The sequence below is a fragment of the Pseudomonas sp. F007 genome, from assembly GCF_057814275.1.
In genome coordinates, this window is the sequence record NZ_JBVATA010000004.1 from 346,029 (window position 1) to 456,553 (window position 110,525).

The 110,525-nt window shown below is 57.2% G+C and carries 119 protein-coding genes, 1 tRNA gene and 6 pseudogenes (2 of these 126 cut by a window edge); 71 read left to right on the plus strand and 55 right to left on the minus strand.

Going from position 1 to position 110,525, the window contains the following annotated elements; translation table 11 throughout:
• Both ACZYR5_RS11700 and ACZYR5_RS11705 read right to left on the minus strand, forming a co-directional pair.
• Positions 1-333: the 5' end (the start) of an enoyl-CoA hydratase/isomerase family protein gene (locus ACZYR5_RS11700; protein WP_401126827.1), read on the minus strand. The gene continues 432 nt to the left of window position 1, outside the view; 333 of the gene's 765 nt are visible here — the first part of the coding sequence; its start codon is at positions 331-333; the stop codon falls past the left edge of the window.
• Positions 334-594: 261 nt separating this feature from the next.
• On the minus strand, positions 595-990 hold the full coding sequence (locus ACZYR5_RS11705; protein ID WP_489107620.1) for a VOC family protein: 396 nt from the start codon (positions 988-990) through the stop codon (positions 595-597).
• Positions 991-1,473: 483 nt separating this feature from the next.
• Here ACZYR5_RS11705 and ACZYR5_RS11710 point away from each other — a divergent pair, with 483 nt between their 5' ends.
• From ACZYR5_RS11710 to ACZYR5_RS11725, 4 genes and pseudogenes are all read left to right on the plus strand, one after another.
• On the plus strand, positions 1,474-1,836 hold the full coding sequence (locus ACZYR5_RS11710) for a transposase (RefSeq protein WP_489089750.1): 363 nt from the start codon (positions 1,474-1,476) through the stop codon (positions 1,834-1,836).
• Complete coding sequence (tnpB, locus tag ACZYR5_RS11715; protein ID WP_489089749.1) at positions 1,833-2,168, plus strand: IS66 family insertion sequence element accessory protein TnpB; 336 nt, start codon at positions 1,833-1,835, stop codon at positions 2,166-2,168. Before ACZYR5_RS11710 ends, tnpB begins: the two co-directional genes overlap by 4 nt.
• A 61-nt stretch (positions 2,169-2,229) precedes the next feature.
• A pseudogene (gene tnpC, locus ACZYR5_RS11720) lies at positions 2,230-3,783 on the plus strand (IS66 family transposase).
• 69 nt (positions 3,784-3,852) lie between these two features.
• Positions 3,853-4,260: a DUF3224 domain-containing protein gene (locus ACZYR5_RS11725; protein WP_489089748.1), complete on the plus strand. Its 408-nt coding sequence runs from the start codon at positions 3,853-3,855 to the stop codon at positions 4,258-4,260.
• 359 nt (positions 4,261-4,619) lie between these two features.
• Here ACZYR5_RS11725 and ACZYR5_RS11730 read toward each other — a convergent pair whose 3' ends face one another.
• Positions 4,620-5,210 carry a TetR/AcrR family transcriptional regulator gene (locus ACZYR5_RS11730; protein WP_489089747.1) on the minus strand — a complete coding sequence of 197 codons (591 nt, stop codon included), beginning with the start codon at positions 5,208-5,210 and terminating at the stop codon, positions 4,620-4,622.
• A 99-nt stretch (positions 5,211-5,309) separates the two neighbouring features.
• On the opposite strand from ACZYR5_RS11730, the gene ACZYR5_RS11735 reads away from it, so the two are divergent.
• From ACZYR5_RS11735 to ACZYR5_RS11805, 15 genes are all read left to right on the plus strand, one after another.
• The gene (locus tag ACZYR5_RS11735; protein ID WP_489089746.1) at positions 5,310-6,068 is read left to right on the plus strand and encodes an SDR family oxidoreductase; all 759 of its coding nucleotides are present in this window, start codon (positions 5,310-5,312) and stop codon (positions 6,066-6,068) included.
• Between the two features lie 392 nt (positions 6,069-6,460).
• Entirely contained in the window at positions 6,461-6,892 is a 432-nt protein-coding gene (locus ACZYR5_RS11740; RefSeq protein ID WP_489089745.1) for a MarR family winged helix-turn-helix transcriptional regulator, read from the plus strand.
• Positions 6,893-6,923: 31 nt separating this feature from the next.
• Entirely contained in the window at positions 6,924-7,640 is a 717-nt protein-coding gene (locus tag ACZYR5_RS11745) for a nitroreductase (RefSeq protein WP_489107618.1), read from the plus strand.
• Positions 7,641-7,748: 108 nt separating this feature from the next.
• Entirely contained in the window at positions 7,749-8,510 is a 762-nt protein-coding gene (locus tag ACZYR5_RS11750; protein ID WP_489089743.1) for an NADPH-dependent F420 reductase, read from the plus strand.
• A 241-nt stretch (positions 8,511-8,751) separates the two neighbouring features.
• Positions 8,752-9,507, plus strand: a complete 756-nt coding sequence (locus ACZYR5_RS11755) for a hypothetical protein (RefSeq protein ID WP_489089742.1) — start codon at positions 8,752-8,754, stop codon at positions 9,505-9,507.
• Between the two features lie 108 nt (positions 9,508-9,615).
• Positions 9,616-9,837, plus strand: a complete 222-nt coding sequence (locus ACZYR5_RS11760) for an AlpA family phage regulatory protein (protein ID WP_489089741.1) — start codon at positions 9,616-9,618, stop codon at positions 9,835-9,837.
• Between the two features lie 13 nt (positions 9,838-9,850).
• Complete coding sequence (locus ACZYR5_RS11765) at positions 9,851-10,693, plus strand: ParA family protein (protein ID WP_489089740.1); 843 nt, start codon at positions 9,851-9,853, stop codon at positions 10,691-10,693.
• 85 nt (positions 10,694-10,778) lie between these two features.
• On the plus strand, positions 10,779-10,988 hold the full coding sequence (locus ACZYR5_RS11770) for a hypothetical protein (RefSeq protein WP_330809073.1): 210 nt from the start codon (positions 10,779-10,781) through the stop codon (positions 10,986-10,988).
• A 14-nt stretch (positions 10,989-11,002) separates the two neighbouring features.
• Positions 11,003-12,586: a ParB family protein gene (locus ACZYR5_RS11775; RefSeq protein ID WP_489089739.1), complete on the plus strand. Its 1,584-nt coding sequence runs from the start codon at positions 11,003-11,005 to the stop codon at positions 12,584-12,586.
• Positions 12,583-13,131: a DUF2857 domain-containing protein gene (locus ACZYR5_RS11780; RefSeq protein ID WP_489089738.1), complete on the plus strand. Its 549-nt coding sequence runs from the start codon at positions 12,583-12,585 to the stop codon at positions 13,129-13,131. Before ACZYR5_RS11775 ends, ACZYR5_RS11780 begins: the two co-directional genes overlap by 4 nt.
• A complete protein-coding gene (locus tag ACZYR5_RS11785) occupies positions 13,128-14,315 on the plus strand; it encodes an STY4528 family pathogenicity island replication protein (protein WP_489089737.1) in 1,188 nt (395 codons plus the stop codon). Before ACZYR5_RS11780 ends, ACZYR5_RS11785 begins: the two co-directional genes overlap by 4 nt.
• 145 nt (positions 14,316-14,460) lie before the next feature.
• Positions 14,461-15,216, plus strand: a complete 756-nt coding sequence (locus tag ACZYR5_RS11790; RefSeq protein ID WP_489089736.1) for a PFL_4669 family integrating conjugative element protein — start codon at positions 14,461-14,463, stop codon at positions 15,214-15,216.
• On the plus strand, positions 15,213-15,731 hold the full coding sequence (locus ACZYR5_RS11795; protein ID WP_489089735.1) for a DUF3158 family protein: 519 nt from the start codon (positions 15,213-15,215) through the stop codon (positions 15,729-15,731). Before ACZYR5_RS11790 ends, ACZYR5_RS11795 begins: the two co-directional genes overlap by 4 nt.
• Positions 15,728-16,198 (plus strand): single-stranded DNA-binding protein, encoded by a 471-nt coding sequence (locus ACZYR5_RS11800; protein ID WP_489089734.1) that lies wholly within the window; start codon positions 15,728-15,730, stop codon positions 16,196-16,198. Before ACZYR5_RS11795 ends, ACZYR5_RS11800 begins: the two co-directional genes overlap by 4 nt.
• 222 nt (positions 16,199-16,420) lie before the next feature.
• Complete coding sequence (locus tag ACZYR5_RS11805; protein WP_489089733.1) at positions 16,421-18,370, plus strand: DNA topoisomerase III; 1,950 nt, start codon at positions 16,421-16,423, stop codon at positions 18,368-18,370.
• A gap of 790 nt (positions 18,371-19,160) precedes the next feature.
• Here the strand turns inward: ACZYR5_RS11805 and ACZYR5_RS11810 are convergent.
• On the minus strand, positions 19,161-20,030 hold the full coding sequence (locus ACZYR5_RS11810) for a LysR family transcriptional regulator (RefSeq protein WP_489089732.1): 870 nt from the start codon (positions 20,028-20,030) through the stop codon (positions 19,161-19,163).
• 144 nt (positions 20,031-20,174) lie between these two features.
• On the opposite strand from ACZYR5_RS11810, the gene ACZYR5_RS11815 reads away from it, so the two are divergent.
• Positions 20,175-21,347: a multidrug effflux MFS transporter gene (locus ACZYR5_RS11815; protein ID WP_489089731.1), complete on the plus strand. Its 1,173-nt coding sequence runs from the start codon at positions 20,175-20,177 to the stop codon at positions 21,345-21,347.
• 6 nt (positions 21,348-21,353) lie between these two features.
• Here ACZYR5_RS11815 and ACZYR5_RS11820 read toward each other — a convergent pair whose 3' ends face one another.
• From ACZYR5_RS11820 to ACZYR5_RS11830, 3 genes and pseudogenes are all read right to left on the minus strand, one after another.
• Positions 21,354-21,551: a DUF2274 domain-containing protein gene (locus ACZYR5_RS11820; protein WP_489089730.1), complete on the minus strand. Its 198-nt coding sequence runs from the start codon at positions 21,549-21,551 to the stop codon at positions 21,354-21,356.
• A pseudogene (locus ACZYR5_RS11825) lies at positions 21,548-21,969 on the minus strand (TraB/TrbI/VirB10 family type IV secretion system protein); the annotation flags it as partial. The pseudogene ACZYR5_RS11825 and the gene ACZYR5_RS11820, both read right to left, overlap by 4 nt.
• 305 nt (positions 21,970-22,274) lie before the next feature.
• A complete protein-coding gene (locus ACZYR5_RS11830) occupies positions 22,275-23,237 on the minus strand; it encodes a GlxA family transcriptional regulator (RefSeq protein WP_489089969.1) in 963 nt (320 codons plus the stop codon).
• Between the two features lie 95 nt (positions 23,238-23,332).
• Here ACZYR5_RS11830 and ACZYR5_RS11835 point away from each other — a divergent pair, with 95 nt between their 5' ends.
• Together ACZYR5_RS11835 and ACZYR5_RS11840 are read left to right on the plus strand one after the other, a co-directional pair.
• Entirely contained in the window at positions 23,333-23,776 is a 444-nt protein-coding gene (locus tag ACZYR5_RS11835) for a tautomerase family protein (RefSeq protein ID WP_489089729.1), read from the plus strand.
• Between the two features lie 526 nt (positions 23,777-24,302).
• Positions 24,303-24,827 (plus strand): annotated as a pseudogene (locus tag ACZYR5_RS11840) (substrate binding domain-containing protein).
• Positions 24,828-24,947: 120 nt separating this feature from the next.
• Here the strand turns inward: ACZYR5_RS11840 and ACZYR5_RS11845 are convergent.
• From ACZYR5_RS11845 to ACZYR5_RS11855, 3 genes and pseudogenes are all read right to left on the minus strand, one after another.
• Positions 24,948-25,319, minus strand: coding sequence for a hypothetical protein (locus ACZYR5_RS11845; protein ID WP_489089728.1), 372 nt, complete (start codon positions 25,317-25,319; stop codon positions 24,948-24,950).
• A 46-nt stretch (positions 25,320-25,365) separates the two neighbouring features.
• Positions 25,366-25,680, minus strand: a pseudogene (locus ACZYR5_RS11850) (MFS transporter); the annotation flags it as partial.
• Between the two features lie 79 nt (positions 25,681-25,759).
• On the minus strand, positions 25,760-26,047 hold the full coding sequence (locus ACZYR5_RS11855) for a hypothetical protein (protein ID WP_489089727.1): 288 nt from the start codon (positions 26,045-26,047) through the stop codon (positions 25,760-25,762).
• 360 nt (positions 26,048-26,407) lie between these two features.
• On the opposite strand from ACZYR5_RS11855, the pseudogene ACZYR5_RS11860 reads away from it, so the two are divergent.
• Positions 26,408-26,884: pseudogene (locus ACZYR5_RS11860) on the plus strand (LysR substrate-binding domain-containing protein); the annotation flags it as partial.
• A gap of 45 nt (positions 26,885-26,929) precedes the next feature.
• Here ACZYR5_RS11860 and ACZYR5_RS11865 read toward each other — a convergent pair.
• The 3 genes from ACZYR5_RS11865 to ACZYR5_RS11875 are packed head-to-tail and all read right to left on the minus strand — an operon-like array spanning position 26,930 to position 28,670.
• On the minus strand, positions 26,930-27,769 hold the full coding sequence (locus ACZYR5_RS11865) for an MBL fold metallo-hydrolase (RefSeq protein ID WP_489089726.1): 840 nt from the start codon (positions 27,767-27,769) through the stop codon (positions 26,930-26,932).
• A gap of 21 nt (positions 27,770-27,790) precedes the next feature.
• Positions 27,791-28,117: a hypothetical protein gene (locus ACZYR5_RS11870; protein ID WP_489089725.1), complete on the minus strand. Its 327-nt coding sequence runs from the start codon at positions 28,115-28,117 to the stop codon at positions 27,791-27,793.
• Complete coding sequence (locus ACZYR5_RS11875; protein ID WP_489089724.1) at positions 28,110-28,670, minus strand: sugar ABC transporter; 561 nt, start codon at positions 28,668-28,670, stop codon at positions 28,110-28,112. The genes ACZYR5_RS11870 and ACZYR5_RS11875 overlap by 8 nt, the downstream gene beginning before the upstream one ends.
• A gap of 158 nt (positions 28,671-28,828) precedes the next feature.
• On the opposite strand from ACZYR5_RS11875, the gene ACZYR5_RS11880 reads away from it, so the two are divergent.
• Complete coding sequence (locus ACZYR5_RS11880; RefSeq protein ID WP_489089723.1) at positions 28,829-29,731, plus strand: LysR substrate-binding domain-containing protein; 903 nt, start codon at positions 28,829-28,831, stop codon at positions 29,729-29,731.
• Positions 29,732-29,932: 201 nt separating this feature from the next.
• On the opposite strand, the gene ACZYR5_RS11885 is transcribed toward ACZYR5_RS11880, so the two are convergent.
• Complete coding sequence (locus ACZYR5_RS11885; RefSeq protein WP_489089722.1) at positions 29,933-30,166, minus strand: hypothetical protein; 234 nt, start codon at positions 30,164-30,166, stop codon at positions 29,933-29,935.
• A 590-nt stretch (positions 30,167-30,756) separates the two neighbouring features.
• Between ACZYR5_RS11885 and ACZYR5_RS11890 the strand changes: the two genes are divergently transcribed.
• From ACZYR5_RS11890 to ACZYR5_RS11945, 12 genes are all read left to right on the plus strand, one after another.
• Positions 30,757-31,338 (plus strand): STY4534 family ICE replication protein, encoded by a 582-nt coding sequence (locus ACZYR5_RS11890; protein ID WP_489089721.1) that lies wholly within the window; start codon positions 30,757-30,759, stop codon positions 31,336-31,338.
• 71 nt (positions 31,339-31,409) lie between these two features.
• Positions 31,410-31,667 carry a hypothetical protein gene (locus ACZYR5_RS11895; protein WP_489089720.1) on the plus strand — a complete coding sequence of 86 codons (258 nt, stop codon included), beginning with the start codon at positions 31,410-31,412 and terminating at the stop codon, positions 31,665-31,667.
• Positions 31,668-31,767: 100 nt separating this feature from the next.
• Entirely contained in the window at positions 31,768-32,262 is a 495-nt protein-coding gene (gene radC / locus ACZYR5_RS11900) for a RadC family protein (protein WP_489089719.1), read from the plus strand.
• 52 nt (positions 32,263-32,314) lie between these two features.
• A complete protein-coding gene (locus ACZYR5_RS11905; protein ID WP_489089718.1) occupies positions 32,315-33,061 on the plus strand; it encodes a DUF5983 family protein in 747 nt (248 codons plus the stop codon).
• Between the two features lie 105 nt (positions 33,062-33,166).
• A complete protein-coding gene (gene pilL2, locus ACZYR5_RS11910; protein ID WP_489089717.1) occupies positions 33,167-33,709 on the plus strand; it encodes a PFGI-1 class ICE element type IV pilus protein PilL2 in 543 nt (180 codons plus the stop codon).
• Positions 33,706-34,377, plus strand: a complete 672-nt coding sequence (locus tag ACZYR5_RS11915; RefSeq protein WP_489089716.1) for a chemotaxis protein — start codon at positions 33,706-33,708, stop codon at positions 34,375-34,377. Before pilL2 ends, ACZYR5_RS11915 begins: the two co-directional genes overlap by 4 nt.
• Before the next feature lie 9 nt (positions 34,378-34,386).
• The gene (locus tag ACZYR5_RS11920) at positions 34,387-35,106 is read left to right on the plus strand and encodes a TIGR03759 family integrating conjugative element protein (protein ID WP_489089715.1); all 720 of its coding nucleotides are present in this window, start codon (positions 34,387-34,389) and stop codon (positions 35,104-35,106) included.
• The gene (locus ACZYR5_RS11925; RefSeq protein WP_489089714.1) at positions 35,088-35,636 is read left to right on the plus strand and encodes a lysozyme family protein; all 549 of its coding nucleotides are present in this window, start codon (positions 35,088-35,090) and stop codon (positions 35,634-35,636) included. The genes ACZYR5_RS11920 and ACZYR5_RS11925 overlap by 19 nt, the downstream gene beginning before the upstream one ends.
• Positions 35,633-36,148 (plus strand): integrating conjugative element protein, encoded by a 516-nt coding sequence (locus ACZYR5_RS11930; RefSeq protein ID WP_489089713.1) that lies wholly within the window; start codon positions 35,633-35,635, stop codon positions 36,146-36,148. The genes ACZYR5_RS11925 and ACZYR5_RS11930 overlap by 4 nt, the downstream gene beginning before the upstream one ends.
• Before the next feature lie 9 nt (positions 36,149-36,157).
• Positions 36,158-38,317: a type IV conjugative transfer system coupling protein TraD gene (gene traD / locus ACZYR5_RS11935; protein WP_489089712.1), complete on the plus strand. Its 2,160-nt coding sequence runs from the start codon at positions 36,158-36,160 to the stop codon at positions 38,315-38,317.
• 40 nt (positions 38,318-38,357) lie between these two features.
• Entirely contained in the window at positions 38,358-39,086 is a 729-nt protein-coding gene (locus tag ACZYR5_RS11940; protein ID WP_489089711.1) for a TIGR03747 family integrating conjugative element membrane protein, read from the plus strand.
• A 138-nt stretch (positions 39,087-39,224) separates the two neighbouring features.
• Positions 39,225-40,205 carry an integrase domain-containing protein gene (locus tag ACZYR5_RS11945; protein WP_489089710.1) on the plus strand — a complete coding sequence of 327 codons (981 nt, stop codon included), beginning with the start codon at positions 39,225-39,227 and terminating at the stop codon, positions 40,203-40,205.
• 364 nt (positions 40,206-40,569) lie between these two features.
• On the opposite strand, the gene ACZYR5_RS11950 is transcribed toward ACZYR5_RS11945, so the two are convergent.
• The 4 genes from ACZYR5_RS11950 to ACZYR5_RS11965 form a co-directional block, all read right to left on the minus strand.
• Positions 40,570-41,334 carry a hypothetical protein gene (locus ACZYR5_RS11950; RefSeq protein ID WP_489089709.1) on the minus strand — a complete coding sequence of 255 codons (765 nt, stop codon included), beginning with the start codon at positions 41,332-41,334 and terminating at the stop codon, positions 40,570-40,572.
• A gap of 99 nt (positions 41,335-41,433) precedes the next feature.
• Complete coding sequence (locus ACZYR5_RS11955; protein WP_489089708.1) at positions 41,434-41,934, minus strand: hypothetical protein; 501 nt, start codon at positions 41,932-41,934, stop codon at positions 41,434-41,436.
• Positions 41,934-43,226 (minus strand): AAA family ATPase, encoded by a 1,293-nt coding sequence (locus ACZYR5_RS11960; protein ID WP_010567720.1) that lies wholly within the window; start codon positions 43,224-43,226, stop codon positions 41,934-41,936. The genes ACZYR5_RS11955 and ACZYR5_RS11960 overlap by 1 nt, the downstream gene beginning before the upstream one ends.
• Before the next feature lie 73 nt (positions 43,227-43,299).
• Entirely contained in the window at positions 43,300-43,962 is a 663-nt protein-coding gene (locus ACZYR5_RS11965; protein WP_489089707.1) for a tyrosine-type recombinase/integrase, read from the minus strand.
• Between the two features lie 320 nt (positions 43,963-44,282).
• Here ACZYR5_RS11965 and ACZYR5_RS11970 point away from each other — a divergent pair, with 320 nt between their 5' ends.
• The 9 genes from ACZYR5_RS11970 to ACZYR5_RS12010 are packed head-to-tail and all read left to right on the plus strand — an operon-like array spanning position 44,283 to position 51,750.
• A complete protein-coding gene (locus tag ACZYR5_RS11970; protein WP_489089706.1) occupies positions 44,283-44,618 on the plus strand; it encodes an integrative conjugative element protein, RAQPRD family in 336 nt (111 codons plus the stop codon).
• Complete coding sequence (locus tag ACZYR5_RS11975; protein WP_010567723.1) at positions 44,615-44,854, plus strand: TIGR03758 family integrating conjugative element protein; 240 nt, start codon at positions 44,615-44,617, stop codon at positions 44,852-44,854. The genes ACZYR5_RS11970 and ACZYR5_RS11975 overlap by 4 nt, the downstream gene beginning before the upstream one ends.
• 17 nt (positions 44,855-44,871) lie before the next feature.
• Entirely contained in the window at positions 44,872-45,243 is a 372-nt protein-coding gene (locus ACZYR5_RS11980) for a TIGR03745 family integrating conjugative element membrane protein (protein WP_010567724.1), read from the plus strand.
• A gap of 7 nt (positions 45,244-45,250) precedes the next feature.
• Positions 45,251-45,664: a TIGR03750 family conjugal transfer protein gene (locus tag ACZYR5_RS11985; RefSeq protein ID WP_448093113.1), complete on the plus strand. Its 414-nt coding sequence runs from the start codon at positions 45,251-45,253 to the stop codon at positions 45,662-45,664.
• Complete coding sequence (locus tag ACZYR5_RS11990; protein WP_010567726.1) at positions 45,661-46,302, plus strand: PFL_4703 family integrating conjugative element protein; 642 nt, start codon at positions 45,661-45,663, stop codon at positions 46,300-46,302. The genes ACZYR5_RS11985 and ACZYR5_RS11990 overlap by 4 nt, the downstream gene beginning before the upstream one ends.
• Positions 46,299-47,111: a TIGR03749 family integrating conjugative element protein gene (locus tag ACZYR5_RS11995; RefSeq protein WP_489089705.1), complete on the plus strand. Its 813-nt coding sequence runs from the start codon at positions 46,299-46,301 to the stop codon at positions 47,109-47,111. The genes ACZYR5_RS11990 and ACZYR5_RS11995 overlap by 4 nt, the downstream gene beginning before the upstream one ends.
• Positions 47,101-48,618 (plus strand): TIGR03752 family integrating conjugative element protein, encoded by a 1,518-nt coding sequence (locus ACZYR5_RS12000; protein WP_489089704.1) that lies wholly within the window; start codon positions 47,101-47,103, stop codon positions 48,616-48,618. Before ACZYR5_RS11995 ends, ACZYR5_RS12000 begins: the two co-directional genes overlap by 11 nt.
• Positions 48,581-48,997 (plus strand): TIGR03751 family conjugal transfer lipoprotein, encoded by a 417-nt coding sequence (locus ACZYR5_RS12005; protein WP_489089703.1) that lies wholly within the window; start codon positions 48,581-48,583, stop codon positions 48,995-48,997. Before ACZYR5_RS12000 ends, ACZYR5_RS12005 begins: the two co-directional genes overlap by 38 nt.
• Positions 48,997-51,750: a conjugative transfer ATPase gene (locus tag ACZYR5_RS12010; RefSeq protein WP_489089702.1), complete on the plus strand. Its 2,754-nt coding sequence runs from the start codon at positions 48,997-48,999 to the stop codon at positions 51,748-51,750. Before ACZYR5_RS12005 ends, ACZYR5_RS12010 begins: the two co-directional genes overlap by 1 nt.
• A 37-nt stretch (positions 51,751-51,787) precedes the next feature.
• Here the strand turns inward: ACZYR5_RS12010 and ACZYR5_RS12015 are convergent, their stop codons facing one another.
• Positions 51,788-52,045, minus strand: coding sequence for a LasR-specific antiactivator QslA (locus tag ACZYR5_RS12015; RefSeq protein ID WP_489089701.1), 258 nt, complete (start codon positions 52,043-52,045; stop codon positions 51,788-51,790).
• 169 nt (positions 52,046-52,214) lie between these two features.
• On the opposite strand from ACZYR5_RS12015, the gene ACZYR5_RS12020 reads away from it, so the two are divergent.
• The 5 genes from ACZYR5_RS12020 (at position 52,215) to ACZYR5_RS12040 (ending at position 56,771) form a co-directional block, all read left to right on the plus strand.
• On the plus strand, positions 52,215-52,469 hold the full coding sequence (locus tag ACZYR5_RS12020) for a helix-turn-helix domain-containing protein (protein ID WP_135307268.1): 255 nt from the start codon (positions 52,215-52,217) through the stop codon (positions 52,467-52,469).
• A 105-nt stretch (positions 52,470-52,574) separates the two neighbouring features.
• Entirely contained in the window at positions 52,575-53,531 is a 957-nt protein-coding gene (locus ACZYR5_RS12025) for a TIGR03756 family integrating conjugative element protein (protein ID WP_489089700.1), read from the plus strand.
• On the plus strand, positions 53,528-54,910 hold the full coding sequence (locus tag ACZYR5_RS12030) for an integrating conjugative element protein (RefSeq protein ID WP_489089699.1): 1,383 nt from the start codon (positions 53,528-53,530) through the stop codon (positions 54,908-54,910). The genes ACZYR5_RS12025 and ACZYR5_RS12030 overlap by 4 nt, the downstream gene beginning before the upstream one ends.
• 3 nt (positions 54,911-54,913) lie before the next feature.
• Complete coding sequence (locus ACZYR5_RS12035) at positions 54,914-55,222, plus strand: hypothetical protein (RefSeq protein WP_489089698.1); 309 nt, start codon at positions 54,914-54,916, stop codon at positions 55,220-55,222.
• A gap of 10 nt (positions 55,223-55,232) precedes the next feature.
• Entirely contained in the window at positions 55,233-56,771 is a 1,539-nt protein-coding gene (locus ACZYR5_RS12040) for a conjugal transfer protein TraG N-terminal domain-containing protein (protein ID WP_489089697.1), read from the plus strand.
• Here the strand turns inward: ACZYR5_RS12040 and ACZYR5_RS12045 are convergent.
• Positions 56,764-57,171, minus strand: coding sequence for a DUF3742 family protein (locus ACZYR5_RS12045; protein WP_489089696.1), 408 nt, complete (start codon positions 57,169-57,171; stop codon positions 56,764-56,766). The two genes, ACZYR5_RS12040 and ACZYR5_RS12045, sit on opposite strands and share 8 nt — an antisense overlap.
• A gap of 456 nt (positions 57,172-57,627) precedes the next feature.
• On the opposite strand from ACZYR5_RS12045, the gene ACZYR5_RS12050 reads away from it, so the two are divergent.
• Both ACZYR5_RS12050 and ACZYR5_RS12055 read left to right on the plus strand, forming a co-directional pair.
• Positions 57,628-57,957, plus strand: a complete 330-nt coding sequence (locus tag ACZYR5_RS12050) for a hypothetical protein (protein ID WP_489089695.1) — start codon at positions 57,628-57,630, stop codon at positions 57,955-57,957.
• A 131-nt stretch (positions 57,958-58,088) separates the two neighbouring features.
• Positions 58,089-59,048 carry an ArdC family protein gene (locus tag ACZYR5_RS12055; RefSeq protein ID WP_489089694.1) on the plus strand — a complete coding sequence of 320 codons (960 nt, stop codon included), beginning with the start codon at positions 58,089-58,091 and terminating at the stop codon, positions 59,046-59,048.
• A 129-nt stretch (positions 59,049-59,177) separates the two neighbouring features.
• Here ACZYR5_RS12055 and ACZYR5_RS12060 read toward each other — a convergent pair whose 3' ends face one another.
• A complete protein-coding gene (locus ACZYR5_RS12060) occupies positions 59,178-59,375 on the minus strand; it encodes a DUF7740 domain-containing protein (RefSeq protein ID WP_007901093.1) in 198 nt (65 codons plus the stop codon).
• A 217-nt stretch (positions 59,376-59,592) separates the two neighbouring features.
• Here ACZYR5_RS12060 and mobH point away from each other — a divergent pair, with 217 nt between their 5' ends.
• The 7 genes from mobH (at position 59,593) to ACZYR5_RS12095 (ending at position 70,292) form a co-directional block, all read left to right on the plus strand.
• Positions 59,593-61,317 carry a MobH family relaxase gene (gene mobH / locus ACZYR5_RS12065; protein WP_489089693.1) on the plus strand — a complete coding sequence of 575 codons (1,725 nt, stop codon included), beginning with the start codon at positions 59,593-59,595 and terminating at the stop codon, positions 61,315-61,317.
• A gap of 474 nt (positions 61,318-61,791) precedes the next feature.
• Positions 61,792-63,792, plus strand: coding sequence for a ParB N-terminal domain-containing protein (locus ACZYR5_RS12070; protein WP_489089692.1), 2,001 nt, complete (start codon positions 61,792-61,794; stop codon positions 63,790-63,792).
• The gene (locus tag ACZYR5_RS12075; protein WP_489089691.1) at positions 63,779-65,041 is read left to right on the plus strand and encodes a hypothetical protein; all 1,263 of its coding nucleotides are present in this window, start codon (positions 63,779-63,781) and stop codon (positions 65,039-65,041) included. Before ACZYR5_RS12070 ends, ACZYR5_RS12075 begins: the two co-directional genes overlap by 14 nt.
• A gap of 274 nt (positions 65,042-65,315) precedes the next feature.
• The gene (gene dndB, locus ACZYR5_RS12080) at positions 65,316-66,398 is read left to right on the plus strand and encodes a DNA sulfur modification protein DndB (protein WP_489089690.1); all 1,083 of its coding nucleotides are present in this window, start codon (positions 65,316-65,318) and stop codon (positions 66,396-66,398) included.
• Complete coding sequence (dndC, locus tag ACZYR5_RS12085) at positions 66,395-67,921, plus strand: DNA phosphorothioation system sulfurtransferase DndC (RefSeq protein WP_415264204.1); 1,527 nt, start codon at positions 66,395-66,397, stop codon at positions 67,919-67,921. Before dndB ends, dndC begins: the two co-directional genes overlap by 4 nt.
• Positions 67,918-69,930: a DNA sulfur modification protein DndD gene (gene dndD / locus ACZYR5_RS12090; RefSeq protein WP_489089689.1), complete on the plus strand. Its 2,013-nt coding sequence runs from the start codon at positions 67,918-67,920 to the stop codon at positions 69,928-69,930. Before dndC ends, dndD begins: the two co-directional genes overlap by 4 nt.
• Positions 69,927-70,292, plus strand: coding sequence for a DndE family protein (locus ACZYR5_RS12095; RefSeq protein WP_213605979.1), 366 nt, complete (start codon positions 69,927-69,929; stop codon positions 70,290-70,292). The genes dndD and ACZYR5_RS12095 overlap by 4 nt, the downstream gene beginning before the upstream one ends.
• A gap of 255 nt (positions 70,293-70,547) precedes the next feature.
• On the opposite strand, the gene ACZYR5_RS12100 is transcribed toward ACZYR5_RS12095, so the two are convergent.
• The 6 genes from ACZYR5_RS12100 to ACZYR5_RS12125 form a co-directional block, all read right to left on the minus strand.
• Positions 70,548-70,985: a DNA phosphorothioation-associated protein 4 gene (locus ACZYR5_RS12100; protein WP_213605980.1), complete on the minus strand. Its 438-nt coding sequence runs from the start codon at positions 70,983-70,985 to the stop codon at positions 70,548-70,550.
• The gene (locus ACZYR5_RS12105) at positions 70,978-72,987 is read right to left on the minus strand and encodes an AAA family ATPase (RefSeq protein ID WP_489089688.1); all 2,010 of its coding nucleotides are present in this window, start codon (positions 72,985-72,987) and stop codon (positions 70,978-70,980) included. The genes ACZYR5_RS12100 and ACZYR5_RS12105 overlap by 8 nt, the downstream gene beginning before the upstream one ends.
• Positions 72,984-73,157, minus strand: a complete 174-nt coding sequence (locus ACZYR5_RS12110) for a hypothetical protein (RefSeq protein ID WP_415264200.1) — start codon at positions 73,155-73,157, stop codon at positions 72,984-72,986. The genes ACZYR5_RS12105 and ACZYR5_RS12110 overlap by 4 nt, the downstream gene beginning before the upstream one ends.
• A gap of 1 nt (position 73,158) precedes the next feature.
• Positions 73,159-75,234 (minus strand): DEAD/DEAH box helicase family protein, encoded by a 2,076-nt coding sequence (locus tag ACZYR5_RS12115; protein WP_489089687.1) that lies wholly within the window; start codon positions 75,232-75,234, stop codon positions 73,159-73,161.
• On the minus strand, positions 75,227-75,436 hold the full coding sequence (locus ACZYR5_RS12120; protein ID WP_213605982.1) for a hypothetical protein: 210 nt from the start codon (positions 75,434-75,436) through the stop codon (positions 75,227-75,229). Before ACZYR5_RS12120 ends, ACZYR5_RS12115 begins: the two co-directional genes overlap by 8 nt.
• A 278-nt stretch (positions 75,437-75,714) precedes the next feature.
• On the minus strand, positions 75,715-75,864 hold the full coding sequence (locus tag ACZYR5_RS12125; protein WP_489089686.1) for a hypothetical protein: 150 nt from the start codon (positions 75,862-75,864) through the stop codon (positions 75,715-75,717).
• Between the two features lie 673 nt (positions 75,865-76,537).
• Between ACZYR5_RS12125 and ACZYR5_RS12130 the strand changes: the two genes are divergently transcribed.
• Positions 76,538-79,201 (plus strand): ATP-binding domain-containing protein, encoded by a 2,664-nt coding sequence (locus ACZYR5_RS12130; RefSeq protein WP_489089685.1) that lies wholly within the window; start codon positions 76,538-76,540, stop codon positions 79,199-79,201.
• 432 nt (positions 79,202-79,633) lie between these two features.
• On the opposite strand, the gene ACZYR5_RS12135 is transcribed toward ACZYR5_RS12130, so the two are convergent.
• The 9 genes from ACZYR5_RS12135 to thrS all read right to left on the minus strand — a co-directional run bounded on the left by ACZYR5_RS12135 (position 79,634) and on the right by thrS (position 87,086).
• A tRNA-Pro gene (locus ACZYR5_RS12135) sits at positions 79,634-79,710 on the minus strand.
• Positions 79,711-79,798: 88 nt separating this feature from the next.
• Entirely contained in the window at positions 79,799-80,155 is a 357-nt protein-coding gene (locus tag ACZYR5_RS12140) for a MerR family transcriptional regulator (RefSeq protein ID WP_027620568.1), read from the minus strand.
• Positions 80,136-80,438: an integration host factor subunit alpha gene (ihfA, locus tag ACZYR5_RS12145; protein ID WP_002553164.1), complete on the minus strand. Its 303-nt coding sequence runs from the start codon at positions 80,436-80,438 to the stop codon at positions 80,136-80,138. Before ihfA ends, ACZYR5_RS12140 begins: the two co-directional genes overlap by 20 nt.
• 3 nt (positions 80,439-80,441) lie before the next feature.
• Positions 80,442-82,820 (minus strand): phenylalanine--tRNA ligase subunit beta, encoded by a 2,379-nt coding sequence (gene pheT, locus ACZYR5_RS12150; RefSeq protein ID WP_489089684.1) that lies wholly within the window; start codon positions 82,818-82,820, stop codon positions 80,442-80,444.
• Positions 82,821-82,846: 26 nt separating this feature from the next.
• Positions 82,847-83,863: a phenylalanine--tRNA ligase subunit alpha gene (gene pheS / locus ACZYR5_RS12155; RefSeq protein WP_027620570.1), complete on the minus strand. Its 1,017-nt coding sequence runs from the start codon at positions 83,861-83,863 to the stop codon at positions 82,847-82,849.
• A gap of 109 nt (positions 83,864-83,972) precedes the next feature.
• Entirely contained in the window at positions 83,973-84,329 is a 357-nt protein-coding gene (gene rplT, locus ACZYR5_RS12160) for a 50S ribosomal protein L20 (RefSeq protein WP_027620571.1), read from the minus strand.
• A 28-nt stretch (positions 84,330-84,357) separates the two neighbouring features.
• The gene (gene rpmI / locus ACZYR5_RS12165; protein ID WP_027620572.1) at positions 84,358-84,552 is read right to left on the minus strand and encodes a 50S ribosomal protein L35; all 195 of its coding nucleotides are present in this window, start codon (positions 84,550-84,552) and stop codon (positions 84,358-84,360) included.
• Positions 84,553-84,612: 60 nt separating this feature from the next.
• Positions 84,613-85,164, minus strand: a complete 552-nt coding sequence (gene infC, locus ACZYR5_RS12170; protein ID WP_169851780.1) for a translation initiation factor IF-3 — start codon at positions 85,162-85,164, stop codon at positions 84,613-84,615.
• A complete protein-coding gene (gene thrS, locus ACZYR5_RS12175; RefSeq protein ID WP_489089683.1) occupies positions 85,164-87,086 on the minus strand; it encodes a threonine--tRNA ligase in 1,923 nt (640 codons plus the stop codon). Before thrS ends, infC begins: the two co-directional genes overlap by 1 nt.
• Before the next feature lie 384 nt (positions 87,087-87,470).
• Between thrS and ACZYR5_RS12180 the strand changes: the two genes are divergently transcribed.
• On the plus strand, positions 87,471-87,770 hold the full coding sequence (locus tag ACZYR5_RS12180; protein WP_489089682.1) for a hypothetical protein: 300 nt from the start codon (positions 87,471-87,473) through the stop codon (positions 87,768-87,770).
• A gap of 292 nt (positions 87,771-88,062) precedes the next feature.
• On the plus strand, positions 88,063-88,275 hold the full coding sequence (locus ACZYR5_RS12185) for a cold-shock protein (protein ID WP_003179963.1): 213 nt from the start codon (positions 88,063-88,065) through the stop codon (positions 88,273-88,275).
• 71 nt (positions 88,276-88,346) lie between these two features.
• On the opposite strand, the gene ACZYR5_RS12190 is transcribed toward ACZYR5_RS12185, so the two are convergent.
• Positions 88,347-88,661: an I78 family peptidase inhibitor gene (locus ACZYR5_RS12190; protein WP_489089681.1), complete on the minus strand. Its 315-nt coding sequence runs from the start codon at positions 88,659-88,661 to the stop codon at positions 88,347-88,349.
• Positions 88,662-88,831: 170 nt separating this feature from the next.
• A complete protein-coding gene (locus tag ACZYR5_RS12195) occupies positions 88,832-89,137 on the minus strand; it encodes a hypothetical protein (RefSeq protein ID WP_489089680.1) in 306 nt (101 codons plus the stop codon).
• Positions 89,138-89,269: 132 nt separating this feature from the next.
• Between ACZYR5_RS12195 and ACZYR5_RS12200 the strand changes: the two genes are divergently transcribed.
• Complete coding sequence (locus ACZYR5_RS12200; protein ID WP_489089679.1) at positions 89,270-89,482, plus strand: hypothetical protein; 213 nt, start codon at positions 89,270-89,272, stop codon at positions 89,480-89,482.
• 8 nt (positions 89,483-89,490) lie between these two features.
• On the opposite strand, the gene ACZYR5_RS12205 is transcribed toward ACZYR5_RS12200, so the two are convergent.
• The 8 genes from ACZYR5_RS12205 to ACZYR5_RS12240 all read right to left on the minus strand — a co-directional run bounded on the left by ACZYR5_RS12205 (position 89,491) and on the right by ACZYR5_RS12240 (position 97,116).
• Positions 89,491-90,519 carry a nucleoside hydrolase gene (locus ACZYR5_RS12205; RefSeq protein ID WP_489089678.1) on the minus strand — a complete coding sequence of 343 codons (1,029 nt, stop codon included), beginning with the start codon at positions 90,517-90,519 and terminating at the stop codon, positions 89,491-89,493.
• Positions 90,520-90,555: 36 nt separating this feature from the next.
• Positions 90,556-90,960: a D-ribose pyranase gene (rbsD, locus tag ACZYR5_RS12210; protein WP_489089677.1), complete on the minus strand. Its 405-nt coding sequence runs from the start codon at positions 90,958-90,960 to the stop codon at positions 90,556-90,558.
• A complete protein-coding gene (gene rbsK / locus ACZYR5_RS12215) occupies positions 90,957-91,874 on the minus strand; it encodes a ribokinase (RefSeq protein WP_489089676.1) in 918 nt (305 codons plus the stop codon). The genes rbsD and rbsK overlap by 4 nt, the downstream gene beginning before the upstream one ends.
• Positions 91,875-91,897: 23 nt before the next feature.
• Positions 91,898-92,917 (minus strand): LacI family DNA-binding transcriptional regulator, encoded by a 1,020-nt coding sequence (locus ACZYR5_RS12220; protein ID WP_489089675.1) that lies wholly within the window; start codon positions 92,915-92,917, stop codon positions 91,898-91,900.
• Between the two features lie 3 nt (positions 92,918-92,920).
• The gene (locus ACZYR5_RS12225; protein ID WP_489089674.1) at positions 92,921-93,898 is read right to left on the minus strand and encodes an ABC transporter permease; all 978 of its coding nucleotides are present in this window, start codon (positions 93,896-93,898) and stop codon (positions 92,921-92,923) included.
• A complete protein-coding gene (locus ACZYR5_RS12230; protein ID WP_489089673.1) occupies positions 93,895-95,448 on the minus strand; it encodes a sugar ABC transporter ATP-binding protein in 1,554 nt (517 codons plus the stop codon). The genes ACZYR5_RS12225 and ACZYR5_RS12230 overlap by 4 nt, the downstream gene beginning before the upstream one ends.
• Positions 95,449-95,505: 57 nt before the next feature.
• Positions 95,506-96,462 (minus strand): sugar ABC transporter substrate-binding protein, encoded by a 957-nt coding sequence (locus tag ACZYR5_RS12235; protein ID WP_489089672.1) that lies wholly within the window; start codon positions 96,460-96,462, stop codon positions 95,506-95,508.
• A 219-nt stretch (positions 96,463-96,681) separates the two neighbouring features.
• Entirely contained in the window at positions 96,682-97,116 is a 435-nt protein-coding gene (locus tag ACZYR5_RS12240; RefSeq protein WP_489089671.1) for a hypothetical protein, read from the minus strand.
• 348 nt (positions 97,117-97,464) lie between these two features.
• On the opposite strand from ACZYR5_RS12240, the gene ACZYR5_RS12245 reads away from it, so the two are divergent.
• The 3 genes from ACZYR5_RS12245 to ACZYR5_RS12255 all read left to right on the plus strand — a co-directional run bounded on the left by ACZYR5_RS12245 (position 97,465) and on the right by ACZYR5_RS12255 (position 99,725).
• The gene (locus ACZYR5_RS12245; protein ID WP_489089670.1) at positions 97,465-98,553 is read left to right on the plus strand and encodes an asparaginase; all 1,089 of its coding nucleotides are present in this window, start codon (positions 97,465-97,467) and stop codon (positions 98,551-98,553) included.
• A gap of 196 nt (positions 98,554-98,749) precedes the next feature.
• The gene (locus tag ACZYR5_RS12250) at positions 98,750-99,031 is read left to right on the plus strand and encodes a DUF1654 domain-containing protein (RefSeq protein ID WP_489089968.1); all 282 of its coding nucleotides are present in this window, start codon (positions 98,750-98,752) and stop codon (positions 99,029-99,031) included.
• A gap of 4 nt (positions 99,032-99,035) precedes the next feature.
• The gene (locus ACZYR5_RS12255; RefSeq protein WP_489089669.1) at positions 99,036-99,725 is read left to right on the plus strand and encodes an endonuclease; all 690 of its coding nucleotides are present in this window, start codon (positions 99,036-99,038) and stop codon (positions 99,723-99,725) included.
• A 65-nt stretch (positions 99,726-99,790) separates the two neighbouring features.
• Here the strand turns inward: ACZYR5_RS12255 and ACZYR5_RS12260 are convergent, their stop codons facing one another.
• The gene (locus ACZYR5_RS12260; protein ID WP_489089668.1) at positions 99,791-100,156 is read right to left on the minus strand and encodes an SPOR domain-containing protein; all 366 of its coding nucleotides are present in this window, start codon (positions 100,154-100,156) and stop codon (positions 99,791-99,793) included.
• Positions 100,157-100,402: 246 nt separating this feature from the next.
• On the opposite strand from ACZYR5_RS12260, the gene csrA reads away from it, so the two are divergent.
• Positions 100,403-100,594: a carbon storage regulator CsrA gene (gene csrA / locus ACZYR5_RS12265; RefSeq protein ID WP_008057174.1), complete on the plus strand. Its 192-nt coding sequence runs from the start codon at positions 100,403-100,405 to the stop codon at positions 100,592-100,594.
• A 161-nt stretch (positions 100,595-100,755) separates the two neighbouring features.
• Here the strand turns inward: csrA and ACZYR5_RS12270 are convergent, their stop codons facing one another.
• Positions 100,756-101,211, minus strand: a complete 456-nt coding sequence (locus ACZYR5_RS12270; protein ID WP_489089667.1) for a DUF2214 family protein — start codon at positions 101,209-101,211, stop codon at positions 100,756-100,758.
• Positions 101,212-101,725: 514 nt separating this feature from the next.
• On the opposite strand from ACZYR5_RS12270, the gene ACZYR5_RS12275 reads away from it, so the two are divergent.
• Entirely contained in the window at positions 101,726-101,965 is a 240-nt protein-coding gene (locus ACZYR5_RS12275; RefSeq protein ID WP_489089666.1) for a hypothetical protein, read from the plus strand.
• Positions 101,966-101,989: 24 nt separating this feature from the next.
• On the opposite strand, the gene ACZYR5_RS12280 is transcribed toward ACZYR5_RS12275, so the two are convergent.
• From ACZYR5_RS12280 to ppk2, 3 genes and pseudogenes are all read right to left on the minus strand, one after another.
• The gene (locus tag ACZYR5_RS12280) at positions 101,990-102,115 is read right to left on the minus strand and encodes a hypothetical protein (RefSeq protein ID WP_489089665.1); all 126 of its coding nucleotides are present in this window, start codon (positions 102,113-102,115) and stop codon (positions 101,990-101,992) included.
• A 56-nt stretch (positions 102,116-102,171) separates the two neighbouring features.
• Positions 102,172-102,359, minus strand: a pseudogene (locus ACZYR5_RS12285) (FMN-dependent NADH-azoreductase); the annotation flags it as partial.
• 77 nt (positions 102,360-102,436) lie between these two features.
• Positions 102,437-103,258 carry a polyphosphate kinase 2 gene (gene ppk2, locus ACZYR5_RS12290; RefSeq protein ID WP_489089664.1) on the minus strand — a complete coding sequence of 274 codons (822 nt, stop codon included), beginning with the start codon at positions 103,256-103,258 and terminating at the stop codon, positions 102,437-102,439.
• Between the two features lie 268 nt (positions 103,259-103,526).
• Here ppk2 and ACZYR5_RS12295 point away from each other — a divergent pair, with 268 nt between their 5' ends.
• Together ACZYR5_RS12295 and gltS are read left to right on the plus strand one after the other, a co-directional pair.
• Positions 103,527-104,069, plus strand: a complete 543-nt coding sequence (locus tag ACZYR5_RS12295; protein ID WP_489089663.1) for a hypothetical protein — start codon at positions 103,527-103,529, stop codon at positions 104,067-104,069.
• Between the two features lie 104 nt (positions 104,070-104,173).
• Positions 104,174-105,388 (plus strand): sodium/glutamate symporter, encoded by a 1,215-nt coding sequence (gene gltS / locus ACZYR5_RS12300; protein ID WP_489089662.1) that lies wholly within the window; start codon positions 104,174-104,176, stop codon positions 105,386-105,388.
• Here gltS and ACZYR5_RS12305 read toward each other — a convergent pair.
• On the minus strand, positions 105,383-105,634 hold the full coding sequence (locus tag ACZYR5_RS12305) for a helix-hairpin-helix domain-containing protein (protein WP_489089661.1): 252 nt from the start codon (positions 105,632-105,634) through the stop codon (positions 105,383-105,385). The two genes, gltS and ACZYR5_RS12305, sit on opposite strands and share 6 nt — an antisense overlap.
• A gap of 44 nt (positions 105,635-105,678) precedes the next feature.
• Positions 105,679-105,939, minus strand: coding sequence for a hypothetical protein (locus ACZYR5_RS12310; protein ID WP_489089660.1), 261 nt, complete (start codon positions 105,937-105,939; stop codon positions 105,679-105,681).
• A gap of 319 nt (positions 105,940-106,258) precedes the next feature.
• Between ACZYR5_RS12310 and ACZYR5_RS12315 the strand changes: the two genes are divergently transcribed.
• Positions 106,259-108,634 carry a DUF3772 domain-containing protein gene (locus ACZYR5_RS12315; RefSeq protein WP_489089659.1) on the plus strand — a complete coding sequence of 792 codons (2,376 nt, stop codon included), beginning with the start codon at positions 106,259-106,261 and terminating at the stop codon, positions 108,632-108,634.
• 21 nt (positions 108,635-108,655) lie between these two features.
• Here ACZYR5_RS12315 and ACZYR5_RS12320 read toward each other — a convergent pair whose 3' ends face one another.
• Positions 108,656-110,146 carry an aldehyde dehydrogenase family protein gene (locus ACZYR5_RS12320; protein WP_489089658.1) on the minus strand — a complete coding sequence of 497 codons (1,491 nt, stop codon included), beginning with the start codon at positions 110,144-110,146 and terminating at the stop codon, positions 108,656-108,658.
• 37 nt (positions 110,147-110,183) lie between these two features.
• Positions 110,184-110,525, minus strand: partial view of a c-type cytochrome gene (locus tag ACZYR5_RS12325; protein ID WP_489089657.1) — the 3' portion only. It continues 48 nt past the right edge of the window; only the last 342 of its 390 coding nucleotides appear in the window; the start codon falls outside the window, past its right edge; it ends in the stop codon at positions 110,184-110,186.

A 110,525-nucleotide genomic window follows, 5' to 3' on the forward strand; every position in this document is an offset into this window, starting at 1 on the left:
GAAGGCGGAACCTGCCGCCGTGCCGTTCAGGGCCATGACCAGTGGCTTGGACAGCCCCCGCAAGGTGGCGTAGTAGCGTTCCCACTCACCGACCCATTGCACTGCGCGCTCACCATCAAAATCATGGGCTTCGGAGAGGTCCTGCCCCGCCGAAAAAGCACGGTCCCCCGCGCCGGTCATGATCACTGCCTTGATCGACGCGTCGGCGTCATAAGCCAGCAAGGCGTCGATGATTTCGTCACGCATGGCGGTGGTCCATGCATTCAAGACTGCCGGGCGATTGAGGGTGATAACTGCCACGGAACCTTGAGTTTCTAGCACAATGTTTGACATGGTTATCTCTATGCAATAGTTGATGTCTAATTACGATATAACCATATTGTTTTACCCGCAAGCGGAAAAATCCACTCGCGGTTGGGCGGTCAAAAATGGTGCATGAGAGGGGACCCTGGCGACAGCCGGGCGACTGACAGGGATTCGAAGAGGGATTATGCGCGAGGGGGCGTGGGCTGTTCAGGCGCGAGGGCAACAACGCCCGCGATCAGCCCCTGCTGCTCGACAATAGGAAGGGTGATCCGAACCGGGCTGCTCGAATCAACCCTTGACCGCCGCTTCGATCGCCGCGATATCGATTTTTCTCATTTGCATCATGGCGTTGAACGCACGCTTGACCACCGCCCGATCGGGATGGGTGAATGCGGCCGTGAGGACACGCGACGTGATCTGCCACGACAGCCCCCCCCACTTGTCCTTGCACCAGCCGCAGGCGCTCACCTCGCCACCGTTGCTAACTATCGCATTCCACAAGCGATCCATTTCGGCCAGATCGTCGGGCGCCACTTGGAATGAGAACGCCTCGCTATGGCTGACCCCGTTCCACCGTTCAATCGCAGGCGAGGAATGCCCATGAGCCTGAATTCGACCGTCAACACTTCGCCCTGCTTTCCCGCCGGATATTCGTCGGGGTGCAATGAACACCGCCCACCGCACTATCGAGGAACGTCGCAGCGTCCAGCTCGCCGCCGTCGTACCCAATTATGTTTTTGCTGACCATTTTGGCTCTCCAGAATGAGGACAGAATTCTAACTGCGCAGTTTGCGAGGAGCAGCCGCAACACCGCCTAAACGGAACAGCACAGCCACACACCTCCAGCCGCTTGCTCCAAGGGGAAAACGGGATGACCGGTAAAATAGTACGCCAATGCTCGCTATGGGGCTTGCCCGCCCTGCTCGCCATCAGCCTGCTGACAGCGGCATACTCAAGCATAGCTGCCACGGCGCTTTAGACGCGCCTCTAGCATCGCCGCCCAGTGCTACGCAATGCACTGCCCACTGCTGGAGAAAGCGGGCTGGCCTTGGGCGTCAACCTGGACATCTCCCGCAGAACGTCGATGGATAGGCGCTGCAACTTCACGCGCGCCGCAGAGGAACTGCTGATTGTTGGCGCCGACACCGAATTGACCTAGTTGCCGAGATGTCACTGACCCAGTCTGATTCCTCGCAAACCATTGCCTGCTCTAGATTAGTGCCGATGTTGAGGTGGGTCAGTTTTCAACCGGTGTTGACACAGGAGTGTCTGCAACCAGGCGCAACACTATCCAGCGTTGCCATCAGCCACGGCATCAATGCCAACGTTATCCGCAAGTGGCTACCACTTTTTCGAGATCAGCTACCAGCGGCGTTGCCGGCTTTCGTTCCGTTGAAAGCTACGCCTAAACGGCAGGTGGAAGCGTTGGCGACCATTGAGTTGCCGCTTGGCGAGCAATCGATCACAGTGAAATGGCCAACGTCCGATCCTGGAGGCTGCGCCCGCTTTGTCCGTGGACTCACTCAATGATTCGCATCGACGCCATCTGGCTCGCCACCGAGCCCATGGACATGCGTGCCGGCACTGAAACTGCGCTGGCCAGGGTGATCGCGGTGTTCGGTGCGGCGAATCCGCACTGTGCTTATCTGTTCGCCAACCGCCGCGCCACTCGTATGAAAGTGCTGGTGCATGACGGGATTGACGTCTGGCTGGCTGCTCGCCGGTTGAACCAAGGCAAGTTTCACTGGCCGGGTATTCGAAATGGCTGCGATGTGGAGCTGGATACAGAGCAACTTCAGGCCTTGGTGCTCGGTCTGCCTTGGCAACGCGTTGGGGCTGGCGGTGCAATCACACTGCTCTAACGCCCGCCATTAGCCCATTGGTCTATCGCCGCAAACGGCTTGCTCTGGCAAAATTCGCGGCATGACTTCATCGCCCAATCTCGACCAAATGTCCCCTGACCAACTGCGTGCCCTCGCGGCGCAGTTGCTGTCCCAGGTGGATTCTCTCGGGCAGCAAGTCGACCGGATGGGCAAGAAGAACGACCGCGACCAAACCATCATCGAGCAGCTCACCCACGAAATCGCCTGGTTCAAACGTAACAAGTTTGCCAAGCGCAGTGAGCAACTGAGCCCTGCCCAAGGCAGCCTGCTCGACGACCTGCTCGACACCGACATCGCGGCCATCGAAGACGAACTGAAGGCGTTGAATCCGCTGGCTGCGCCGGCCGAGCCACGCAATCAGCCCAAGCGTGTTTCCTTGCCAGCGCAGTTTCCGCGTACCGTGATTTATGACGAACCCGACACCACCCAGTGCGCCTGCGGCTGCCAGCTCCAGCGCATCTGCGAAGACGTCAGCGAGAAGCTGGATTACATCCCGGGCGTGCTCACCGTCGAGCAGCATGTGCGCGGGAAATGGGTCTGCCGCAAATGTGAAACGCTGACTCAGGTTCCGGTTCCGGTTCCGGCCCAGGTAATCGACAAGGGCATCCCGACCGCTGGGCTGCTGGCTCACGTGATGGTAGCCAAGTTCGCCGACCATTAGCCGCTGTATCGGCAATAGAAAATCTTTGGCCGCGCCGGCCTGGCTATCGCCCGCTCGACACTGGCGCAGTGGGTCGGCCAAACTGGCGTGCAGCTCCAACCCTTGGTCGACGCACTGCGCGAAACAGTGCTTGCTCAAGGCGTAATCCACGCTGACGAAACGCCGGTGCAGATGCTCGCGCCGGGCGAGAAGAAAACTCATCGCGCTTATGTCTTGGCCTACTGCACTACGCCTTTTTCGGCGCTCAAGGCAGTGGTGTACGACTTCAGCCCAAGCCGTGCGGGCGAACATGCACGCAACTTTCTTGGCCAGTGGAATGGCAAGCTGGTTTGCGATGATTTTGCCGGCTACAAAGCCAGCTGCCAGCAAGGCATCACCGAAATCGGCTGCCTGGCCCACGCCCGCCGCAAGTTTTTCGATTTGCACGCGACGAATAAAAGCCAACTGGCTGAGCAGGCGCTGCACTCAATTGGCGGGGTGTACGAAATTGAACGGCAAGCGCGGGAAATGACCGACGAAAATCGCTGGCGAATACGCCAGGAAAAAGCGGCCCCCATTATCGACGCACTGCATACCTGGATGTTGGCCCAGCGCGATCTTGTGCCCGAAGGGTCGGCTATCGCGAAAGCTCTGGATTACAGCCTCAAACGCTGGACGGCACTGACTCGATATCTCGAGGACGGGGCTGTGCCCATAGATAATAACGCCGTCGAAAATCAGATAAGGCCGTGGGCACTTGGACGCTCGAACTGGTTGTTCGCCGGGTCGCTATGCAGCGGTAAGCGGGCAGCTGCAATCATGAGCTTGATCCAGTCAGCCCGCATGAATGGGCATGATCCTTATGCGTATCTCAAAGATGTGCTGACGCGCCTGCCGACGCAGCGAGCGAGTGAGATCGACCAACTGCTGCCACAGCATTGGGTCTCGGCATGACGTCCTCAACCTGAGGGTGCTCTTGCATTAGAATGACCGCTCAACTCATATGGAACAGGACTGATCCGAATGGAAGCGCGAGCCACTTTTTCCGCCAAGAATTTCAGACCAACTGACCTGACTCCCACGCCCGAAATTACAACAGGCTTACCAGTGTCGATCAGCTCCATGGAAAAGTCCTATACAGGAGCTATCGATGGTATTTCTTCAACAGCCTTTACTGCGGCGTTCGACCAAGCGTCAAGAAGGGGCAGCTACATCGCGATGGAGAGCTTCAAGGGTACGGTGAATGGGGTAGAGGGTTCCTTTAACTTCATTCATTCCGCCTCCACTACCGGAATTGATCGTGCAGATGAGTTTTTCTGCATAGTTGGAGGCAGTGGTACGGGTGGTTTGAAAGGGATATCAGGGTCAGGAGGGATCACAATTGACACCGATGGAACGCACCATATTTGGTTGAATTACCGCCTCGAATAATTTAACAAGCCGTAAAGGGCATCGCCCCTGACGCATCAGGGAGGCGTCTTCGCTAGGTGCTTACCCTCATTTCGGCTCTGCAACAAGCGATACGCGCAATGCGATGGCACTGCGTGCACTGGAAAATTTGCTTACGGGTCTCGAAGGACGGCAACCGAGAGACCTCGTGAATACTCACGGGTTAGAACACAGATGGACGCAGTGACGACAAGGACGCTGGCAGTATGGCCGCAGCACAGGATGGAGCGCGGCTTGTAGTTTGGAGCACCTACTCAAGCTTAAGCGACTCCAAATAAAACCGACTATTTGCCTGTGTTCCCCGCCTACTGTTCTCGCCGACGCGCGTCCTGATTTTGATGCTAGGCATTATTCTTTTTCAGGCTTTCGGGGCTGCCAGCGCACAGACCATCCATCACCAAATTCATCAATCTGGCGAGACGTAAGCGCCATTCGCTCTGGGCATCCATTTGCCATATTCCCGCGATGGCTAGAAAAAAGTCGTCGTTTGTAATGCCGCTACGAATCGTCCCGGCCTTCTCATTAGCCCTCAAAAGCAACTCGGCTGCTGCTTGGACTGGAGCGTATCCTGACTTCCCTGGGAACTCGTAAACCGAAGCAGCTTGTTGGATCGCAGCAGCGAGTCCTGCCTTTGTCATTGCATATTCAGCGAGGCAGTCCATCCACTCTCGGAGGGCTTCCTTAGGTGGTTTTGTCGCAAGTAACTCTTCCGCCAAGGAGGCCACCTGCTGCATTTCGAATTGATAGACCTCGAATACCAACTTCTCCCTAGTAGAGAAGTGACGATAGAACGTGCCTTGGCCTACCCCTGCCTTCTTCGCAATCGTACTTAACGGAATCGTTGGATCGCTCGTCAGTTCTATTACTGCGACCTCCAGAATCCGTTCCCGGTTTTTCTTGGCGTCAGAACGCATAACCAAATCGTGAGTCATGAACAAAATTTTCCTTCACTGCATTGCTAATCGGACAATTGTCCGGTACGGTTTGGAAGTGGACAACTGTCCGCTTAGGCATCGTTTCTGGAGTTTACTATGAACAGCACTGGCAACACGATTCTGGTTACTGGCGGCACCTCAGGCATCGGCCTAGGTCTGGCGCTAAGACTTCACAAAGCGGGCAACAAAGTCATCATCGCGGGACGTCGCAAGTCTCTGCTCGACAAGATCGTGTCGGAACACCCTGGCATTGAATCAGTATTGCTGGACGTCTCTGATGCCCAATCCATCCAACGCACCAGCGAAGCGCTTGCGATCAGCCATCCGAATCTGAACGTTCTCATAAACAACGCTGGGATCATGCACTGGGAGGATCTGACTGATCCGGGAAGCCTGAGCACAGCCGAGGATATCGTGACGACGAACTTACTTGGCACGATTCGCATGGTCTACGCATTCACTCCCCATCTGATCAAGCAGACCAGTGCAACGATAGTGAATGTCAGCTCGGCGTTAGCATTCGTACCGCTGCCAGCCACACCGACCTACAGCGCAACTAAAGCGGCGGTTCACTCGTTCACTCAAAGTCTTCGAGTGCAGCTAGAAGCCTCGCCAGTCGAGGTCATCGAGCTTGCGCCACCGGGGGTACGTACCACCTTACTTGGGCAGGAAAATGACGAGCACGCGATGCCGTTGGAGGATTTTTTGGATGAAATCTTCGAACTGCTCAAGACTGTTCCGACCCCACTAGAACTCGTAGTCGAGCGCGCCAAGCCATTACGGTTTGCTGAAGCGAGCGGTTCACATGATGAGGTGTTGAAAATGCTCGCCGGATACAAACCACCAGCAGAGTAACGTTTACCTTGTGGACACACCTGATGCGTCCAAATAAGCAGCTAGCATCTGCCTACTGGGCGCACAGTTTTTTTATTGCTCCTATTCATCTTGGGAAAAGGGCGGGAAAGCTGATCATCCAATTGGAGCGCATAGATGGATGCGGTGCGCAATCTCACGCCCATAAATTTGGCTACCAGCGGAGCAGTTCGATACTGCCTGAATCGCTGGCCTACGCATCTGGCAAGTGGCCATTCCCTACCGCATGACCAGGCGTCCGCCTCAAATCACAGTAACAGCAAGGCATATTCCACTTAGCTAGATGAGCCATTCGTCGAGCGCCGAAGGCGTCGGTTGACAGGGCAACTCTCCTTCTAGAATATATAGTGCACTATATAATAGCGAGCTATGAAATGACCTCAAACCGGGAGCGGGTAGGTACCCAGCTGTCTTTTTCACTCTACGCGGCGGCAAATCGGGTCGTGCGATTGCACAAACCCTATCTGGAGCCGTTGGGCCTAACCTTCCCTCAGTACCTGGTCATCCTGGAGCTTCTAAACGGTTCGCCACTCACTGTTGGTGCACTCGGAACCCGGCTTTCGATGGACGCTGGAACCATAACGCCATTGCTGAAAAGGCTTGAGGCTGCCGAACTCGTCAGCCGCACACGGGATCCTATCGACGAGCGCCGCGTGATGATCGATCTGACGCCTAATAGCCGCATGTTGGAAGCTGACATTCGGGGAATCACTAGCAAAATTAAGTCAGCTTGCCAGCTTGATGAGCAGGGTATCGATGAGCTTCGACAAACACTCGATGCGCTCGGTCATCCGGCCACCGACTGAGTATTTTTCACGCTTGCCCAAAGAGGAAATCATGACTATTTCAATTGCTAGATTCGATGCTGATACAGCGGTGGATGACACCCTTCAATTCCAAAAGACGGCTCGTACCCGGCGGTCTTTTCGTGGGTTTCTGGACACCTCTGTGCCCGATCACATCATTCAGGAGGTGTTGAAGGATGCCCAGTGCGCTCCCTCCAACTGCAACACCCAGCCCTGGGATGTACACATCGTTCGAGGCCAAAAACTGAAAGAGCTTTCGCAAATTCTCCACGCGAAAAATACTGCAGGCGAATTCACACCAGACTTTTCGTTCGATATGGATGCTTTTTACGGCCCCTACGGAGGCCGCAAGAATGCGCAAGGCAAAGCCTACTACGAGACTATGAACGTCATACGTGAGGACAAGGAGGGGCGCCGGCGCGCGGCAGCCTTGAATTTGTCCTTTTTTAATGCCCCCCAGGCCGTTTTTCTGTTTATGCCAGTGTTTGGTGACAATGTTCGAACTGCTGGCGACATCGGTATGTATGGGCAGACCTTCCTACTGTCACTTGCTTCTCGAGGGTTAGGCGGCATTCCGCAAACCTCGCTTGGTTTCTATGCAGCTACGATCCGAGAGGCGCTAGGCATTTCTGAAGAAATGAAAATGCTGTTTGGAATGTCATTCGGCTACCCGGACGAGAGCGCTCCAGGCAACCGCATGCATATGGATCGTGTGCCGATTACCGACAGCGTTACCTTTCATTCTTGAAGAGTCGTAATGACCTGAGTCAGGCGACATGCGTGCACACCCCAGATCGCAGCGGCTTCGCGACACGCTTAATTCATTCGCACACCCAGCCAAGCAGTCACTTGAGTATTGGTTGTAGGTAAGGAGGTTATTGAAGTGAAAATCGGAATTATCGGCGCCGGCAGTATTGGGGCTACCCTTGCCCGTAAGCTCGCTGCGTGCGGCCATGAAGTTAAATTGGCAAACTCGAAAGACCCTCAGAGCATTCAGAACCTTGCCAATGAGATCGGCGTACACGCGGTGACCAAGGAAGATGCTGTTTCCGAGGTAGACGTTGTGATCCTCTCGATCCCCTTCGCAAAATACCCAGATCTCAAACAGACGTTGAGCAGTGTTCCTGAGAAAACCGTCGTCATTGACACGTCCAATTACTATCCGGGACGCGATGGGGCAATCAAAGAAGTCGACAACGGCAAGCCTGAGAGTGTTTGGGTAAGCGAGCAGATTGGCCGCCCGGTCATTAAGGCTTGGAACGCCGTCCTCGCAGCGACTCTTGCCGACAATCGGCAACCAACTGTATCTTCGACACGCATTGCCCTACCTGTAGCTGGAGGAGATACCTATGCTGAGGCAATCGCGCAAGATCTTGTTGAGGATACGGGATTCCTCGCGCTCGCCGCTGGCGACCTTCAAGATTCGTGGCGTCAGCAACCAGGCACACCAGCGTACTGTACTGAGCTGACATTACCGCAGCTGAGATTGGCGCTGGTATCGGCAGACAATGCCAGAGCGCCGCAAAACCGTGACGCACTGATCGCCAAATTTATGGATCATGACGGCCATTTGACACATGAGCAAATCGTTACCTTGAATCGGTCCATGACCGCCTGACCAATCGGATTGGTGGCATGCTTACCTGAAGTTTCACTTTGTCGATTTCATATTACAGCGGCGGAAGTACTCTCAGTCGCGCCGTGTCTGCCTGGGACGAAATGGTTAAAGAAAATAAGGTATTGGATGGATTAAATGACCTCATCGAGCTAAAAATCCAGATAGCAGCCACTGTTATCAAGTAGGCGATGTAGAGATGTTTCGATTGAGGTAGTCCATGCCGATGGAGGCCCGATCGCACATGTCGTCGCAGAGAATTAATCCACAGGCTAAAACCTTCTATCGTCCCATTGAAGCAGCACTGCGCTGGTGCAATCTCATTCGTTTCGAAACTCAAATCCTGCAAGCTCCCTGGTCTTACCCAGGTGAACTCAGACGCCTGTTTCCCCAGTGGCCATGCCTACAAACCAATACCGAACTAATTTATGACGCCGTCCGCAATGGCGAATTGCCATATGGCTGTTTTGGGATTCCGGTGCCATCGGGCACCACCGTGGAGCCCAATTTGTTAACGGTCCGACATTCAGATCTGCGTCAATGGCTGGCGGTTTGTTACCCTGATCAACGACCTGATTTTTTGTTCGAGCCATTCGCCATCACTCGAGACACAATTAGCTTGGGCGTTTACTTTGCCCTCCAGGCCGAGCGCGATGCCCTCCTGCGAGAACGCGATACGCTGCAACGTCAGCTCCAAGATGTAAGAGCGGACCTTCGTGCATTAGGACTTGAACAGGAAAACCTTAAATCAATGGTGAGCTCCAATGGGCGTCTTAGCGAGCGGAGCGAACACACCTACCTACAAATCATCGGCGCCCTGCTCAACACCATTTTGGACTCGTCACCTGCGGGCAAGCCTCTTTCCGTGTTTAAGAGCCAAGCCGCAATCGTCGATGCTTTGACCGCGCGCCACAGTGACATTCCCGGTCTGAGTAAACGAACATTGGACGAAAAGTTTGCGGCAGCCAACCGTAGCATCAAGAAAAAATCTAATACATAACATTGCGCTGCAATCACGCTGATTGCAGCGCAATGACTCTCTTCAATTTCTGCGATTCAATTCAGGTCACTTCCTACTACGTGCCAATCGACGCCAGGAGTGACCATCATGTCAACCCAAACCTCACCCATTGTTGAAGTGTCACAACCGCAAATCGAGCGCCATATCATGCGGCGCGAGGAGGTAGAGCGTAAAACCGGATTCAAGCGTGCGCACATCTACAATCTAATGAAGGAAGGGAAATTTCCTCAGGCCAAACGCATTGGATTGCGTGCTGTTGGGTGGGATTCGCTGGAGATCGATCGGTGGGTCACCGAGCGGTTGGCGTAGTAGGTCTGATGTCATGCGTGTGGTATCGATTGTTTCCACTAAAGGAGGCGTGGGTAAAACTACCGTGACCGCCAACCTCGGCGGCCTTCTCGCAGACGCGGGCCTGCGTGTCTTGCTCCTAGATCTGGATAGCCAACCCACCCTCTCTAGCTATTATGCCTTGAGCCAAAAGGCTGATGCCGGTGCCTACGAATTACTCAAACTCAACCTGACTACGCCTGCACAAATTGTTTCCAAGACAGTGATCACCGGACTCGACCTGATCCTCTCTAACGATGATCAGGGCCGGCTGAGTACCTTGTTGCTGCATGCCCCTGATGGGCGACTGCGTCTGCGCAATCTGCTGGATACCTTCCGTTCCCGTTACGACCTACTTTTGATCGACACCCAAGGCGCACGTAGTGTGCTGCTGGAGATGGCCATCCTGGCTTCCGATCTGGCTCTCTCGCCCATCACGCCGGAAATGCTCGCCGCCCGGGAACTGCAGCGCGGTACTTTGAAACTGCTGAGTGAGCTCGAACCATTCCGTCACCTAGGCATTACGCCGCCACCGTTGCGCCTGCTGCTGAACCAGGTGAATTCGATTCGGGTGGACACCCGAATGATCATCCGCGGCTTGCGCGAGACTTTTGCCGAGACTGCGAATATCTCGGTTCTAGACACCATAGTTCCAGACCGAGTGGCGTATCTCAACGCCGCCTCCCTTGGCCTGCCGGTCCATAGAATCGAAACGCACCAGTCGCGCGAACGACGTTCGCCATCCGCGATGGAAACCATGCAAGCGCTGGCCATTGAGTTATTTCCGGAGTGGCACAAATCGATCTCTTCGGTGAGCCGATGCGCGGAGGTTCAATGAGACAAATCACCAGACCCGCATTTCCCGCCCAATCATTGTGTCTGATCAACGTTGAGGCCAACTGCGTTTGGCAAGGAGTCTTTTGATGTTGGACCAGCTTCCTATCATTGTTCAACCATCCATCCACCCCTGCCGCCCACCTAGCGAGGAGTACTGCACAGTGGTCTTTCGTCTACAAGGCGGGCGCTCAGCCATGGGGGGGTTCCTCGCAGAACTGTCTCGTTATTTCGAAGGCTCGGGCACTGCCGAAATCGTCAAGTTCGAGGTTGGTGACCATTTGCGCACCCGGCGTTAACTGAGGTTGCTCCAATGAAGAAGCTAACTCAGGAAGAAATCACAGAAAGACTGCACCAGGACCACTTCCCTCGCGGTCCAGAACTGGAGCGGTTGTCCGATCCGCTCACTGATACGCCTATGCTGGTTACTCTGGAGCAGTTGCGGCCCTACGAACACAACCCGCGATTCATCCGTAACCCGCTTTATGACGATATCAAGGCATCAATCCGTGAACGCGGGCTCGATCAACCGCCTCCGATTACTCGCCGCCCGGGAGAAGCCTATTTCATCATCCGAAACGGCGGCAATACGCGCTTGGCGATTCTCGGCGAGCTGTGGCAGGAAACCCGCGACGAGCGTTTCTTCCGCATCCATTGCCTGTTCCGTCCCTGGACCGATGAAATCAGCGCCCTACTCGGCCATCTGGCCGAAAGCGATCTGCACGGTCAGCTCACCTTCATCGAGCGTGCTCAGGCAGTGGCCAAACTCAAGACCATGCTTGAATCAGATGGCGCAACACTCTCGCAACGTGAGCTGGCACGACGTCTTGCCGCTGGAGGCTATCCGATTTCGCAGTCGCACATCAGTCGGATGCTGGACACCCTTGAACATTTACTACCCGCCATTCCACAAACCCTATACGCCGGATTGGGGAAACCAAAAATTGAACGCCTGATTGGTCTGCGTAGCCAGGCTGAACGAACCTGGAATCGTTATCCAACCGACGCCGTCGCTTTCCCCGAGTTTTGGCTCGACACCTTAGGGCAGTTTGATGCCGACCCAGAGTCCTTCGACCTTGAGCAAATCCAGGATGAACTGCTCGAACGCATGAGTCGCTTACTCGGACAGTCCTACCGCATGTTGGTCCTGGAGCTGGGCGAAACCCAACGGGTTATCCAGACGCCCGGCGTAGTCGTCACGCCACCGCAGAACAACCTACTGCCGAGCGTTGATGAGCCCGCGGCCGAGCCTCCTCCACCCGAGCCGCATCCCAAATCAGCTGAAACCGGGACGCAGACCGAAACAGAGCGAGAGGAACAGCTCACGCTGCCCGTAACGAATGTCGTATCAGCAGTCAGCCCTCCGTCACGTGTCCAGCAGATCCGCGGACAGATTGATCGCGCCACTGCATCCGAACCAGGACAGACCGTCGCAACCTGCCCGATCGACGACATCTGGATCATCGCACCAACACTGGATACCCCCGAACAACTGCGTTTAGCCATTGCCGGCTTGGCTCGGGAAATGGCGGCCTATGCCGGACATCCCGAGAGCATCATCGACCAAAAAAATGGCCTGGGCTTTGCCCTGAACATCGAGCAACTTAATCTTGCTGCGCCTCGTGCGGCCGGCGTTCACCTATTGCTCTTGGCCCTGCTGCGTGCCCAAGACGAAGTGAACTGGGAGGATCGCAAGCAATTGCCCTCAGCTCTGTTCGGGCAGCTGTTGTTGGGGGTTTATCAACTCCCGCTGGCAGATCGTCCAGCCGTGGACGTAGGACTGGAGCGACTGCCCGACTACCTGTTAATCAAACTGTATCGCCTCATTCGCTTAGCCCGGCGCCTGATCGACTTAACGCTTACCCATGAAGACCATTCGCCAAGGGAGCTACCATGAACTTGTCCTTCAATGTGCTCAACCAGGCCATGCTGACCCAGGTCCTTCACGAGTTGCGCCTGGGTAATCTGCATCGCTGCAAAGCACTCGGACTGGGTGAAGAGGACATCTACCTGTTGCAATCATTACCGCCGACCACACTGTCACGCCTGGCCCATGCCACTGTCCCCTGGGTTGAGGTCAAGATTGATTCGCCGGTATTGCATCGGTTGATCGACCAGGCCGAACGTGACGAACAGAACGAGCGCCTGATCAACCGAGCGCTCAAGCTCGGTGCCAGCAGTACCATCATGTACCAGTACTTCGGTTTGGCGCATTCGGAAACCGCCCTTCGCCGACGTCTGCTCAAGATAGAAACCCGTAAGGGCCGCCCTCAGAACTTGAGCGAGGCGCAGGAGCATGCACTCTGGCAGCGTTGGTGCCAACTACGCGATCAGGACGGTGCTGAGGATCAGCTCGACGCCATGATGATGTTGGCGGAGGAGCAACAGATCAGCTTGACCATCGTTTGGCAGCAGATCGACCATTACAGCAACGGAACATGAACACTGCCTCGTCCGGTCGCTGGCAACGTGTCCTGCAGCAATGCACCCAGCAGCTGAGTGAACGCTGGCCCGCACGCCCCACCACTGAACCTCCTTCCAACCAGGCCCTGCAGGCGAGCTTTTTGTTCAGTGGCCAATCTCACGAAGTCGTGCCGCGTCGCTTGCTGCTGGATAGTCGGCTAACGCCATTGGAACGGAATGCCTGGCAAGTATTTCGACTCATGCTGCAAGGTCAGGGCGTGGTCACACCGCGCTATGAAGACCTGCAACCTTACCTGTCAAGCGTGCCCTACGGTGCGTCAGCCTCCCGTGAGACCATCGCTCGCGTCTTGATTATGCTCAGGTTGACGCGCTGGCTTAGCATGGTGAGTCGTGGCCGCGATCAGCTCAGCGGGCGCCTAGAGGGGTCTCTGTACGTCCTGCACGATAAACCGTTAACCCCCGCCGAAGCCTTGGAGCTGGATCAGGATTATCTGGAGCTGGTCGGACGTGCCCTCTCTCACGCGACCAAGGCGGTGCGAATTGTCGCTCAGCATGTTTTGGAGGAAATCCGCCAAGACACGGATATAGATCAAGGTCGACTGCCTACACGACTCGAGAGCTGGGGCGAACACTGGACACACCAAGAATTAGATCGGGCAACCGATGAAGCGTTACACGATTCCGAACTGGCAGGTGGTCACAGCGTTCGGAGTCGTGTGAAACCTAGTCCGAATTCCGAACTGGGTCTGAACGCCAATGTTTCCGGCACCGTTCGGAATCCGAATGCCACTTGTACTGTATTAAAAGAAAATATTTGTACTGTACCGCGCGCAACCCCAGCGGTGAAAAACCTGCACTGGCCCGATTCTCTACAACTGAGCCCAAGCGAACGTCAGGCGGTCACCGTGGCGCTGGGCAAACTGAAACCAGCGGATCGACAGGCGGTGCTCAACGAAGCAGGCGCGCGGTGTGAGGCAGGCAGCGTCCGCAAACCCGCGGCGTATCTGATGGGCCTGATCCAGCGAGCGCTGAAAGGCGATTTCCGCCCTTGGGCAGGTCGGGCTGAGTCATTACCCATTGCTGAACCGCCACCCTCCCCCCCACGCTCACTTAGAAAACAGGGCGAACCCGCCTCTGCCCTCGCCCAAGCGTGCCTGAATGAACTGCGGCAGCTACGTGGCAAACGCCCTGGACGTGAGTAGATTTGATGCCACTGGCATCAGTTTTTCGAGCGTCTCGAAAGTTACCGTCTCGAACCAAACCGAACAGTCCGCATTCAGCTTTTTGACTGTCCTTCACCTTCATCTGTCGCAACGTTCCCGTCCAAGCCTATGCGAGGACGACACCGTGGCCGATCACTATCAGCTTAACCTTGGCTCATTGCGCAGCAGCATTACCCTTACACTGCACACTCACCACGCCGCTCGGATCTGGCAAGGCCGGACCGCACGTGAAGGCGTCCACTCGATCATGGGCATGGCCGGTTACATCAGTGTCACAAACCTGATCAAACAAGCCGCAGCCCAGGATGATCCTTATGCCGATTGGGCTATCGTGCAGCTCGAAGAAAAACTGATGCAAGCCAAAACCGGGATGCTGGAACTGACCCAGCAATTGGATCGGATCAGGCAGGACCTGCCGACGCAAATCGATATGAGCGATAACCTCAATATCCACCCCGTCACCTTGCCCTTATATATCGGCAGCCAACTAGGATTTCTAGCCGTCTACCTGCTGACGAACTACGACACGCTAGTGCGCCACACCCTGTTGGCCCATCACACCGCCTTGATAGGTCGCAGGGACATGGAAGCCTGGATAGACGACGGTGCCCATCTGCTGCGCAGCCTCTTCGGTCAGGCGCAGCGCTATCGGCATGCTGGCGTCACTCGTGATGACATGGCGGCGAACAACGCTCGTGCTCTGGCGGCCACGGAGAAGTTTGGATTACCCCCTATGGACATCCTTGAGGGGCATCGCCGCTCCCAGTTCGCGCCACCCATCATTCGTCGTGGTGCTGTGGCAGTGGATAACGCTGACGCGTTGGCAGAGGACGCGGTAGAGCCGTCTGCGACAGTGGATGAGCCTGAAGACGAAGTATGAAGCCTCTGATCCCGACTCAACCAATGTCCCTCGAAACACTAACATCGGATGCCTATCGACAGCTTGAACACGCTGCCTCCCTAAAAGGCCTTTTAAAACCTTTTAAGGGTAAGGGTGAGTTGGAACACATGGCGCAGGTAGCGAGGGAAATCGAGGCGCAGTTATGTCATCTGATGGAGGCTGTCGTACATCGAACCGAAAAGCCACCTTACTCATTGCTGGATATCCGATTGGTGCTGCAGAACACCAGTTCGGGCAGCACTTTTATGCGTTGGCGTACCCGTAACTTCGCTCGTATGGGAGTTGCGGTCTGGGAGCGCCAGGTTTCTAACAAAACCCTGCCGCAAGCAGTGCGCGAGGGATTGCACCGTTTCGAATGCGAACGCATTGCACTGAACTTGCAGATGAGCGTGGTGCATTCGCTCTACCGCCAGGCATCGACCTGCGCGATCAAAATGGCCAGCGCCGAACGGCTGTTGCGCCAGTTCACACCGGCAGCGGAGATATCACTATGAGTACTTTTTTCGTCGGCGAAGGCAACATCGGTAGTGCGCCAGAGTTCCAGGAGTTCCCGTCAGGCAATGACGAGCCACGGCGTTTGCTGCGCCTGAATGTGTACTTCGACAACCCCGTGCCACGCGATGGCATCTATGAGGATCGAGGCGGCTATTGGGCGCCGGTCGAGCTTTGGCACCGCGAGGCTGAACACTGGAGCACGCTGTACCAGAAAGGCATGCGTGTGCTGGTCGAAGGCCGCACCGTACGCGATGAGTGGGAGGACAGCGAAGATAATGCGCGGGTGACCTTCAAGATCGAGGCCCGTCGAGTCGGCATTCTGCCTCACCGGGTGCACAGCGTGGTTATGCGGGAACGATCCAGTGAACCCGCGGCATCTGCGACACAAGTAGGGAAAAGTACAGAACAGGCCAATTCACCGGCGTCGAAACCCAGAAAGCGCAGTGGGCAACCACCTACGGACTGACAGACATCAGGCATAAAAATTGATCCTTTGCGCGAAGTGCCTGGCTTGTCATTACTCGCTGCTCGTGAAGCACTGTCGTCCACGCGACTACAAGGTAGCCGCCTCGCCCCCATTCAAGACCGCCCTCACCGAATAATATGAGGAACCTGCCATTCAGGTTTCTCATATCTCGCCACAGCTGTTTCCAACAACGCTGCTTCGAACTCAACCCGGAGCAGTACTATGCGTCTCTTTCTCTGCGAAAAACCCTCCCAAGGTCGTGACATCGCCAAGGTTCTCGGAGCCAGCCGACGTGGCAATGGTTACTTGATCGGACCCGAGATAACCGTCACCTGGTGTATCGGACACCTGCTAGAGACAGCCCCACCTGAGGCCTATGGCGATCAGTACAAAACCTGGTCGTTGGATCATCTACCGATCATTCCCACGCAGTGGCGTGTTGAGGTCAAACCCAAGACTGTCGCGCAGTACAAAATCATCAAACACCTGCTCAGCGAAGCTACCACCGTCATCATCGCAACCGACGCCGATCGCGAAGGTGAAATGATTGCCCGCGAGTTACTGGAGCTCTGCAAGTATCGAGGCCCAATTCAGCGCCTCTGGCTATCCGCACTCAACGAGGCGTCGATTCGCCAAGCACTGTCCTCGCTTAAGTCTAGTCAGGAGACCTTCCCGCTCTACCACTCAGCCCTCGCCCGCAGCCGCGCCGACTGGTTAATCGGCATGAACCTCAGTCGTTTGTTTACCCTCCTCGGTCGGCGAGCAGGCTACGACGGCGTGTTGTCGGTTGGACGTGTCCAGACACCCACTCTACGCCTGGTGGTCGATCGGGATCGTGCGATCGCCAGCTTCGTCCCGGTACCCTACTGGAGCGTTGAAGTGCACCTATCGTCGATGGGCCAGCGATTCATCGCGTCGTGGTTACCGCCAAGCTCAGGACGGGACGAGGCGGGGCGTTGCCTGCAACAGGCGCTGGCCATTCAGGCTGCCAAAGAGATCTCTAGCGGTAAGACCGCCACAGTGCTCTCGCTGCAGACTGAGCATTTCCGCGAAGCACCACCCCTGCCCTTCGACCTGAGCACACTGCAAGAAGTCTGCTCACGTAAGCTGGGACTCGGCGCTCAGGAAACCCTGAACATCGCCCAAGCCCTGTATGAAACCCACAAAGCCACCACATACCCGCGCAGCGGTTGCCGCTATTTACCAGCGAGTATGTTCGACGAGGTACCCACGGTATTCGATGCCCTGCTCAAAACGGATTCCGCACTACAGCCCGCATTTGAAACACTTGATCAGTCATTACGTTCCCGCGCCTGGAACGATCCCAAGGTCACCGCGCACCACGGCATAATCCCCACCACCGAGCCGGCAAATCTTGTACGGATGTCCGAGCAAGAACGCCAAGTCTACGAACAGATTCGTAGCCACTACCTCGCGCAATTTCTGCCGCAGCATGAGTTTGATCGGACCCAGGTCGAACTGGAATGCGGCGCAGAGCGATTGACCGCTGTTGGCAAACAGATCCTGGTCCAGGGCTGGAAAGGCTTGCTCACCGAAAACACCGAGGACGATGAGCACGGTCAAAAGTCCCAAGTCTTACCCGTCTTGCAACAGGATACTCAGTGCACAGTGGACGACGTCGAACTCAAGTCGATGCGTACTGCCGCTCCCAAACCTCTCACCGAGGGTGATCTGATCAAGGCGATGAAAAACGTCGCCAAGCTGGTCAACAACCCACGCCTGAAACAGAAACTCCGGGACACCACCGGTATTGGTACTGAAGCCACGCGAGCCGGCATCATCAAGGGCTTGATTGATCGCGGTTATCTACTGAAGAAGAAACGCGCGTTAATGGCCTCGGCAGCGGCCCACACCCTGATCGAGGCGGTACCGGCAGCAGTCGCAGATCCGGGTATGACCGCGATCTGGGAACAGGCTCTGGACGAAATCGAAGCGGGACGTCTGACCCTGGATGCGTTCGTCGCAAATCAGGCGAACTGGATTGCGCAATTGGTCGAACACTGTGGTGCACTCACCTTGGCGATACCGGTCGAAGCCGCCCCGACCTGCCCCATTTGCAACGCCTCAATGCGCAGGCGAAAGGGGAAATCAGGGCCGTTCTGGTCATGCTCCCGAGACCCCGACTGTAAAGGTATTGTGTCGATTAGTTAAGGATACGCCTCGCACATGATGCTCCATGGGATGATCATCATGAGTACGGTGTACGCGCGGCCTTGACGTCGTCCAGTCCTCTCTGCTTTAGTGCCTCAGGATCATTGCCAATGGCGACCCAAGACCGACTCGCTCCGGGTAGCTCGGTCGGACTCATTGAGTTCGGAGCCTTCTCTTCTGCGGAACTCCACTCCCGTTTGGTGCTCGACTTGATCGTGGCGGCGGATGACCACTGTTGCCTCTACCCGGCAATAGTGGTCATCCGCTTCGGCGATCGCATTCAGTCCCGGAGTCCGCCGGGGAAACACTGGGCACCCTTTGTGCGCGGATGCGTGCCAGCAGATTCCGACCCAAGCCACGATAAGGGTCGGTTGGCGAATCATGGCGCAAATCAACCAAGTGTTGCGAGGCGTTTGTCGATTGCGTAAGACCGTCAAAGGTGGCTTTTCTCTTCCTCGCCTGGCGCCCCGCCGGGCCCACTCTTCATTTTTTATTTTCTTTATTCCACTGACTTTCACCCTATTCCGACCTTAAAAAAGGCTCGCATCAAGACATTTTTCATGGGTTATCGAAAAGCTAGAGAGTGATACCGGCGCGGGGTTAACTCAAATTTTCGCCGCTTTTCGGAGCAGCGGCTTTGTGGACTAGGAGCCACATAAGAGCATCGCGGAAGACAGCCAGGTCGCACTGCATCAAGGACTATTGCCTGCAGATGGCAAGTTTGTCTAGGCATCGTAGCCTCTCGGTCGTCGCCCCTCAAAGCAACTACGTGGCGTGCCCATGCCTGACGTTAATCGGCGAAAGCCGATGTGATTGCCTCCACGACGACACGTACTCTGGCTGTGCGCGCCAAATCTTGGTGCAACACCAGCCACGCCTCGTAGGGCCTGGCCCGACTGCGCTCCGGCCATAGCCGCACCAGCGCGGGATCGCGCCGGGCCAGGTACTCGGGTAACTCGCCTATGGCCAGGCCCACGCGCACGAAGGTCGCGAGCATCAGGCTCGAATCCAGTTCGGCGACCACGCGACCCTGTGCCCTGGATTCACCCACCAGCGTTTCGTCCTGCAGGCCGGTCACACCCTGCTGGTAAAGCGCAATATCGTGATTCGCAAATCCTTGTCCGGGCTGCGGTTCGCCATGTTTTGCCAGATAGCCTCCGGTAGCGTACAGGCCGACTTCCCAGCAACTGAGTTGGCGAACGATCAAGTCCGGCTGCTCCGGCCGCAGGGTACGTACAGCAATGTCTGCCTCCCGCCGCGCCAGATCGAGCAGCCGCGTAGTAGTGCTCAGGATCACCCGCACCTCAGGATGGCTGGCGCGCAGGTATTCAATGGCTGGAACCACGAAGTCCACAGCCAGCGCGTCGGTGGTGGTCACTCGCACCTCACCGGCCACGCGCGCATCGGCACCTTCGCCGCGGCGCTCGAAGGAGACGGCCATGCGTTCCATGTCCTCGCCCATGCGCAGCACTTCCAGGCCGGTGTCGGTCAGCACCAAGCCGCCCGTGCTGCGCAGGAACAGCCGACTGCCCAGCGCCCGCTCCAATCCGGTCAGACGCCGGCTCACCGTGGTCTGGTCGATGACAAGTTGCTGCGCCGCCCCGCGCAAGGTACCGGCGCGCTGAATTGCCAGAAATATCCGCACGTCGTCCCAATTCATCACTGCCTCATTACTCATGTTGCAAATATGCAGCCATGGGCTGCTGTTCTGTGCATTTTCACATGGAAGGAATATCCGTAGCATGGGCTCATCCCTACTGAACCTTTAACGCGCAGCTCGCTTGCCTGGCTGCCAGGAACTGCCATGCCTCGCTTATCGTTCATTCTGACCGTCGCCATGCTGAGTGCCTTCGGCCTGATCGCGTCGGACGTCTATCTGCCCGCCATGCCGAGCATGTCCACGGAGTTTGGCGTCGCCGACTGGCAGATGCCACAGACCATCTCGTTCTACCTGCTGGCACTAGCAATTGCCCAGTTGGCCTACGGACCACTGTCGGATCGCAATGGCCGCAAGCCCGTGCTGCTAGCTGGCATCGCCCTCTATATCATCGGCTCGGTGGGCTGTGCCATCTCCACCAGCTACAACGGGTTCCTAGCGTGTCGCACGCTGGAAGCAATCGGTGCGGCTGCGGGCCTTGTCGTTGGTCGTGCACTGGTCGCTGACACCTGCGACAAGCGTACCTCTGCCAAGGTCTATACGGTGATCTACCCGCTGGTGTCGATGTCGCCAGCCCTGGCGCCGGCCATAGGTGGGCACCTGGCTGCGGCGTTCGGTTGGCGGTCTGACTTCCTGTTCGTCGCCGCGTTCGGTCTCGTGGCACTGCTGATGGTGATGACACTGCTACCGGAAACGCTCCCCATCGCTGCTTGTACCCGCGCCTCTCCTTTTTCCGGCCTCATCCATGTTCTGCGCGACCGAACCTTTCGCCGCTATACCTTGGTGGTCTGCGCGATCTATTGCGCCTGGTTTGTCTACTTGACCCAGTCGCCGTTTCTTTTCGCGCGTCAAGGCTTGAGTGAGGAGCAAAGCGGTTGGCTGTACCTACCGCTGACGGCCGGCATCATCGGTGCCAACCTGCTAGTCAAGCGCTTGCTTGATCGCTGGCCCTACGAGCGCATTCTCGCCGCTGGCATCATGTGCTTCATGCTTGGCGGGGTGGCATTCCTGACGGTGGTGGCACTAGGGCTGCATGGCGCGGCCGCCGTGGTGCTTCCGATGTGTCTGGTCAGTCTCGCCAATGGTTCGTCGTTGTCGCTAGCCGTGTCCGGGGCCATTGCCAGCGAGCATGGGCACGCGGCTACCGCATCGGCACTGGTAGGGTTCTGTCAGATTGGCAGCGCCGCGCTGGTGGCAATGGGTGTCAGCGCGGCCTTCGGCACCGGTCTTGGCGTGCTTGGAGGCGCGGTGCTAGTGCTCGGGCTGATCGCGATGTCCACCTGCCTGCCATGGTCGAGGCGCCGGACAGGCGTGCTCTGAGAACTATCAAGCACACCTGTTGAATCCTCGATCTCCGAGCATGTGCGGAATCAGCGTCGCCGCATCGACCGCTTCGCAGTAAGTCTGCGCATGCAGCTCGGCATAGCGGTTGAGGTCGGCTTTCAGAGTAGCCGGGCATGCGAAGGTTAGCTTGATAGTCTCGGTCTTGGGCAATGGTCCCAGCCGCAGTTTGCGTGTGCTCATCGTGAAGTTCCCTTGTGGAGGAACAGCGGCTGATAGGGCTGCAGCACCAGATCCGGGTTGGCGATGATACGAACCGGCAGGCCCGGCCGTTCGGCCAGCGCCGGCTAATATGAATGTGGCGGCGGGTGATCTCCTGGCCAACCTGATCAATGCTGTTTTGCGCGCTATCGCACCCGGCGAATATGCGGCCCCAGCGGTGCCCCACGTCGTCTTCCAGACCTGCATATCCAACCGGGTCGGTGCCGGTCAGGTTGTCGAGCGTGAGCGATGAAATGTCCGGTAGGATGATCCGGCTCCACACCACTTGATCGCGGCTCTACCCGTCGTTGACCTAGCTGTTGTTGCTGTTGCCCAGAATGCGCGAACTTTGCGGGATCAGCAGAAAGCGCCCGCAGTCCGTGTCATAGAACGGTTGGCTTCGACTGATCTGTAGCGTCGCACTTCTTAATTTGCGAAAAAATCACCACAGAGTTACCCCAGTATTCTTCAAAACGGCGAGGACTGGGCCACCTTGACCGCTGAAACTCATCGAACCAGGAACAGCGACGCAGACGAAAGCACCTTTGTCGACAATGATGATCCAAGTTTCTGCCAGCACCTGAGGCCGCGATGAAAGTCGGCTTGCTCCATCCGGTAGGCGGAGCGAATCATGTTGTCATCGAGCAGCGCCTGGTCGCTCGAAACAAATTGGTTATTCCGGAACCTTCTCACCCATTTTAGAGCCTACTGACGCAGTTGTTTTGGGGAGGCATTCAACAGACGGCGCATGAGTCGCCGCAGGGCCGTTGCATCTTGGTATCCCACCTGCTCGGCGATAGATTCAACGGAGTACCTGCTGGTTTCCAGCAGCACGCGGGCCCTGTTCAGTTGCACACGCTGGATCAAATGCTGGGTCGAAAGGCCGGTTGCTTTTTGAAGGTGCCGGGACAGCGTTCGCTCTGACATACCGACGTACTTCGCAAGACTCGGGACACTGGGCGGATGGGGCAGTCGTGATTCTATGTAGGCGGTGAGGTTAGCGACCAGCGTATTGCCCTGTGCCATGATTGCCGGAGTGATGAATGGGGATTGCAACTGCCGGCCATTGAGTAGAAGGGCCTTGCCCACATAGTCGGCGAGTTCGGGTGATAGGCGCCTGCGTAACAGGTGCAGCATCAGGTCAGTCTGCGCGAAGGCTGCGCCGGCGGTCGTCAAGGGCGGGTCGCAGAGCACCATTACGTTGGGGTCGACAATACAGTCAGGCGCAATGCTCGACAGCCAAGGGGCGAGCCACCAGGAGGTCGTTACCTGTCGACCATCCAGTAACCCTGCGGCATGCAGAAGAAAAACCGCCGAGCAGGAGGCTGCAATCTCCTTGCCTTGATTCACATGTGCCTTCAGCGCTGGCAGTGTCTGAAGGACCCAGTCTTCTTCAAGACGCTGCAGCAGCGCCTCGAAGTCGCTGATGCCGAGGCCCGGTATGACCCAGCAGGAGTTGTCCTCGACGTTTGTAGCCAGCGCGTCAACCTGCAGCAGCATGCCTTGACCCAGCGTAATCAGTCCTGGCTGCGGCCCACAAACGCGCCAGCGTGGCGCGGCAAGGCCGCGCCGCTGCGCCAGTGTGGCGGCGGTGCCGAGTATGTCGAGGGTGGCTGCGACGCTCGAGGCGAACGCCCCGGGAACGACCAGAACAGTGAAATCATACATTGTCTGATTATGCCCGAAAGAAGACGAATCGGTCACTTATCGAATCAAGGGATAACGGGCCCAATGGCACCTCCAGTTAACAGCGAGGTTTCTCTATGCCAAACATCTTGATCAAGGTACCTACCGGCGCTTTCAACCAAGCTCAGCGCCAACAACTGCTTCGAAGCGTGAGCGATGTGGCGATGATTAATGAACAGATGGGCAGCGCTCCTCAGCAGCGAGTCTTGTGCTGGGTACTCATCGATGAAGTCCAGGCCGTTGAATGGCTGTGCGGAGGCATGGATCCCCATGCTCGGTTCGTGCCGTGCATTGTGACTGTCAAGGTTCCTGTCGGTGTACTCGATGCCCCGATGCGCCAGCGCTACGTACGTGAGTTGCACGGTGCAATAAAATCGAGCTTTATGGCGGATGATCAACGCCAGTTGCTGAGTTCAATACAGATCCAGGATGTTGCTGATGGAACTTGGGGGGCGAACGGTGATATTTGGCATTTGGCCGACTTCACCCGTGCAGCCGGGTATGGACATCTCGCTCCCTAAGATTATCTTAGTGCGATAAAGCCATCTGTTGAGATGCCCTTCCCCATCGGGCAAGCCCCGGTTGTTACATTGGCAGATAACCGGATTTACGGGTGCCTGTTCCTCCGAGGAACACAATACTTTGCTTGCCTTAAATGGTGTGGGGGGGGCCGTTATCGCTCATCTCGCCAGATGGTCGCTGACTCGCTAGCTGTGCACAGCAAAGCGAGTGTTTGTGACATCCTGGCTCAGGCATCGGCAGTAGTGGGGCGACTTGCTTAATAGTCCCCAAGTTCGGGTCGCCATTAACGCGCCCCTTGAGCTTGCAAAGGAGTTGAGCTCACTTGGTGCGTAAAGCTGATCGCCTATTTCAATTGGCAAATCTGATTCGTGTCCAACCGCACCTGCACCTGCAAAACAACGGTTCGCACTTTGATAATGGCCGAGGCCGTAGCAGAGTGGGAGTGCGTTACCTGGCGCCTGTCATCGATGCCCTCCGCGCACGTCATCCCGGCGGGGCTTCGATTTGCAGTTGAGCGACCATAGGGTGGATCTGTACGACGGTGAAATTGACCTGACCGTGTGCGTCGTTCAGCTCGCCGACTCCCGACTGGTCAGCCGCAAGCTGGCCGACAGTCGATGCATTCTGGTGGCAGCGCCGACCTACCTGCGAGGTATGGGCGTTCCCTCGCATCCCCGCGAGCTGCATCAGCACCAATGCCTGCTGTTTGCCTATCCAGGCCTGCGACAGAACCGTTGGACGCTCAAGCACAGCGTCCGCGGCGGCAGAACCGAGGTGGTGGAAGCCGTAGGCGATCTGCGCAGCGACAACGGCGATGCCCTGCGCGTCTGAAGCGTTGCCGGGATGGGAGTTTTGCTGCGCGAGACCTGGGATGTCGCCGACGAACTACGCAGCGGTGCCCTTGTGCGCGTCCTGCACGAATGGTCGGAACATGCGACGCCGATCCAAGCCGTATGGGTTCAGCGCGACCCGGTACCACGCCGCATCGGCGCTTTCGTGGATTTCCTGGTTGAACAATGGCGCGAGGCGCCGTGGGATCCGGGACAGTGACGGTTTCTACCAACACTAAGCGGCCGCGTGAGCGAAGTGAAGCTCCTCGCCCACGGCCCGAAGCAACGAAGCAACGAAGCAACGAAGCAACGAAGCTGACGTTGCTCCAAAGATACACCTTCATCCAGGGACTTCGTTGCGTCGAACGTGGTTTCCTCGCATTTTCCAGAGCATCCAGACGATTCTCTGACCCACGGCAACCGCACCGAACCAGGTCGTACTGGTCAGCCCCATCGCCTCCAGGCTGGCGCCGCCCAGCAGCGAACCCAGCGCGATGCCGCCATTGGAGCCGGCGATGTTCAGGCCAGCAGCAACTGCCGGTGCCTGCAGCGCGTGGACATGCGACAGCCCTATCACCCACATCTGCAAGGCAGGTATCGCCGTATAGGTCAGCGCACCCAGCAGGCCGGTCAGCAATACCATCGGCAGCAGGGATGAGGCCGAGAACCAGATCGCCAGCACCACCACGTCCAAGCCGATCAGGGCGGTCATCACCGCATGATCGGCACCCTTGCGGTCGCAGCAGGACCGGCGAGATATAGGTGTAGAGTGTGAAAGCCCCCGCATACGCCAGCACGGTGATGCCGGCGCCGGCCAGCAGGCGCGGATTGAATATGGCTTTCAGCCCGTCCATCGCGTTGGCCCGCACCGAAGCATCGCCCCGATCCGTGGGCATCAGGGCCAGCAGGCCGATAAACCCGATGCCACCACTTGCAGCCACTGCAATGAAGATGACCTGCCAGCTCAACACGCTGCCCAGGTAGGTACCAATCGGCACGCCCAGCGCTAGAGCTAAGGTCAGGCCACCGAACGCCATCGCGACCGCCGCGCCGGCGAGATGCCGACCCGCCAATGGTGTGGCACGCTGGACGCCACGGCCAAGAAAACGCCATGCCCCAGCCCCGACGCGAAGCGAGCGACCAACATGGGCGTCAGTGCATCGGATAGGCTGACCACCGCGTGACCAGCGTGAACAGCCCCATCGCCATCAGCAGCAACCGCTTGCACGGCCAGCGCGTGACTAGCGCCGTCAGACCAGGCGCACCAATCACCGCGCCCACCGCATAGACCGTGACCTCCGTGCCGTCCTGGCTGATGCTGGCATGCAGATCCGCGGAAATGGTGGACACCAGGCCCATGGTGACGAACTCGGTGAAGCCCAGAGCGAACGCGTCGCAAAGCACGAAGATGTAGATGACAAAAGGCATACGCGGGTTCATGGTTCAGGCTCGCTTCTCGGATGTCGCCGCCAATAGGGGCAGGCCGAGGCAGGGTTCTAGCCCATCACCAGCCGTTCGCTCACCACCACCTGCGCCTGAGAATTCAGCGCGGGTACATGCCGGGCTCCGCGTTCCTGCAGGGCATCCGCCAGCAAGAACGACCGGTGTCATAGAGACCAACCGCGCGCTCTTCGTCGTTGGTGAAGGTGGACACCTCCTTGCCTGCGACCAGATAGCGACCATCCGAAAACTTGACGTTCACCAACCCGGCCGGGTCGTGGCACACCGCCACGACCACATCGCCACGCTCTTAGATGCACGCCGCGATGGCAGCAAGTTCGTGGCCTCGGCGATCTCGACTTAGCAATCCGCATGAGCGAGCTGGCCGATTCGCGCCTGGTGGCACGGCGCGTGGCCGACAACTGGCGCATCCTGGCGGCATCTCTCGCCTACCTGAAAGCACTTGGTCAACCCGCGCTGCCGGAAGAACTGGAGCGGCACAACTGTCTGGTGTTCGCCTATCCGGGGTTACTGCAAAACACCTGGCCGCTGCGCAAGGGCCGTCGAGAGAAACCTGTCGCAGTGAGCGGCACGCTGCGCAGCGACAGCGGCGACGTGCTGCATGCCTGGTGTCTGGCCGGGATGGGTATCTCGCTGTGCGAAACCTGGATATACACGAGGATCTGCGCGAAGGGCGGCTGGTGCGCGTTCTGCCGGACTGGGAGGCCACGCCCTCGAAGATCAGCATCCTGCGGGCACGGCACGAACCCGTGCCCGCAGATGGCGTTCAGCGATTTTTTGTTTGATCGCTGGCAGCAAACACCTTGGAATCATTGATCTTATTCCCCGCTGCAGGCTGATCCCAGACATCTCTACCGGTCGCTAAGCTTCATAGAAAAGCTCGTAGAGCTTACCTTTGCGCTTGATGTGCCCGAATCCGAGCTCGCCAAGATGCATGCCAGCGATAAGGATTTTGTCCGAGCTAACAACATCCAGCAGTTTGCATCGTGTTTCGGCGGAGAGAATCGGATCTTGGTCAAATGCAATGGATACGTCGGGACGAGCAATCTGGATCTGGGGGAAATGAACAATATCCCCCCAAACTAGCAGACTACGATCATTGGAATCGATGCGATAGCCGGAATGCCCTGCGGTATGCCCTAGAAGCGGCATGGCATTAATGCCAGGGAGAACTTCGCTATCAGTAAACGTACGCACCCTCTCCTGATACTGATCGAACACCTTCCGAGCAAACAGAAAGTTGCCACGAGCACGCTCACTCGCTCGGCTGAGATTGCCATCGTCCTCCCAGAAAGAAACCTCACGCTGGTGGACGACTAGCTCTGCATCGGGAAAGGCTGCTTCCCCTGAAGAGTCAAGCAGCCCCCCAACATGGTCGGGGTGTGCATGGGTCAGAAGAATGGTGTCAATGTCAGCGGGTTGCACGCCAGCAAGCGCGAGATTCGCCTTTAGCTTGCCGCCCCACTGCTTGAAACCACCAGCCCCCGCATCGATGAGGATCGTGCGGCCCATTCCACGCACCAGGTAACAGTTGATGTGGATCGAGAATGGATCGCTCACACCTGCGTCCTGCTGCAACTTGGACGCCTCCGTAGGATCGATATTGGAGAGAAGATCTAGACTTGCGGAAAGGTATCCGTCACTGATGGCCATAATAGAAAACTCGCCGATCTGCTGGCCCGGAAATTTCATGTCGTTCATTGCGGTACTCCTTGCGCGTCATCAGTTCCGCGCGTAGATGATATCGGCTGGACAGCCAAAGCAACGGATGCGCGCCGTTAGCCCCGCATGGCGTTTTATTGCCTCATCCAGTCGCGCCATGAAATCGTCCATGACCGATGGCGTTCTGCACGGTTCGAGGCGGTATTTGATTTCCGCGTAAGCAGGATGCCCACACCCCTGGTGGGCAGCGACATAGATGACATGTACGTTGTCCAGCGCCGCCTGAAGGACGTCCGTGCAAAGTCGAGTGCATCGTTCGGTGAGCTCCGCCAGATTTGCTTCGGGTGGCATCTCGTCCGCCTGGATGAAGATCGTCAGATTAGGCATGTCGGTTCTGCACCTGCGTCTGGGACTCTGCACCTCTGCCACTCGTCAATTGCGCGGTCATCGGGGCATAGAGATGCACGTTCTTCGGAAGGGTATCTACACCAAGACTAATGGCGCTATCCAGCTTCGCCAGCCACCTGTTTTCAGGACATTTCTCCAATGCGACGGCCCACATCTGCTCAGGCGTGAGCCCCATCTCGATGAGCGGTTCGGGACCGACTGTGCTCACGATCAGATGCTCGCCTTCACCGATGGCAAGCGCACGCTCAAGGCTGCCGTAAAGATTGCGGTGCCAATTGGTGATGTGTTGCTGCCAGCGTGCGAAGTTACCGCCGCCCTTCTGGCGATACTCATCGCCCTCAAGCACGGCCAGACCGTCGATCGAGTGCATGGCAAGGTAGACAGGGCAACCAGTGCTCAACGCCTTGAAGCGCTGCGAGGTATGGAACCCGCTCACGGAAATTAGCGCGGGTAGTTTTTCCAGGCTATAGAAATCATTCCATTCTGCTTCGCTGGCGGGGTCGGCAAAGCTGCATTCGACGGTATAGATCATGGATTACTCGCTACCGGACTTCTTGTGCATCCGGCCCTCTTTATTGATGTTCCATCATGGTATGACCTTGATCTCAGCGGCTAAAACGATTTTTCGGTATGCTTCAGTGATAAAAGATCAAGCTAAGCTGGATCGCCATCCTCAGACCGAGAACGCTCATGCGAAGGAAGATCCCCAGTAGCACGGCACTGACAGCATTCGAAGCGGCCGCCCGCCACGGCAGCTTCGCACGCGCGGCAGAGGAACTGTCCTTGACTGAAGGAGCCATCAGTCGCCAGATTAGCCGGCTGGAAGCCTTCCTCGGGGTGACGCTGTTCGAGCGGGTCGGCAACCGTGTCCGGCTCCTACCCAACGGGGAACGCTACGCGGCCCAAGTTCGCGAATCGCTTGACCGCTTGGATCGGGACAGTCAGTACTTGATGGGGCAACCGAACGATGGCGCGAGTCTAGACATTGCCACCATCCCGACTTTCGCGATGCGATGGCTCATTCCTCGCTTACCCCGATTCCGGGAAAAGCATCCGAATATCACGGTGCATCTTGCCGAGCGCATGGAACCCTTCGTTCTGGCCGGAAGCGGATTCGATGCTGCCGTCCATTTTGAGCATCCAGCCTGGACGGGCATGCGGACGCATCGTCTGTTGCATGAAGTGCTGGTTCCGGTTTGCCGTCCTGAACTTCTGACAGGAGACAAACGGACAGCCGCACTGGACAACTTACCGCGCCTGCACCGACGACAGAACCCTGAGGCTTGGCAACACTACTCCCAGGAGACGGGAGCCCCATTGACCAATCCTGCAATCGGTGCACGCTATGATCTCCATGGAATGTTGATAGAAGCCGCATTGGCCGGCCTCGGTGTAGCGCTAGTACCGCGCCTCTACGTTGAAACCGAACTTGCGCTAGGAAAACTAGTGGCCCCATGGCCAGAGGGGACAACCATCTCCAAAACCTTCTGTCTTGTTCTCCCTGAGTCGATCGGATTAAGCGGGGAGCCAATACAAGCGTTTGCTCAATGGATACTAGACGAAGCGAAGAAAGCAGCGACGGTTGAGTCGTAGGTAATATCCCTTCTCTATTGTTATCAGATAGACGGGCTAAGTTGCCGGCCGATCGCTCAGGGTCGTTTTGGGGCGCAGGCAGAACGCCCCTCACCAGGGCCATCAAGCTGCTCCAATTGGCGATAGCCGCCGCCCATCAACGCCTTACCACGCTGCACCAAGCGCCTCACAAGCACGAAACGCAGGCAGTAGCTTGACCAGCTAGTCATCGGTATCCTCCGGCACTACTGCATCGGTCGCTACTTCCTGCTCGGCCTGCTGCGGTTCCCCGACTCGGAAGATGGCAGGCATCCAGCCCGTACCCTCGACCAGCCGCTCGGCTTGACTGGTAATGTCGGCTTTCTTCAGCTTCGCCAGCCGGCTGACGTCCTCCGGGGCGAGCTCGCCCAAGGCGTCCAGAATCGCTAACTTGGGTAAATGCTGAAAATTGCCCACATGGGTGAGTTTCCATCATGCGGCCATGTCCAGCCCCACGGCCTGCACCAGTTCAGCACCGGGCAGCTAAATCAAGTTTTGCGAGGAGCTTGCCGACTACGTCAGACAGCCAAAGGTGGCTAATCTCTTCTTAGCCTGACACTCCGCCAGACCCGCTCTTCAATTTCTTCAGCCAGTAACTGCCACTGTATTCCGGCTATAAAAATCAGCTTGCGGCGTCTTGACGCTCGCCTGTGACAGCCTTATACAAAGGGCGTGGTTCGCTGTCGTTGACAGCCCAGCCCAGGTAGCCAGAACCTTCAAGGTTACGCCACATTCGTGGTGGTTTACCCAAGTGCGATCAGCGTTCGGAAGCTCGCGCGGTTACCGCTCCAGCGGTGATGAATGCCCACTACCTCATGCCTGCGAATCACCACCGCAGACGCTCCTCTGCTGCACCGCTATTTCCCCAGACGCATCGTTCTGATCGTCATCGGCTTGCCGGTGGCGAGTCGTTCATCGCTCGCCTTCACCTTACCCACCCTGACGGAGGCTCACTTCCCCGTCAGGGGCTGTGCGTCGCCGTTTTCCCTTGAAACAGGAGAACCACCATGGCCCACGCCAACCACTCCCAAGAAGCGACCACTTACTTCAATCTGCACACCGTCGGTATCGGTTATCTCAACCGTGTTCGTGAAGTACAAGTCCGCCGCGGCCAGCCATTCATGGCTTGCGATATCGCAGCCCTGCACGGTGCCAGCGATGCGGTGGAGTACACCCGTTTCGACTGCAAAGTTGCTGGGGGTGAAGCTGAACGCTTGATTCGTCTCTATATGGACGCCGTCAAAGCCGAGAAAAAGGTCTTGCTGTCGTTCCGTATCGGCGACCTGTGGATCGATCCGTTTCTCTACGAGAAAGGTGATAAACAAGTTCAACCGGGCGCCAGCCTGAAAGGTCGTTTGCTGTTCATTGACTGGATCAAGGTCAACGGCACGTTCGAATACAAAGCGCCCGCCAGGCAGGAAGTAACAGCACCTGCTGAGCAAGCGCCAAACAGTGAGCCATCCCCTTCATCGGCTGATACCGAAGCTGAGGAGACCGCAAACCCAACAGAGGCTCGGGTCGAACCTGAATCTCCACCCACTCCCCGCACGGCCCGCCGTGATGCCACCCGTACCGTTCAGTCCGCCTGAACAGTCCACGATGTTCCTCATCAAGGCGCTCCGTCGAGCGCCTTATCTTCAATCCGCACAGGAGAACCAACATGGAATCCTTCTGGCTTTGCGACGACTGCCTGTTCGCTACTGCTTACGAGGACTACAGCACGTTATCGCTCTATTACACGACGGATGAAATTGAGAAACGCATCGCCGGCATCCATCGAGAACTGGTTCGGTTAATGCCCATCAGTGCCGACTTCGATCCCGAAACTGGCCGGGGAATAAAAGCTTTTTCCCCATTGCCCTGCAACGGCTGTGGTTCGCCCCTACACGGTCAACGCCACCGATTCACGCGGCTGTAAACAGCGCGCCATCTGCTAACGCCCGCGACTCCACACCCACCTTGGGGACACCACTCCTCTCGGGCGTGTACCCCTGATTGTCCCCTTCGGAGGTACCACCATGAGCACCCCACTCACACTGATTGAGACCTCGGATTTCGAGGCTGATCGTATCGTCCAAGAAAACCAGGTGATCGACGAAGCACTGCATATTCTGGATCGTCGGCTGTTCGCCCGGGGCCCTAACCTGACGTCGCCTGACGCTGTGGCCTCATACCTAAAACTGCACCTTGCGCAACAAGAGCATGAAGTCTTTGGTGTGATCTTTCTCGATGCCAGACACCGGGTGCTGGCATTCGAAGTCCTGTTTCACGGCAGCATTGATGGGGCCAGCGTTTACCCCCGCCAAGTCGTTAAGCGCTCCCTAGCGCATAACGCTGCGGCGGCCATTTTTGTGCACAACCACCCTTCGGGGTGTACGGAACCCAGCCAGGCGGATCGCGTCTTGACCGCACGGTTGAAAGAGGTCTTGGCCTTGATCGAAGTGCGCGTACTGGATCACTTCATCGTGGGTGAAGGTCGTCCACTTTCCCTTGCCGAACATGGCTGTCTTTAACCCTCACAGGCGTCTTCGGGCGCCTTGTTCGTTTTCATTCTGGAGAACCCTCATGAACCCTACACATCAAGCCCCAGCCCTGCTGACGACCTCAACTCCATTTGCTCGCGGTTACGACAACCTTCATATCGAACGGCTGCTACTGATCACCTTCGAAAACGACTGCCCTCCCTGCTTTCGACCCGTGCACGACGCACAAGCCCATCTGCCCGACAATGAGCTGCAACTGTTCGCCTGCCTGTTCAATGACGATTTCGCCTTGAACAGCGAAGGCCAATCCATTCCGGAGGAGTTGGATGAACGCTGCCCGTCCACCGGGCTGGTGCGCCAAGTGATCTATGCTGTGATGGGCGAAATGCTCAACGAGTGGCATCACCTCGGCGATCTGTACTCCCTAGAAGAAGCCCAGGCCATGGTCCACCGCTTGCGCTTCGAAACGGGACACTACAGTCGAGCCTGGGAGATCAGTACCGCACACCTCACTGAAGAAGCATTGCGCTACTTGGAAAGCCGGGCTGGCAATTTCGACTCCAGACCAACCGGTCTCCTGTTCGAACCCTTTGCCCTGCCAGATTGCTGCGGTATCGGTTGCAAACTGATCGGCACGCCATGGACGGACGAGAACTTGCTGAACATTGAGGGCAATCGTTATTCGAGCTTGAGACAAGAACAACTCGACGCAGGCACACCGGAAGCCTTGGTCAACGTACTGTATTTGGCGGCATTGGCGGATGTGCGATTGTTGATCTTCGACCCCGACGCTGCCGTCTTGGATGGGCTCGCCATTTTCGATGAATAGCAACGTGTTCAGCGTTAACACGACCCACCTTGAATCAACTTTCTCACTGAATCGTTCCTTCACCTCATGTCAGGTTCTGCACTGAATCTGACATGAGGTTTTTCCATGGAGCGTTATTTCACGCCTGTCTGCCTGCTGGGTTTGTTGAGCGCCTGCACCGCGCAAATCCCCGCCCCTTGGCCGACCAATCCAGAGATAGACAGTGGCTCCAATCGGGCCCAGCACTCGAAGGGCATAGCCGAAGAAAGCCATCCGGCAGAGCTTCGTTATGGCCGCTACACGCTGGTCAGCACCGAGCCCACCACGGAACAACGCGATCTTCTTGCCCAAATCATTGACGTGAGCATCCCGTCCAGCCTGAACCCTTCAGTGCAGGAGGCGTTGCAGTACGTATTGCAGCGCTCAGGCTATGCGCTCTGCCCCGTTACCGCGTCGGTGAGGGTGCTGTTTACTCGGCCACTGCCCGCGGCCCATTACCGGCTCGGCCCGATCTCTTTGCGCCGCGCGCTCCAAGTGCTCGCAGGCCCCGCCTGGCAACTCATGACCGACGAAGTCAGCCGTTCAGTCTGCTTCGAACAGCAGAAAACGGAGGCCGGCGGCGCGCTGATCACACCCGTCTCGCCCCATCTGTTGGAGGCACGCCCATGAGAGCCTCGACGTTTCAAACCCTCATCATTGGGCTGCTTTGCTTGGCGGTCGCCGGCCTGAGCGGTGGTTTGTATAACCAGTATCAACGCGTGGCCGAACTGCAGAGCACGAACACCCAACACCTACAAACCCTGGACACCCTGCAACATGATTCAAGCGCACTCAAGGATGCCCAGGGCAAGCTGCAGTACGCGCTGAAAGACCTGAAGCAGATGGTCGATACCGGTGAGCAACAGGCCAATACCCTCGATCCGATGTTGGATCAGTGGGCGCAAGAGATACAGGAACTGCGCGATGGTCTCGCAGCCCGCGCCACCCAGGCAGACCTGACAGCGCTGCGCGCACGCCTTGAACAGGTCGAGCAGCAGCTCCTGGAGCACAAGACCCAGCCATCACCCCCATCGCCGACGTCTTCTGCGACCAAACCGAAAAAGACCGCTCGCCCCAAACCCACCCCGCTCTCGCCACCGTTTTCAGTATTGAGTGTCGAGTCCCGCGGTGGTGAGCGCTTTCTGGCGGTCGCACCTCATGACAGTCGCTCGCTCACGGATGTCCGGCTGCTACATAGCGGTGAGCAGCAAGGGGCTTGGCGCCTGAAAATACTGGAGCCGAACTCAGCCATCTTCGCGGTGGCCGCTCAGCCAGATCAGACCGTGCACCTCCCTTGAGTAGTGATGATGAACAGAGCGCTACTGCCCACCGTTGTCTGTGTCGCTTCGCTACTGGCCATGGGCGCTGCGGTGGGCAACCCCGTCGCGACACAGTCACGGCTCCAGGACACGCAGTCCGCTCCCCTGGGGCGCTCTGACTCTGAACAGGCGGCGAGCTGGGGTCTGACGGAGCAGGAGTGGACGCGCTTCGAACAGATCCAAGCCGGCCCGCGCGGTTTCTGGAGCCCGAACCTCGATCCGTTGACCGCACTCGGGGTCGAAGCCCAGACCGACCAAGAGCGCCAGCGCTATGCCAAATTACAGGTAGCGCTGGAAGCCAAACGCGCCGAGCGCGAGTTGGCTTACCAAAACGCTTACACCGCGGCCTGGACCAAGCTGTTTCCCGGGCTGCTGCCGATCCAGGGCATGGCGTCCCCGCCCCCTGCCAGCTCATCGGTCATGCCGCGCCAGGCCCTGTTTGTGGAGGACCACTGCCCGGCGTGCACCGACGAAGCGCAGCGTCTGCAAAGCAGCGACACGGCGTTCGATATCTACCTGGTGGGCAGCCAAGGCCAGGATGAACGCGTCCGTAGCTGGGCTCGGCAAGCGGACATCGATCCGGTCAAGGTCCAACGCCAGCAGATCACCTTGAACCATGACCGTGGTCGCTGGTTCAACCTGAATGCCCCGGGGCCATTGCCTGCCACATTTCAACAGGTGAATGGACAATGGCAACGCCTCGACTGAGTGGTATTGCGCTCATGCTGACAATGCTCACCGTCCAGGCTGACGAACTTCCGCCTCCTGCCTACCAATTGGCGGCGCATGACGCCGACATCCCTTCTACGGTGCTGTTCGCGATTGCCCTGCAGGAGAGTGGTATCCGCGTCCGTGGTCGACTGCTGCCCTGGCCTTGGACCCTGAACATCGCCGGAACACCCTACCGCTTCCCCACTCGCCAGGCCGCCTGTCACGCCTTGCTTCAGGCTCTCGCCCGACATGACGCCAAGCGGGTCGATGCCGGTCTCGGGCAAACCAACCTGGGTTACCACGGACAACGTTTTTCCAGCCCTTGCGAAGCCCTTGATCCCTACCGAAATCTCGCTGTGACCGCCGCACTTCTGCAGGAGCATCACGCTGCCACCGGTGATTGGGTCATGGCTGCCGGGCGCTATCACCGTCCGGCAGGAGGCGCGCCGGCAGCACGCTACCGTGCTGGCTTTTCCCAGAGACTCGAACAGCTGCTGATTTCCTTTGAACAGGGCACACCACCATGAAGCGAATCCCCATTGTCTGTTATTGCACCCTGCTCTTGGCACCTTTCGCCCAGCCGGAGCTGACCGTAGCCGGGGATCAGCCAAGCGACTTCACCCGACCCCATTTTCAAGTTGCCTGGCCGTCATTGAACAACAAGACCCAGCCTGATCGGACCATGCATGCGGACCTGTCCACGTTTGCCGATGAAGCCTGGATATTGCCCGTCCGCAGCTCTCACTTGAGCCCCGGCCAGATCACGTCTCGCGCCCTGAACATGCCGGGCTTACGGCCATTTTTCCTGGTCGGTGAGGATCCACAGTCACTGGCTTGGTTGCACCAACGCGCGACTGAACTGCAGGAAATGGGCGCGGCCGGTCTAGCGGTTGAAGTAACCGATACCGGAGCTTTGGCGCGGATTCGAACAGCCGCTCCGGGCCTCACCATCCTGCCGATCAACGGTAACGACATCGCCACCCGCTTGCAGATCGAGCACTACCCCGTCTTGATCACTGCCACCTCACTGGAACAGTGAGTCCAGGTCATGGCCGAGCATGCGATGGAATCCAAGCTCCGGCCAGCGGTGGAGCTGTACACCGTAGCGATCTGCATCGCGGCCGCAATGCTGTGCATGTCCTCGCCCTGGGCCGTGGCCCTGTCACCCGAGATCGGGCAGGTTGCGGCGCTGGCCTATGCCCTGTTCGGCCTGATCCGCCTGCGACAAGCCTGGGAGGTGTTGCGTTATCGACGCAATATCCGCCGGCTGCCCCGCTACGAACTGACCAGTCGGCAGATTCCGGTCAGTCGTAAGCGTTTGTTCATGGGGCGCGGCTTTCGCTGGACCCGCCTGCACACCCAGCGCTTGGTCGAGGCCCAAGATCCGGCTGTTGCTCAGTATGTCGACCAACCGACCCGCTACCGTCTGGCCCGTGGACTCGAACGTCGCCTGGAACATGCACCGTTTCCGTTCTCGACACTGGCCCGTGTCACGGCCTGGGACAGTGCCTTCAATCCATTGCGGCCTTTGCCCCCGGTAGGTGGCTCGCCGCTGTTGCATGGGGTCGAGCCCAACGAAACGGAAGTCAGTTTACCGCTGGGCGAACGGGTCGGACACACCCTGGTGCTGGGCACGACCCGCGTCGGCAAGACACGACTTGCCGAGGTATACATCACCCAGGACATTCATCGCATCGAACATGAGGTGGTTATCGTCTTCGATCCGAAGGGCGATGCCGACTTGCTCAAACGGATGTACGTTGAAGCCAAGCGGGCCGGTCGAGATAAGGAGTTTTATGTTTTCCATCTAGGCTGGCCGGAGATCTCCGCTCGATACAATGCGGTGGGACGCTTCGGGCGTATCTCGGAAGTGGCGTCACGCATCGCCGGGCAGCTCAGTGGTGAAGGTAACTCTGCGGCCTTCCGTGAGTTCGCCTGGCGCTTCGTCAATATCATCGCCCGCGCCCTGATCGAGCTCGGCCGGCGTCCGGACTACCTGCAGATCCAGCGACATGTGGTCAATATCGACGCGCTGTTCATCGAATACGCTCAGCAGTTTTTCGCCAAGACCGATCCGAAAGCCTGGGAAGTGATCGTCCAACTGGAAGGCAAACTCACTGAGAAGAACATTCCCCGGCATATGGTGGGACGCGAAAAGCGTGTGGTGGCCATCGAACAGTACCTGGCGGTGAAACGGGTATTCGATCCGGTGCTGGATGGACTGCGCTCGGCAGTACGTTACGACCGCACCTACTTCGACAAAATCGTTGCTTCGCTGCTGCCGCTGCTGGAGAAACTCACCACCGGCAAGACCGCCCAACTGCTGGCCCCCAACTACACCGACCTAGATGACCCGCGACCAATCTTCGACTGGATGCAGATCATTCGCAAACGCGGCATCGTCTACGTCGGCCTGGATGCGCTGACCGACGCCGAAGTCGCAGCCGCTGTGGGCAACTCCATGTTCGCTGATTTGGTCTCGGTCGCGGGCCACATCTACAAACATGGCATTGACCATGGCCTGCCCCCATCAGGCAGCAGCAGTGACAAGCTGCCGATTAACCTGCACGCTGATGAGTTCAACGAATTGATGGGCGATGAGTTCATCCCCCTGATCAACAAAGGTGGCGGCGCCGGTATCCAGGTAACCGCCTACACCCAGACCCTCAGCGATATCGAAGCACGTATCGGCAACCGCGCCAAAGCTGGCCAGGTGATTGGCAACTTCAACACCCTGCAGATGCTCCGCGTGCGCGAAACCGCCACCGCTGAACTGCTCACCCAGCAGTTACCCAAGGTTAACGTGCTGACCAAGACCCTGGTGTCGGGTGCGACCGACACCTCCGATCCTGAAGCCAATACAGACTTCACCTCCTCCTCGCAGGACCGTGTCAGCAGCACCAGTGTGCCGCTGATCGAGCCGGCTCACATCGTCAGTTTCCCCAAGGGGCAAATGTTCTCCTTCCAGGCCGGCGGACAGCTCTGGAAAGTCCGTATGCCACTGCCCAGACCCTCTCCCGACGATGCGATGCCCAAGGATCTGCAAGAGCTCACCCAGCGGATGCGCGCCAGCTACAACGAACAGACGGGTCACTGGTGGAGTGCAAGTGGCGGCGGCCCAACGCTCGACTTCGATCCAGATCGGGTTACGCCTCCACGCACTTCTTCAGCGGTGGATGCAAGTGTTCCTGCTCAGGAGGCCCCATGACGCCGTCGGCCCTGCAGTGCATCTCGCGGAGTCAAGAAGGATGACTTCAGCTCAGAACCCTCCACCGCAACCCATCCAGCGCCCAGGGCTAATCATCTCGGCGATTAACCTGGTCCTGCACGTCATCGGTTTGCTGATCGCCTCGTTGCTGTTCTCGATTCTGATCGAGTGGGCCGGTCTGCTGCTGTTCTGGGGTGATCAAGGCTGGCGACACAGTCAGGCGATGCTGAGCAGCGAACTGGGCTGGCTCAGTGAGCACTTCACATCCTCACTGATTATCCAACAGCCTGGACAGACGATTGTCCAGTGGCTGGATTTCCTCCAGCAGTGGTTACTGGTCAAGACCGGTTTTACGGATTTCGCCCAGCAGGCGCGGGCGTCGAGCCAGGACAACGGCTTCTGGAGCGGACTCAATCAGCTGTATGTGAGCATCGAGGATTTTGTACTGGCGGCGGTGTATGTCACTTTCACTTTCGTGGTGCGTCTGACCATTCTGGTCTTGGCGACCCCCCTGCTTCTGCTGGCCATGTTCACCGGCTTCATCGATGGTTTGATACGCCGCGACCTGCGTAAATTCGGCGCTGGGCGCGAAAGCAGCTTTGTCTATCATCGGGCCAAGCGAGCGGTCATCCCACTGCTGATCGTGCCCTGGATTTTTTACCTGTCCCTACCCTTTTCGCTCAACCCAATGGCGGTACTTCTGCCTTGCGCCGTAATGCTCGGGGTCGCCATGGCCATCACGACGGCGACATTCAAAAAATATCTCTGAGTGCGACACGAATGCTTATCTGCGGAAGTGTTCAGGAGGCTAGCTCATGAGAGACCCAAGCTCCCGGTCGTAAGGAGCCGCCAGTCCCGCGTTAGTGGACAACCCTCACATGTGTTTGGCTTCGAGAGGAGTTTGATCATGGCATCGGTTGGTAGACGAGATGAGCGCAATTTTGGCTATGGCCGACAACTGAGTTATGCCGGACCGCAAGCCTTGCGCGATCTTTTTGGCGGCGGGCATTACGCCACGGTCAAGGCGCACAGTGATCGCTGGCAGGCGTTTGTCCGCTGGTGTCGTTCGGAGGATGGGCCGGGGTTTAACGATGCGCGACAGATAGATCGGCAGACCTTGCTGGACTACGCAGGGCATCTGCGCCAACAAGTTGAACAAGGCGCTATCGGCATCGCCACAGCGCAAAACCGGTTGTCCAGCGTGAACCGGACTATGGCGGCGCTTCGCGGCGATCACTCTGTGGCGGTGCCAAGCCCGAGTAAGGCCTTGGGAATGCGGCGTACCAGTGTTCGTCGCTCGACGCCGCAAGGCCAAGACCATGAGCAGGTGAAGCGGATCGTCGACGTGCTCTGCGAACACCAAATGCCGCGCGCGGCGGCCATCGTTCAGTTGGCGCGAGCCACCGGCATGCGCTTGCGCGAGGCGATTTTGGCCGACCTACCGCGCCTAAAACATGAGACCGAACACTACGGCAAAATCAACATCCGAGATGGCATCCAAGGTGGCCGCTCACGTACGTCGGCGCTTCGTTGGATTACGGTAAATGATCCTATTCGTGACGCGCTGAAATTTGCCGAACAGGTTTCACCCAACGGTAGCCGCAATCTGCTTGCACCGAACGAAAGCTATGTCGATTTACAACGGCAAATCGTCCGCCCCGCACAAGAGATCCTCCATTCGCACAACCTCAAAGGCTTCCACGAGCTTCGGGCCGCCTATGCGTGCGAACGCTATGAGCAGAGCACTCATCATCTTGCGCCCATCAACGGTGGCCGTTGCTACCAACTCGACCGACGCCTAGATCAGGATGCCCGAGTGCAAATCAGCTACGAGTTGGGACTCGGCCGTATCGACCTGTTATCGACTTACATTGGTGGTCGAACATGAGTAAGCCATTCGATATGAAGCCGTTGCTACTGCTCGCGAACGTAGTCCGACATGATCGGATCGGCCGTGACGTGTGAATTGTGCTGGTGGATCTTTGGGAATGGCATGGTCGCTTCCTACGTAGCTCAATGAGCTGGGTACGCGCTGAGTCAACAATGGTTTTTTCGAGCTGGTTCATCTGCCGCTGACCCTCAACGATTTCGCTGACGCGAAAACCGCGCCTCTCCTACTGCCGAAGCCCGCAAGCGCGGGCAGTGAGTGGCAGTCTTTTCCGTGCTGGTTTCGCGGACCCAAAATTGGGCGTCTTTCTATGCACCTGCCCCACGTTTGACGGCGGGGCTTGGGTGTCCCTAGTGCGATTTCCCTAGGATCTTCGGTATGAGGGAGATGGTTCAAATTGGCCGCTAGCGCCGGCAAACACGTACTTTGAGCACAGGCATTCATCCGCTGACTGCTCGCAGTTTTTGCATGGGGGATTACAAAGCTCGATCATCTGATCAATAGCTGTTGAAGGGTCATCGGGATCATAGATATCAGGATAGTAGGAGCTTTCCATAACTATGAAATCGCCCCTCGCAAACATCAAAACATCTTCAACACACTTAAACTGCCAGTTTGATAATGCCTTCAGTGCTGGCAAAAGCACCACCCGGCAGTAGTCGAATCGATAGTTCTCAAGGTGACACATAACTCGGCCCTCATCCTCCGCGAGGCTTTGGTACGAAATTTCCCCATACCGTTCCTCTACACTCTCATATCGCTTGGTATCGAGCCGGATGTGCTTTAAGGCATTGTTGATCGCGTCAATAAGTTCCATTTTACGGTTGCCGAGGTATGCGCCGGCCACCGAGAATCTCTCGTCAAAAGTTTTTACCAGATCCTTACGAGATTCTTTTATCCCATCAGCAGATCTCACAGCCTGTAAGTAGTCAACGCTGTGTGCCAAAAGTAGGTTCACTCCAAATACTTGGTGGAGCGCAACCGCGTTCAGTTTGACCTTCGCTTCGAGATCATCCTTTGCAGGCTCAAGGATATTAGTGATGAATTGACGATAGTCATCACTTGCCAATTGAAGGGTTTCGGTCACTTCAGTTTCGGGTTTAGGCTTAAGATTGGCGATGATCGCCATACCGTACCTCGGGTAAAAAACCAACTTGCAGATGGATCCTTGGCCAAAAGAATCGAGCCTAACTCTTCCTTGAGCAGGACGGTTACTCACCGAGAAATATCATCGACGAATAGAGTGATTCGGTCGGTAATGGTACGCTTCTAGATCGCTATCTAAAGACCAGATGAATAACTCGCTCATGGGGAACCGCGCTAAGCACCTCTCATATTCTTTGATGATGCTGAGATCACCAAAGCTAGTACCTTCACCGATTCGAGTGTCAGACTTATTTTGGCCAGCTTTGTCCGGAAACTCAGCCAGCCACTCGAGAATTTCTCTCGTGTTGGGAAACTCGCTGAGCCTATAAGGGGGCTCGTCGGCGAACGCGGCGCGTACTGCATCACAGAAGCGCTGTGCTGTTTGTCGGCGGAGTCTTCCATCGCCGTTTTGAGCGACATGATTACCGGTCTCGAGGATAGTGGCCATCGGCAGAATAAACGTGCAACTGTTGTCTGCATACTCGAGGAAATCGGCACCCACACGCTCGGCGTCCTGATTGAGCCCCGGCACGTTTAGCATGTTTACGAACACGCTAGTATCGATCAAGCAGATTGAGCTCATTATGCCTCTCCCTGCATTTTCCGGAGCCAATTCAACGCATTTTGCCGTTTCTGCGTGACCGTGACGGGCGATTTCACAAAACGATCCACGATACCGTTGGTTACGAGCTCCCCTAATGGCCCTTGAGAGACCAACCCGGCGTAGTCCTGCAGATCAGCAAGGCGTACCAAGCGGCTGTCGCCATCCTGCGGATCACGGTAGCAAAACACCACATCGCCCAATGCACTATCTGGAAGTGCATCCATCAAAGCTGGGTTGTGGGTGCTGAGCAGCAGGCGCACACCACGGAGCTCTGCTTGCTCACGCATAGTTTTCAGTAGTTGGCGCGCACGTGACGGGTGGACACCGTTATCGACTTCCTCGATTACCAGCGTCGACTCCGCCGGTGCAGACAGCAGAGCAGCGGCGATAGCCAGCACTCTAAGGGTGCCATCAGAGAGCAGTTCAACGGACCAATTACGCTCGACCGATCCGAAGTTCTCAACCAGCTCCAAGGATACGCGTCCGCGGCGATCCTCGAAGAAGTTCACATCCTTTACGTCTTGCTCGGGCAAACTCTTGATGAACTCGATGATCGCAGGACGGGCCTCCTCGTCCTGCCAGAGTGTATAAAGCACACCGGACAGGTTAGAGCAGTCACCACGCAGCTTCTTGTCCGGATAACTATCGCCACGCATCAGAGCAGGCACGGGATCAAGGAACAAGGTATTAGCAAGTAGGTACTGGAAGTGCTCAGTCGTTTGCGGGATGACTTTCTGTGCTTTCTTGTGCCCTGAGTCGAACAAAGCTGAACTGGCGAGCTGGTTTAGGATGGCGATCTGGTCAGTGCATGTGATTTGTGGCTTCTTACCACCTGTGGAGAAATTATTGTACGCAACGCGTACGTCAGTACTCAAACCGCTAGAGGACTGCTCGATACGGTAAAGCGGGAATTTTTGGAGAGGCGAGCTGATACTTTCGTGAACGATGTGCAACTCATCTTCTCGCAGGGCGATTTCAACACTTAGGCTATTCCAGTCCAAGTCGTCGGTTTCGCAACCCAAGGTGAATGACCGGCCCTGGTGGTAGGGAAGGTCCTTAATTTGACCACGGAGAATCTGCTCAGACTCATCGACCCGGTGGCGTAACACCGACAGCTTCTGACCCTGGCCCAGCCAGCATAGGAAGCGGAAGGCCTCTAGCGCGTTACTTTTGCCTGAGGCATTGGCGCCTATCATTAGCGTCAAGGGCGACAGCGGTAACCGCTGCTCCCGATAACTTTTGAATCCCTTGATAATGATATTTGTCAGCATGGTCACTCCTTCCAAGGCTTGTTGATCTGCATCCGTATTTTCTTGAACTCGTCCGGTGTCATCCTGATGCCCATCAAATAATTCTCCGCACAATATCGCCCAAGCGGGCAGGATCCCCCGCACAGAGCTTCTTGACCGCCTCCAAACTTTCGATGCCCAAAATCTCGCTGATATGCCTCAAGTCGATGCCACGGCGCTTGAGCTTTACCGCGAGCGTCCGCCGCCCTGACTGCGCACTGGCCCCCTCAATCCCCGCAAGGCCAAACAGGCGCGTATATAACCGGCTGAGCTGATTCGCACTGTAGTAGGTCTTGCCGTCTCGACGCTGCGCACTGATTTTCAACCCTTCACCAGTTCGACCGGAGACGAACAAGGGCGAGTCCGGGTCGAGGCCACGATATGCCATCACCCTGGTAGAAACGCCATGACCGCGTACAAGGCGTTCTGCAAGGTGTGTATCTATAGCGTTAGTCAATTTCTTGCTGGTCCAGCACAACGGCCTTGAACGATGGTTGTAGGCAATCTCTGCCCGCACCTGAGAGTCGATCATTACAGCGCCTGATTGCGTCAAGTAGTCGCTCACACGCAGACGGCAAATCTCCGTCACGGTCATGCCGGTGCCAAAGCAGGTAAGCAGAAGGGCAGCATCCCGGCATCCGTTCTCAGGGCTGCTAACTTTCGCAACCCGAACAGCATGCTCAAGCTGCTCATCTTCGATAACAATCGCTTTGGGCATTATTCACTCTAGATGCTGATTTATCATCAATCCTGACATAGTACGTCAACAAAAAGGCCGGAGATAGCCCAGGCCTGTTGGTGTTACTCACGTTCACGGAAAATGGGTTGTGACGATATCGTCATCAACGAAGCTCATCGAGAGTGGAATTTCCCTACAGCCTCAACCACTCTCTCCATCAAAGATCGAAGGACCACATAGCTGTAAGTAAACATCTCCAGTACCTCCCCAGAAAAAGCGATTCATCAGACCTCAGGTTTCTTGCGGAAAAATTCGACCTCTAACTTGATTCTGCTCCCAGATCCATATGGGCCAGCATCATGCCAACTACCATCTTTCGCTGCTTGTTACTGCTTTCACTGGACATCGTTCATGGCAGCGGCTATGCCGCATCGGCTCATGAGCAGGAACAGCTCAGCCTGATCCAACAGCAGCTCGACATTATCGAACGCCTTGCGACGCGAGCGAAGGCAGCCCGTACCCTTGAACCAAACGAACGCTATCGCTTCGACTATCCCCGCCTGACAGAGGACATCCAGCGCATCCGCCAAGGTATGCGGAACTACCTATCCCCGTCCCGTGCTCAGCCCCGCGACCCCGATGAGCTGGTCGGCGATTACCGCCTCGACACTCCGATTGCGGAGCCGTCGCCATGAGCATGACTGACGCTCAGATCTCTGCCTTCCAAAATGCGTCCGGCTTCTCGGTGCTAAGCAGCTCGACGCTGTGGCTTTCCCTGGTTCTGGTCCTGGCTTTGCTGTGGTGCGCCTGGGTGATGTGGACGGCTTACCGGGGTTGGGCCACCGGCAGTGTGCGCTTCGGCGCGCTTGGCGGAAGTACCGCACGCGTGCTGCTCACCTTGTTGGTCCTGATGTTCTTCACCCTGTCCTAACCCAGGAGATCGCCACCATGCTCAAGTGCTTTACCCCTCTGAAAAAAAATCTGCGAGATCGTGCCAGCCAACGCTTGATCGGTCTGCTGCTGGTACTCGGCCCAAGCCTGGCTTTTGCCGAGCTCCCGACCATGGAAGCCCCTTCGCGCGGCGAAGGATCCGGGTTGATTGAGACGATCAAAAACTACGCCTACGACGGCGGCATCTTGCTCGGTCTGCTAATCGCCCTACTCGCTTTTCTAGGTGTGGCCTGGCATTCCCTGACTGTCTATGCCGACGTGCAGAACCAACGCAAGACCTGGAAAGACTTAGGTGCGGTGGTCGGTATCGGTGCTCTGTTGGTGGTGATCATCATCTGGTTCCTGACCAAGGCTGCCGCGATTCTATGAGGACGGCATGAACGACACAATCGAACATCTTGCCGACGGCACCTTGGTCTTTCTGCCGGAGCGGCTCAATCGCGATCCTGCCGTATTACGCGGTTTGACCAATGATGAGATGTGGGTAGCGCTTGGCACCGGCGCAATCATTGGCCTGCTGCTGGGCGTTCCTCTGACGATCGCCACCGCTTCCATTGCCGTGGCGCCGACCAGCATGATCGCAGGCATGGCCGTGGTGTTATTGGCCGGTGGCACGCTACTGCGTCGGGCCAAACGGGCCCGCCCCGAGACCTGGTTGTACCGCAAACTCGAATGGGTACTCGCCAGCCGTTGGCGCCTGGGGCGCGGAAGTTTGATTCTCCACTCCGGCGCCTGGACGGTTCGCCGTTCGCGTCGACTGCGCCCTGCCCTGTCCCGGTGGCAGCCATGAGCCGATTTCGAAACAAGGTCGATGCCCAACAGGCGCATATCTTCAGCCTGCGTCTGGCGGTAATGATCCTTGCCCTGGTCTGTGCCGGGCTCTGGTACGGCTGGCGTTCGGCACCGACTGATCTGACCGTGCATGTCCCCCCAGATCTGCGCTCGGGCAGCACGCGCAAGTGGTGGGATATCCCCTCAGAGAATGTCTATGCCTTTGCCCTGTACATCTTTGGCCAGCTCAACCGCTGGCCCTCAGATGGCGAGCAGGACTATCGCCGCGCCATCTATGGCTTGCAGTCCTACCTGACACCCTCCTGCAAAGCCTTCCTCGATGGCGACTACGAGTACCGCAAGGCCGCTGGCGAGTTGCGCCAGCGGGTGCGTGGCGTCTACGAAATTCTGGGCCGAGGCTACAGCGAAGATCCGGAACTCAGGGTCAAGCAACTCGATCGCGACAGCTGGCTGGTCAAGCTCGACCTCAACGCCGATGAGTATTACGCCGCCGAACCGGTGAAACGAGTGGTGGTGCGTTATCCATTACGCGTGGTGCGTTTTGACCTGGATCCCGAACGCAATAAGTGGGGGCTGGCACTGGATTGTTATCAGGGCACGCCGCAAAAAATCGCCCTGCCTGGAGGTGAGCCATGAAGCGGATTTCTACCCTGGGGCTCACCGTCGCACTAATGTTATGGGAAGCTGCAGTGCAGGCCGTCGAGCTGATGCACTGGGAACGCCTTCCCCTCGCGGTCCCTCTGGTGATCAATCAAGAGCGGGTGGTCTTTATCGATGAAGATGTTCGAGTCGGTGTGCCCTCAACCCTGACGGGCAAGCTGCGCGTGCAATCAACCGGCGGCACGTTGTACCTGCGCGCGTCGGAAGCCATTGCACCGACCCGCCTGCAACTGCAATCGGTCGCGACGGGCGAGGTCATCCTCCTGGACATCGCGGCCACACCTGGCGATCAACCGCTGGAGCCCGTGCGTATTCTTAAGAATGCTCCGGCGCAGGCTGCCGAGGCAGAATCGAGCACCGCCCCTGTTCAAGAACGTACGTCGATCCCGGTCGCGTTGACCCGCTATGCCGCACAGAGCCTGTACGCGTCGCTGCGCACCGTAGAATCCCTACCCGGCGTAAGCCGCGTACCGCTCAAGCTGCGCAGCGAACTGCCGATATTGCTGCCGACCGAAAACGTGTCCAGCACGCCCATCGCCGCCTGGCGACTCGGTGATTACTGGGTGACGGCGGTGAAGTTGCGCAATCGTGGTCCAGCAACGGTGCAACTCGATCCGCGTCGGCTTCAGGCCAAGCTGTTCGCCGCGGCCTTCCAGCATGCTTTCCTCGGGCCGGTCGGCAGTGCCGAAGACACTACGATCGCCTATCTCGTCACTCGCGGTGCCGGCCTCGAACAAGCGATGCTGTTCCCGCCCGTTGCGCGAGGTGCTGACGATGAAAGCTAACGCCTTGCTCAAATGGCTGGTACCGGCTGCGCTGCTGGGCGTGGTGCTGATCATCCTGAAAACCTGGGTCCCGGGTGGCAGCACACCTTCTCCAGAGCACCCAGTTGATCAGGGCAATATTCAATTATCCGCCGAGCAAGCCAAGTCGCTCGGCATTGCGGGCGATACCCCACGCGACACGGTCGCCACCCTGGTCGGCCAGGTGAAGGCCATGCGCAGCGACATGCTCGGTTTGAAGAAACACAATGACTCACTGCAGACGGAAAACAACCGCCTACGCGAGCGGGAAAACAGTGTCGATTCGCGTATCCAGACCGCGCTTGGCAGTGTGACCCAGCAGGTCGACGAAGGCCGCCGCCACGCCAACGAGGCCCGACTCAAAGCGGAACAAGACAGTCGTCAGGCTCGCGGCCTGCTGACGCAATTGCAGGAACAGTTGTCGGGGCTGGCTGGCAAAAGCAAGGACATGCCGATCGGATTGGGGCTTGAGCTCGGCGACGGCGCTCAGTTCGAAGGGCGACACTCTATCAATGATGCGCTGCAGTGGATTGAACCCTCGGATGCTCCGTCCACCGACGCCCGAAGCAAAACCAAGACCGCATCCACACTAAATCTCCCTACCGCTTTCGACTCACTGGAAGGCTTGAACGATAACGCTATTGATCGCAGCCAGAAACAGCTGCGTGCCGTCACCCAGGATGAGCGTGACCTGACGCGATCCGTTGATCGTACCGAAGGCGCGAAGCCGGTCTACACGATTCCCGAAAACGCGACATTGATGGGCTCGGTCGCCATGACGGCGCTAATCGGCCGAGTCCCGGTGGACGGCACAGTGAATGATCCCTACCCCTTCAAGGTGCTGGTTGGACCGGAGAACCTGACTGCCAACGGCATCGACCTGCCGGACGTCGCGGGCGCCGTGATGAGCGGCACGGCGTCCGGTGACTGGACCCTGTCGTGCGTGCGAGGACAGGTCGAGTCGATCACCTTTGTGTTTACCGATGGCACCATCCGCACGGTGCCTCAGCCACAGGCAACAGCCGGCCGGAATGCCTCCACCACTCAGAGCTCAAACACCGACAAGATCCGTGGCGGAGTCGGTTACCTGTCCGATCCGTATGGCATTCCTTGCATTGCCGGCGAGCGCCGCTCAAACGCCCAGCAGTACCTCGGCAGCCAGAGCCTGATCACTGCGGCCGGCGCGGGTATCGCCGCCTTGCTGGGGAATGAGCAAAACAACAGCAGCGTGATCAGTTCGGGCGGTAGTACGCTCGGGGTCACCAATAGCAGTGGCAATAGCGCGCTGAATTCAATTCTCAGCGGTGGGGTCAGCGACATCCGCGAGTGGGTCAACAAACTGTATGGCGAAGCCTTCGCTGCCGTGTACGTACCACCGGCCGCCCAGGTCGCACTGCACCTCGACCATGAGATCACTATCGACTACGAGCCCAGGGGCCGGAGCGTTCGCCATGAAAAAGACCATGCTTCTCTTTCTGACCTGGATTAGCGTGATCTGCTGGGTCCTCACGGGGTGTTCCACCGACAAGGAGACACTGCTGCCCCATGGCGAGCACACCATGCTGGACATCTGGAACGGTGCCGGTGCGCAAGGCACTCAGCAGCAACTGTTGGATGCTCGGCAGCAGTTGCGCCGCCCGCTGGCCCAGGCAGATTTCTCAGTGGTTCTCCAGGAAGCGTACACGCGCACCGCGGCGAACGAGATCCACAATTTGTTTCCGCGCCTGCCCAATCCCGATCTGGTGCTGTACGTGTATCCGCATCTGAGTGGTACCGAGCAGGCACCGATCCCGGGTTACTCGACCGTCTTTCCGTTCTACCAACGGGTGCAGTACGCATTGCCGGGTGAACGTCAGGAAGACTGGTAGTGCGTACCGGCGATGCGGGCAAGCGCACTGCCGCGTGGAAAGCCTGGCGCAGCCCATTGCGCCCTCGCGCCACCTTGACCGATGAAGCAGCACTGTACGCGCGCAACCCCAGCTTCACCGATCACCTGCCGTGGGTCGAGTACCTCGACACCGAGCAGTGTTTTCTGCTCGATGACAATCGCTCGGTGGGGGCGGTGTTCGAGATACTGCCCATCGGCACTGAAGGGCGCGAACCCGATTGGCTGATGGCGGCCCGCGATGCCCTTGAGGATGCCCTGCAGGATAGCTTTGACGAGCTGGATCAAGCGCCTTGGGTGGCGCAGTTTTTCTGCCAGGACGACAACGACTTCACCCCCTACCTGACCCGGCTCACCGATTATATCCAGGACAGCGCGCGAGCCACGGTCTTCACCGAGGCGTATTTAGAGCTCAGCCGCCGTCATCTGAAGGCCATCGCCAAGCCCGGTGGTCTGTTTGAGGATAAGGTGGTGACGCGCCTGCCCTGGCGCGGCAATAACCGTCGGGTGCGACTGGTGGTCTATCGCTGGCTCGGGTCTGGCGATGAGGAGACGGGACTCAGCCCGGTGCAATCCCTGCATCAGGCTTGCGAACGTATTGCTGCTTCGTTGCAGGCATGCGGGGTGCAAACAACGCGAGTCGATGGCCGAGGTCTGTATGCCTGGTTAGTGCCCTGGTTCAATCCGGCACCAAGGCTCACCGATGAAGCGCCCGAGGAGTTCTACCGCCGCGTGACCTATCCGGAGTCGGGCGACGGCGAGTCGCTGGAACTGCCCTTCGATCATGACTTCGCCGAGCGGCTGTTCTTCAACGAACCGCGCTCGGATGTCCAGCACGGGCTCTGGTTTTTCGATGATCAACCCCATCGGGTCATGGTGGTGGACAAGCTGCGGCGAGCGCCCTTGATTGGTCAACTCACCGGAGAAACCCGCAAAGGTGACGCGATGAATGCGCTGTTCGACCAGTTACCCGAAGGTACGGTAATGAGCCTAACCTTGGTGGTCAAACCGCAGGATGTACTTGAGGAGCAGTTGAACCGCCTGGCGCGCAAAGCCATCGGTGAAAACCTGGCCTCGACCCAGACCCGCCAAGATGTTGAAGAGGCTCGTGCAATCATCGGTCGCCAGCACAAGCTGTACCGCGGCACCCTGGCGTTCTACCTGCGCGGTAACGATGAACAGCAATTGCACCAGCGCTCGGTCAGCCTGGCTAACGCACTACTGGGTGCGGGCCTACAACCGGTACGCGAAGGCGATGAAGTCGCCGCCTGCAACAGTTACCTGCGTTGGTTACCGATGGCTTACAACCCGGCCCGCGACACGCGCAACTGGTACACCCGCCTGATGTTTGCCCAGCACCTGGCGAATCTGATTCCGGTGTGGGGCCGCAGCACCGGCACCGGCCACCCAGGTATCACCCTGTTCAATCGTGGTGGTTCGCCGTTGAGTTTTGATCCGTTATCACGCCTGGACCGAGCCATGAATGGTCATCTGCTGTTGTTCGGCCCCACCGGCGCCGGCAAGTCGGCCACTCTGGTCACCCTACTGATGCAGGTCATGGCCGTGTACCGCCCTCGCCTGTTTATCGTCGAGGCCGGCAACTCATTCGGCTTGCAGGGCGACTACTTCGTGACACAGGGCCTGTTGGTCAACAAGGTCCAATTGAAACCTGGCGCCTCGGTCAGCCTCGCACCGTTCGCCGACGCTTGGCGCCTGGTCGAGCAGCCGGATCAGGTAGCGAGTCTGTCTATCGATGAGCTGGACGATGAGGTGGTAACCAGTCGCGAAGACCAGCGCGATGTTCTCGGCGAACTGGAAATCACCGCCCGCCTGATGATCACCGGCGGCGAGGCCAAGGAAGAGGCGCGCCTGAGTCGAGCCGATCGCAGCTTGATCCGCGAGTGCATTCTCGATGCGGCGCAAACGTGTGTCGCGGCGTGTCGCCAGGTACTGACCCGCAACGTGCGCGACGCCTTGCTGCGCGTCGCCGCTGACACACACTTGCCGGAGAAGCGTCGCGAGCGTGCCCAGGAAATGGGTGAGTCCATCGACCTGTTTTGCCAAGGTTTCGAGGGTGAACTGTTCGATCGCGAGGGCACGCCTTGGCCCGAGAGCGATGTGACCATTGTCGATCTCGCCACTTACGCTCGCGAAGGCTACGAGGCGCAGATGTCCATCAGCTACATCAGCCTGATGAACACCGTGAACAACCTAGCCGAACGCGACCAGTACCTGGGGAGGCCAATCATCATGGTCACCGACGAAGGCCATATCATCACCAAAAACCCGCTGCTGGCGCCATTCGTGGTCAAGGGCACGAAGATGTGGCGCAAGCTCGGCGCTTGGTTCTGGCTGGCGACGCAAAACCTTGCCGACTTTCCCACTGCCGCGCAGACCATGCTCAACATGATCGAATGGTGGATTTGTTTGAACATGCCGCCCGCGGAAATCGAAGAGATCGCACGGTTCAAGAAACTCACGCCGGCACAGAAAGCCTTGCTGCTCTCCGCCAGTAAGGAGCCGGGTAAATACACTGAGGGGGTCGTGCTATCGAAGAAGCTCGAAACGTTGTTTCGGGCCGTGCCGCCGAGTCTTTATCTCGCCCTGGCCATGACGGAGCCCGAGGAAAAAGCCGAGCGCTGGACACTGATGCAAGAGAACGGCTGCTCAGAACTGGAAGCGGCGTATAGGGTAGCTGAACGGATCGATATAGCGCGAGGAATAGAACCCGCATAGGGGAATCTATTCCTCGCGTTCTAAAGCGAGTGACCGGTTATTGCGGTACGCCCCGGAGCCGCTGCTGAATCCTCAACAGGAATCCGGCTTCGAAGGCATCCTGGCAGTCACCGACAGGAAAGGTCTTGCGGGTTTGCGCCAGCTCCCACCACAGGGGAATCTCGCCGGGCATATCAAGCCAAGCCTGAGCACATTGCACGCCACGCTCGATCATCGAGGCAAACTCATTGCCCCAAGGTGTCAGAAGACTTGGGCAACCATCCGCCGCAGGAATTGAAATGTAGTTTTCGTCCATACACACCCTAGATTTCTGATTTATTGTTAGACGTTGGGTCCAGCTTCGAAAAGCTTAACGAAGCCAAATGAACGCTCGATAACAGGCATGAGCATCAAATGGCCTAGATTAATGCCAATGTAGACTATATCCCGTGGATTGAGAGTCCCTCAAGGCGCAATTTGCGCGCATGACTCAAGACTACGAACAGCTTCGTCTTCAGCTGGCGGAAAACATCCGCTTGATGCGACGCGTGAAAAACCTTACCCAAGAGCAGCTCGCGCTCATGGCCGAGGTGGATCGCACGTACGTCAGTCAAATCGAACGATGCACGGGCAATCCGTCGCTGTTGGTCCTGTGCAAGCTCGCCAATATTCTCGAAATCACCACAGATCAGCTACTTGCAAAACCCGATACTCTGCGCAGCGCCCTTCACGTCAAATAATAGTCTCACGGCTCACAAATCCGATAGATCCGCCTTCATAATTTCCACTGACAGTCTTCAGTCCGTAATCGAACCTGCCCAGGCCATACACCGAGAGCCTGGATCATGCCTGTTGCCTGCTCGTCAATCTCACCCACAAAGCTACGGCCCCTGGCGCTGAGCATCCTGCTGGCGTGCGGCCCAAGCGTGGCGCTGGACACCGCCAGCATCACGTCCTCCGTGCTTTCGCAAAACTGCCTCGACTACAGGGTCGTCGGCATTTGTTTCTGGCTGTTCTGCACCCCCTTCGGCTGCACAGTCAAAACCTCGACCAAGGTTCGTCATTTCATTCCTGAACTGGTGGTCTCGAGCTACGCCAACACCGGCAACAACCCCTGGACCGAGATGGCTGCCCTCTCCGCTCCCATCAGCGGCGCGGAGGGTGGCGGCAACCTGATCACCCCGAACACCCGCCGCGACAACCTGCCCCGCTTCAAGAACGTCGACGGTATCGGCCACCCCGGTGGCAGGATCGCCACGCAACTGGCTTCGCAATCCGGCTATGCCTGCGCCAGCGGCGCAACTGCATTCATGCCTTACTACCTGAGTACCCTGGACTCACTGGCCTGGCGCCATGGCATCCCGGAAAGTTTCTACCCCGAGTCGCTCATGTCGGGGCTCCGTGAAATCGGTAGTCAGGCCTCGGGAAACATGTGGGGCAACGTTTATCCCCGGCAGGGCTTTCTGGTACAGCCCGACGACTTCAAGGCGGCCGCGGTCATGACGCAACGAGCCGGCGATGTCATCACCCGTAACGGACAGCCGCATGTGTATGTACCGCTCATGCTCGCCAAACGTGACGGCTACTGGCCGCCAGGCCCGATCGTTGAAAACGACGCTTCGACCCATAAATGGCAATTGCTCTACCCTCAGGTTCAGCCCACGTGCGCCATCTTCCCCAGCGATCCGGTACAGAGTTCGGATGGGGGCTACGCCTGGTCGTTGTGGCGGCCCTATAGCTGTTGCAAACGTGAGGGGCAGACCTTCCTGTTCAGCTTCGACTTCGAAGGAGGTGCGTCATGAGCCGGTTTCTCGCGCGCCCCTGGTTGGGCGTGATGAGTCTGTTGCTCTACGGACTACTCGCTATGGCCACTCATGCCCACGCCGCCGAGGGCGATTACCGCCTGGGTACTCAAGGCGACGTGCTCGATGACCGAGTGATGTACACCATCGGTGGTGGCTCGGCAGTGGGCTCACCGAGCTCGCTCTACCGACCCAGTGGTCTCGGTGTCGGCGGGTCCTGGCGAGCGAACATGATGTGCGGAAACATGAGCCTCACTAATACCCTGCAAAACCAGCTGAACGGTGCCACCGAAGGTTTCCAGCAGATCATGGGCAGCATCGTGCAGAACGCGACCCAGGCGGTGATGTCGCTGCCAGCATTGATCATTCAGCGCGCCAACCCCGGACTCTATGAGTTGCTGAGTAACGGGGTGATGCAGGGGCGTATCGACTTCGATCGTTCCAAATTGACCTGCCAGGCCATGGCCGAGAAGATGGCGGACAAGGTCGGTCAAGCCGGCTGGGGCGCACTGGCCAAGAACCAGGAGATGCAGGGTAACCTGGAGCAAACCGGTGGAGATGCGGTGGCTGCGGTGAAAAACACCGAGGCCCGCAACGGCAACAATGGCGTGTCCTGGGTCGGCGGCTCGAACGCTGGAGGCAATGGGCAGACGCCCATTCGGGTGACCGCCGACGTGGTGCGCGCGGGTTATAACCTGCTGCATAACCGTTCGGTGGATGACAGCGCCTCGATCAGTAGCAGTGATTGTCTGGGTGGGGCTATTTGCCAGACATGGACCTCGCCCCAAGAGGAATCCGAATGGGCCGTTCGGGTGTTGGGCGAGAGCGAAGTTACGACCTGCGACGCCTGCGAAACCCTGCGTGCTACCGCTGGCAGTGGGTTAACGCCGCTGATCCAGGAGGCCTACAGCGAACGTCTCAAGGCCCTGCAAGGGCTGTTGTCGGGCTCACTGCGGCCTACCCCTGACAACCTGGCGAAAGCCTCCAGCCCGATGCTGCCGGTGACCCGTGGCGTGATTGAAGCCCTGCGCGACGATCCCGACCAAGATCTGTTGGCACGCCGCCTGGCCAGTGAGACAGCCTTGTCCAGCGTGCTCGACAAAGCGTTGCTGCTACTGCGCACCCTGCTGGCGGGCAGTCACGAACCGAACATCGCCTCCGCCGAGCCGGCCCAAACCGCCTTGACGAAAAATATCGACGCTCTGGAGCGCGAAATACGCCTGCTGCAGACTGAACTGCAGGTCCGGCAGATGCTCGCCACCAACACCGCCAGCCTGGTTCTCGACCGGCATGCCGGTGGTGCCGACGCATCGCGTACCGTCGAGCAAGGCGACCCCGAGCCCGGTCGACTCAATGATGCTGACGCCAGGCGCAAGTGAGCCATGAAACGCTCACCGCTATTCACTTTGCTTTCGAGTCTGGGGATTGCCGCAGTGATGATCCTGACCGCTGTACTGGTCGCCTGGATCGGCCGCACTGCGCTGGGTAGTTTCGAGGCCTGGCAGCAGGCATTTGAATCCGTACGACCCTATCTACGGGGGTGGCGTGCCCTGCTCTACGGCGCCCTCTTTGCGCTCTGGTGGGATTTGCTTCAGCGCTACCGACAGCGACCCCAGGATCGACTGCGCGTGAAACGCATCGGGACATTAGGGCTCGTGCTCTTTACCTGCGTCGAACTCACCCGACTGTGAGGTCACCACCATGCTCCTGAGCACCAACAGCTACCTAGAATTTTACCTCTCCCTGCTGGCCTGGATCATTAACAACGGACTCTGGAGCGTCCTGTCTGACACCGGGCTGTTTGCCGCGCCCTTCGGCGCGATCATCCTCCAGGAATGGCTGTCAGCCCGTCAGCAAGGCGCGGATGAGGGAAACAAGGGATTGCTCTCTGTGCCGCGAATCGAAAACCGGTTGTGGCTGGCCTACATCGTGGTGTTGTTCGGCTGCGCGCCGGTCTTTCCGTTGAGCCTCTCGTCAATGACGTTCGATGATGCGGCGAGTCAGCGCTGCGGCGTAAGTGTGGCCAAGCCAGCGGAAACCGCCTGGGGGACGACCTTCAATACCATCGGCGAACGCTCCGCCAACGTACCGATCTGGTGGTTTCTAGTGCATGCCTTGAGCAAAGGGGTAACCGCCGCAGCCACCGCCTCCATTCCCTGCGCACCGGATATTCGGCAGATGCGCATGGAGATCGACAGCTCGCGTATCAACAGCCAGGTACTGCTGCAGGAAGTCGCCGACTTCACCCGCGACTGTTATGGCTATTCCCGTTCTCGGATGTTTACCAATCGCCCGCAACTGGACAAGGCACAAAGTCACGGCGCGTCCTGGATCGGCTCAAGCTATCTTCTCGACACGCCCGGCTACTACGACACGGATCGTTCACGCACACCGCGAATCAGTTGGCCGTATGACGAAAGCCGCGATGTTTCCTTGCCGCGGCTGGAGAATGGCGCGGGCTACCCCACTTGCAAGCAGTGGTGGAGCGACAGCGGTGTTGGCTTGCGCGAGCGGTTGATCCAGCAGGTTGATCCCTCTCTGCTGACTCAGCTGAAAGGTTGGCTGACTGGCCGCTCGAGCAACGAGATCGAGGATGCCACCCTGCGCGAACTGGTCAGTCCGCGCCAGCAATCGATGTCCATGTCGCCCGGACAGGTGTACCAGGACTATGGTTCCAGCGCTCGTGGCGGCTCGATCAATCAGGGGCTTAATAACCTGGCCACTAATACCGGCTTGGCCCTCGGCTCCTTCAGCAACTTCCCGGCGATGAATGCGCTACGCGCCGCCCTGCCGATGGTGCAGGCTTTCCTGATCATGGGCATCATCATCAGCTTGCCGCTGATCTTGCTGGTCAGTACCTATCAGTTGAAGACCGTCATGACCGTGACGTTCGCGCTGTTCACCTTACACATGCTGACCTTCTGGTGGGAACTGGCTCGTTGGGTCGACTCCAGCATGCTCGATACCTTGTACAACCAGGTTTCGGCGTCCAATCAAGTGCTGTTATCGCTGCCCACATCCGGGTTTATGGAGGGGACTGTCACCGCGCAGGTGATCGAGTATGTGATGGGGGCGATGTTCTTAGTGCTGCCTGGACTGTTTTTGGTCGCCATGAGCTGGGCTGGCTACTCAATCGGCAACAGCCTTGAGGGGATGCTAGGTGGTGCAAGCAAAGCCGCGCATGGTGCAGCGGGCAAAGGAACGGATCAGTTGATGGGTGCTACGAAGAAGCTTACCTGACGTCATCAGATGATTTGAAATGACCTATGTAATGGCCATTGTCATCGTAGTTGCCAAGATAGGAGTTAGCCCCAAGGTAGTCAGGACCTGGATTGTCCTCTTCAAAATCCGTGTCGATGACAACTTTGGACTGCAGAAGGGCAATCACAGCGATCACCACCACAACAGAAGCGACCAGCCAGAAACCGATAAAGAGCAGCCCTCCGATCATTGCCAGTTTGGCAATCAGAAAGCTCCCGCGAACAAGTAATTTACCTGCGGGCATTCCTGCCGTCACCGAACGCTCAGCCACGCGGGACTCAAACGCTTTCAACTTGCGATACCCGCGCTTTATCGACATGCCACAGGTATATGCCCAGCGGTGGGCACGTGAATTCTGAACAGGGTTCTGAGTCGGCATGGTCTCGCCCTCTTCTGAGCGTTTTCATGGTTGAGACAGGAGTAACAGCCTACTACTGAAAACGGTCCGTGCCTGACCGTTTATCAGTTTTCCCAGCCGAAAAATCTTCACTGGAAGACAGAAGACAAGCCCCGTGAAACAGCATCTCTACAGTCATTGACCCATACAAATCGTCCGGCTAAATACAAGGTACGGATCGCTGTTATCGACAGCACCCCGCCCAGGTAGCCAGAACCTTAAAGGCTACGTCACTTCGATGATGGCTCTCCCCAAGTGCGATTAGCGTTCGGTAGCTCGCACGGTGACCGTTTCTACGGTGATGAACGCCTACTGCTCTCCTGAGCGCCTTTCGAGCTCTGCTCGTCAGGAAAATCCTCTTGATTTTCTTCAACCCACTGCGGGGAAATCTTTTCCCGCACGGGACAGGTTTCTTCGCGTTTTCAACGGAGACATACCATGCCCGACTCACTTACACCGGAAACACTGAACAGCCTTCGGTTGCCCATCGTGTTCACCCCTGGCGCGTGGCAACGCGCAGTCCTGCTCAAGCACTCCGATCACGCTGAGAAGCTGCAGGTCGATCGGTTGAGCCACGTGTTGCGCGCAGCCTTCGAAGCCCACCTGGCCTATCCACACAAACCTTATGTGCTGTTCGAGGTAATACACATTGAACCAACCGATTACTTAGACCACGACCCGTTGCTGCAATTGAGTCTGAGCCTACTCCAAGAACCGGGTCAGCCTGGCGCCTTGCTCATAGCGCTTGCAGGAGAACACCAGCGCTAAGCGCAATGGGCGGCGCCCACCTCCACATTCGGACGCCATGCAAGACCTGCATCAATCCAACCCATCACCCAAACGGGGCCCCCTCCCCGACGGGCAAGGTGTTCCTCCGTTTTTCTCTCGAGGAAATTGCCATGCGCGATATCTACCAAGACGTGACAGACAAGATCGTTACCGCGTTAGACCAAGGCGTTGCACCCTGGATCAAACCCTGGTCCTCAAGTGGCTCAGTTGATATCAGTCATCAACCCTACCCCATCAATGCCATCACGCGGCGTCGCTATTCGGGGATCAATTTACCGTTGCTCTGGGCCGAGGCCAGGTTGCAGGGGTTCACTCAAGATCGTTGGCTGACTTTCAACCAAGCTAAAAAGGCCGGTGGGCACATCCGTAAGGGTGAGCACAGCACTCTGGCGGTGCTCTACAAGCCGATGGAGCGCGAGGAACAGACCGAGTCAGGCCAACCAGTACTCGATGAAAACGGTCAACCCAAGGTCGCTCACTTCGGCATTTTCAGGACACATTTTCTGTTCAACATCGAGCAAACGGAGGGGCTCGAAATACTCACTGAGACCCAGCTCGAGACGGAACAGAGTGATCCCTTCCAGCCCAACAGCGCTGCGGAAAATCTGCTGTTACGTTCGGGGGCACACATCGTTCATCGATCTGCCAACGAAGCCTTTTACCACCCGATCAGGGATCTCATCCAGCTGCCGACAAAAGCGCAGTTTCAAGACGAAGGTGGATACTACGCCACTGCACTTCACGAGCTGACGCACTGGACTGGGCATCACACTCGGTTGCAACGCGAGGGTGTGACGTCATCCTGTCCTTTCGGCTCGCCAGGCTACGCGTTTGAGGAGTTGATCGCCGAGATGGGCGCTGCTTTTTTATGTGCCTACGCCGGTATACAGGGGGAGCTGCGGCACGAGGGCTACATCGACTCCTGGCTCGGCCTGCTCAAGGCTGACAAACGCGCGATCTTTCGCGCCAGTGGTCAGGCCCGAAGCGCCTCGGAGTATGTACTCAACCTGGAGCAGCAACTGAAGCAGATGGTAATGGATGACTCACGATGCATGAATGATGGATTTTGATCGTTACCTCACCGCTGCAATCGCCTCACAGGGCCCAACGCGAGTTGGGCCCTTTTTCCTGCGCCCAGAAAACCCATGCCGCGGGGCTCTGATGCAAAAAGTCAGGGATGGGCACACACCCGCAGCCTGTCATTCCGCATCCAGGTTCTGCGCCAGAAAATCCACCAGCTCGAGCGGACTTCGGCTATCGATCACCTTGTAGATCAGATCGCGTTTACTGCGCGGTAACTTCTTGACCACGCTCTTCGCCGAGGCCCGGACGGCTTCGTCGGTCCCATGGATACGTGCCGCGAGCAGCAGCACGAGCGTGGCGTCAGTAAGGTTCATGGCAAGACCCAAAAAATAGGCACCGCAGTGTACCGACTCTTTTCTTTGCCGTACTAGCCCAAAACGATGCCTAGCCGTATCCATATTCCGATTGCCATGCAAAGGGAGACAAGCCAAAAGGACGGATAAGGGTTGAACGGGAATGGGTGCTCAAGGGTAAGAGCTCTATCCGAAAAGGCTAAAAGGCCACTGACCCAGCCATTTCCCGGAGGTCACGATGCTCGGTTTGTTTCGCCACAAAAGGCAGAAGCCCCCTCCGCCACCGACCGTGAGCGTCGCCGAAGGTTACCTAGCTATCGAGTCGGCCCACAGCTTGTTAGCCGCGGAACACCGCCGCCAGTTGCTCGATCGCATCTGGCAGTACACCGCCCTCTCCCACGCGCAGTTCATCCAGCTCTATTTAAATCCGATCCATCGCTACGCCGAACAGGTCCAGCAACTCCCGGCCAGCGAGACGCACCACCATGCGTATCTCGGCGGTATGCTCGACCATGGATTGGAACTGGTCGCCTGTAGTTTGAAACTGCGTCAATCCTATCTGCTGCCCACCGGCGCCGCGCCTGAAGACCAAGCCGCCCAGACCGATGCCTGGTCGGCTGGAATCGCCTATGGCGCCCTTCTGCATGACATCGGCAAGATCGCCGTGGACCTGCTGGTCGAACGCCAGGATGGCCGTGTTTGGCATCCTTGGCAGGGCTCCCTGGATCAGCCCTACCGTTTTCGTTACCTCAAGGACCGTGACTACCACCTGCACGGCGCCGCCGCAGGCTTGCTCTACACCCAAATTCTCGACCGCCCAATCCTCGATTGGCTCAGTGGATTTCCGCCACTGTGGGCCAGTCTGCTGTATGTCCTGGCGGGCCAGTACGAACGTGCCGGCGTGCTCGGTGAGTTGGTGATGCAGGCCGACCGTGTTTCCACCGCACAGAACATCGGTGGTAACCCGAGCAAGGCGCTGCAAGCACCGATTCATTCGCTGCAACACCACTTGATCAGCGGACTGCGTCATCTGGTTCAACACGAGTTGAAACTCAACCAACCAGGTGCCGCGGGTTGGTTGACTCAAGACGCGCTGTGGCTGGTCAGCAAGACGGTCACCGACAAGCTGCGAGCCTATTTGCTGTCGCAATCAATTGAGGGCATTCCCTCGTCCAATATCGCCGTGTTCGACGAACTGCAATCGCACGGATTGGTCGAGTCCACCCTGGAAGGCAAAGCTATCTGGACTGCACTTGTCGCGCAGGGAAACTGGCAGCAGCGTTTTACCTTTCTGCGCCTTCAACCGGCGTTGATTTGGGGGAGCGAAATTCGGCCTGAGGCCTTCAGCGGAACGGTGGGCGTTATAGCTGATGACCACTCGAATGACGCTTCGGCATCACCACCGGCGCCGAAGATTGTGAGTACAGGATTGCGTCAGAGCTCTTCGCCGAGAGATCCCATGGCGATGGAAGATACCGACTGCCTCGGAACTCTGCTCAATATGTTCGACTTGGAGGAGCCAGAGGCCAGTGACTCGCCGTCAGAACGCCCGCCCGAGACCTCCCCCCTCCCATCGGATGACCCTGGCCAGGCATTCCTAAATTGGGTCAGAGAAGGCATCCAGAATCACAAGCTGATGATCAATGACAGCAAGGCTAAAATTCACACGGTGAGCGGTACTTTGTTTCTAGTAACACCGGGGCTTTTCCAACGTTATGTCCAGGAGTTTCCGGGCATCTCAATGGGGGCAGACTCTCAAGGTGAAGAATGGCGTTGGGTGCAGAAGCAGTTCGAAAAACTGAAGATCCACAAGAAGCGTGACAACGGTTTAAACATCTGGATATGCAACGTGCAAGGGCCCAGGAAGAAATCGACTTTGAAGGGGTACCTGATTGGGGAGTCGACGTTACTTTTACCATCGATACCACCAAACAACCCTTTCCTCGCGGTTGATGATGGCTAGCGACCTAGCATCGATAGCCCAGGTCCGACTGGTTTTTTGGGTATTGCTTTGGCAAGAAAACGTCCAAGATCCCTCTGTTTTTTGCCACTTACAATTCAGGCCTTCCGATTTTTTCAGTCCATGACCTGCACTTCTCGGAACGTTTCGCTCTGCTCCAAAGCCGCGCTTCGGCGATCACCAAGATCAATCAAGGTATCAAATATGCGGAGCAATCCTTCAGCCTGGTCTTGGCGGAGAGGATAATGTTTATCAGCAAGCCGCTGGATCACAGCAACAATTGCCCCCCCGTGGCGAGCGCCCTGCCGTAGCTTGGTCTTTGACGATGGTCAGGACCAACCGCCAGTTACCTACACCGCTAGACTTACGTGCTACGTTTGATCACCATGCTCCATCGTTCGAGGGCCGGCTCCCGCTGACCCAAGGCGCGCGCCTTTGTCGCCCTCAAATTCATTCAAGAAATCTGTGCGAGTACCTATGTCCAGACGTCAAGCCGCAGCACCATTCCGCTACGAATTCGAAAAAAATGGCGCGTTTGGCGTCTTCAAGACTAATGGTTCCGTTCCTATTGAATACTTCATGACCTCCTTCAAGGTCGACGAACTGCCGTATCTCTCTTACGCAAAAGACGTCAATACCGAGCTCAATTTTGATTACTTAATCCAACGTGACATTGATGAAGACAGAGCGATCGCCGAGATAAGTCAATACCTCGCCGCAAAAGAGGGTGTAGTGCAGAAAGACATCGTCTTTCTCCCCCCGTTGCTGGTCGCCGTGGTCTCCGTTGATCATGATAATTGCTTGGATGACTACTACCCCGACTCCACATTTTCCGAGGACGCAGACTCGGTTGGCGAGCTCTACGTTCGCGAGTGGCCAGGTATTTTAAAGGTGACCAACTACGCGATGGCTCAAGAGCAGTCGCGTACATTCAGCTGTGCGGATGGGGATCATGAGGTCTCCGTGACGGTCGACAGTGCTAAAATTCAGGTCAACTTGACTCGTGATAATGTCAAAGGTGCACGATTAGTAGTCATTGATGGGCAGCATCGCTTGTTCGCTCTAAACACCTTGATGACTCACGACCGCTCGTTGATCGAGGGGCTGACACTGCCGATTTGTCTTGTGTATCCGCCTAATTCGATTGCACACAATTCAGACAGCCAACCTAAAGTACCCGAGGTGTTGCGCAATCTGTTTGTCGATGTTAACTCCACTGTGGAGCGTGTCAGCGGTCATTTCCTGACCCTCTTGTCGGAACAGACCCTCGGTTCGATTATCTGTCGCGAATTCTGCAAAGCTGTGCTCGAGCAGAAGCATAGTGAAGGCTTAGGTTTAATAGAATGGAACACGAAAAATCACAAGCAATCATTGGAAATTTCGCGCGAGCACACCCTGACCAGCATCGGCGTTATCAATAATGCATTCGAAGAAATTTTCAAAACCAAAAGTGGTGTTCGACTGCTCGCCGCCATACTGGGGATTGACAAGCGTGCTAGCGAATTCGACTTTGGCACAGATGAGTACGACGAAGAAAAGAGCGCGCCGGAGTATTTCCCTTGGCGTGACTTTTTGTCCCGCCATCGCGAGCGTTTAGTAGGACTAGTCAACGAGACAATCACCCCTTCACTCATCGAGATGTTCTTTAACACCACCTTCTTCTCGCGCTATTGCCAGGAATTCCAGGACTTTTTCGTTAATACAGAAGACGAGATACGCCGCGAACGACGCAGTGACCAGAACATTTTCTCCAATGTGAAGGACCATGTGCTGTTCAACGGCATGCTCATCAAGCCGGCGCAGGCCATGCATGCTCATGTACGTGCGGACTTGGGGCAATTGATTACTGGCATCATCCCCGACTTCTCGCGGAAGGCTATTTTTCAGAAAGCCATGATTGAGGCCTGGTCGCTGCTTTGCTCAAAGTTTGTGGCTCACGATATACCTGTGAACCGCGCCGCGCACTACATAAAACAGTTTGTTGAGCACTCATTTGCGGTCAAGGCAGGCCTGTTCGACGACCGACATCTGTATCTGCAAGATACAATTTTCAGTGGCTCTCGTATTAAGGTGACCAAGTCGGCCAAGCGCCAGATTGTCCGCTTGCTCCTATCCAATGGCGAGAAGGCAATTTGTGAAGATGCCAAGGAAAAAAGCGTGATCTCGGCGCTGGCCAAGGAGGAAGTCGGCAGCTTCATCAAGCAGATGCGCGACGATAAACGTAAGGTTTTCGAAAAATCCTACCGCACCAACTTTAGCTTGGCGGCAATCGATCGGGAACGGCTGCATGCCGCCGAACTGGACAAGTCGAGAGAAATGAAAGAGCTGGCAGGGGATTCATCCAAGACCACCTTCGATCGTCTGGTGGATGATCTCATTGCTGAGAATCTCAAGGACTCGTTCGACGATTTAGCCCGCACCTTGAAATTTAAAGACTTCCTTTACTCGAAGAGTGAAGAGCTTGATGAAGAGCTCTAAGGACACCTACTTCGCCGTTGTCGAAGGGGACGCACTCGCCCCCGGCCCCCGCGAACTGCTGAGCGCGGCGGTGCTAGAATATGAGGAGTTCATCCTCGTAGGGGATAGTGAGCGCTTGTTGACCGATTTGTCGCAATACGTACATGCAACAATTGCGGCCCGCCCGATATGTGTCTTGGCATCTAGCAACGCCCTCCTGTTGACCGTTGAACATTTCCTTGACCATGCTTACCTACATGAAGACGCCAATCGCCGCTTTTTAAAAGTATGCCTTGATACGGGAAAGGTGGCGCTAGTACCTCAAGTACGCGATGCCAGTTTCAAGATTGACGCCAATCTGCACGTCTACTATGAGCCGGGTATGCAGGGATTGCATCCGGTAGTCAAAAGTGTCGTAGAAGCAGCTTGTGCGCAGCACAACGAGGTAACTAGATTGGTGTGCCGTTTACTTATTGGCTACAGCTTTCTGCCAGATCAGCAGCTGAAAAGCAAAAGCGCCGGCAGCGATCTCGATGCGCTACAGCTGCACGAGCTCCAAGCATTCCTTGGCCACCTTACTGGACTCGTGCCTATTTTTACGCTGCTCCAAGAAGAGCTAACAGACCTGATCACTCATTGCAACACCCTGTTGGCAGTTTGCCCCAGCAGCGCCTCAGATTTGGCGAACATCCAAGCGACGGCCGCGCTGCAAAATGGATTTCCCTGTATCTACAAAGTGATGTCGGTTTTGCACTACTTGGCCTATCAGCTCGCCATAGAGCGCAACCTGTTCAGCAAAGCTTTTATGCACATTTTTAGAGCATATGAGTGCTACACATCGGGAGCTCTGTTTCTTGACAATGCGACGATTCGCTTACATACAAAAAGCGGGACAAGCCTTGATTCGTATATGATCAACAACCAGCGTATCTTGGGTTTTACGCCCGTGTTTAAGGGTATAGGTACTTACTTCAACTTAGAACAGAACGCGGACTATTTGACCTGCAAGTTTTACATCGACCTGCGCAACAAATTTCATTACACCCATGGTGACGTCAAACCAAGTGCCAGTTTGGCGAATGAGTTTGCCCGCGCGGTCATCAGACAAATTCTCAAAATTGAAAAAGCCGCGAATCAGCAAAATTTTCTTTGGCGCGATGTATATATGCAAACACGAAAGCACTTGATAAAGGACCCACAATGGGAAGTCCCCGCAGCCATTCGACGAGCGCTGCAAGCTCATCAACTGACCTCCTTCATGGTGCCTTGACGACAGTAACCGATGGCTTCGAGCAGGTTAAATGGGCGCAAAGCAATGGAGGTTAACGCACCGCCATTACAGGAGCTTACATACGATCATTCTTGTCTCAGCGCCGCGCCGCGCGGCATGATTTCTGCGACACTCACGTTCCGCTGCTTACACCCCACTGACCGACCTCCCGCTCATAGGCAAGCTGCAAGACCTACCGTCGTGGTATCCAACCTTGCGTGTATGTTAAAAATATGCAAAATAACGTACCTGCTGAGAAAAGACATGCGAACACATGACGACCTATATCCACTCCTTCCCCTGCGTCAGAGGCATTCAAGCCGGTAGGCCATGCTACATAGCGATGTGCCCGATGCGCCTCGTGCCGAAAATCTTCATTTTCAACGAGGAAAACGTGCCTGCGGATTTGCGCGCCCAGCGCACGCTGAACTTGGCTAGAGTTCCTGAGATTTCCGCATATTTGCTTGATAATCGCGATGACTACACCCTTTCTGCAATCACCGCTTCAGTTGATGGGGTAGTCCAATTTACCCCTGCTTCCGACACTGGACTGGGGCAAAGCATCGGCACGCTCACAATCCCCATGGAGGCTCCGATCCTGATCAACGACGGCCAGCATCGCCGCGCAGCCATCGAGCAAGCAATTCGTGAGAATCCAGAGCTTGGCCACGACAACATCCCAGTCCTTTTCTTTATTGATGAAGGGCTCAATCGCAGCCAGCAAATGTTCGCCGACCTCAACAAGCATGCCGTACGGCCGAGCAACTCAATCAGCACCCTGTACGACCACCGCGATCAGATTTCTGATCTGGCCAGGTATCTGGCAAAAAATGTAGACGTCTTTTCTAGGATGACTGAGCTGGAGAAGTCCAGTCTCTCCCCTCGCAGTTCCAAGCTCTTTACTCTCAGCGCCATCAAAAATGCGTCCCGTGTCCTCTTGAAAAAAGGGAAAGGTGATCTCATAGCGCAAAACGAGAGAGAGCTCGCAAAATCTTTCTGGGAAGAGGTATCTCTACAGATGCCCGATTGGATAAGGGCCAAAAACAAAGAGCTGTCGACGTCTGAGCTACGTGACAACTACATCCATGCCCACGGCGTGTTGCTGCAAGCGATGGGACTCGTCGGTGCTGAGCTGATTATCCGCAAAGAATCCGAGTGGAAAAAAACCATCAGCCAACTGCGCACCATCGACTGGTCCAGAGCCAATCCTGAATGGGAAGGCCGGGCCATGGTTCACGGCCGGATCTCCAAAGCCACAACGAACGTTGCACTCACCGCCAGTCTCATCAAGAAGAAGCTGGGTGTCCCGCTGTCCACGGTTGAACGCGAGTTAGAAAACAGGTTTCCTCAAAAATGAGTAATGATCAATTTCTCTATCCATCACACGATGACTTCGTCCAAGAAGCGATCATTGCTGGTAGACCTTTAGCGGACGCTGTCCGCGAGCTTCAGAGCATTTACAAGGCAGATAATCGCCCTTGGGTGGTAGGGTTCAGCGGTGGTAAAGACTCCACCGTGATTCTCTCGCTCACATACTACGCGTTGAAGATGTTGCCGCCTGAGGAACGCCATAAGCATGTGTACGTGGTTTCCTCCGACACTCGAGTGGAAACCCCTGTAGTCGTCGACATGATCCGCCAGGTGCTTGATTCGGTGAACGCCCAGGCGATTCAGGATCAACTACCCATGACAGCACACTCTGTCACTCCTAAAGTCGGCGAGACGTTTTGGGCCAACCTGCTGGGCAAAGGCTACCCTGCCCCAACCAAAGCATTCCGCTGGTGTACTGAGCGGATGAAAATTGACCCTGTGAGCGAGTTTATCAAGGATAAGGTAGCTCGCTTCGGTGAAGTCGTGGTTGTGCTTGGCTCCAGGCGAGAAGAAAGCTCCACGCGTGCCCAGGTAATCACACGCCACAAAATCGATGGTTCTGCACTGGGTCGACACACGACATTGCACAATGCGTATACCTACATGCCCATTGAGCTTTGGCACGCTGATGATGTGTGGGAATACCTCATGAGCGCTGCAAGGCCTTGGGGTGGCTCCAACCGAGTACTGTTTGAGCTCTACAAAGACTCCAATGCTGGAGAGTGCCCGCTCGTCATCGATACCAATACACCATCGTGCGGAAACTCGCGTTTCGGATGCTGGACCTGCACTGTTGTGACACACGACAAAGCGATCGAAGGACTCGTAAACAGCGGAGAGGACTGGATGCTACCGCTGCTCCAGTTCCGCAACCAACTGCACGCCAGCTCGCTGCCCGAAAATAAGACAGAATTCCGTAACTACAAACGCCGTACCGGGAAAGTGACCTTCGCAAGAGGGGCTATCGATGACGACTCCAATACCGCCGCCAAGCACGTGCCTGGTCCGTACTGGATGAAATATCGTCGAGAGTGGCTGAAGCTACTTTTGGAAATTGAGAAGGGTATTCGTGAGACTGATCGCGAGATTGAGCTGATCGGCCGCGACGAGCTGCAAGTGATTCGCCAACAGTGGCTCAAGGATCCAAACGAACCGGACTGGATTGATTCGCTTCCTAAAATCTACGGAGAGGTTTACCCCGAAGATACAGTCGAGTGGATCAAAAATGATGCCGGCGCGTTTACTGAACCTGATGCGGCCATTCTCAACGCACTCGAGGCTGAGCGCGGCGTTCCAGCAGTGCTGATCATGAAACTCATCGATACAGAGTTGTCATTCTCAGGGCTTTCACGCCGAAAAGGCATTCTGGACGAGCTGCAGAAAGTCCTGGAGCAAGACTGGGGTGGATTGGACGAGGCGATGGAACGACGCGCCGTACCTAAAGTTACCGATACGTACAAGACTGCTTTCGAATCTCTGAAAGCCGACATAGATGGCTTGCTGCAATGATTATTGACTCTCTTTCAGTACTAGATTTCCGCGTGTTTAGCGGAGCCCACGACTTTGACCTGGTTCCGAAGATCAAAAGAGGCAAAAACGCGCCTATTGTTTTGTTTGGCGGCCTAAACGGCGGCGGCAAAACGACCATTCTGAGCGCGCTGAAGCTTGCCTTGTACGGCAAAGGCGTACTGGGCTCCGGCGCAACGGTTGCCGAGTACCATCAGTATCTTCGTGAATGCATACACAGAGCTCACAACAGCATCGCCAAGCCTACGCGATCGGCTGTCGAGCTGACTTTTCGCTATGCACAATATGGTGTTATTTCAAGCTATCAACTGACACGCGATTGGTTTGTTGACCATGCTGGCAAGGTAAAAGAAGGCCTGATCATTTCAAGGGACGGGCACCCTCTGACCGAGCTTTCCTATGATCAGGCACAAGCATTTCTCAACGAGCTGATCCCGATCGGCGTCTCTGAGCTGTTTTTCTTCGACGGCGAAAAAATCGCGAGCCTTGCCGAAGAAACATCCGGAGATGCTTTGCGTGAATCGATCAACAAGCTTTTGGGCTTGGATCTCATCGATAGATTGCACTCCGACCTCTCCGTTATCATTAGAGGGCGCTCGATCAAAAAGGCTTCTGAAGATCGCAAGCAAAAAATTGTTGAAGCAGAACGGACATATAACGATCTGAACGAGCAACTGGCAGAAGTACGCGAAAAGCTTCTCCTCATGCGCGTGAATACTGTCGAGGCCAACAAGAACCTTGGCAACATCGAAGCGAGCATCAATGCACGCGGTGGCGCCTGGAGCGCCTCCAGGCAAGAGGAAACGGTCAACCTCGATGCATTGGTTAGCGACAAAAAAGCTATAGAGCACACCCTGCATGACATGCTCAGCGGCCTGCTACCTTTCGCTATAACTCAAAGTCTCAACGAGAAACTGCTAGCGCAAATAGACGCTGAGCAACGCGCGGAAAAAACACAGGTACTCTCCGAATACTTGCAACGTCAGCAGAGCAATTTTCTAGCAGAAGTCGAATCTGCCTTCGCTATGACAAAGGATCAGCTCCCTGCCCTTCAAGATATTTTTCTGAGGACATTCGGCTCAGAGGTCGCGAACAGCGCTGAACAACAAGCTCCAGTACACGAGCTCTCGGATACTCAACGATTCAGCATCACTCATCGCCTACAGAACGATGTTGGCTCGCTCCAACAGCGTGCTGCTGACTTAGTGATGACGCTTCAGGAAACCGATAGCCAGATCGAATCCGCCCGGGAAAATATCGCTAGGGCGCCCGACGAAAAAGTACTGACCCCACTGTTTAACAAACAAGGGCAGCTACAAGGACGGCTTTCCGCTCTTGAGGAGCAGAAATCGGTATTGGCTGAAGAGGCAAAGGCCCTCCTCGCACGTCTCTCGGTGGCTGCACGCCAGTTAGACGATCTCTACACCGAAATAGCGGAGTCCCAGGAAGAGGAGCGCCTGACCGGTCTTGCACAGAATGCCAAAGATGTATTGAAAGAGTTCTCTACTCGCGCTCGAATTGAAAAACTCAAAGAGCTCGAGTCGCAGTTTTACACCTCATTCAATGGCCTGGCTCGCAAAGAGGATCGGAATCTCAGCATTCAGATCGATCCAAACACCTTCGAGGTCGTACTGATCGACGATGAAGGCGTAATACTTCGTAAAGAAGAATTGTCAGCCGGCGAGAAGCAAATCTTTGCGATCTCGATCTTGGAAGCGCTGGCCCGCACTTCAGGGCGAAGCCTGCCAGTTGTGATCGACACACCACTGGGCCGACTGGACTCGGTTCATCGGAAAAAGCTCGTGGAAAATTATTTCCCTAAAACAAGTCACCAAGTCATCATTCTCTCGACGGATACGGAAATTGATTACGCCTTCTATGAAGGCCTACAGGGAAGTATTTCGCACTCTTATCATCTGGTATACAACCCAGAAACCCGGTCCACTCAAGCAGAGGAAGGCTATTTCTGGCGGTGGGCACAAAACGCATGAACGTATTTCCGCACAAATTTAAAATATCAGCCTCATCCACTGCAAAGCTGAAGTACCTAAAATCGAAGACAGGCCTGACGCCCAATATTTTGAGTAGATTTGCGATCGCGCTTGCACTCGCTGACGAGAATGGGCTTGGCAATGCAAGTGTGTCAGACCTGGATGGCCAGGAATTTAACGCCCCAACTCTATTTGGCGAGCACTTGGATATCTATGAAGCACTACTCAGGCAGTTCACGCATCAAAGTGCTCTAGAGTGGGATCCCGTCAGGCATGTCGCATCTCTCATCGAGGTAGGCTTGCATAAAATGGGACATGTACGCTCCCTGAAAGACGTAGCCTTGCTGATAGCAAGTAAATAAAAAGAGCCCACCTTCAGCGGTGGGCTCAACCATTAACGAGCCTATATGGCGTTAAGCTCAATTGAAAAACACTAAGACTACATTCTAACGAGTGCTTTCCGAATATCATTTATGATTCTGATTTTCTGACTATCGTGTTCAACCATTGATTTACACTTCGCCCAGCTAAATCTTTTCAAACTTTTTCCCTACGTCATTCCCACGTCACCGGCAAGCCCCACTGCACTCTGCAGTTTTGGAGCCGGAGGCCGGACCTTAGGCGCCCAGCGCCGTAATATCATCAATGATCGTGTGCTCGGCCTGCTCGTCGAGAATCAGCCTAATGATGGCACTTTGTGCATCCAGTCCCGGGTCGATGATCGTGCTTTTGATAATATCCAAACCGCCGCAGGCGTATTCTTCGAAGAGCTTGATCTTGGCGTCAAATTTATCGCCCTCAGGCTCCAAGTAACTGGAATCCTGATGCTCGAACAGGGCCAGCACGTTCATAAAAGCGTCGTCGTACTCCCCCCGAAACACCGACAAGGGGATGGGCTCGCTAGACTTGTCGAACGCCACCGACTTTTTTCTGGAAAAACCCAAGGCCGCGGCAAACACCATGGCGTCCTTAAAGGAGGCGAAGACACCCACGTCATCCTTCAGATAACTTAAGGTGTCGGTGTGTTTAGCTGGTTTCCGGACGCGATCAACCATAGAACCCTTCCTCCAACTTTGTATATTCGAACTTTTCATCACTGCCTGGGTTAGGCTTATGATATGTGAGCGTGTATTGCTTACCCAGGCGCTTGGATAACTCTCTTTCCACCTCGCCGCGCCACTGAGATTTCGACACCATGACGATGACCTGGTCAGCAAGGGCAGGAATGAAGTTCGCCACTTTTTGGCGATACTCAGGGTCCAACGCACCAAACGGCGAGTCCATCACGATTGGATAAATGCCACCCTTTTGCAACCCACCCGATTTAGTGACCCGCTCTTTAGCGCTGTTAACGACGCTGCTAATAAAACAAAGGCTTGTAACCTGGTTCTCACCGGTGGATTTCTCCCACACCGGCTGCTTACCGTGCCCTTCGATGTTCTTAAATATTTTGAGCGTAAAGCCCTCATCGATCTCCGCCCAATAATCTTTCTTCATGATTTTCCGGAAGGTGTCATCGACTTTTTTCGACAAATCTAAGCGTACCTGGTGGGCCATCGCTTCGTGAAATTCGCCAATGGTCTCCGCTACTTCCTTTGCCAGCTGTTTTCTGCGCTGGCTCAAATCCGCCTGATTGGAATTGGCGAGTTCTTTTTCAATTTCCTTTTCCTTGTCTTTTAGCTGCTCTTCCCAGTCGGATTTGGCGTGCTCGCCGACGGCGCAGTTGGCGTTGAGTCTTCGGCTATCCGCCTTTAATCCCACTCGCCGCTCCTCCAAATCGGCGGAATCCTCTACGCCCTTAATCTTTTCGCCTAGCTCATCAATTTGCCCCAGAAAGTTCATTCGCCGGTCGTCCAGCTCGGTCAATTTAGTCATCGACTCATTAATGTTGGCGAACAATGCTTTACGTTCGGACTGCAAATGGGACATGTGACCAAACAGCGTCATGAACTGCTCTTCAACGCCATTATCCTTGAGAGTGGTTTTGTACGACTCAAGTGCCATCACACAGTCACTTCCCGGCTCCAGCGGCTGACCGCAGATGCACTTACCCAGACCGATCAGATCATCGATAAAAGTGGCTTTTATCTTGCTGGGTATCTCCCCCCGGATCCGCATTTCATCCAGATATTGTTTCACCCCGGTCAGTTGTGAATCAATAAACGCCAGGAAGCCCCGTTCTGTGACGTTTTTGTTGAGCGCAGCCGAGGCGTCAGCTTTATCTATTATGATTTGCTCGAGCTGCTCCTCAAGCATCTTTCGCCGCTTTTGCTTTTCAGCGATCGCCTCGATCGACTGTAACCGTTTATCGATGGCTTCGATCTCTAGGTCAATTTCACTCAGGGTACTTTTCCAACCCTTGATCTCGTCTTCTTTTTGCTGGATTTTATCCGTCAACTTCGATTGCTCTTCCAGCAACACCGTCATATTGCCAGAAGAACTGTCTTTGGCTTCTTTGTTGAAATGCCGGATCACCGGACCTTTCAGCTGCTTTTCAGCACGATCCAGAATATTCAGGCCCATTAGGCACTTAATAGCCTCTCTGACCTGAGTGGAGGCACTGTTGTAGGCTAATTTTTCGATGCGCTCCCCGTTAAAGAAAAAATAGCCGTGCATATCTTCCGGCAAGATTTGATTGAGCTGGCTGCCCGGGTTCGAAGAACGACCGGATAGGCCTGCAGAATTAATCCAATTGAGTAACGGTACGGAGGGGCCCAAGGACTCCGCGTGCAAACCCGCTCCTTTGACAAATTTCTGCTCCCGGTGCGCGGTGTAGGCGAATCCGTCATCATCAAACTCCAACGTCACCGACATGATGATCGGGCTGTCCTGGCCCGCTTCCGCAATAGCTCTTTCACTCAGAATGTTTTGGTTGTTGGTATCGAAATCGGTGGTTCCGTAGAGCACCCATTTAAAGGCGTTCAACAGGGAGGTTTTGCCGGCACCGTTTTCTCCGTGGATGACCGTGACGCTGGCCTTGTCATCGGTTGAAAAACTGATCGACACTTCGCCATAGAACTGCCGGAAGTTCCTGATGGTTAATTTTTTTAATTTCATGCCTTCACTTCGTCCTTAATCACCTTGATGATGCGCTCACAGAAATCCCGCTCCATGTCCCCTGGCAGATCTCTGTAATGCTTGCCTTCTTGATGAATTTTCAGGACTTGATTGATAACCGACTGGACTTCCGGAGAAGCAGCTTTGATGACCTCATTGGGCTTCTTCATATTAAGCACCTAACAGTTTCAGTTTTTTTCGGATGTCGCGTAAGGTGGAAAGGGTGTGTCCGTAGTTTTCGGAAATCTCGGCAAACTCATTAATTCGATCAAGCTCACGCTCTACCATGCTCTTTTCGATATTGAACGTTTCTGCGTCCTCCCCCAACTTGTCTAGGGGAGGAATCGCGATAAAATCATAGATGGATGCATGGCCCTTACCGTCGTACTGACGCAGTACCCGTCCCCGTCGTTGAATGAACTGACGGGGGTTGGTCGAGGACGCCAAGATGTAAGCGGTTTTCGTTTGCGGGATGTCAACGCCCTCATCGAGGCACTTAATGGCAACAATGGCGTCAATGTCGCCAGCCTTAAAACTGCCAAGAATCTCGGCGCGCTGTTCTTTGCTTTCTTCGGCCGTGAATTTGGCCACGCGCCATTGGCAGTCCCTCCCGGCAATCTGAACAATCCGGTCGATATCCCGTTCGCCGTCGTTGATGGCCTCACTGGAATAGATCAGGGTGTGTTGTCGGTCCTGACTTTCGTTCAGCAGTTGTTTCAGTTTGCGCTTTTTGCCCCCACTGCTGCCGGTGAGCTTGGCGCGCTTGATAAGCTCGAGCTTTAGGCTGGTCGAAAAATCGTCTTTATTCCCCATGGCCATGAGCCGGGCAATCTTCTTGCTTAACCGGATGTATTCGTCCAGCTCCTCCGGATCTAACTCACAGACGATCGGGTAATAGTTGTACTTGCACAGAAAGCCGGCGTCGATGGCGTCCTTGATGTCAAACTCAATTACCGGCTCACCGAAGTAGTCAAAGATGGCCTTGGTGCCAAAGGGGTCGTTGTGGCGGATGGGCGTGGCCGACAACCCAATTCGGAATCGCGCCTGTTGGGGCAGCTTCTGGACAATGTTCTCAGCGCCCATGTTATGCACCTCGTCCGACACCAATAACAAGTTGGCACGGATACCATCAAGGAACGACTGGAACTGGCTGTTCTTGAAGGTGTCATTGACCGCAATGGCTACCATATGGTCACGGCCCCCTGACAGCAGCTGATTGTAGGCGGACTGCACAGTACCCAACCACTTGTCTTTGCCCCCGTAGCATTTGATCGCGTCATAGCCAAAGAACGCCGCTTCGTCCGCCCACTGCTCCCCTAAGTGCAAGTAGGGGACGGTAATAACGATGACAAGCTTGGCTTGTTGAGTGCGGAAGTGGTCCAATAGCCGGGTGGTCGCCGTCAGGGCGGTGATGGTTTTGCCGGCTCCGGTGGCCATGCAGAACAGCCCTTGCCCATTCTGAACAAACCAGGCTTTGATGGCTTTTTCCTGGTACCCCCGGATCCTTCCCTCTTCATTTTGAATGGCTTGGGGGACGGCCGGGTGGCCAGATGGCAAGCTGTAAGGGCGAGAGCCCGTCGTGGCATAAGCTTTGATTTTATCCAGCGTCGTGGATGTGGGTGTAAATATCAGGAGATTGGGGTCTCTACCTTGCCAGGTGCTCTCGAATTCGCGCTTCTTTTTCTCGCACCGCTGGCGACCTTCCTCACTCGCCCACGACCGATAAATGTCAATGGTCTCCCAGTTCGACGAGGCTCTGGAGGTCAAATTGTACGAGCCGCTGAAGGCGATATCGTTGCCCGCCTCGTCCGAAAAGATGCCATTTTTCGCATGGTAAATCCCACTCAGCTTATTGGTGGGCACTGCCACTTTCAGCTCAACAATGCCATCTCTGATCAGCCAAGCCAGCGCTAGACGGGCGTCCTCTTTGAGTGCCGAGAACACCTGATCCACCTCTTCCTCAAAAATCCGTTTGGCCTGAAACTCCTTATCCGCCATCGCTTTCGAATTCACGATGCAGTCTAGGTCCTTCTCCTGCAACTCGTGGCCGACAATCCATCGAGCTTTGCCCCGGGACCGGGCGAACTGCGAGATACCCTGAGCGGTATCCGCAATCCAGCCGGAGGTAAAATACCCCACACCTACGTCGTAGGTGACTGCTCTCTTTAGAACCGGGTCGAAGAAGATCGCGCTGGGATCTTCGGAAGAAGTATTAATCGACAGCGGAAGATCGATTTCATCAAACATACAGATCGAATTCCTTTTTCAATGCATCCAGAACGCCCGTATCAATAGACTTTTCTTCCGTATGGTTACGATAATCCAGTTGCCATAAGGTGGTTGGCTCGCCGGTGGCGTAGTAGCGCTCAATCTCCGCATCCGTTCCATCAAAGCGCACACGATCCCGCTCTAAGACGATGTCCGGAAGGGCCTGCTTCAACTCATTCATGCACAGCACTCCGCAGCCGCCTGCTATAGTGCGGGCCAGCCCAATTCAAACTGGGGTGGCAATTAAGACGGGGTCGGAGGGTGGCGCGGCGGTATGCGGCAGTTGCCGCGGCACATTCGGAGGGCCATCCCTGGTATACCGCAATCTGCCATTTTGCGATGCCTGACAACATATACACTGACGAATCGTGGGTAAAGCCAGACGCGCCCTTTACTCACCAGCCAGCTCCCATCAACAGGCCAGCACACCGCCGCATTGCCTCACACAGGCTGAGCCCATCACGCCAGGCTGGCCTCGATAATATGCTTGCGCTCTTCAGCACCCAGCATCGACACGCCCTCGTACACCAGCGCCTTGTTGTCACCGGTATTCGGGTTGGCGTTCCAACGCAGGTTTAAGGCAGCCAGTTTGCCGAGCCGCCCCGTCACCTCTACGGACTCGTGCCATACTCGCTTGCACCTCACAAAAAATGGCACAGTGCCAGTAAAATGGATAGCATAGTCTCATATCTCGCAAACTTGTATCGATACCGTCGCGAACTCGCTCATCAGCTCCTGGATGCTCCCACTGGTGGGCTTCTCGGCAAAAACGGGCTGATGATTTCAAGCGTGCCTGTGCCTTTTGCAGCCGCTCGCCTTTGCAGGTGTTGGTGAAGGAAGTCGGGGTAGGCCAAGCGCCCAGGTGCAGCTCCGGAAAATAGAAGCTGCAGTCGGGATCATCGGCATTCGGCGACGAACCTGCCTGCACCGCGACGATCCCATCCAGCGCAGGTGTCGCTCTGCTGGCCTGGAATAGCCGCAACGCCCGGCGAAGCGGCCCAAGGATAGGCCGTCTTGTCAAAGCGCTGCAGTGCTTAAGCCTACATTCCAAATTCTGCGGAGTCTGGATATTGCCGATCCCTCTCCATAAGCGGATTCTTCCACGCCTTAATAGACGCTGACTACATAGATGTACTCATTCATGGCAATCTGCTAGCAACAAAAGGCGCCAGGATTTAGGATCTGGAGCAGCAGATGAACATCTGCCGCATGAGCATATAAAGCTACGCACATGCATTTTTGGCAGGCGTAGTCGTGATTATTTGAAACAGGGAGTGCTTCAATGAGTACCACTGATGCGTTGGATCTTGCCAACGACGCCCTAGATTCGTTCCACCAAATCGAACAGATTGCCTCCAAACAACTCGCATCGGGCAGTCGCGAGGCCTCCGATGCCTTGGCAGTCGTAAATACCTTCACCGGCTCGGCAGCAGTGGAGCAGATAGCATCCATTTCTGACGACGTAACTAAATCGCTAGCGAGCCTCGTCCGCGAACCTGCAGTCTCCCGGATAGTTGTGGAGAACGATAGGGGTCAGGTTGAGACTTACTACATCTGCCGCACGACTGGAGGATTCGTCCTCAATCGGGGGAAGCTAGCGGGGTATCGCACCCCCTTCGGGCGACTGGCTGCTCACGACGTAGGTGAGGACGTCGAGTTAGAGATCGCGGGAAAGAAAGTCAGCTTTCGAATCCTAGACAAGCTAGAACTCAAGCCGCAGAAATTCGCTGAGCTGTGGGATTCCATCGACGGCGTTTGGCGACAAGAAAGCTCAGCCCCGCAGACGATTCCCTCTCTTCGGAAGGTTGTACAGCCAGACGATGGCGATGAATTCTTAGCAATGCTGGGTGGTCACTCTGAAATTGAGAAAATCCGCAAAGGTGTACGCCACGAAATTAGAAAGGCTATGGCCCTGCGAGACCAAGCAATTCTCGACAAATTTCAAGACGAGGTCTTCCGTCTTTCCATTGATCACCAGCTGATTATCTTGGGCCCTCCAGGCACAGGTAAAACAACAACGCTGATCAAACGGCTCGGCCAGAAGCTCGATTGGGAGGCGCTTAGCCAGGACGAGCGACTGCTACTAGGCCCTCAATCAAGACGTTCACGGTGGGTGATGTTCACCCCTTCAGAGCTGTTGAAGCACTACGTAAAAGAGGCCTTCAGTCGTGAGAATGTGCCAGCTTCCGATGAACATATCAAAACCTGGAGCAAGCGCCGGCACGAACTGGCTAGATCAGCATTTGGCATCCTCAAGACGGGTAACGGCGGTACATGCATTCTCAAAGAGGATCGTCATTTCGCTCCATTAGAAATCAACGACGATCCCCGCCAGTGGTTCGCAGAGTTCAAATCCCTACACCAAAACCGCTTGCTCTCCTCCCTCCAAGAGGGAGCAGTTCTGCTGAGAGATTCGGCTCCTAACCTAGTAGATGCAGTGGTGCATAAACTGTACGCCACGGCAAATGAGCTCCGACCAGAGGGACTGCTCAGCGCTTACGCCGAATGGAACAACCTCGAGGCACGGATTGATCCGATGATCAAATCCAGTCGTGCAACCACAGACAAGTTGATCCAGCAGCAAGGCAACCTCCTTCACAACCGTAACAAAGCTGTCTTCGGGGAGATGGCTACATTCCTCGAAAGCCTCGGTCAAAACGATGATGACGACGAAGATGGGGCTGAGTTTGATGACGACGCCACAGAGGACATGACACCTACTCCCACTCATACCGCGGAACTCAGAGCCTTCCAGGCCTACAAAAAGTTTCTCCAGAGTTATGCACGCACTCGCTATCGCAACAGCAATCTAGGAAAGACAAGCCGAGCGACGCAGATCCGAGACTGGCTCGGTGACCGGGTGCCTTCTGATGAATGGCTCAAAACGCTTGGACGAGAGATGAGCTTCCAGAACGCCTTGCGGCGTTTCAGAGACGCATGGAAGAGATACTTACTTGATGTACCCGCAAGCTACAGAGCATTCCGCCGCGATTGCTTGGCGTTCGATCGGTACGGCTATCAACGACCAGAGCAGCCTTCCCACATTGATGAGACTGAGCTTGATGCAATTCTTCTCCTCATGCTTCGCTCCGCTCGAGAGCTCATTCGGCAGGACTTCATTAAGCGGCACCTCGACGAACCTCGCTTTACGGAGCTGGCTAGAATCTCGAGCCAGTTCCTGCAGCAGGTCTTAGTCGACGAAGCGACAGACTTTTCAACCCTCCAGCTGGCATGCATGGAGAGCCTGACTGACCCGGCGATCGAGTCGTTCTTCGCTTGCGGAGACTTCAATCAACGAATCACTGGGAATGGTCTCAAGCACATAGATCAGCTCGAGTGGATCTCGCCACGCCTCAAGCCTCACCGAATCAATACTGTGTATCGTCAGAGCCGCCTTTTGAATAGCTTTGCCATCAAGCTGCTTGGACTCATGGACGGAGACACCGAGGCGGTAGGTCGCCTACCAGAGCACTCTTCTCACGAAGGCGTTAAGCCGGTGCTCGGGGAGAACCTTGAGGGTGAAGAGGTCGTCACTTGGGTAGCCGAGAGGATTTTCGAGATCGAAGATCAGATCCGCGCCAAGGGCGAAGCTGTTCCTACGATTGCCATTTTGGTGACCTCGGAGGCGCATGTGAAACCAGTAGCTCAAGCGTTGACCGACAAGTTGGAAAGCCGGAGCCTGCGCGCGACTCCGTGCGTAGATGGCCAGTCATTGGGCAACGAATCCGATATTCGCGTGTTCGATGTCCAGCACATCAAGGGCCTCGAATTCGAAGCAGTGTTCTTCATCGGGTTGGACGAGCTTGTCAGAGCCAAACCCGCGCTGTTCGAACGGCTCCTGTATGTGGGTGCCACCCGAGCGGCGACGTACCTAGGCCTGGTCTGTCATCAGGAGCTGCCGCCTGCCCTAGTAAGCCTTCGCCCCGCCCTCGCCGAACGCTGGTAGGCACTGGCAAATGACTGCGCCGGCTCAAAGGACTTTTCGATCCGGCGGAGTAACCATTTCACAAAACCCAAAAGTAGATCGGTTTCAAGGCCATCTAAGGCAAAGATTCCTGACTGTAAAGCGACATTTCGATGTATTAAGAGCTGATTATGGCGTTGCCTGTAGGCGTTGATGAAGAATTGACCCATCTGCCGAAAAAACTCTGACCCAAAGAGCTTTCAAAGCTACGACCGTCTGTGCTGGGTATCTACCTATCTATGTTGGGGCAGTCTTGCCCCAGCAGGTAGGGCAATTCTGCATCACCGCCAACAAACACCTCTCAGATGGCATAGCTACCGAGATCCAAGATATCCGTGGGAGTAAATGTGGGAGTATTTTTTCAGATATGAAAAAGCCCAACCGATGAAGATTGGGCTAAGTCATTGAAAAATATGGTCGGGACGGAGTGATTCGAACACTCGACCCCTAGCACCCCATGCTAGTGCGCTACCGGACTGCGCTACGCCCCGACTAGGCGTGTTACCTGTTGCTGTTCTCGAAGAACGCTCAAGAATATATCGCAAGCTTTTGAAAACTGGAAGTATTTAAAGCAAGTTTTTATTTCTTGAGGACCACCAGTACATCTTCGAGTTCGGAGATCATCTGGCGGATCATTTGTTTGTACTGGGTGGTGTCGTCTTTGGCTTCATCGCCGGACAAACGCAGACGAGCGCCGCCGATGGTGAACCCCTGGTCGTAGAGCAACGCGCGGATCTGCCGGATCATCAGCACGTCCTGGCGCTGATAATAGCGGCGATTTCCGCGGCGCTTGACGGGGTTGAGTTGAGGAAACTCCTGCTCCCAGTAGCGCAGCACGTGCGGTTTTACCGCACAGAGCTCGCTGACTTCACCGATGGTGAAGTAGCGTTTGCCTGGGATGACGGGAAGCTCGTCGTTATGACTTGGTTCCAGCATAAGCCTCAACTCGGGCCTTCAACTTCTGCCCTGGACGAAAGGTGACCACACGGCGAGCCGTGATCGGGATTTCTTCCCCTGTTTTCGGATTGCGGCCAGGCCGCTGGCGTTTGTCCCGAAGGTCGAAATTGCCGAAACCGGACAATTTGACTTGTTCGTTGTCTTCGAGCGCGTGCCTGATTTCTTCAAAAAACAGTTCGACCAATTCCTTGGCCTCCCGTTTGTTCAGGCCCAGCTCTTCATACAGACGTTCCGCCATCTCAGCTTTCGTCAGAGCCCCCATACGTCACTTCCTTAACGTGGCGTTCAACCTTTGTTCGAGCGAGGTGAGGATGTTTTGCGTCGTGGTATTCACCTCATCGTCATTAAGAGTGCGCGATGGATGCTGCCAGGTCAAGCCAACGGCAAGGCTTTTTCTATGAGGATCAATGCCTTTACCCTGATAAACGTCAAAGAGCCTGAGGTCTGTCAGCCATTCGCCTGCATTTTCACGGATTACCTCCATGACGGCGCTGGCGGCAACGCCGGCATCGGCCAGCAGTGCGAGGTCACGACGAACTTCAGGAAAGCGCGATAACTCGTGGAATTTTGGCATTTTGCCCAAGGCCACTTCGCCCAATACCAGCTCGAAGACGAACACCGGACGGTCGAGACCGAGGGTTTTCGACAATTCAGGATGGATGGCGCCGACGTAACCGACTTCGCGACCTTCACGCTCGATGCGCGCAGTTTGCCCCGGGTGCAGCGCCGGGTGTTTGCCTGGGACGAACGTGAACGAATCCAGTGCACCGGCAAAGCCGAGCACCGCTTCCACATCAGCCTTGATGTCGAAGAAATCGACCCCATCACGACCCTGCGCCCAGCCTTCCGGCAGACGGCTGCCGCACACCACGCCGGCGAGCATTGGCTCTTGCTTGAGGCCGTCCAGTTGACCGACAAAGCGCAGGCCACTTTCGAACAGGCGGACGCGATCCTGCTGACGGTTCAGGTTGTGCTGCAGCGACTTGACCAGGCCCGGCCACAAGGACGAACGCATGGCCGCCATGTCGTTGGAGATTGGGTTGGCCAGCAACAGCGGCTCCACGCCCGGATTGAACAGCTCGGACTGTTTCGGATCGATGAAGCTGTAGGTGATCGCTTCCTGATAGCCACGCGCTACCAACAGGCGACGCAGTTCAGGCAGTTCGCTGCGCGCTTCAGCCTTGGCCTGTGGTGCCAGACGAGCTTGCGGGTAGCGGACCGGCAGGCGGTTGTAGCCGTACAGGCGTGCCAGTTCTTCGATCAGGTCGACTTCCAGGCTGATGTCGAAGCGATGGCTTGGCACTTCTACGCGCCACTGCCCTTCCCCGTCGGCGGAGATGGCCAGGCCCAGAGCACTGAGCAGGCGCTCGACTTCGGCCGGATCCATTTCCATGCCCAGCATCTGGGTGATGCGTTGGGCGCGCAGGGTGATCGGGGCGATCGATGGCAGGTGCTGCTCGCTGACGGTCTCGATGATCGGACCAGCGTCGCCACCGGTGATCTCCAGCAGCAGGCCAGTGGCACGCTCCATGGCTTCACGGGCCAGTTGCCAGTCCACGCCACGCTCGTAGCGGTGCGAAGCGTCGGTGTGCAGGCCATAGGAACGGGCCTTGCCGGCGACCGCGATCTGGTCGAAGAAGGCGCTTTCGAGGAACACGTCGCGGGTAGTGGCGCTAACACCGCTGTGCTCGCCGCCCATGACGCCGGCGATTGCCAGGGCCCGGGTGTGGTCGGCGATGACCAGGGTGTCGGCACGCAGGCTGACTTCCTGACCGTCGAGCAATACCAGCTTCTCGCCTTCTTCGGCCATGCGCACGCGAATGCCGCCGTTGATTTCGGCAAGATCGAAGGCGTGCAACGGCTGACCCAGCTCAAGCATCACGTAGTTGGTGATGTCGACGGCCGCATCGATGCTGCGCACGTCGGCACGACGCAAGCGCTCGACCATCCACAGCGGCGTAGGACGGGACAGGTCGACGTTGCGAACCACCCGGCCCAGGTAGCGCGGGCAGGCAGCCGGCGCCAGCACTTCGACCGGACGCACTTCGTCGTGGGCAGCCGGCACGCTGGCCACCAACGGACGGCTGACCGGAGCGGCATACAGCGCGCCAACTTCACGGGCCAGGCCGGCCAGGGACAGGCAGTCGCCACGGTTCGGGGTCAGGTCGACCTCGATGCTGGCATCTTCCAGGCCCAGGTAAACGCGGAAATCTTCACCCACCGGCGCATCGGCCGGCAGTTCCATCAGACCGTCATTGCCCTCACCCACCTGCAGCTCGGATTGCGAGCAGAGCATGCCGTTGGACTCGACGCCGCGCAGCTTGGCCTTCTTGATCTTGAAGTCGCCAGGCAGTTCGGCACCGATCATGGCGAACGGGATTTTCAGGCCCGGGCGCACGTTCGGCGCACCACAGACTACCTGGAACGTTTCCGCGCCATTGCTGACCTGGCACACACGCAACTTGTCGGCGTCCGGGTGCTGCTCGGTGCTCAGCACCTCGCCCACTACCACGCCCTTGAAAACACCGGCGGCCGGGGTAACGCTATCGACCTCGAGACCGGCCATCGACAGACGAGCAACCAGCTCGTCGCGACTTACCTGCGGGCTTACCCAGCCACGCAGCCATTGTTCACTGAATTTCATCCTGCTCTCCTAAGAATTCGTTACGACTAGCGAAATTGCGCGAGGAACCGCAAGTCGTTGTCGAAGAACAGACGCAAGTCGTTCACGCCGTAACGCAGCATGGCCAGACGCTCAACGCCCATGCCGAAGGCAAAGCCGGAGAACTCTTCCGGGTCGATGCCGGACATGCGAAGCACGTTCGGGTGAACCATGCCGCAGCCCATGACTTCCAGCCAGCCGGTCTGTTTGCAGACACGGCAGCCTTTACCGCTGCACATCACGCATTCCATGTCGACTTCAGCGGATGGCTCGGTGAACGGGAAGTACGAAGGACGGAAGCGTACGGCCAGTTCTTTTTCAAAGAACACCCGCAGGAACTCCTCGATGGTGCCCTTCAGGTCGGCGAAATTGATATCGCGGTCGACCAGCAGGCCTTCGACCTGGTGGAACATCGGGGAGTGAGTGATATCGGAGTCGCTACGGTACACACGGCCTGGGCAGACGATGCGGATCGGCGGCTGCTGCGATTCCATGGTGCGGACCTGTACCGGCGAGGTATGGGTGCGCAGCAGCATGTTCGCATTGAAATAGAAGGTGTCATGCATCGACCGGGCTGGGTGATGGCCTGGGATGTTGAGCGCTTCGAAGTTGTGGTAATCGTCTTCGACCTCAGGGCCTTCGGCGATGCCGTAGCCGATGTGGGTGAAGAATTGTTCGATACGTTCCAGAGTCCGGGTAACCGGATGCAGGCCACCGGAGGTCTGGCCACGGCCAGGCAGGGTCACGTCAATGGACTCGGCGGACAGTTTGGCTGCCAGGTCGGCCGCTTCAAACAGCGCCTTACGCGCATTGAGAACCTCTGTGACACGCTCCTTGGCAACGTTGATCAGGGCGCCGACCTGCGGACGCTCCTCTGCCGGCAAATTCCCCAGGGTCTTCATCACCTGAGTCAATTCGCCTTTTTTACCAAGGTAGTGAACCCGGATTTGCTCCAGGGCATTGATATCTTCAGCGCTTTGCACAGCCTCTAGTGCTTGAGAGACCAGCGCATCCAGGTTTTCCATGTACAGACTCCAGATACAAAATAGGGGAAGAGCTTGAAGGCTCTTCCCCTATTTATGACGTTTAACACCGGACCCCACAGAGGTGAGGCCTGGTGACTGTCGGGGGTACTTAAGCCAGGATGGCTTTAGCTTTCTCGACAATCGCAGCAAACGCCGCTTTTTCGTTCACTGCCAGATCAGCCAGAACCTTACGGTCGATCTCGATGGACGCTTTTTTCAGGCCGGCGATGAAACGGCTGTAGGACAGACCGTTGATACGAGCACCAGCGTTGATACGAGCGATCCACAGAGCGCGGAACTGACGTTTTTTCTGACGACGGTCACGGTAGGCGTATTGGCCTGCCTTGATTACCGCTTGCTTGGCAACACGGAATACGCGCGAGCGAGCGCCGTAGTAGCCTTTAGCAAGTTTCAGAATTTTTTTGTGACGCTTACGGGCAATGACGCCACGCTTTACACGAGCCATGAGTTACTTCCTCTATTCTTGACTAAAATTAACGAAGGCGCAGCATGCGCTCGACTTTTGCCACGTCAGATGCGTGCAGCAAGCTGCTACCGCGCAGTTGACGCTTACGCTTGGTCGACATTTTGGTCAGGATGTGGCTCTTGAAAGCGTGCTTGTGCTTGATACCGTTAGCAGTTTTCAGAAACCGCTTAGCAGCACCACTTTTGGTCTTCATTTTTGGCATGTTCGGATACTCCGCATTCAGTTGATAAACATAATCAGAAGGCCTGCCGTGCCCTGTTGATTACTTCTTCTTTTTCGGGGCGATGACCATGATCAGCTGGCGTCCTTCCATCTTAGGATGCTGTTCGACCGAACCGTACTCGAGCAAGTCAGCTTCAACTCGCTTGAGGAGTTCCATCCCCAGCTCCTGGTGGGCCATCTCACGGCCGCGGAATCGCAAGGATACCTTGGCCCTGTCCCCGTCACTCAGGAAACGTACCAGGTTGCGTAGTTTTACCTGGTAATCCCCTTCCTCCGTCCCTGGACGAAACTTGATTTCTTTAACCTGGATCTGCTTCTGATTTTTCTTGGCCGCAGCAATCTGCTTCTTCTTTTCGAAGATCGATTTGCCGTAGTCCATCAGCTTGCAAACAGGAGGTACTGCATCGGCGGAAATTTCCACCAAATCGAGCTTGGCTTCTTCAGCCTTAAGAAGCGCGTCTTCAATTGACACAATCCCAAGCTGCTCGCCTTCAGCCCCAATTAACCGAACCTCGCGTGCCGAGATATTCTCGTTGATCGGGGCTTTCGGTGCAGCTCGTTTATCTTGTCTCATTTCACGCTTAATAATAATTACTCCGAATCTGGGCGACCACGCCGGGAAACCGCTTGCGCGAGAAACTCAGCGAACTGGGCGACGGGCATCGAGCCCAGGTCAGCACCTTCACGAGTACGCACAGCGACAGTCTGCATCTCGACTTCCCGATCTCCGATAACCAAGAGATAGGGAACCTTGAGCAAAGTATGCTCGCGGATTTTAAAGCCGATCTTTTCATTTCTCAAGTCAGACTTGGCACGAAAACCGCTTTGGTTGAGAGTTTTTTCAACCTCAGCCGCAAAATCTGCCTGTTTATCAGTGATATTCATGATGACTGCCTGGGTCGGAGCCAGCCACGCAGGGAACGCGCCCTCGTAGTGCTCGATCAGGATTCCGACGAAACGTTCGAAGGATCCGAGGATCGCCCGGTGCAGCATGACCGGGTGCTTGCGACTGTTGTCTTCGGAGACGTATTCGGCTCCCAGACGGATCGGCAGGTTAAAATCGAGCTGCAAGGTACCACATTGCCAGACACGACCAAGGCAATCTTTTAGCGAGAACTCGATCTTCGGACCGTAGAAAGCCCCCTCGCCCGGCTGCAGATCGTACGCAAGGCCCGCACTGTCTAGCGCTGCGGCCAGTGCCGATTCGGCGCGATCCCACAATTCGTCGGAACCAACGCGTTTTTCCGGACGAGTGGACAGCTTCATCTCGATGTCTTTGAAGCCAAAGTCGGCGTAGACATCCATGGTCAGCTTGATGAACGCAGCGGATTCGGCCTGCATCTGCTCTTCGGTGCAGAAGATGTGGGCATCGTCCTGGGTAAAGGCACGCACGCGCATGATGCCGTGCAGGGCACCCGACGGCTCGTTGCGGTGGCAGGCACCGAACTCGGCCAGGCGCATCGGCAGTTCGCGGTAGCTCTTCAAGCCCTGGTTGAACACCTGCACGTGGCACGGGCAGTTCATCGGCTTGATGGCGTAGTCGCGGCTTTCCGACTCGGTAGTGAACATGTTGTCGGCGTAGTTGGCCCAGTGCCCGGATTTCTCCCACAGACTACGGTCAACCACCTGCGGCGTCTTGATCTCCAGGTAGCCGTTTTCGCGCTGCACCTTGCGCATGTACTGCTCGAGCACCTGGTACAGGGTCCAGCCGTTCGGGTGCCAGAACACCATGCCCGGGGCTTCTTCCTGGGTATGGAACAGGCCGAGGCGCTTGCCGATCTTGCGATGGTCGCGCTTTTCAGCTTCTTCGATGCGCTGGATGTAGGCCGCCAGCTGCTTTTTGTCAGCCCAGGCAGTGCCGTAGACGCGCTGCAGCTGCTCGTTCTTGGCATCACCGCGCCAGTAGGCACCGGAAAGCTTGGTCAGCTTGAAGGACTTCAGGAAACGGGTGTTCGGCACGTGCGGACCGCGGCACATGTCGACGTATTCTTCGTGGTAGTACAGGCCCATGGCCTGCTCGTTCGGCATGTCCTCGACCAGGCGCAGCTTGTAGTCTTCGCCGCGCTGGGAGAACACATCGATCACTTCGGCACGCGGAGTGACTTTCTTGATGACGTCGTAATCTTTCTCGATCAGCAGGTGCATGCGCTGTTCGATGGCGGCCAGGTCGTCCGGAGTGAAAGGACGCTCGTAGGCGATGTCGTAATAGAAGCCTTCTTCGATGACCGGACCGATCACCATTTTCGCCGTCGGGTACAGCTGCTTGACCGCATGGCCAATCAGGTGCGCGCAAGAGTGGCGAATGATTTCCAGGCCCTCTTCGTCTTTGGGCGTGATGATTTGCAGCGTAGCGTCGCTGTCGATGACATCGCAGGCATCAACCAGCTTGCCGTTGACCTTGCCGGCCACGGTGGCCTTGGCCAGGCCGGCGCCGATGGAAGCGGCGACTTCGGCTACGGATACCGGATGATCGAACGAACGTTGACTGCCGTCGGGAAGAGTAATAGTGGGCATGGCGCCTCCTCTCCTAGTGGTGACCCCTACCAAAGGTCACGTGGGTTGGGATGAGCAGCCAGTACGCGACTCAGTCCAGGCCATTCAATGATGAACGCCTGCCTTACAGCGGCAGGAGCCTTGCGGCCAACCGGGAACCGAACCAGAGTGACTGGAGATCAAATCAGGGTTATTCGAACATTGAGCGCGCAGGAGAACAGATCTCCAGCGCCTGAAAATATCCAAGCGGCCAATCCTAGCACAGATGAACGGTCATCGCTGCGCGCTCGTTGCGCGACAGCGGATTTCAGGGCATTTGCCGGCAAAAACTGAACTTGGGATGTACGAAGCCCCTCAAATGCCCTGAGAATCGCGACACTTTACCGACCCACAGGAGTTCTTCTCATGCGTCTTACGAGACTGTTCGCTTTGGCCGCGCCGCTGGCCATGTTGTTGCCGCTGAGTGCCCATGCGGCTTGGCCGGCTGGGATGCGCGCTGACTTCATGAAAGATTGCAGCGGCGCCGCCGAAAAAACCATTGGCAAGGCAAACGCCGACAAGCATTGCGCATGCGGCGCCAACGAACTGGATAAAAAGTTTTCCACCGAAGAAATCAAGCAACTCATGAGCAAAGACAAAGCTCCGTCGCCTGAACTGGTTCAGAAAGCACAAGCCGCGATTGCCTCCTGCAAGGCCCAGCGATAACGACTTTTCCAAGCAGTTTTTCCGCCCCGACCTACCAAAACTGACGAAAAAACTGCCCAAAACCACATTTCAGACAGGTTTTTCAGCTTTTTTTATGGCTTTTATTTTCGGCTGAAACCCTTGTAAAACGGGGCTTCCAGCCGTTCCAGAGCAGAAAGAATGCGCAACTGTCTGGCAAACAGTGCTGTCAGGGGGGTGCCAAGTCGAACATTTCGACTATGATATCCGGGTGTGCCCAGTTGGCCTGAGCAGCACAGTACTACTGAAAATATATGTTTCTTGGAGATACACCATGTCTAATCGCCAAACCGGCACCGTTAAATGGTTCAACGATGAAAAAGGCTTCGGCTTCATCACTCCTCAAGGTGGCGGTGACGACCTGTTCGTACACTTCAAAGCTATCGAAAGCGACGGTTTCAAAAGCCTGAAAGAAGGCCAAACCGTTTCCTTCGTGGCTGAGAAAGGCCAAAAGGGTATGCAAGCTGCACAAGTTCGCCCAGAGTAATTTCTCGGCGCACTAAAAAAACCCCGTCCAGGTGACGGGGTTTTTTGTGGGCGCTTGAAAAGCTGCCGCGATCAGCCGCAGTTGACCCGATTGATCACCAGGTTCGCGTCGGTGTTCAGGTTCAGGCGATCGGAGCGGTACTCCAGAGTGATCATGTCGTTCGGCCGCAGGATTCGCGCGCTCTGGGATCCGGAGCGGGTACGAGCCTCCTCCAGCAATTGCGGCGAAGCCTTCTTGCCCAGCGTGAACTCGGCAGCCATTGCGTCACAGCGACCGCTACCTGCCTCGGCAGCCACAGGCCCCTTGGCCGATTCAGACGTGGTGCTGCAACCGGCCAACATGGCAACCGCCAGCACAGTACCCAATGACGCGAGCTTCCAAGGCATGACGCCTCCTTTCAATAATTAAGCGGAATTCGTGCAACAACCGACCACCGTCGAGGCGTTTGGTTCATGAGCGCAGCCATCACCTTTCCTTCAACGACGTCGAGCGCGCAAGTTTGCCTGAGCCTCCCTGCCCTGTTCAGCGCGCAATCGTGACTGAATATGAACAGGACTCAGTAGATATCGATGTAATCGGAGGCCGGATGGGGCCAGTTGGCTTTCAACGCGTTGAAGATCTGCATGACCCAGACTTCGTCACTGGCAGCGACTCGTCCGACATAGCCAGAGCCCTTTGCCCAGGTCTCCAGGCGAAACAACAGGCCGCCAATGTCGGTTCCACCGACAGTGCCCGACGAAATGTAGGCAATACCGCCCTTGGTCACCCGCAACTGGCAGTGCTCATCGTCGCTGGCAGAGGCCAGCAATTGACGGACGGCGTCGAGGGTCAGGCCGTCGGGCGTGTTCAAATCGATCTGCACAGCGGGGTCCTTGAATATCGAACAAAGACCAAGTGTCGCATAGCCCTGCTTTGATGCCTAAGTCGGAGTGCCAAATGCGGCGCAAAATGGTTAACTCGACGCTCAGACTTTTCCCATATCACGAGCGCCCTCATGACCAGCGTAAGTATCGTCGCCGACATAAAAGCCACCTGGCCACAGGGCCATAGCTCCTACAGCCCTGGCAGCCCGGAAGAGCTTGCACTTATCAGTATCGATCTACTGGTCAAGTCGCTTGGGACTGAAGGGGCGCGCACCTACATCGCGCAGCTTCTCGAAAAGCATCCGCTGGAGCAGACCCCCACTACAGCCCCCGAACAGGCCTGACAAGCCACTCACTTCAGCCGAGCCAGACGCTCAGTCAGCAGATCGAAAAAGCCCTGCGCATCGCCACTTTCGACCCAAAACGCATTTTTCGGCGCCTTGAGGCCATCGTACCAATCGACGATGGTCTGGCCGAAGGTCGGCCCCTCACGACTGTCGATCACCACATTGACCTCACGACCACTGAACAGCTCAGGCTTGAGCAGATAAGCGATGACCGTGGCGTCATGCACCGGCCCACCGGACATGCCGTAGTGCTCCATGTCGCCTTTGACGTACTCGTTGAGAATGTCCCCCACCAGTCTGCTTGCATGGTTGTTCAAGGCCGCGATCTGTTTGAGGCGTGCCTCGCTGGTGAGGATCTTGTGGGTCACGTCCAGCGGCAGGTAAGTCAGTTTGACCCCGCTCTTGAGCACCACTTCGGCGGCCTGCGGGTCGGCGAACAGGTTGAATTCGGCGACCGGGGTGATATTGCCGCCGTTGAAGTGCGCCCCCCCCATGATCACCACCTCCTTGATGCCCTGAGTGATGTCCGGCGCCTGGATCAACGCCAGCGCCAGGTTGGTCTGCGGCCCGAGCATGGCAATGGTGATACTGTGGGGTTTGGCGGCGCGCAAGGTGTCAATCAGGTAGTTGACGGCGTTACCCGCGGCCAATCCGGCCTTGGGCTCATGCACCGTCACGCCGGACAGACCTTCCTTGCCATGAATATTCTCGGCATAGATGGGCGTGCGCATCAGCGGTGTCGGCGCGCCGGCATACACCGGCACCTCCTCGCGCCCCGCCCACTCCCGTGCCAGACGCGCATTTCGCGACGTCTTGTCCAGGCGCACATTCCCCGCCACCGTGGTCAGCGCCCGGACATTCAACTCCTCTGGCGATGCCAGGGCGAACAGCAATGCCACGACGTCATCGGCGCCCGGGTCGGTGTCGATGATCAGGTCGATCTTTGGCGCCGCCTGGGCGCTGGTAGCGGTCAGCAGGGACAAAAGCAGCAGGCTCCGAAGTAAAAGGTACAGTCGTTGAGCATAGCGTTGCATGGCGCGTTCCTTGTGCGTGAGTGAAGCGAATCCGGCTTAGAAGGTCACCCCGGCTATCAGGGCGATGTTGCAGTACGGCTGACACTCGCCTGTACGAACAATCGCTCGTGCCTGTCGGCTGAGTTGCTTGAATGCCTCATGGCTGAGCAAACGCTGCTCGCCGATCACCCCTTGGGCTGACAGCTGCTCAAGCGCCTCCTGGGGTTGGGGGCGCTTGAGCAGTATTTCGTCGGCGAGCACATGGCTTTCCACCTGCATCTCGCTGAGCACCACGTTCAGGGTGCTGATGAAGTCGGGAATGCCCTGGGTCAGGGCCAGGTCGATCAACTCGACACCAGGGGGCACGGGCAAACCGGCATCGCCGATTACCAACACATCGCCATGGCCGAGCGAAGCGATCAGACGCGACAGAGCAATGTTGAGTAGCGGAGTCTTTTTCATGAGGGTTTAAAGGCCTGGACGTCGGACAGCGAAGGAATCGAAGGTTGGGCGCCGGCCCGCGTCACCGACAACGCCGCCGCGATCTGACCGAAACCAATCGCCTCAGCCTCGCTTTTGCCCGCCGCCAGCGCTGCGGCGAAACCACCGACAAAGGTATCGCCGGCCGCCGTGGTGTCGAGCGCCCGGACCTTGGGCGCCGGAAAATGCGTGACGCCCTGGCCATCGGCAAACAGCGCTCCTTGCGCACCGAGCGTAACGATCACCTTGCCCGTGCCCATGGCGATCAAGCGGTTCGCGGCCGCTTCGGCAGTCTCTCGGGAGTCCACGAGCAAACCGCTCAGCGCCGAGGCTTCGCTTTCATTGGGGATCAGGTAGTCGATCCAGGCGTACCAGTGGGCCGGCAGCGGTCGGCTGGCCGGGGCCGGATTGAGAATGACAGTCTTGCCCAGCGCTCGCGCACGCTGCAGCACGCGCCCCACGGTGGCGTCAGGCACTTCCAACTGACAGATGACCACCTGCGCCGCCTGCAGCACCGGATCGAATTGGTCGATCAAGCTTGGCGTCAGTGCGCCGTTGGCGCCGGCGACAATCACGATCGCGTTCTGGCTATGGTCATCGACCACAATCAACGCCACGCCGCTGGCGCCCTCGACGCGGCTGACCGCCTGGCAATCAATACCCTCGACCAGCAGCGCCTCAAGCAACTCGGCGCCATAGGCGTCGCTGCCGACACACCCGACCATCGCCACCTGCGCCCCCAGACGCGCCGCAGCAACTGCCTGGTTGGCGCCCTTGCCGCCAGAGACCGTGGCAAAGGAATGGCCAATCAGGGTTTCTCCGCCCACGGGCAGGCGCGGCGCCCGGGTTACCAGGTCCATGTTCAAACTGCCTACTACTGCTACTTTTGCTGACATGCATCGTTACTCATCAAGTCGTTTCAGCGGTACTGATCAAACACGCCGGACAAGGGCGCCGTCGACTCACGCAACACAATGTCGGGCGTCACGATCCGTTGCCCGGTAGCCAATTGCGGACTGGCAATGCGCTGCAACAATGCCTGCGCAGCCATTTCACCCAGTTGCAGGATCGACTGCCCGACAGTCGTCAGCGCCGGATAGACATAGCGGCTCATTTGAATGTCATCGAAGCCGATCACCGACAGCTCGCTCGGCACCCGGATATTGCGCTCGGCCGCCGCCCGCAGCACGCCGATGCCAATCATGTCGTTGCCGGCAAAGATCGCGCTCGGCGGATTCTTCTCCAGCAGTGAGGCTGCCGCCTGGTAGCCGCCGGGGCTGGTGAAATCGCTTTCGAGCATGCGTGCGCTCGGCACTTCGACTGCTGCCTCCTTCAACGCCCGGCAGAAACCGGCCAGACGCATCTGCGCCACGCTGGTGTGTGCCGGTCCGCCGATACAGGCGATATCCCGATGCCCCAGCTCGAGCAAGTGCCGGGTGGCGAGGTAAGCGCCATATTCATGGTCGATCCGCACCAGGTCGGCGTCCAGCCCTTCCAGGCCGCGGTCGACGATGACCATGGGCGTGCGCACGCCCGCCAAACCCTGGGCCAGGCCGCTGTCGCCACCGGCAGACGCGACGATCAGGCCGTCGATGCGTTTTTCCAGCAGCACACGCAGATAGCTGCGCTGTTTGTCCGGGTTATCGTCAGAGTTGCAGAGGATCACGCAATAACCGTTTCGCTCGCAGTAATCCTCGATGCCGCGAGCCAGTTCGGCGAAGTACGGGTTGAGACTGTTGGGCACCAGCAGGCCGATGGTCGCGGTGGTTTTAGCTTTCAGCGAACGCGCCACCGCACTGGGCACGTAGTCCAGGCGCTGAATCGCCGCCTCGACCTTGACCCGCACCTCGTCACTCACCGGCCGGGTCTTGTTCAGTACATGCGACACCGTGGTGTAGGAAATACCCGCGAGTGCCGCCACATCCTTGATAGTCGCCATGGCTCAGCTCCGACGACGCGCGCGTTGACTGCGGTAGGTATCCAGCACCACGGCAATCACAATCACCGCGCCGGTGATGATGCGCTTGGTCGGCTCGGTAGCGCCGATTTGCGCCAACCCGGCCGCCAGCACGGAAATGATCAGCACGCCGAAGAAGGTGCTGATCACCGAACCACGCCCACCCATCAGGCTGGTCCCGCCAATCACCACGGCCGCAATCACTTGCAGTTCGAGGCCGGAACCGGCGTTGGGATCGGCCGCCTCCAGGCGCGAGATCTGGAACAGTGCGGCAACACCCGCCAGCAACCCCATCAGACTGAACACCAGGACTTTGTAGGGTTTTGGATTGATACCCGCCAGACGCACCGCCTCTTCGTTGGTACCAATGCCGATCAGGTAACGACCGAACACAGTACGAGTCAGTACCGCCTGGGCGATGAAAATAATCAGCAGCGCAATGATGAACGACGGCGAAATGCCAAAGGCAATCGGGTTGGACAACCAGGCGAAGGCATCGCCGATGTAGGCCGTGCGCGACCCGGTCATCTGGTACGCCACGCCACGGGCCATTTCCAGCACCCCCAGCGACACGATGAATGACGGAATGCGCCAGGCCACCGTGATGGAGCCGGTAATGGTCCCGGCCAAGGCCGCGGCCGCCATCCCCAGCAATGCGGCCGGCAGCACGCTCCAGCCCCAACCGAGGATCGCCACGCTGACCGTGGAGGCTGCGAGGGCCAGCACCGAGCCAACCGACAGATCGATGCCACCGATGATCAACACAAAGGTCATGCCCACCGCCAGAACCATCAGGTCGGGGATCTGGTTGGCCAGCGTGCTGAAGGTATCGTAGGAAAGAAAATGGCTGCTCAGTACAGAGAACAGCGCAATCATTGCCAGCAAGGCACCCGCCAGGCCCAGGTAGCTGCCCAGGCCATAAAAGTTGCCACTACGTTTGCCAGCAGACACAGCAGTTTTCATCGAAGCTCCCCAGGCGCTGCTGCATCGAGCAACGCATCACGTTTTTGGTAGCCGGCAAAAGCGGCGGCAAGCAATTCATCCTGGCTCCAGTTATCACGCGCGAACGTCTCGACCAGGCGCCCGGCCGATAACACGCCGATCCGGTCACAGATCAACATCAATTCGCGCAGATCACTGGACACCACCACCAACGCCTTGCCTTGGCGGGTCAATTCGCCGAGCAAGGCGTAAATATCGAACTTGGCACCAACGTCGATGCCGCGGGTTGGCTCATCGAACATCAACACCGAGCACTCGCGCTCCAGCCAGCGGCCAATCACCACTTTCTGCTGGTTGCCGCCGGACAGCTCGGACACCAACTGGGTCGGGCTGGAACTGCGAATGCGCATGGCATCAATCTGCCGTTGCGCCAGCGCCATTTCGTCGCTCGAATTGACGATGCCAGCACTGGAAATCTCCGCCATATTGCCCAGGGCGATGTTGGCGCTGATCGACTGGGTCAGCAGCAGGCCTTCGCCTTTGCGGTCTTCGGTAATCAACGCGATGCCCTGCCCAACGGCATCGGCCGGCGAACGAATACTCACCACCCGGGCCGGCGAACCGAGGGCCACCGTGCCGGAATCGGCGGCGTCGGCGCCGAAAATCAGCCGCAGCAATTCCGTGCGTCCTGCGCCGATCAAGCCGGAAATACCGAAAATCTCCCCACTGCGCACTTCAAAGGACACATCGCAGACCTTGTCCGAGCGCGTCAGTCCGCTCACCGTCAGTGCCGTCGCGCCAATCTGCCGAGGCCCCAGGTCGATGTGTTCGCCCAGCTCGCGCCCCACCATCAAGTTGACCAACTGTTCGCTGTTGTAGTTGGCCATGGGCTCGACGCAGACCAGATGACCATCGCGCAGCACCGCGATGCGCTGGGCCACCCGCGCCAGCTCTTCGAGGCGATGGGAAATGTAGATGATCGCGACACCACGGGACTGCAGGCGAGCGATCTGATCGAACAGCAGTTCGACCTCACGGGACGTGAGCATCGCCGTCGGTTCATCGAGAATCAGCACGTGACAGTCGCCGATCAGGTTGCGCGCGATCTCCACCATTTGCTGGTGGCCGATCCCCAGTTCGCTGACCAGCGTGTCCGGATCGATGGCATCGAGGCCGACTTGCGCCATGGCTTCGATCGCCGCCTTGCGCAACTGCTTGCGACTGATCCAGCCGCCCTTGCTTGGCAGATTATCGAGAAACAGGTTTTCCGCGACTGACAGGGTCGGCAGCAGATTGAGTTCCTGCATGACCATGCGAATGCCCAGCGCTTCCGCCTGGGCTCGGCTGCCGGGGCAGTAGGCCTGCCCCTGGAATTGCATGTGGCCGGTGGTGGGTGTGACCAAGCCGCCGATAATCTTCGACAGGGTACTTTTGCCCGCGCCGTTTTCACCGGTCAACGCCAGCACTTCACCGCGCATCAGCGTCAGGTCAATGCCAGTCAATACCGGTTGCGCATAGGTCTTGCCGACGCCGCTGACCGAAAGCACCGCGTTCGAGGCAGGCTGTGACATAAGAAAATCTCCGTGCGCCTGTCCGCAGGGACAAGCGCCGTTGCGTCGCCGACAGGGTTACTTGGTGACCAGCTCGACCGGTGTTTCGATCACGCCATTGGCGCCCGTGTCGACCTTTTCACCCTTGAGCATTTTCAGCGCAGTCTCGATGCCGAATACGGCCTGCTTCGCCGCGAACTGGTCGGCGGTGGCCAGCACGCGACCGTCCTTGAGCATGGGCTTGATGGCATTGATGTTGTCGTAGCCCACCACCTGCACCTTACCCGCCTTGCCCGCTGCACGCACCGCCGAGACAGCGCCGACGGCCATGCTGTCGTTACCTGCCAGCAGCGCCTTGATGTTCGGGTATTCGCTGAGCATCGAGGCCGCCACCTGGTTGCCCTTGTTGATTTCCCAATCGCCGGACTGCAGGGACACCACCTTGATCTGCGCGGCCTCCATTGCATCCTTGAAGCCAGCGGTGCGGGCCTGGGCATTGGTGGTGGTGGAAACACCTTCGATGATGCCCACTTCATCGCCGGCCTGAAGCTGCTTGGCCAGGTACTCACCGACCAGGCGTGCGCCCTTGCGGTTGTCGGGCCCGACAAATGGCACGCTGATGTTCTTGCTCTTGAGCACGTCCGGGTCGAGTTGGTTATCGATATTGATCACGGTGATGCCGGCATCCACGGCTTTCTTGATCACCGGCACCATGGCTTTCGAATCGGCGGGGGCAATCACCAGCGCGTTGACCTTGGAGACGATCATCTGCTCGACGATGCGAATCTGGTTGGTGGTGTCGGTCTCGTCCTTGATGCCATTGGATACCAGTTCGAAATCGGCAGGATGCTCTTTCTGGTAGGCCTTGGCGCCGTCTTCCATAGTCAGGAAGAACTCGTTGGCCAGGGATTTCATGACCAGGGCGACCTTGGGTTTTTCCGGGGTGTCGGCGAATGCCGAAGAGAGGGGCAACGCCGTCGCGGCGCCAGCCAGCATGGCGACAGCAAGAAGACGTCCAGCAAATGGCAGCTTCATGGGTTCACTCCGTTCTTATGATTATTGTGAGCAACGCCTGGCGCAGGCTTGAACAATGACAGACGGAACCGAAGGTGCCTCACCGTCGAATCAAGTCATCAGAATGAGCGCGCAAACGTTTGCGTAACCCGAACTATGGAAACTGCTCGCCAATTTGTCAACGCCTGGTGTGTGTCCCGTTTCGCATTCCTGGCCGACCGGCGCTCGATCCTCGGCCAATCAAGCCGTGGTGTTGACCACTGCTCCCGATGAAGCATTGCCCACGGCTTTCATCAACGCCGCCGCCACTTGCAGCAGCGCCGAGTTGGTAGTGGCAATTTGTGCCTGGAGACCCGCTACCACACTGGCTTTGGTTTCAGGGTTCGGATAGGTCGCAGCCTGGGCAGCAGCCAGTTGCTGCTGCTGTTTTTCCAGCAGCTTCTGCAACTCTTTCATGCGCTTGACGAGGGTCTCGACGGTGATGTCACCGCTGGACGATTCGCTGGCTGCACTTGCCTTGGGCTGCAGTTGAGCGCCGGAAACGGTTGTGCCAGCGCCCGCTTCATCATCCGACGAAACCGCGTCCGCCGCAGTGCCGGACGCCTGCGCAACGGACAAAGGTTTATCGTTAAAACTGATCGCTCCTCCGGAGTTGAAACCAACCGTCAAACTCATCTGTGAACTCCTTGAAAATATGATCCTTGGAAAAATATCGGCTGCGGGAAGCGCTTCTTGAGCGAAAGAGAACCCAGCCGTCGCGTAGGAACAACCCCAAATCCATGTAGGAAATTTCGGACAACCGAACGTATTCAGGCGAGATGATCGGATTTCCGGACGCACTGGGTTACAGCGGCGTTACTCGAGTGATTTTTATCGTTATTTTTCAACAACTTATAATAATAATAATATTTGGTTACCTCTGGTACAGATCCTGCTCTAACCCGCTACCCCCGACCTACAGATGGCCTGGGGGGATCTAGATGAACCTGCATCAGCACCGTCATCACTACTAGAGAGAAAATAATGAAATCTGCGTTCAATACCCTTGTTCCGGGCGCCTTGGCCCTTCTGCTGCTGCTCCCGACCGCACTGCAGGCAAAAGAAGTCGCCACTGAGCAAAAGCTGGCGAATGTGGTCATCCTGGCCACCGGCGGCACCATTGCTGGCGCGGGCGCCAGCGCCGCCAACAGCGCGACCTACCAGGCCGCTAAAGTCGGTATCGAACAACTGATCGCCGGCGTGCCGGAACTCAGCCAGGTGGCCAATGTTCGCGGCGAGCAAGTGATGCAAATCGCCTCCGAGAGCATCACCAACGAAAACCTGCTGCAGCTTGGCCGCCGCGTGGCCGAACTGGCCGACAGCAAGGACGTCGACGGCATCGTCATCACCCATGGCACCGACACCCTGGAAGAGACCGCCTACTTCCTCAACCTGGTGGAAAAAACCGACAAGCCAATCGTGGTCGTCGGCTCGATGCGCCCGGGTACTGCAATGTCCGCTGATGGCATGCTCAACCTGTACAACGCCGTAGCCGTCGCCGGCAGCAAGGACGCACGCGGCAAAGGCGTGCTGGTGACCATGAACGACGAGATCCAGTCGGGTCGCGATGTCAGCAAGATGGTCAACATCAAGACCGAAGCGTTCAAGAGCCCATGGGGCCCAATGGGCATGGTGGTTGAAGGCAAATCCTACTGGTTCCGCTTGCCAGCCAAGCGTCACACCATGGATTCGGAATTCGATATCAAGACCATCAAGAGCCTGCCTGACGTAGAAATCGCCTACTCCTACGGTAACGTCAGCGACACTGCCTACAAGGCCCTGGCGCAATCTGGCGCCAAAGCCATCATCCATGCCGGTACTGGCAATGGCTCGGTGTCTTCGCGCGTCGTGCCTGCCTTGCAAGCGCTGCGCAAGGACGGTGTGCAGATCATTCGTTCTTCCCACGTCAATGCCGGTGGTTTCGTACTGCGCAACGCAGAACAGCCTGACGACAAATACGACTGGGTGGTTGCCCATGACCTGAACCCGCAAAAAGCTCGCATCCTGGCCATGGTCGCCCTGACCAAGACTTCGGACAGCAAAGAGCTGCAGCGGATGTTCTGGGAATATTGATCGGTCGCCTCCAGCCTATACGGGCTGGAGGCTTGCTTCTCTCATCCGCTGGTTCCAGCGGATGATCTCCACCCTCGCAAGCCTCCTCCCCTGCAGAAAAAAACACCTTCCCCCGTGCACCAAAAGCCAAAAGTGACGGTCAGAGGATTTTCTTGAATTTTAAGCAGTTGCGAAAATGCTTACAGTTAAATACTGTATGCACGTACAGCTTAATAAGGACTATCCCGTGGCCACGACTTCCGCAGCAACGAGCAACCCTCCGGGCGCCTATGAACGGCTTGGGTTACGCGTTCAGAAAATCATCAATTCGCCAAACGCCCAAAAAGCCAAGGCCGCCTTGATCTTCCGACTTCCCGACGAACCTGTGGATGAGTGGGAGCGTCTGCTCGAGGAAATTGCCGAAAACGACAACGTCACCCTCGCCTATCGCGATGATGGCGGCGTGCAGATTTTCTGGGTCGTGCCGAAGGAAGACTGAGTCAATGAGTGTTCGTTGTTTTGCTGCACTGCTGCTCCTGGTGGCTGTCAGCGCGCAAGCGCAGGCGCCACGCACGTTCAACGAAGCGAAGAAGGTTGCCTGGAAGCTCTACGCCCCACAGTCCACCGAGTTTTACTGCGGCTGCAAATACACCGGCAACCGGGTCGACCTGGCGGCCTGCGGCTACGTTCCTCGCAAGAACGCCAACCGCGCAGCCCGAATCGAGTGGGAGCACATCGTTCCGGCCTGGCAGATTGGCCACCAGCGTCAATGCTGGCAGGACGGCGGGCGGAAAAACTGTACGCGCAACGATCCCGTCTACCAGCGCGCCGAAGCAGACTTGCACAACCTGGTGCCGAGCATTGGCGAAGTGAATGGCGATCGCAGCAACTTCAGCTTTGGCTGGTTGCCGGTGCAAAGCGGGCAGTACGGTTCTTGCCTGACCCAGGTCGACTTCAAGGCCAAGAAGGTCATGCCTCGTCCCTCGATCCGCGGGATGATTGCCCGCACCTACTTCTACATGAGCAAGCAGTATGGCCTGCGCCTGTCCAAGCAGGACCGGCAACTGTATGAAGCCTGGAACAAGACCTACCCGGTGCAGGCCTGGGAGCAGCAGCGCAATCAGCGAGTGGCGTGCGTCATGGGTCGCGCCAACGAGTTTGTCGGCGCCGTCGACATGAAGCGCTGCGGCTAAGGCTGCCAGGGAATGAGGGTCGCTACCGTTGAAGACGGACAACGACCTTCACCTTTTGAGGCGTTTTACTGCGCGCCGCTGTGCTCGATGACCCGGGCTTCGATGTTCTGCTTCTTCGCCTTGACCAACGCCGCGGCTACAGCCACCTGTTTGGCCTCGGCCTCGGCTTTGGAACTGAAAGGGCCGACCAATACCTGTTGTTTGCCATCGCGCGTGACTACGTACGAAACAAAGCTATGCTCGATCAACCACCCGGCGAGATCGCTGACAGCCTGCGGAGTCGAACCTTGCACCAACACATCCCATTGCGGCGCGGCAGCCTCGCTCTGTGTAGTCACTACCGGAGCCTGAGGCTTTTTCGGCGCTTGTTCGCCACGCTCGCCGCAGCCGGTCAAAGCCAATACCGCGATCACCCACATCATTCTGCGCACAGTTTTTCCCCGCAATACCAAAGGAAGAGATCTTATCACTCAAAAATGACTCTCATCCCGAGCAAACAGGGCATAAAACAACGAGAATGATGCTTGCAGCCTCTGTATAGTCGCACCCCGGGAATTATTGCGCCGTCTACGCGTCACAAAGATGCACCCAAACCGTGACACTTCGCACTAATCTATACGTATGACCGACATCTGCACTTGAGTCAGGTGCCTTACAAAGCTATCAAGGAGAAGATCATGCTGATACTCACCCGCAAAGTCGGTGAAAGCATAAACATTGGTGACGACATCACCATCACCATACTGGGCGTCAGCGGCCAGCAGGTTCGAATTGGCATCAATGCCCCGAAAGACGTTGCGGTGCATCGAGAAGAAATCTACCAGCGTATCCAGGCAGGCCTGACTGCCCCGGAAAAACCGCAAACCTGAAACACCCACAGCAATCAGTAGCCAGCCAGTTGCTCTGCAGCCATGGCTGGCTAAAGATTCTGCGCACTGGCAAAACCATGTCGATACTAACGGGGTCCCCCGGTCGACGCTGTCAGGCGATTCTCATTTGCAAAGTCGAAAAGCGCTGCTGATAGCGACCTTCAACCGAATGTCACGCCACGCGCCATGCCCGATGCCGCGACGACCATCAAAACCACCAACAACGCTTCAATGTGACAGATGCGCGCATACAAACCCGTGCGCCCCACGTTCAGTGGCGTCTTGCGCGCCAGGGCGATCCGCCATTTGATCAGCGCCACCATCGGCGCTACTTCCAGCAGCAGGACGACCACGAACAAGGTCATCTTGAGATGAAAAAGTGGCTGCTGCAGATAGTAGTCCGTGCCCTTTTCGTAGCCGCCAAAGGCTCGCAGCCCGCCGGTCACCAGCAGAATGACCGCTGACATCCCCCACAGGTTATCGGCGAGCAGGACACTGCGTGCACCGCCACCGTCAGCAGTGACCTTGCGCAATGCCGTGGCGCGGGACAACACCGCCCACAGCGCCAGTGCGTAGGCCAGGAGGTGTATGGCGGCGAGAAACCAGTGAGCGAGCATCGGAAAACTCCCTATTCAGAACCCATCGACAAGGTCCCGACAGGTGTAGTCGAAATCCCGAAGGTTCGCCTGCAGCCGTCCAGGACCGTCATGCATTCGTCACAGCACTCGGGCACGCTTCACCAGGCCAAAGGGATTTGGCCCCATTCTCCTTTCCAGAACTCGCGGCATGCCCGCGCTGGCCCTGTTACCGCTCATCAGGCGTGCGCTTTTTAGGACTATTCCTACATGCCATAAGGCGTCACGGATCTAAGCTGAGACGATCACTCTGCAAGGATTCGCACCACTCGTGATCACCGCCGCCCTCATCGCCATTGCTGTCATTCTCGTGGTTATCCTGGCCATGGCTCTTTACGGCTGGTGCCGGCACCTGCGCAAGGATAAAGATTGACCCGGTGCCCACCACAGCTGGATAAAGCGACACCTCATCGGATTTCCGGGCGCCCCTCTTGATCTAAAGGCAAGTTGCCACTATTGCTTAGGCATACGGTCTTGATGCCAAGAGGGGGCGAACATGATTCCACGCTTCGTAGTAGTGCCTGCAATTCCGATTGAAACCGAATCGATTCGCGAAGGGGGTCGCTTCTATTGCAAGACCGCCCCGATCGAATTCAATCTTTACGACAATCAGGACAAGCAGCGTTTGCAGCCCAACTATCCCAGTCGTCAGGAAGCCGAGGCCGAATGCCAGCGACTCAATGCCGAACGCGTCAAATCCATTCTCGATAGCCACCTCGAAATCAGCGGTACCTAGCACCACTTATGGGGAATACCCCCATTACAGGCACAGCGGCAGGTTAAGGTGCGCGACCAGCCAGGGGGTCGCCTCGACAATCAGCCAGTTGACCAGCAGGCACGTAATCACAAAGGTCGCCAAGAATCGGCGAGTGCTCCACTGCATCATTTCACACCTCCTGGATCTGACTGCCTGCCCGCCACGTACCGGGCCAGAATGGGTCGCTACAGGGGTTGAGCAAGGTTGATGCCAGAAGTGCCGGCCGCTGCGGTGCCACAGCGTCGGTCCGCCAGACCGCGGGCTTGCTGCGTCGCCTCGGCCCGGGCAAGCGCGTCCACCTCGGCACCGAGAATGGTTTTCTCGACGAGCTCACGCCGATGAACTGCAGCCAGGCTTGCACGCAGGTTTTCTGACTGCATCGCGCGCAGGGCGCCCCGAACGCAACAGGCCGGCTGCCAACAACCGGCCTGGACTCGCGACGTTTGCGTGTCAGAACTTCTCGGCAACCCGCTTGATCGGATAATCCGGCCGGCGATAGCCTGCGGGTTTCTGACGCTTGGGCAAGACCGGCTTTTCGCGCGGCACTTCCTTGTACGGAATGCGGCTGAGCAGATCGGTGATGATGTTCAGGCGCGCCCGGCGCTTGTCGTTGGAGTCGGCCACCCGCCACGGAGCATGCTCGGTGTCGGTCGCCATGAACATATCGTCACGCGCGCGCGAGTAGTCATACCAGCGACTGTAGGACTTGAGGTCCATGTCAGTGAGTTTCCAGATCTTGCGACCGTCAGTAATGCGCGAAGCGAGGCGTCGGGTCTGTTCCTCTTCGCTGACTTCCAGCCAGTACTTGAGCAGGATCACCCCGGATTCGACGATGGTCCGTTCAAACATCGGTGCCAGTTCGAGAAAGCGCTCTACCTGCTCTTTCTTGCAGAAGCCCATCACCCGCTCGACGCCAGCCCGGTTGTACCAACTGCGGTCGAAGATCACCACCTCGCCCGCCGCCGGCATGTGCGCCAGATAGCGCTGCATGTACATCTGGCTCTTTTCCCGCTCGGTAGGCGCCGGCAGCGCCACGACTCGAAACACCCGTGGGCTGACTCGTTCGGTCAGCGCCTTGATGGTCCCGCCCTTGCCGGCGCCATCACGCCCTTCGAAGACCACACACACCTTGACGCCCTTGGCTTTTACCCATTCCTGCAATTTGACCAGTTCGACGTGCAGGTCATGCAACTCTTCGAGGTATTGCTTGTTCTTCAGCTTCTCGGGTTCAGCAGATTTTGTTTTTGAAACTTTTTTGCTGTCTTTTGCCATTTCCTGGGCCTCACCATTGAAAAGTCATATCCGGGCGAAAAAATGTGATCTGAGTCTAGTGTCAAAAAGCGCTTTTCGTTGGCTGACCACGCAAGCGCTGAAATGCGCGTCAAATCTGGCGCAAATGCCTTTTTCCGGCAGTGAGTGTAGAAGACCTGCGCACAGTGAAGTGTGATGTAAATCAGCGAACCATGAGCGGCAAAGGCTGGCTGTGAGGAACGGCCGCCCAGGTGTATGGTTGCCCCCTCTCCCCCGAGGAACAGCACGGATGCGACTCAACGATAGATACCTGCCGACCTACCAGTTCAGCGAAACCCACTCACTGGAGGTCAGGGCCGAACCTGCAAGGGCAATGGCCCAGGTGTTGGCGTACCGGCCCGAAGAAGAACGGCTTTTCCAGGTTGCGATAAAGTTACGCGAATTGCCCATGCGCCTGATGGGCCGATCGCGGGCGCAGCAACCCCGGTCATTTGGCATGGATAACTTCACCCAGCTCGAGCACGACAGCGACCATGCCGTGGTTTACGGCCTGGCCGGCAAGCTGTGGCAGGCCGACTTTGGTCAATCGACGATTGCCGATGCCCAGGCGTTCGCCGACTTTGCAGAACCCGGCAGCGTCAAGCTGGTGGTGGGATTTACCTGTGAACCACTGGCCCCGGACCTGACCCGCATCACCACACAGACCCGCGTACACTGCCTCGACGCCGCGGCACTGCGCCGCTTCAGGCCATATTGGTACCTGATACGCCCCGTCAGCGGAATGATTCGCCGGCGCATGCTGCAGACCATTGCCCAGCGCTGCCAGGGCTGAGCACGAGCCCTGCTGCTATGCTCGATTGACCATTCATTGACCTATGTCTGAACACTGGATGGTCCAATCCTGATAATGCCGGTTTGACTTCAAGGAAGGCCCTGATGACCTCCCCGCTTTTCCAGGTTCACGGTCTCGTCAGCTTTACCCTCGCCATTCTCCTGCTGTTCCTCGGCAAGACCCTGGTCCAGCGCAACACCTTTCTGCGCCAGTACTGCATTCCCGAATCGGTGGTCGGCGGCTTTGTCTGTGCGGCGGTAACGTCGGTGCTGTATTTCGGGCTGAATATCCAGGTCGAGTTCGACCTGCAGGTTCGCGACACCCTGCTGCTGTACTTCTTTGCCGGTATCGGCTTGAAGTCGGACGTGCGTCAACTGATCAAGGGAGGTCGCCCACTGCTGATCCTGCTGCTGCTCGCCAGTGTCTTCATCGTCCTGCAGAACTCCCTGGGCATGGGCCTGGCCGAGGCGTTCGGACTCGATCCGAAAGCCGGCTTGATGGTCGGTTCGATTTCCCTCACCGGCGGGGTCGGGACCACGCTGGCCTGGGCGCCGCTGTTCGTGGAAAAACTGGGGATCAGCAACGCCCATGAGCTGGGAATCGCCAGCAACACCGTCGGCCTGATTGCCGCCTGTGTGATCGGTGGCCCGATCGCCAACCAGTTGATCCGTCGCTATCAACTGACGCCGTCCATGGACACGGCGCTGGAAGTCGGCCAGATGGAGCAACAGCCGGGCAAGGCCCTGGACTATTACGATGTGCTCTGGGCGTGGATGTGGCTCAACCTGACCCTGATGCTCGGTTACGGCCTCAACCTGCTGCTGGTGGATGCCGGCATCACGCTGCCCAAGTTCGTCAGTTGCCTGTTCGCCGGCATCGTCATCCACCACATCGTGCTCGCCGTGGTCGGTGAGCAACGCCTGAAAACCTGGAGTGGCGCCAGCCTCGGCCTGGCGCTGATCTCCGACATCTGCCTGGGGATGTTCCTGACCATGGCGCTGATGGGCCTGCAGCTGTGGCAACTCAGCGGTGCGCTGCTGTTCATCCTCAGCACTTTGACCCTGCAAGTGTTGCTGACGGTGCTCTACACCTACTTCGTGGTGTTCCGCTGCATGGGCCGCGACTATGAAGCCAGTGTGATCGCTTCCGGCTTCGGCGGGATTACCCTGGGGTCCACCGCCACGGCCATCGTCAACATGACCACCGTGACGCAGAAATACGGCGCGGCACACCAGGCTTTCCTGATCGTGCCGCTGGTGTGCGGGTTCTTCATTGACCTGGTGAATGCCGTGATCATCGGCATGTTCAGCGGGCTATAGAGCCGGGTTGCTCTCGACTTCGCGGGCCTTGGCAATCGCCGCCTGAATCGCGGCCCTGGCCTGGGGGCTGTTCTTCCAGCAGGTCGATCCGACAATCGCCGCGGCCTGGGTCACAATATCCAGGGCATTGGCCTCGGCGAGTTGCGCAAGAGTGGCAAAACCCATCTGCTCGAGCCTGCTGACGACGGTCGGGCCGACGCCCTTGACGCTCAACAACTGCTGTTTTTCTTCCACTGAAAAGCCCATGAGTGCTCCTTCTCCCTATCAGGTTGCTGTGCGTATGCTGAAAATCAAGCCGGCACAGCATAGCGTACAGATCGAACGCCGGGCTCTCCTTCCAGCGCCATGGCCTCGACCGCATTCGCGTAATCTCGGGTCGCCTCGAAAATCAGCTCGTTCCTTTCACCCACGCTGATCAACCCGCTGCGTTGGCATTTGTCCGCCATGCGCAGCAATTCCTCGTATTGCTGCGCCGCATCGCGTTGGACCCGTGGTGAAACAACCAACTGACGACAGGCCTCAAGCGCGCTTGATCGCTCTGCACGGCTCATGACGTTCTCCGATAGGTATATCTCGGTAGAGGTGCAGCGGTGGTCGAAGGTTCAAGTGAATCGTGCAGTACAAAGCTGGGGGCCTCTGCAAGGAGCTGGCTTGTCGAGACGCCGCAGCGCAGCGATGAACCCGAGATCGCCGCGGACATTCAGGATGAACGCGTCATCGTTCACGTCCATCGCCAGCAAGCTGGCTCCTACAGGTTCTGCTTCCAGCGCAAACCCTGAATTACCAAGCCGCCGGCAAAAATCCCTCGACGATGGGCGCCATGGCCTAACCTGATTAGCCAGATGCCGCCACAATCAGTCGAGCCCGCCCATGCGCAATGCCCTGAAGTTGCTGATTTACATCACCTTCACGCTGATGGCGGGAAATGTCACCGGGCTGTCGGCCGCACCGATGTCCGACACACTGACGCCCGTTATCTCCACTGCCAGCCTACCCGAGGGCGACCTGCAAACCCTGCAAAGCCAACTCAACACCCTCAAGCAGCAGGTTTCCCTGGCCAACAACTACACCCAGCTGGAAAGCGCGCAGGACCAGGCCCAGACCCTGATCCAGGACATCGACCGCCTGACCACCTCGTTGCTGCCGGCGCAGGCGCAATTGCAAGCGCAAATGAACGTGTTGGGGCCGGTGCCACTGGACGAGAACCCGACACTGACCTCTGCCATCACCACGCAACGAGACACCCTCGGCGAACAGAAAAACAAGATCGACAACAACCTGAAAACCCTCGACGTGCTGAAGAAAAGTGCCGCCGAGTTGATTCCGCAAATCGCCGGCATCCGCCGTAGCCTGCTGGAAGTCGAGGTCACGCAGCAGACCAGCAGCATTCTCAATCCAAACTTCTGGTCGCCGCTGTTCGATTTCCCCGCCGTCGACGCTGAACGCTTCGTCGCTTTGATACAGCAACTCGCGGTCACTCACGCGGCCGCCTGGCAACCCGGCCAACGCCTGCTGACCCTGACCTTGCTGGCGCTGGCCCTGGCGGTCTGGACCCTGGGCCGCAGGCTGGCCGGGCGAGGATTGGCGTGGTTGTGCATTCATCGGATGCCCGAAGGCCGATTGCGCCGCAGCTCCCTGGCCCTGGCCTCGGTGCTGGCGACCCTCCTCACCGCCAGTGCCGCCCTGCAGCTGCTGCACTACGCCGCCACACGCCAGGTGCCCTACCCGCCGCAAATAGCGGAACTGACCCAATACCTGGAAAAACTCGCCTACACCTGCGTGCTGATCACCGGATTGAGCCGGGCACTGCTGTCGATCAAACACCCGTCCTGGCGCCTGCCTGACATCTCCGACGAAGTCGCGCTGGCCATGGCGCCTTATGCCCGATTGCTCGCCGGCCTGCTGTTGGTGCTGGTCACCCTGGTGCAAATGAGCAATGTCACCGGCATGAGTGGCGACGTGGTGATGTTCGGTCGAGGCATCGTTTCGCTGGTGGTGGCGCTGGTGATCGGCTCACTATTGCTCAAAGTCAGCAAAATACGCCGGGCGCAGGCGCTGGCCGGGGTAGCTGGCGACAGCGTGACCACCTTCGCCGGGCTGATCTACACCTTCACCGGCATCGCCGTGGTCGTGTCACTGCTGGCCCTGTTGATCGGCTACGTGACGATGGCGCGGTTCATCACCTACGAGCTGGTCTGGGTGTTCATCATCTCCGCCGGTTTTTACCTGCTGACGCAACTGCACGTCGACACCTGCGAGTACGTGTTCTCACCGAAAAACCCGGCGGGCAAGACCCTCAAGCAAATCCTCGGCATCGGCAATCCGCGCCTGGAGCAGATCTGCACCGTACTGTCCGGCGGCGGTCGTGCGGTACTGATGCTGATTGCGGTGATCGCGCTGTTCGTCGGCGGCGTCGGCACCACCCTCGGACAGCTGGTGAGCAACACCCTGTCGATCCTCGGCGGCGAGGGCCTGCGCAAACTCAATATTGTCCCGGACAACCTGCTGCGGGCGTTCCTCACCCTGGTGATCGGCATCTACCTGATCCGCACCTTGCGCCGCTGGCTGGACAACGAGTTTCTGCCCAAGACCGAGATGGACCCCGGCATGTGCGCCTCCCTCAGCACCCTGTTCGCCAACCTCGGCTATGCCCTGGTGGTGCTGCTGACGCTGTCGTCGCTGGGGATTCAGTGGACCAATCTGGCGTGGATCGTCAGCGCCCTGTCGGTGGGTATCGGCTTTGGCCTGCAGGAGATCGTCAAGAACTTCATCTCCGGCCTGATCCTGTTGACCGAGCGCCCGGTGAAGGTCGGCGATTTGATCAGTATCAGTGGAGTCGAGGGCGACATCCGTCGGATCAACGTCCGCGCCACGGAGATCCAGCTCTCCGACCGCTCCATCGTCATCGTGCCGAACTCGCAGTTGATCTCGCAGAATCTGCGCAACGTCACCCTCGGCGGCAGCGCCCAGGGCGTGGTCAGTCTGGAACTGCTGTTGCCCTTGGACATCGACCCGGAGCAAGTGCAAAACCTGCTGCATGACGCCTACACCGAGCACGAAAGTATTCTGGAGAAACCGGCGCCGTATGTGCGTTTCAGCCAGCTCAAGCCCGAAGGCATCACCCTGACCGTCACCGGCTATGTCGCCAGCCCGCGTACGGTGGGCTCGATCAAGAGCCAGTTGCTGTTTGAAATTCTCAAGCGCTTGGGGGCGGCGGGGATTCAGCTGGCGAAACCTGCCGGGTAAGCTACCCGGCAGGCGCCATCATCAATGGGCGATGCACACCGACTTGAGCTCGGTGTAGGCCTCGATCACCGCACGGCCGAACTCGCGGCCCATGCCCGATTGCTTGACCCCACCGAACGGCATGGCCGGGTCGAGCAGCACGTGGGCGTTGACCCACACGGTGCCGGCTTCGATGCGCGGCACCAGGTTCATCGCCTTGCCCAGGTCGTTGGTCCACAGGCTGGCGGCCAGGCCATAACGGTTGTCGTTAGCCAACTCGATCACCGCGTCCTCGTCATCGAACGGCATCACCCCGAGCACCGGGCCGAACACTTCTTCACGGGCCACGGCCATGCTGTGGTCGATGTCGGCAAGAATGGTCGGCTGCACGAAGAAGCCATCGCCTTCGAGCAATTCACCACCGGTCACCACCCGCGCACCTTCACTGCGCGCCAGTTCGATGTGTTTGAGCACACTTTGCTGCTGCTTGCGCGAGACCAATGGGTTGATCGCCGCCTCGCAGTTCATCCCGGCGCCAATCGGCATGGCTGCAACCGCCGCCGCCAGGGCTTCGACGAATTGGTCGTGGATCGAGCGGTGCACATAGAAGCGCGACGCGGCTGCACAGACCTGGCCGTTGTTGAGCAATCCGCCAAGGATCGCGCCCTGCACGGCTTTTTCGATGTCGGCATCGGCCAACACGATCATCGGGTTCTTGCCGCCCAGCTCCAGGGAGAAACGCGTCATGTTGGCCATGCAGGCCACACCGACGCTCTTGCCCACGGCCGTCGAGCCGGTGAACGAAACTTTGCTCACCAGCGGGTGCGCGGTCAGCACGCCGCCCACCGAGGCGCCGCCACCGGTGACCACGTTGAACACACCAGCCGGAATTCCGGCTTGCAGCGCCAGCTCGGCCAGGCGCATGGCGGTCAGCGGAGTTTCCATCGCTGGCTTGATGATCACTGTGCATCCGGTGGCCAGCGCCGGCATCAGTTTCCAGGCGGCGATCAGCAGCGGGAAGTTCCACGGCACGATACCGACCACCACCCCCACCGGCTCACGCTTGGTGAACGCAGTGAACTTGGCGCCCGGCGGCAGCGGGATCGACACATCGAAGGTCTGGCCTTCGATCTTGGTCGCCCAGCCCGACATGTAGCGCATGAATTCCACGGTGGCGTTGAGGTCCAGCGCCCGGGCCATGTTGATCGACTTGCCCTGACTCAGGGTTTCCAGCTGCGCCAGTTCCTCGGCGTGCTCTTCCACCAGGCGGGTGAAGTTCAGCAGGATCCGCTCACGGTCCGCCGGCCGCAGGCCCGACCACACCGCCGACTTGAAGGCCTTGTGCGAGGACTGCACCGCACGCTCAACCAGCTTCAGTGGCGCATCGAGGGTTTCGCACAGGGTTTGCCCGGTGGCCGGGTTGACCACGGCGATGCGCTCACCTTCGGCCATCACCCACTGACCGTCGATGAAGCAGCCATGCTCGCGGTCGAGGAAGGCCGCTACCTGGGGCAGGATTTCAACGTTGCTCATAAATCACCTGTAGTTCGAAGGGGGGAAATCCGGCTGTTTAGTGCTGTTGCTTGAGGAAGCACGCCACCGCCTGACGATCATCGGCCGAAGCCAGGCCCATGTAGGGCATGTAGGTGCCCGGCACGAAGGCCTGGGGCTGGGTAATCAGTTGGGTGATGGTCTCGGCTTGCCAGGTCACGTCTTTGTCGCGCATCGCCTGGGAATAACTGAAGCCGGCCAGCGAGCCGGACTTGCGCCCGTACACGCCCGCCAGGTTGGGCCCCATCATCCCGGTGGTGCCCTTGCTCACCGCGTGGCAGACCCCGCACTCGGCGGCAAAAACCTGCGCGCCGTGGCTGGTATCGGTGGCGCACTCGGCGGCGGACACGGCCTGGGCCAG

Bases quoted from the DNA above. Each gene is read 5' to 3' on its own strand.
- ACZYR5_RS12245 (WP_489089670.1), top strand. From the start codon at position 97,465: ATGAAATCTGCGTTCAATACCCTTGTTCCGGGCGCCTTGGCCCTTCTG.
- ACZYR5_RS12280 (WP_489089665.1), bottom strand. From the start codon at position 102,115: ATGATGCAGTGGAGCACTCGCCGATTCTTGGCGACCTTTGTGATTACG.
- rpmI (WP_027620572.1), bottom strand. From the start codon at position 84,552: ATGCCAAAAATGAAGACCAAAAGTGGTGCTGCTAAGCGGTTTCTGAAA.
- ACZYR5_RS11795 (WP_489089735.1), top strand. From the start codon at position 15,213: ATGAAGCCTCTGATCCCGACTCAACCAATGTCCCTCGAAACACTAACA.
- csrA (WP_008057174.1), top strand. From the start codon at position 100,403: ATGCTGATACTCACCCGCAAAGTCGGTGAAAGCATAAACATTGGTGAC.
- ACZYR5_RS12190 (WP_489089681.1), bottom strand. From the start codon at position 88,661: ATGCCTTGGAAGCTCGCGTCATTGGGTACTGTGCTGGCGGTTGCCATG.
- ACZYR5_RS12180 (WP_489089682.1), top strand. From the start codon at position 87,471: ATGCGTCTTACGAGACTGTTCGCTTTGGCCGCGCCGCTGGCCATGTTG.
- ACZYR5_RS12005 (WP_489089703.1), top strand. From the start codon at position 48,581: ATGAAAAAGACCATGCTTCTCTTTCTGACCTGGATTAGCGTGATCTGC.
- ACZYR5_RS12185 (WP_003179963.1), top strand. From the start codon at position 88,063: ATGTCTAATCGCCAAACCGGCACCGTTAAATGGTTCAACGATGAAAAA.
- ACZYR5_RS12055 (WP_489089694.1), top strand. From the start codon at position 58,089: ATGCGCGATATCTACCAAGACGTGACAGACAAGATCGTTACCGCGTTA.
- ACZYR5_RS11810 (WP_489089732.1), bottom strand. From the start codon at position 20,030: ATGAATTGGGACGACGTGCGGATATTTCTGGCAATTCAGCGCGCCGGT.
- ACZYR5_RS11895 (WP_489089720.1), top strand. From the start codon at position 31,410: ATGGAATCCTTCTGGCTTTGCGACGACTGCCTGTTCGCTACTGCTTAC.
- dndC (WP_415264204.1), top strand. From the start codon at position 66,395: ATGAGTAATGATCAATTTCTCTATCCATCACACGATGACTTCGTCCAA.
- dndB (WP_489089690.1), top strand. From the start codon at position 65,316: ATGACGACCTATATCCACTCCTTCCCCTGCGTCAGAGGCATTCAAGCC.
- ACZYR5_RS12120 (WP_213605982.1), bottom strand. From the start codon at position 75,436: ATGAATGAGTTGAAGCAGGCCCTTCCGGACATCGTCTTAGAGCGGGAT.
- ACZYR5_RS12270 (WP_489089667.1), bottom strand. From the start codon at position 101,211: ATGCTCGCTCACTGGTTTCTCGCCGCCATACACCTCCTGGCCTACGCA.
- gltS (WP_489089662.1), top strand. From the start codon at position 104,174: ATGACCTCCCCGCTTTTCCAGGTTCACGGTCTCGTCAGCTTTACCCTC.
- ACZYR5_RS11990 (WP_010567726.1), top strand. From the start codon at position 45,661: ATGAGCCGATTTCGAAACAAGGTCGATGCCCAACAGGCGCATATCTTC.
- ACZYR5_RS11765 (WP_489089740.1), top strand. From the start codon at position 9,851: ATGCGTGTGGTATCGATTGTTTCCACTAAAGGAGGCGTGGGTAAAACT.
- ACZYR5_RS11870 (WP_489089725.1), bottom strand. From the start codon at position 28,117: ATGCCTAATCTGACGATCTTCATCCAGGCGGACGAGATGCCACCCGAA.
- ACZYR5_RS12130 (WP_489089685.1), top strand. From the start codon at position 76,538: ATGAGTACCACTGATGCGTTGGATCTTGCCAACGACGCCCTAGATTCG.
- ACZYR5_RS11890 (WP_489089721.1), top strand. From the start codon at position 30,757: ATGGCCCACGCCAACCACTCCCAAGAAGCGACCACTTACTTCAATCTG.
- ACZYR5_RS12205 (WP_489089678.1), bottom strand. From the start codon at position 90,519: ATGCAACGCTATGCTCAACGACTGTACCTTTTACTTCGGAGCCTGCTG.
- pheS (WP_027620570.1), bottom strand. From the start codon at position 83,863: ATGGAAAACCTGGATGCGCTGGTCTCTCAAGCACTAGAGGCTGTGCAA.
- ppk2 (WP_489089664.1), bottom strand. From the start codon at position 103,258: ATGGCAAAAGACAGCAAAAAAGTTTCAAAAACAAAATCTGCTGAACCC.
- ACZYR5_RS11940 (WP_489089711.1), top strand. From the start codon at position 38,358: ATGACTTCAGCTCAGAACCCTCCACCGCAACCCATCCAGCGCCCAGGG.
- ACZYR5_RS11970 (WP_489089706.1), top strand. From the start codon at position 44,283: ATGCCAACTACCATCTTTCGCTGCTTGTTACTGCTTTCACTGGACATC.
- ACZYR5_RS12305 (WP_489089661.1), bottom strand. From the start codon at position 105,634: ATGGGCTTTTCAGTGGAAGAAAAACAGCAGTTGTTGAGCGTCAAGGGC.
- ACZYR5_RS12070 (WP_489089692.1), top strand. From the start codon at position 61,792: ATGTCCAGACGTCAAGCCGCAGCACCATTCCGCTACGAATTCGAAAAA.
- ACZYR5_RS11785 (WP_489089737.1), top strand. From the start codon at position 13,128: ATGAACACTGCCTCGTCCGGTCGCTGGCAACGTGTCCTGCAGCAATGC.
- ACZYR5_RS11875 (WP_489089724.1), bottom strand. From the start codon at position 28,670: ATGATCTATACCGTCGAATGCAGCTTTGCCGACCCCGCCAGCGAAGCA.
- ACZYR5_RS12100 (WP_213605980.1), bottom strand. From the start codon at position 70,985: ATGGTTGATCGCGTCCGGAAACCAGCTAAACACACCGACACCTTAAGT.
- ACZYR5_RS12050 (WP_489089695.1), top strand. From the start codon at position 57,628: ATGCCCGACTCACTTACACCGGAAACACTGAACAGCCTTCGGTTGCCC.
- ACZYR5_RS11950 (WP_489089709.1), bottom strand. From the start codon at position 41,334: ATGGCGATCATCGCCAATCTTAAGCCTAAACCCGAAACTGAAGTGACC.
- pilL2 (WP_489089717.1), top strand. From the start codon at position 33,167: ATGGAGCGTTATTTCACGCCTGTCTGCCTGCTGGGTTTGTTGAGCGCC.
- traD (WP_489089712.1), top strand. From the start codon at position 36,158: ATGGCCGAGCATGCGATGGAATCCAAGCTCCGGCCAGCGGTGGAGCTG.
- ACZYR5_RS11760 (WP_489089741.1), top strand. From the start codon at position 9,616: ATGTCAACCCAAACCTCACCCATTGTTGAAGTGTCACAACCGCAAATC.
- ACZYR5_RS11905 (WP_489089718.1), top strand. From the start codon at position 32,315: ATGAACCCTACACATCAAGCCCCAGCCCTGCTGACGACCTCAACTCCA.
- ACZYR5_RS11955 (WP_489089708.1), bottom strand. From the start codon at position 41,934: ATGAGCTCAATCTGCTTGATCGATACTAGCGTGTTCGTAAACATGCTA.
- ACZYR5_RS12225 (WP_489089674.1), bottom strand. From the start codon at position 93,898: ATGAAAACTGCTGTGTCTGCTGGCAAACGTAGTGGCAACTTTTATGGC.
- dndD (WP_489089689.1), top strand. From the start codon at position 67,918: ATGATTATTGACTCTCTTTCAGTACTAGATTTCCGCGTGTTTAGCGGA.
- ACZYR5_RS12140 (WP_027620568.1), bottom strand. From the start codon at position 80,155: ATGCTGGAACCAAGTCATAACGACGAGCTTCCCGTCATCCCAGGCAAA.
- ACZYR5_RS11730 (WP_489089747.1), bottom strand. From the start codon at position 5,210: ATGACTCACGATTTGGTTATGCGTTCTGACGCCAAGAAAAACCGGGAA.
- ACZYR5_RS11805 (WP_489089733.1), top strand. From the start codon at position 16,421: ATGCGTCTCTTTCTCTGCGAAAAACCCTCCCAAGGTCGTGACATCGCC.
- rbsD (WP_489089677.1), bottom strand. From the start codon at position 90,960: ATGAAAAAGACTCCGCTACTCAACATTGCTCTGTCGCGTCTGATCGCT.
- ACZYR5_RS11925 (WP_489089714.1), top strand. From the start codon at position 35,088: ATGGCAACGCCTCGACTGAGTGGTATTGCGCTCATGCTGACAATGCTC.
- ACZYR5_RS11980 (WP_010567724.1), top strand. From the start codon at position 44,872: ATGCTCAAGTGCTTTACCCCTCTGAAAAAAAATCTGCGAGATCGTGCC.
- pheT (WP_489089684.1), bottom strand. From the start codon at position 82,820: ATGAAATTCAGTGAACAATGGCTGCGTGGCTGGGTAAGCCCGCAGGTA.
- mobH (WP_489089693.1), top strand. From the start codon at position 59,593: ATGCTCGGTTTGTTTCGCCACAAAAGGCAGAAGCCCCCTCCGCCACCG.
- ACZYR5_RS12235 (WP_489089672.1), bottom strand. From the start codon at position 96,462: ATGAAGCTGCCATTTGCTGGACGTCTTCTTGCTGTCGCCATGCTGGCT.
- ACZYR5_RS12015 (WP_489089701.1), bottom strand. From the start codon at position 52,045: ATGGACGAAAACTACATTTCAATTCCTGCGGCGGATGGTTGCCCAAGT.
- ACZYR5_RS12295 (WP_489089663.1), top strand. From the start codon at position 103,527: ATGCGACTCAACGATAGATACCTGCCGACCTACCAGTTCAGCGAAACC.
- ACZYR5_RS12200 (WP_489089679.1), top strand. From the start codon at position 89,270: ATGACCAGCGTAAGTATCGTCGCCGACATAAAAGCCACCTGGCCACAG.
- ACZYR5_RS12040 (WP_489089697.1), top strand. From the start codon at position 55,233: ATGCTCCTGAGCACCAACAGCTACCTAGAATTTTACCTCTCCCTGCTG.
- radC (WP_489089719.1), top strand. From the start codon at position 31,768: ATGAGCACCCCACTCACACTGATTGAGACCTCGGATTTCGAGGCTGAT.
- ACZYR5_RS11930 (WP_489089713.1), top strand. From the start codon at position 35,633: ATGAAGCGAATCCCCATTGTCTGTTATTGCACCCTGCTCTTGGCACCT.
- ACZYR5_RS12240 (WP_489089671.1), bottom strand. From the start codon at position 97,116: ATGAGTTTGACGGTTGGTTTCAACTCCGGAGGAGCGATCAGTTTTAAC.
- ACZYR5_RS12020 (WP_135307268.1), top strand. From the start codon at position 52,215: ATGACTCAAGACTACGAACAGCTTCGTCTTCAGCTGGCGGAAAACATC.
- ACZYR5_RS12030 (WP_489089699.1), top strand. From the start codon at position 53,528: ATGAGCCGGTTTCTCGCGCGCCCCTGGTTGGGCGTGATGAGTCTGTTG.
- ACZYR5_RS12320 (WP_489089658.1), bottom strand. From the start codon at position 110,146: ATGAGCAACGTTGAAATCCTGCCCCAGGTAGCGGCCTTCCTCGACCGC.
- ACZYR5_RS12035 (WP_489089698.1), top strand. From the start codon at position 54,914: ATGAAACGCTCACCGCTATTCACTTTGCTTTCGAGTCTGGGGATTGCC.
- ACZYR5_RS12115 (WP_489089687.1), bottom strand. From the start codon at position 75,234: ATGTTTGATGAAATCGATCTTCCGCTGTCGATTAATACTTCTTCCGAA.
- ACZYR5_RS12060 (WP_007901093.1), bottom strand. From the start codon at position 59,375: ATGAACCTTACTGACGCCACGCTCGTGCTGCTGCTCGCGGCACGTATC.
- ACZYR5_RS12275 (WP_489089666.1), top strand. From the start codon at position 101,726: ATGATTCCACGCTTCGTAGTAGTGCCTGCAATTCCGATTGAAACCGAA.
- ACZYR5_RS11920 (WP_489089715.1), top strand. From the start codon at position 34,387: ATGAACAGAGCGCTACTGCCCACCGTTGTCTGTGTCGCTTCGCTACTG.
- rplT (WP_027620571.1), bottom strand. From the start codon at position 84,329: ATGGCTCGTGTAAAGCGTGGCGTCATTGCCCGTAAGCGTCACAAAAAA.
- ACZYR5_RS11820 (WP_489089730.1), bottom strand. From the start codon at position 21,551: ATGAGCACACGCAAACTGCGGCTGGGACCATTGCCCAAGACCGAGACT.
- ACZYR5_RS12255 (WP_489089669.1), top strand. From the start codon at position 99,036: ATGAGTGTTCGTTGTTTTGCTGCACTGCTGCTCCTGGTGGCTGTCAGC.
- ACZYR5_RS11855 (WP_489089727.1), bottom strand. From the start codon at position 26,047: ATGAACCCGCGTATGCCTTTTGTCATCTACATCTTCGTGCTTTGCGAC.
- ACZYR5_RS11710 (WP_489089750.1), top strand. From the start codon at position 1,474: ATGTCACTGACCCAGTCTGATTCCTCGCAAACCATTGCCTGCTCTAGA.
- ACZYR5_RS11915 (WP_489089716.1), top strand. From the start codon at position 33,706: ATGAGAGCCTCGACGTTTCAAACCCTCATCATTGGGCTGCTTTGCTTG.
- ACZYR5_RS11965 (WP_489089707.1), bottom strand. From the start codon at position 43,962: ATGCCCAAAGCGATTGTTATCGAAGATGAGCAGCTTGAGCATGCTGTT.
- ACZYR5_RS11845 (WP_489089728.1), bottom strand. From the start codon at position 25,319: ATGACCGCCCTGATCGGCTTGGACGTGGTGGTGCTGGCGATCTGGTTC.
- ACZYR5_RS11880 (WP_489089723.1), top strand. From the start codon at position 28,829: ATGCGAAGGAAGATCCCCAGTAGCACGGCACTGACAGCATTCGAAGCG.
- ACZYR5_RS12230 (WP_489089673.1), bottom strand. From the start codon at position 95,448: ATGTCACAGCCTGCCTCGAACGCGGTGCTTTCGGTCAGCGGCGTCGGC.
- ACZYR5_RS11780 (WP_489089738.1), top strand. From the start codon at position 12,583: ATGAACTTGTCCTTCAATGTGCTCAACCAGGCCATGCTGACCCAGGTC.
- ACZYR5_RS11755 (WP_489089742.1), top strand. From the start codon at position 8,752: ATGTCGTCGCAGAGAATTAATCCACAGGCTAAAACCTTCTATCGTCCC.
- ACZYR5_RS11725 (WP_489089748.1), top strand. From the start codon at position 3,853: ATGGAAGCGCGAGCCACTTTTTCCGCCAAGAATTTCAGACCAACTGAC.
- ACZYR5_RS11800 (WP_489089734.1), top strand. From the start codon at position 15,728: ATGAGTACTTTTTTCGTCGGCGAAGGCAACATCGGTAGTGCGCCAGAG.
- ACZYR5_RS12110 (WP_415264200.1), bottom strand. From the start codon at position 73,157: ATGAAGAAGCCCAATGAGGTCATCAAAGCTGCTTCTCCGGAAGTCCAG.
- ACZYR5_RS11735 (WP_489089746.1), top strand. From the start codon at position 5,310: ATGAACAGCACTGGCAACACGATTCTGGTTACTGGCGGCACCTCAGGC.
- ACZYR5_RS12315 (WP_489089659.1), top strand. From the start codon at position 106,259: ATGCGCAATGCCCTGAAGTTGCTGATTTACATCACCTTCACGCTGATG.
- ACZYR5_RS12250 (WP_489089968.1), top strand. From the start codon at position 98,750: ATGCACGTACAGCTTAATAAGGACTATCCCGTGGCCACGACTTCCGCA.
- ACZYR5_RS11745 (WP_489107618.1), top strand. From the start codon at position 6,924: ATGACTATTTCAATTGCTAGATTCGATGCTGATACAGCGGTGGATGAC.
- ACZYR5_RS11835 (WP_489089729.1), top strand. From the start codon at position 23,333: ATGCCAAACATCTTGATCAAGGTACCTACCGGCGCTTTCAACCAAGCT.
- ACZYR5_RS11775 (WP_489089739.1), top strand. From the start codon at position 11,003: ATGAAGAAGCTAACTCAGGAAGAAATCACAGAAAGACTGCACCAGGAC.
- ACZYR5_RS12220 (WP_489089675.1), bottom strand. From the start codon at position 92,917: ATGGCGACTATCAAGGATGTGGCGGCACTCGCGGGTATTTCCTACACC.
- ACZYR5_RS12095 (WP_213605979.1), top strand. From the start codon at position 69,927: ATGAACGTATTTCCGCACAAATTTAAAATATCAGCCTCATCCACTGCA.
- ACZYR5_RS12025 (WP_489089700.1), top strand. From the start codon at position 52,575: ATGCCTGTTGCCTGCTCGTCAATCTCACCCACAAAGCTACGGCCCCTG.
- ACZYR5_RS12000 (WP_489089704.1), top strand. From the start codon at position 47,101: ATGAAAGCTAACGCCTTGCTCAAATGGCTGGTACCGGCTGCGCTGCTG.
- ihfA (WP_002553164.1), bottom strand. From the start codon at position 80,438: ATGGGGGCTCTGACGAAAGCTGAGATGGCGGAACGTCTGTATGAAGAG.
- ACZYR5_RS11945 (WP_489089710.1), top strand. From the start codon at position 39,225: ATGGCATCGGTTGGTAGACGAGATGAGCGCAATTTTGGCTATGGCCGA.
- ACZYR5_RS12105 (WP_489089688.1), bottom strand. From the start codon at position 72,987: ATGAAATTAAAAAAATTAACCATCAGGAACTTCCGGCAGTTCTATGGC.
- ACZYR5_RS12075 (WP_489089691.1), top strand. From the start codon at position 63,779: ATGAAGAGCTCTAAGGACACCTACTTCGCCGTTGTCGAAGGGGACGCA.
- ACZYR5_RS11975 (WP_010567723.1), top strand. From the start codon at position 44,615: ATGAGCATGACTGACGCTCAGATCTCTGCCTTCCAAAATGCGTCCGGC.
- ACZYR5_RS11865 (WP_489089726.1), bottom strand. From the start codon at position 27,769: ATGAACGACATGAAATTTCCGGGCCAGCAGATCGGCGAGTTTTCTATT.
- tnpB (WP_489089749.1), top strand. From the start codon at position 1,833: ATGATTCGCATCGACGCCATCTGGCTCGCCACCGAGCCCATGGACATG.
- ACZYR5_RS11985 (WP_448093113.1), top strand. From the start codon at position 45,251: ATGAACGACACAATCGAACATCTTGCCGACGGCACCTTGGTCTTTCTG.
- ACZYR5_RS11770 (WP_330809073.1), top strand. From the start codon at position 10,779: ATGTTGGACCAGCTTCCTATCATTGTTCAACCATCCATCCACCCCTGC.
- thrS (WP_489089683.1), bottom strand. From the start codon at position 87,086: ATGCCCACTATTACTCTTCCCGACGGCAGTCAACGTTCGTTCGATCAT.
- rbsK (WP_489089676.1), bottom strand. From the start codon at position 91,874: ATGTCAGCAAAAGTAGCAGTAGTAGGCAGTTTGAACATGGACCTGGTA.
- ACZYR5_RS11960 (WP_010567720.1), bottom strand. From the start codon at position 43,226: ATGCTGACAAATATCATTATCAAGGGATTCAAAAGTTATCGGGAGCAG.
- ACZYR5_RS12310 (WP_489089660.1), bottom strand. From the start codon at position 105,939: ATGAGCCGTGCAGAGCGATCAAGCGCGCTTGAGGCCTGTCGTCAGTTG.
- ACZYR5_RS11740 (WP_489089745.1), top strand. From the start codon at position 6,461: ATGACCTCAAACCGGGAGCGGGTAGGTACCCAGCTGTCTTTTTCACTC.
- ACZYR5_RS11995 (WP_489089705.1), top strand. From the start codon at position 46,299: ATGAAGCGGATTTCTACCCTGGGGCTCACCGTCGCACTAATGTTATGG.
- ACZYR5_RS11830 (WP_489089969.1), bottom strand. From the start codon at position 23,237: ATGTATGATTTCACTGTTCTGGTCGTTCCCGGGGCGTTCGCCTCGAGC.
- ACZYR5_RS12045 (WP_489089696.1), bottom strand. From the start codon at position 57,171: ATGCCGACTCAGAACCCTGTTCAGAATTCACGTGCCCACCGCTGGGCA.
- ACZYR5_RS11815 (WP_489089731.1), top strand. From the start codon at position 20,175: ATGCCTCGCTTATCGTTCATTCTGACCGTCGCCATGCTGAGTGCCTTC.